Origin of the sequence: Streptomyces sp. NPDC099050 (genome assembly GCF_044759865.1) — a bacterium.
GTDB lineage: Bacteria > Actinomycetota > Actinomycetes > Streptomycetales > Streptomycetaceae > Streptomyces.
Window position 1 is genome coordinate 1 of the sequence record NZ_JBIWAE010000025.1, and the last position, 115,343, is coordinate 115,343.

Below are 115,343 nucleotides of genomic sequence, written 5' to 3' on the forward strand. Positions count from 1 at the left end.
CGGCTGTACCTCCGCCACGGCCTCCGCCGACACGGTCACGTCTGTCATCAGGTGTCACTTCCTGGTCGAAGATCCACCGTTGACCGTACAGACCCCCGACAACGTCCCCACCAGGCCGTCGTGGCTCAGTTCCCCGACCAGTTCACGAGCCCGCGACAACGAGGCCGCTGAGTGGACGTTAAGTCCGTTTCTGGTAGCGGCCTCGTCCGGGTTGGGTGAGGAAGCCTTGGCGGGTGAGTCGTCCGAGGCGGCTGCGGGTGATGTTGACGGATGCTTCGTCGGTGGGCATGTCGAGGAGTTCGTGCAGCTCCCGGGCTCGGAACGCCTGGTCGGGGTGCTGGTTGAAGGCGTCGACGATGGCCTGGTAGGCGGTGCTCGACTCGGGCGGATCGGGTTCGGTCCCGGTGGGTGCGAGTTCGGTGATGACCTTGCGGGTGGTGGCGAGGTCCGCGAGGCGAGCTTCGGTCTCGGTGAGGGCGGCGGTGAAGTGCGCGATCCGGTGCCGTAGTTCGTCCGCCCGGGCCGTGGCCTCGTTCTCCCGGAGGTGAAGGTCCACCAGGAGTTCGGTGATGTTCACGCGGCCAGCCCGATGGTGTCGCGCCAGGCCGGCGTGGGTGTCGTGAGGCGGCGGGCCATGTTGGCGGTGGAGGCCCAGTAGACGCGCGAGGCGGAGGTGTCGGGCCGGTGGTCGTACTCCCGGGTCAGACGCCGGTGGAGCATCAGCGTGCCGTTCGTCTGCTCGACCACCCACCGCTTGGGCTGCGGGACGAACCCTTTGCCCTGGTCAGCGGGGTTGCGGCGGACGACCTCGACGCCGATGTCGAGCAGTGCGCCGTGAACGATGACCGCTTCCTTGAAGCCTTGGTCGACCAGGGCTTTCTCCAGGCGCATTCCGCACCGCTCGGCGGCCTGGTCGAGCAGGGCGATGCCGGCCGCGTTGTCATGCGCGGAAGCGGCCATGACGACGACGCCGATGATCAGCCCGAGAACGTCGACGGCCAGTCCCCGCTTGCGCCCCGACACCTTCTTGTTCGCGTCCAGCCCCGTCGTGGTCCTGGGGACACCCGCCGCGGCGCGGACGGACTGGGTGTCGATGATCACGATGGACGGGTCCTCTAATCGGCGGGCTTTCTCCCTGACCTGGCAGCGAAGGAGTTCCTGAATCCGCTGGTCGAGCCCGTCCTCGCGCCACAACCTGAAGTAGTAGAACACCGCCGACCAGGCCGGCAAGTCATGCGGCAGCATCCGCCACTGACAACCCGTCCGGTTCTGATAGAAGATCGCGTTCACAACCTCCCTCAGGTCACACGACCCAGGATCCCCGGTCGCCGACCGCGCCACCCGGCCCTGCTTCCAGGCCGTGATCATCGGCTCGATCAACGCCCACTGACCATCCGACAAATCGCTGAGATACGGCTCTCTCATCACGCCCCGCATCTCAACATGGACATGCCCATCGAGCAGCCCGGACCGCGATCAGTACCACGATCGAGCGATCACGAACGAAGAGAAGTCGGACTTAACGACCACTTAGAAGTCGTCTCATTTGGTGAGTCTGCGGTAGCAGATGAGGGTGCAGGCGATGCTGGTGAACGCGAGGAAGTGATCGGCCTTGCGTTCGTAGCGGCGGTGGAGACGGCGGCAGCCGGCGAGCCAGGACATGGTCCGTTCGATTTTCCAGCGGTGCCGCCCGAGCCTGGCCGAGGAGTCGATGCCCCGTCGGGCGATGCGGTGGGCGATCCCGCGGGAGCGCAACCACCGACGCAGTTGCCGCGACTCGTAGGCCTTGTCCGCGTGCAATTTCGCGGGCCGCCGGCGGCGCGGTCCACGCCGGGACCGTAGGGGCGGGATTCCCCGGACCAGGGGCTCCAGGGCCTGACTGTCGTGGAGGTTCGCGCCGGAGATCCCGATGGAAAGGGGCAGACCGGTCGCCTCGGTGATCCAATGGATCTTCGACCCGTACTTGCCCCGATCCACAGGATTCGGGCCCGTTAAATCCCCCTTTTCACGGCCCGCATGTTCACCGAGTCGATCGCGCACCTCGACCAGTCCAACTCGCCGCGAGCGCCGAGCTCGTCCAGGACGAGCCGGTGGAGCTTGGCCCACACCCGGGCCTGGGTCCACTCGGTGAACCGGCGATGCGCGATCGCCCCGGACGGCCCGAACGAAACGGTCGGGAACTGCTGCCAGGTGCAACCCGACGTGGCCACGAACACGATCGCCGCCAGCACCTCGCGATCCCCGTGCCGGCGCCGACCACCACCCTGCGGCCGCGTCGGCGCCTCCGGCACCACCCGCTGGAACAAATCACAACTCATCCGGCACCAGCCGCTCAACGATCCCCACGACCACAGCCTATCGAACAGCCCAAATGAGATGGCTTCTTACAGACCCTTCGCGGGTCCGTGGGCTGTCACGCCATTGCGCCCTCGGCTGCAAGTGCCTTGCGGGCAAGGGGCCCCCGCACGGAAGCCCCCTGGCCAACGGCTGACATGATCGGGGCCGTGACCGACACGAACTGGGAAAACTGGTACCGGCAACTCCTGGCCGCCGTGGCGCTGCTGGCTGCTCCCGCACCCGACCAGTTGGCCTGGCTGGAGAAGTACGCCGTGCCGGTGGACGAGATCGCCTTGAACTTCGACGACACGGCCGTGATGGCACGGCAGCTCGGCGACGAGGGCTGGCTCGCCCCCGAGGCGCTGTCCGAGCTCGCGCGGATAGACGACTTGCTCGGCCGCCTGACCACGGACGAGGGATCCACGGGCTGGACCGCGCAGGGCCTCAAAACTCACGAAGTGTGGGCACAGGTACGTCAGGTAGCCGACCGGTTCCTCCGCGCGCAAGGCGAAACAGAACGGGCACTGCCGCTCGCCGAGATAATCCGCTGACTGAATCGCCACCGTCACCCGGCCTCCCGTCGAAGTGACCGGACATGGTGATGTCACGGGGGGGGAACCACAACTCTCAATACATCTGCGGGACTCTCATCCAACCTGCAGCATCACAGGTCAACGAGACAGCCCTGTCAACGGCCACACCGCAACGTGAACGAGAACGCACACCGGATTCCCGTTGCACGGCTCGGTCCTGGATCGGCGACGGGCGTCCCCGCGCCTTGGCATCTGGCCTACACGCCGCTTCGCGCGGAGCTGCGCTTCACTTTCATCCAAATTCGTCCTTGAGAGAGCTAACGTGAGAAGAAAGAATATCCGCGGCGCATGGATAGCTGCGGGGCTGGTCGCAGCCGCTGGGCTGCTGGCCGCCGCCCCGGCTGTGTCGGCCGGAGCCCCGGCGGGCACCCCGCCGGTGCGCACGATTTCGTACAACGCGTGCGGCGCCTACGCGGCGAAGTGCCAGAGCGAGATGACGCCGGCAGCCTGGGCCGACGGCCTCCAGGGGCACGTCACCGACTGGGACGCCGACGTGGTGATGCTCCAGGAGATGTGCAAGGGCCAGTACGACCGGCTGCGTCAGGTTCTGCCCGGGTATGCGGGAGTGTGGACCGGTACCCAGACCGCCGACGGCTGTGCCAATTGGGGTGATGACAAGAGCTTCGGCCAGGCGCTCCTGGTGAAGGCTCCCCAGAGCGAGGTCACCGGGATGTCCACGGAGCTCACTCCGGCCGGGTTCACCGGGGAGAAGCGCTCCGTGGTCTGCGCGAAGGCGCCTGTCGAGGGGCGTGCCGTCCTGGCGTGCGGTACGCACCTGCGGCGCGACGACACGGCGAAGAACGACACCCCGGCGCTGCTGGAGCGGATCGAGGGCTGGGCGAACGGGCTTCCGGTGATCCTGGCCGGCGACTTCAACGCCCGGCCCGACTACCCGCACATGGACCCGGTCTACGCGGGCCGACCCGGGACGCTGTCGTTCGCGGAGGCCGACGGCACCAATCAGCAGTACTTCACGGCCGCCTGCAAGGCGGCCGCGGCCACCGAGTGCCGCACCGGCGCACCGACCCTCGTCGACAACGAGACGGGCACGAAATACGTCTCGAAGTTCGACTTCTCCTTCTTCACCCGCCAGGATTTCCGCGACCTGCGCAGCGAGACGGTGGACACCGGGTACACCAAGGTGAAGGACCACCTTCTGGTTCGTTCGGCAGCCTCCTTCCAGGAGCGCACTCCCGTCTCGGGGGACCTCACCGGTGACGGGATCCGCGACCTGCTCGCGGTCCAGGACGACGGTTCGCTGCGCCTGTACCCCGGGCTTGGCAACGGCCGTTTCGCGGCCCACCAGGTGATCGGTGCGGGCGGGTTCGCCGGAGCCGACGTCAGCCACCGCGGCGACTGGACCGGCGACGGCCGTGAGGACGTCATCGCCCGGATCGGTGACGAACTGTGGGTGTACCCCAACATCGGCTACGGCCGCCTCGGCGAGCGGATTGCGATGGGTGAACGCCCCAGGGGCTGGGCCCACACCAACATTCTCGCCGCCGGCGACGTCGACGGCGACGGAGCGCCCGACCTCGTAGGACGCAGCGTCAACGGCCTGTACCTGCACCGCGGAACGGTCGGCACCAACCCTGCCCTGCCCCGCGACGCCGTGGTCATGGGCGGTACGGAGTGGAAGCCCGCCGACCTGCCCGAGATCCTCGCCCCAGGCGACGTCAACGGCGACGGCCGCGCGGACCTCTGGGCCCGCGCCTCCGATGGTCAAGTCCGCCAGTACCTCTCCAACGGCGCCCAGCCACTGCCCGCGCCCACCATCCTGGCCACCGCGCCCGCGGGCTCGTACTCTCTCGCGGGAACCGTTGGCGATGCCGACGGCGACGGCCGCGCCGACCTGCTGCTCACCACCGCGCCCCAGGGCGCCGGCACCGGGAACCTGACGTTTCTGGCCGGCAACAACGAGGGAACGGGATTCGGTCCCGCCCTGACCATCGGCGAAGGCGGGTGGCGCTGGATCCAGTCCATGCGCTGACCCCTCCCGAACACTCCAAAGGCGCCCTCGAAATATCGGGGCGCCCTTGGGGTGCGCCGAGGACAGCGAATTCCCCGCCTCGGTGGCAAGGACGCGCTCAGCCTGGGCATCGGTGGCGACACGACCCTCATCGCCAACGACACCGTCTACAACCGCCCCATGGACAGCTGGATCGCGACCAGCCCCACGGAACGCAAGGTCAGCAACGCCATCGTCATCGTGCCGAACTGGATGTTGAGCGACGCTGAAGGTGAGGGCGACGTGCTGGTTGTCTTTATGCTCATCTTCAGCGTCGCTCAACAGCAGGAGAGGGACCAGTGCCGGTACGGCGTACCCGCACTGGGGTGGACTGTCGACAGCGCCTGACACCTACTGCCGCACCTGTGGCCTGGGCTCACGAGCGGCTGGACTCGCCGCTCACCGTCTCCGGTCTCGTGGCGCGTGCGGAGGTCGGCCCGGCGACGCACCCCCGGGGAAAGGGCAGCGCCCCGCTGCGGAGTGTGGTCCGGAGCGGGGCGCTGCTGTGTGCGGGGCGTCTGGTCGGTGCCGTCAGCCGATGGTGAGGAAGTTGTTCCAACCGTCCTCGTCACGGCCGCTGGCTCCGCCGACGGCGGTGGCACCGCCCGCGTAGAGCCACTGGTACCCCTCGGTGCCGGAGCCGACAGCCCAGATGTCGGGGATGCCGTCTCCTGTCGCGTCGGGGGTTCCGAGGACCATCGGGAGGGGCGCTCGGAGCCAGCCGGTGGTGGCGTAGGTGTTGTCGACGCCGTCAGCGGCGTTCGCGGCGAACTGCAGTGAGGTCAGGTCCGCTCCCACCCCGTTGGGGCCGGGCTTGCCCTTGCGCAGCGCGAGCGTCCGGTTGGCGTTGCTGTTGTCCCGGAACAGCAGGTCGGGGACCTTGTCGCCGGAGACGTCGCGGACCCCGACGAGGTCGCGGGCCGCCCAGCCGGTGGCCATCTTGCGGTACGAGGCGAAGCTGGATCCGGTGTACCCGGAGAACGCCCAGAAGCCGTCCGCGTCCAGGGCGAACAGATCGCCCAGGCCGTCGCCGTCGGCGTCCTCGGTGACGACGATCTGCCGGAAGGTCGCCGGGTCGGGTGCGCTCATCGGCATCTGCATCTCCTGGCGGCGGCCCACGTCGAACTGGCCGGTCCCGATGCCGGGGTAGAGGTAGAGCTTGCCGTCGGGCATGCGGGCGATGAGGTCGGTGAGGCCGTCACCGGGGTGCCAGTCGGTGGCGTGCCCGATCAGCGCGGGCTTTCCGGTGGCGGGGTCCTTCCAGTAGCCGGCTGCGACGGGCTTGCCGTTCTCGACGGCGCCGGGGATCCAGGCGTCGGTGTCTCCCGCCTGGTCACCGGCGTAGGTGCGCAGGTTGCCGTCCTTGTCGACGGCGAGGATGTCGGGGCGGCCGTCGCCGGTGACGTCCCCGGGCTTGTCGATGCCGGGGCGGGCCCGCACGTAGAAGAGGTACTCGGTGGGCGGGGAGATGTTCCCCGAGGTGCTGACCGTGCGGACGTACAGTACGTTCGGCCCGGCCAGGTCGGCCTGGAACCTGATGGTGGCCAGGTCCCCGCTGGTCGGGGTCGCCTTGTAGTCCCAAGTGGGGTGGTTCAGTGCCCACTGGTACTCACGGATGGCCGTGGCGGCGGTGCCGTTGCCCCGGATCTCCACCGCCTGGTTGGCGGTTCCCGCCGGGTTCACGCTCCACTGCGCCGCGTCGGGACCCGGCGCCGGAAAGTCCGTGGACCTCACGGCCGGACTGGCCGGGGCGACGTGGTCCACGGTGAAGGTGCACCAGCCGGGCGAGCCGGAGTCCAGCGGGCCCGATCCGGCGGCTCCGAATCCGTCCGTGTCCACGGCGCGGGCCAGCCAGTAGTACTTCCGGCCCGACGTGAACTTCGACAACAGCACGGTGCGGTTGACGCTCTGGTCGCTGTTGACGGTGATCCACTCGTTGTGGACGTTCGCGCCCGAGGCCGCGTCCCAGACCTCGATCTGCAGCTGGCTGAGGTTCCCGTCGCGGTCCGTGCCCTTGACCTGGAAGTTGATGTCGGTCTTGCCGATGCTCGCACCGTTCCCGGTGGTGAGGCAGGCGCCACCGGGTGAAGTGTTCATGTTCGCGGCGACGGGGATGTCGGGCGGGGTGTTGTAGGTGATCTCGAGGTAGGGAGCGGACTCGCCGTTGGCGATGAGCTTCTTCCAGTAGTACGAGTCCGACTCGTTCGGCGCCTTGAAGCCGAGCGCCAGCCCAGTCCAGCCGCTCTTGGCGGCCTGTGTGACCAGGCCCTTGATGTCGGGGGCGACCCAGTTGTCGGGGCACGAGGAGTTGTAGCCGTACCCCGCGTCCTCGGAGGCCACCTTGTTGCCCCACCAGCCGGTGGTGTTGTTCCAGGTGCTCGACGAGGTCACCAGGTGCGTCGAGTAGATGTCCATGGGCTTCTTGGAACACGACCACGAGTACGTCTGCAGGGCACGCACCACCGCCGTGCGGATGCCGGCGCCGTGCAGCTGGCTGCCGAAGTCGAAGTTGAAGATGGAGCGGGAGGTGCCCCCGGAGTCCGACTCGTAGCCGACGCGGGCCTCGTTGGTGCCCGACGCGTTGTAGTTCTGGCCGTTGTAGAAGCTGGACCCGCCGGCCGTCTTGTAGAGCAGCGACCAGGCGTTCTTACGGCCCTTGAACGACGGGTCGACGAACACCGGGTACACGGTGCCGGCCGCGTCCAGGAGACCGCGGTCGGCCTTCAGCGTCAGCGTGCCGCCCTCGAGCGACGCCGTGGCGACCGACAGGTGTGCCTTCTCGGCGCCCGCCAGGCCCGGCAGGCCCAGGGTGGGGTGCTGCTTCGCCGCCGCCGGGGCCTTCCACGCGGGAACGCCGTCGGTGGTGGCCACCTTGCCGGAGGAGTCCCACATCAGCGGCGACGGGGAACCGGCGACTTCCTCCCCGGCCGCGTCCCGCGCCGACAGGGCGCCGGACTCGGCGTCGAGCTGGAACTTCAGGTCGGGCGAGGCCAGCCGGTAGTTGATCTCCGCGAGCAGCGGGTCGGCCGCTGCCTTCTTGTCCTTCACGACCAGCAGGTGCGAATAGCCGCCGTCCTGCGCCGTCATCAGCAGGTCGATGCCGGGGCGCACGTTCTCGTACAGCGCGCGCGGTCCGTCGATCACCGGGGCGGGCAGGGCGCCCGGCCAGCTGACGACCATCTCGTGGCCGTCCGTGGTGAGGCGTACCAGGTCGGTCCACTCGGGAGCCGCCGGTGCCTTGGCCGGCGTGCCCGTGGTGAACGCGACGGCGCTCGTCACGGCCTGTGCCGTGGAGCCCGCGGAGAAGGCGGCTCCGTTCACTGACGTCGCCTTAGTACCCGCCGGGCTCGGCGCACCGGCCGAGCCCGCCGAGAACACGACGGCGCCGTTCACGGCCTTGGCCGCGAAGCCGCCGTCGACCCGTGTCAGGGACGTGTCGATGGGCTTCCACTGGTCGCCCACCCTGGCCCGGACGGCCGAGCTCGATATCTGCTTGCGGAGCAGGCCGTCGGGCTGCGCGAACGTCGTCGTGTTCGCCGTGTGCTCCGCCGTGATCTCGACGTCCTTGCCCGACTCCGCGGCGGCCCGCCGAGCCTGAGCGGCCGTGACGGGCCCACTGGCCTTCGCCACGGCCGGCTTCTTCTTCTGCGGCTTCCCGTCGCCGGAAGCCCCGGCTCCTACGGGTACCGCGACGGCCAGCGCCAGCAGCGCGGCCACCCCGCCCATTGTCCTGCGGCGTCTGTACCACCGCGGTGCCATCGGTGGACGGACGACGTCCACGGATTCACTTTCGGACACGGCTATGCCTCTCCCCCTGTGGCCGCGTGTGCGCGGCCCACAACACTCAAGTACGTACGGATTTCGACCATGTGTGGATCCGGGCACCAGCGGCCGGTGTCGGCGCCCTGCCCCGGACGGTGGTCCGGGGCAGGGCGCCGTTCGTTCCGCAGGCTGGGCCCGTCAGCGCGCGAGGCGGGTTCAGGACCCCGGTTCACACAGGCATTCCGGATGGTTCACGTGCGCTGCGATACGCCGGCCGAACTCCCGGACGGACTCCATGTCCGTGGACCATTCGGAGATCCGGTTGCCGTCCTCGTCGACGGTGGTGTGCGGCTGGATCGAGAGCCAAGGCCGGTCGATGTCGAACGGAACGGGCAGATCATCAAAAATGATCATGGCGTTCTGAACGAACACCCGCTCTCCCTCTCGATACAGGGGCCAGCACATGGCGACGTGACTGGAGCCGGGGTCGGCGATCGACGTCACGAGACACGATGCCGCGTGGCCCTGTTCCTCCAGGACCTCGATCGCGGCCAGCCAGCTCCGCCAGTAGTCCTGCTTGCTCCAGAAGCACAGATCGGTGCGGAAGTGTTCGACGAAATCGGCGATGACGATCCGGCCCAGCGGCTCGTCCTCCTGGCCGACATTCTCTGCACCGCCCGCGCGGCAGCCGATGCAGAGGGTGAACTGTTCACTTCTTGACATAGTTGAAATCCCGATCGTACGTACCGATTCGCTGACCCTGGCGGTTGAACACCTTCCAGCCCTGATCGACGTTGTGCCCGTCGACATCCGGCGAGATCCACTGCTTCCCGTTCCAGAACGTTGGCTGCTTGTGAGTGTAGAAATCGGCCTGCTTCTGGGTGTATCCCAGATCCCGCGCCCGGTCCGCCACTGTCTGCTTGTAGAGCTCGGCGTTGTCCTCGCTCCGCTTCTGCACCTTGGTGGGGTTGTAGGGATCCTCCTTGAACGCCGGCTGGGACGTGTGCCCCTGCGGAATGGGGCAATTGTCGTTGTGGACGAGAACCGGAGTCCCGACCGCGAGCACGTAGTACGTGTGCAGCGCGGCGACCGTCAGGTTGTACGTCCGCTGCGCGGCCGCGTAGGGCCGGTTGGCCTTCACCTCGACGGCTGTGCCGTCGTCCGTGCGGACGGTGGATCCCGGAGTGAGGTCACCCGCCTCGCGCCACGCCCGCGCCGACTCGGACCAGAACGAGTGGCGGTCCGTCGTGACGAGGGTCGAATCGACGCCCTCGGCGTCCAGGGTGAGCTCGACGAACTCCTTGTCCGTGTCGGTGACGATCACGGCCGTGACCGGCTGGCCCTCGGTGAGGCCCGTCTCCGGGTCGGTGGCCAGGACCACGTCCCCGTTCTTCAGCTCCTCGATGGGTTTCGTGGTGCCGTCGGCGAGCTGGACGGGTGTGCCGGCGGGGAAGCTGTTGACCGCGTCGATCAGGCACTGGAGGGGTACTCCGCCATTGCCCTTCTTCATGGACGCCTTGATGCCCTTGAAGACGATCTTTGCGGCCTTGCCCACTCCGATGGTTCCGATGGTGAGCGCGGCGTCCACCGAGAGGCCGACGACCGCGTCCTGGCAGGCGCCGCCGTCCCCGTTGACCACGCACTCGTACGGGTCCCGCAGACCGACGACCTCGAGGTAGTCGATGTCCGGGGTCTCGCCCAGCCATCCGAGGTTCCTCGCGCCCGTGCAGAGACTGTTGTCCACGTCAGCGGAGCCCGGGAGCTTGCCGCAGGTGGGACGGAGCCAGACCTTGAGGTTTTCCTCGTAGGACATCTTCGGGCTGAAGTGCCACTTCTTGACCAGTTCCTCCTGGGTCGGAAGGGCCGAGCCGTTGATGCTGATGGTGTTGCCGGACTTCTTGACGACCACCTGGACCGTCTTGCCGCCGTTGCCCTTGTCGGTCGGCGTGGGGGGGGAGGTCGTCGGCGTATTGCCGTAGTTCGGGTCGTACGGCCCGTAGGTCCCGTTGGTTCCCGAGCAGAAGCCCGCGCCGTAGCAGCTCTCCAGCCCCGTCGGGTCGCTCTGGTTGACCGGGTCCCCGTTGGAGTACGCGTACCCGTTCATCTGCAGGGGGTCGGTGACGTCGAGGACCGGGTCCACGGAGAGGAACCTCCCCGTCGAGGCGTCGTACTCACGGGCTCCGATGTGGGTCAGGTTCGTGGTGTTGTCGTCGACACCGACGCCCAGGAAGGTCCGCTTGTCGGACCAGTTGCTCTGGACGCTGCCCCGGACGTTGCCGTACGGGTCGAACTTGCGGCGGGTCACGGCTTGGCCGGCCGCCTGGTCGACGGTCGTGGTCGAGGTGCCGTGGTGGTCGGACAGGTTGGCCGTCAGCTTGTGGCCCGTGGCCTGGCCGTAGGTTCGGCGGACCGTGGTCGGGCCGTCGTCACCGGAGTAGCTGCGCGTCGCGTCGATCGCCACGCCCGCCTTGTTCACCGTGACCTCGGCCTCGCCCAGGTACAGGGTCCGGCTGGAGCCCGTCTCCTGGACGACCCGGTTGCCGTCGGCGTCGTACAGGTACGTCGTGGTCGCGTCGAACGACCACTGCTGGGAGGCGGCACCCGGTTGGCACTGGTAGATGTCCAGGTCATTGCCGTCGACGGGGTTGTCGTTGGGGATGGTGACGCAGGCGTTGGCCGCCGGGTTGTATAGCGTCTTGTCCCCGCGGTACTGGAACTTCTGCTTCGCGCTGCCGTCGCACGTTGCCAGGACCGCGTCGGCCCCCTGGGCGGTCAGGCACTTGTCGAGCGCCCGGACGGTCTCGCCCGTCAGGCGCCACTGCTGTGCCTTGGTCTCGTTGCAGGCGTAGATCTGGACGGGCGTGCCGTCGGTGACCGCCCCACTCTGGATGTCCAGGCACTTGCCGGCCATGCCGGTCACCGCGAGGGAACCGATGCCCGGGCTCACCGCGCGCGTCAGCTTGTTGCGGCGGTCCCATTCGAGGGTCTGGGTGTCACCACCGATGGTCCGGCGGGTGGTGTTGCCCGACGCGTCGTAGCCGAACGTCGACTGCAGGCTGACCGTGGAGCCCGCGGTGCGGGTCACCGCATCGACCTTGGCCAGCGTGTGCGGCTGCGTGGTGACCGGCGGCTGGGATCCGTTCGTGGTCGTGACCCCGTAGGTGTACGTGTACTCGTCGTTCAGTGCCGGGTTGGCCAGGTCGTGCGAGGTCAGTTTGGTCCGGTTGCCCGCATTGTCGAACGCGTAGCTCTGGCGGTAGCCGTCGCCGTCCGGTCCGGCCGTCACGTCGGTCTCCACCGGGCCGGCGCAGGTCTTGCCGGTCCACGCCTGGGTCAGCTGGCCGAGGGCGTCGTACTGGAAGCACTGCTGGTCGACCCGGCCGCCGGGCTGGGTGTCGGTGATGGACTGGATGTTGCCGAGGACGTCGTGCTTGTACGAGAGGCTGTTGACCCGGTAAGGGTCCGCGGTTTCCCGGTCGGTGATCGTCTCCCGAAGGCGTCCGGTGTTCTGGTTGTAGAGGTTGGTGGTCCACACGCGCTGCGGGGCGTTGCCCGTGGCGGTGCGCAGGATCTGTCCGAACGGGCTGTAGACGGCGTCCGCCATGTACCAGCTGAGGCCGGACAGCGTGACGGGCGCACCGTCGCTGTTGTAGCGGGTGATGAGCCGCTCGGCCGCCAGACCGCCCGGGGTCGGCGGGAGGTTGACCGCCTGGACCTTGCCGGTCTTCGTGTAGCTGGTGGTGTAGCCGTAGATGCCCGAGACACCCTTGGTCGCCGGGGCGTCCGGAACGATGATCCGGCTTCCGGTCGGCCGGTACTCGGCGTCGTAGCCGGTCACTTCGGTGGTGATGGTCAGGCCGCCCGACTGGCGGGTGGCCGCGACGGGGTATCCCTTGGCACTGGGGAGTGTGTCGTAGGTCCAGGTCGCCACCGGAGGATTGGTGTCCGCGTCCTCGGCCTCAGCCGTCTTGCGGCCCAGTTTGTCGTAGCTGAAGAAGGTCTTCTGCCCGCCGTTGCTCTGGGCCCAGACCTGCTGGTCCATGACGTTGTACCCGAAGAGGGCGCGGCCCATGTCCGGGTCCTGCGAATCGGTCATGCGGCCGCGGGCGTCGTATGCGTACGTCCACTTGCTGCCGGCGGCGTCCGTCACCTTGGAGAGATTGCCCCGCGCGTCGAACGCGTAGGAGATGTCCCGCCAGGTCATCGGGCTGGTCGTGGTGACGGCGTGCTGCGTCAGGATCTTGCGGCCGAAGACGTCCAGCGTCTCCTTGACCGCCTTGCTGCCGAGCATCGGTGCGGGAACCGCCGCGTCCGACATGGCGCTGCGGGTGAGCGTGTAGTCGCCGCCGTACTCCGTGGTGCTGGCGTAGGGCGTCTGCGCCGGGTCGCTGTAGCGGTTGGTGGTGCGCACCGCCCTGCCGCGGCCGTCGTAGGAGGTGTGGGTGGTGCTGGGGACGTGGAAGTCGGTCTCCGGGACGAAGACCTCCTTGGTCGGCTCGCCTTCGGCGTAGTACGTGTTGTTGGTTCGCCGGACGCTGCCGACGGCGTTGTAGAAGGTGTCGACGACCAGGCGTCCGCCGCCCAGGGCCTCGGTCTGGTTCTGGCGCGGCCGCAGCAGGCCGTCGTAGATCGCGACGGCTTCCTCGTAGGTACCGTTGTCGCGCAGCTTGCGGCTGGTGACGACGGGCGGGACCTGCGGCTCGATCTGGTAGTCGAACGTCCGGGCAGCCTTGTCCGTGGCCGGGTTCTGCCCCGGGGTCCATGCGGCGGTGACACGGCCGAGCGCGTCGTACGTCTGCGTGACCTTGCGGTTGTTCGGATCCGTGATCACCAGGGCGGAGCCGCGTCCGGGGTCGAGCGTGGTCGTGACCGCGTGCCCCAGGGGGTTCGTCGACTTGGTGCTGAACGGCGTACCCGTCGCGGGGGTGAAGGCGGTGGTGCTGAAGTTGCCCGCCGCGTCGTACGACTTGACCACGCGTCCCAGGGCGTCGTACTCGCTGCGCGAGGTGGCGACCCAGCCGCTGCCGGCGGCGTCCGGGGTGTCGACCTGGGAGGGGTTGCCCTTGGTCGGGGCGGTGCCGAAGGCGTTCGGCGCGTCGTAGGACGTGCGGACGTCCGTGATCATCGTGCCGGAGGCCGACGAGGCGCAGTCACCGGTGGTGCTGCGGGCCCGCTGGGGGAGGCCGATCAGGTGCGCGGTGGTGTTGTGGACGTAGTCGGTCTTGTTGCAGCGCGCCTCTCCCGGGGTCCAGCCGGTGCCGTTGGAGGTGAACGCCTGGGTCTGCTCCGAGGTCGGCAGGCCGTACGTGGTCTCGTACCCGATCTCGGAGCGGATCAGCTGGGTCCGGCCGCCGCTGACCGCGGTGTAGGTCTCGGTGCGGGTGGTGCCGGAGCGGTGGGCCTCTAGGGGGGTGGTGCCGTCACGGGTCCTCGTGGCCGTCTTCTGGCTCCACGGCCAGGTCAGCTCGCGGACGTCCACCGACCCGCCGGACTTGCCGTAGGTGATGGTCTCCGCGACCCGGCCCTGGTAGTGGGGCAGGTCCTCGCCGAGCTCTTGCGTCCCGGTCGAGTCCTTGACCACGACCTTGGGGCGGCCGCCGTCACCGGACATGCCGCGGAAATAGCGGGTCCGGGTCTGCGACTGCTCGGTGGCCTCGCCCCTGTCCGTGGCGTCCGCGACGCCGCGCCGCGTGGTCACCTCCGCGTATCCGCGCCACTGGTTGTACGTGCGCATTTCGGGCTTGCTGAACTCGTCGGTCTCCTTGCCCCAGGCCGCGCCGCCCTCGTAGGTGTACGCGGTCACGACGTCGGGCTGGCGCGCGACGCGGTCGCGTTCGGTGATCCGGTCGACGACGTACTTGTTGAACCACTGCAGGGGCGGGTTCTCCAGCTCGTCGTCCGGGGACCAGTACGCCGGGAAGCAGCGACCGGTATTCTCCTCGGGCTTGGGGTGGGAACCGCCGACCGGGCACGGGTCGGAGTAGTCGACGTGGATGTCGCCGCCGGTCTCCGTGCGGATCGTCTCGACCCGCAGGCGGTCGAAGTCCGGGGTCGCGTCGGTGGCGCTGGTGGCCACCCGGTTCGGCATGTCGACGACGTTGGGCCGGAACGACACCGCGGGGAGGGTGATCGAAAGCTGGTCGCCGGCCTCGTTCTTGTCCGTGCCGTACCCGGTACGGGTGATCGACTCCAGCCACAGCGGCGGGTGGGTGTCGGTGCGCTGCTTGGGGAAGGACTGGTCCAGCGTCCAGTGGTCGACCTTGGACAGGTCGGTGGAGCCGAAGGTCCGCTGCGCCCAGGTGGTGACGGAGGTCAGGCGCTTGCGGGTCCAGAAGGTGGGCGAGCCGATGTAGCAGTCTCCGGTGCCCTCCTTGCAGTGCAGAGTGGCCGGGGTGTCCCACCAGGCTTGCTTGTCACCGTAGTTCTTCGACTCGAACTTGGCGTCGGCGCACGCGGCGGCGGTGGCTTCGATGCACCGTTCGGCGACCGTGAACTCGACCCGGCCGGACGGGACGGCGGACAGGGCGGAAGCCCGCAGACCGTAGCTGATCTGGAGCGGGTGGCCCCCGCGTACGTAGGAGACCTTCTCCTTGTACTTGCCGTTCTTGCCGTACCGGTTCGACTCCTTCGCCCAGTCGATGATCATGGCATTGCCGTTGGTGTCCTCGACGTAGTCGAGGTTCCAGCGCCAGCCCTGGGTGCAGAAGGATGCGGCGTAGGTCGCCGCGTGGCAGGGCTCACCCGGGTGGTTGCCGACGACCGGCACCGTGAACACCGAGTCGGTGGTGGTGCGGGTCTGCCCGGGCTTGAGGACGTGGGTGCCGACGTTGTGGCGGCCGAAGTGGTAGCGGGTGCCGTCCCGGGTGGTGACCACCCAGTACTCGCCGTCCTTGGCGCCGTTGCCGTTGGCCGGGTCGGTCTTGCGCTCGACGCGCGAGCCGTCGTCCGATGCCGGGATCCACGCGCCGGTGGTCGCGTCGCGGACGAGCTCGGTGGTGCTGCCGCCGAGGGACATCACGACGCTGTCACCGGACCAGCACAGGTCGCCCTTGGTCTTGTCGGTGGAGTTGTTGTTGTTCGGCGCGGCGGGCGTGGTCTTGCGGTCCGCGGAGCAGGAGCGGTACCGGCGCTCGATGAAGCCGGGCTCGTAGCCCCAGCCGTCGCCGATCCAGGAGGCCTGCCCGTTGGAGACCGAGGTCCTGCCGTCGACCGCCTGCGATGAGTAGCTGAACGAGATCTGCGGGGCCGGCCCGGCGGGCACGCTAGGCGCGTTCAGCGGATAGCTCCAGGAGAAACCGCCTCCGGCGCCTCCGGCGGTCCAGCTGCCCGAGGGTTCCAGGGAGGTCGCCTTGAAGGTGCCGCCCGCGCCCGCGCCCGCGTCGGAGGCCGCGATCACGACGGGACTGCCGGCACCGACGGCCATGGTCCGCAGACTCTGGCCCGGAGCCAGCGCGGGGTCGACCGTGGCCCGGACGGTGCCGGTGGCGGGGTCGTTGGTGCTCGGGATCTCCTGGGCCGTGGTGCACTCGGGCAGGTCGGGTGTGGTGAGGAAGCACTGGGGCAGCTGTCGCAGCTCGAGGCGCGTGGACCACTCCGTACCGTAGAGGTCCTCGAACTTCTCGTAGTCCAGCTGGACGTCGACCGGCGTGGCACCCGTGGCCGGGGGCGTCAGCGTGATGAGGGCTCCATCGACGCCGGCGGCCTCGGTTGCGGTACGCGCGGCCACCTCCACTGACCAGGTGCCACTGGGCGTCGGCGGGACCGGGGCCGACTCGGTGGGGGACGCCTTGCCGATGCTCACCGGGAGCGTTCCGGCCCGGATGAGCTGGTCACCGCTGAGGGCGACGTCGGCCGATCCGGGTGCCGGCGGTGCCGTCTTCACCGGCTCGTACCCGGCGGGTGGCTGGGCCGGGACCCCGGACCAGCCCCGCAGCTGTTCGGCCGCGGCCTCGTCGAGCTCTGCGGGCTGCTCCTGGACCAGGTCGACGAGCGGGACGCCCGTGCGGCCGCCGGGCGGGGCCGCGAAGGACTCCGTGGGCAGCAGGGTGATCGTCAGCAGGGCAGACAGAACCACACCTGTATGCCGAGCGAGATGTCTTTTACGGACGCGCCCTCTCCCGTTTCCGGGCAGGCGGAAGTTGTTCGCCGAGAACGGCGACATGAAACCCCCCATGATCCACTGCCCGGCATCACCCGATTCCGGGCCATGTGGGCAGCAGTTGAATGACAAAATTGCGTCGTGATCATCGAGCCAATTCGGCCGCAAAGTCTATGCGTTCAGGCCAAAAGTGAGCTGCATCACCGAATGGGAGGAGCGGAAGGGGCGCACTTCAAGCCGCCCGACACGTCCACGGCAAGGTCGTCATCGACCTTCACCCTCAGCCCTGACAGCACCCTGCCGGGCTACGGATCAACCGGTGAAACACACGAACACCGCCTGAGTCCCCGCCATTGGTCCCCACGCTGGCCTCAAAGGTCCGGCGGTGGTTGGCCCACTGGCCTCCGCAGACCGGATCGGCTGGCATCAGCGGCTCGATCCGGTCCCACTTCGCGTCGTTGATCACTAACCGGACGGACGCATCCGATCAACTGATCAACCCATCAAAGAGACTTACCTTCTAGCCATTCCATTTCTGGTTGGCGCCACCTGTGTAGGCCCACTGGTTTACGCCGGCGCCATCGTGGAGACTCCAACCTCCAACTTCGAGAAATTTTCCGCTGTTGACGTTTTGGTACATGAGGTGACCTGCCCCGTCAGACCACAGGTCCCACTTCTGATTTGCTCCACCGTGACAGGCCCACTGGTTCGCACCCGAACCGTTGCTGGTGGACCAACCTCCAGGTTCGAGGCATTTCCCACTGTGCAGGTTGACGATGGTTTTGCTGGAGGTGCTGTATCTCCATTTCTGGTTGGCGCCGCCGTGGCAGGTCCACTGATTCACCGTGGCGCCGTCGTTGAGGTTCCAGCCTCCCACTTCGAGGCACTTGCCGCTGTGGGTGTTGCGGAACTGGTCGACAATGTCAGCAGAAGCCGGAGCAGGCACGAGCGCGAATGCGACAGCAGTGGCGAGGGTACCGCCAAATATGGCAGAGCTTCGAATTTTGGACACGGAATAGGCCTCTTTCCGAGAAGGGAATTTACGTGGCGGTCGATTACCCGGTTTGGTTGGACCGTCTCGGTTGACCTCAAATCTCAGCCGGCACGCCAATCCCCGAAGGCGCGCTGCCGAGTCGCGATATCACGCTTCAAGGTCATTCACTGCAGAGGCTTACGAAGCCATGCGATGCACCAGAGCGGCCCGTCGGGAGCTTTCTTCGCCTTTCCTCGTGCAAGCCCCGACAAGTGTGAACACTGTACTTATGTGCGAACACTGTACGCAACTCCCATCTGCGCACCAGACCAGCCGCACTGATTGCGGCGCAAGGCCCTGCCGGCGGACCCGTCAGTGCCTGGATCAACAAGGGCGGGACAAACCGGGTCGGACGGGGTGGCAGGAGATCGGGCAGGTGGCCACAGGGCTGACCACGGACGTGAGGCGCGTCAGGGACGCCGGCTGGGGCGGTGACGGCCGCAGGGACTACGTCCTCTTCAACGAGGCAACGACGTCGACGTCTGGCTCAACCGTGGCGGGGACATGGCCGGAACCCCCGGCTGGACACACATCGGGCGAGTCACCACCGCAACCCACGACCGCAACCCCATTCGGTTCGCCGACAACGATGGGGACAACCGGACCGACTATCACCTCGTCAAGCCCGACGGAAAGGTGGACCTCTACCGCAACCGCGGCGGTGACGTGGTCGGCTCCGGCGGGTGGGAAGCCGTGGGGCAGATCGCGACCGGTGTCGCCGAAGACCACTCCAGGGTTCAGTTCGCCGACTTCACCGGTGACCAGCGGGCCGACTACATCCATGCGGTGACGGAAGGAGGTTCCGTCATCTAGGCCTGGAACGGCGGCGACGCCTCCGGGCCCGACGGCTGGATCCGGCTCGGCGACGTCGGCTCCGGCTGACCGGCGGACCGCGGCCGCCGCCTTCACGACCGGCCCCCTCTTCCCGACCGCGCTTCGCCCCTTCGGGGAAGGGCCCGGGCCCCCACGCATGGCCGTCCCGCCGGCGTCCGGCAGTCGGCGCGGCAGGGCTGGCCTACGAACGGCACGGAACCACCCGACCTGCTCGGGGCCGGGCCGGGTGGCTCCACCCTCCAGGAAATGCGGCAGCGGAGGATAGTGCGTACAGAGGACGCGCAGGTGCCACTTGTACGCTCTGGCAGCACACCGTACGCACCACCGAGGAACTCCATGGCGTCAGATCCGAAGGCCGACCCCATCCCGTCTGTCTGGGCACGTCCCCAGGCCGCCGCACGCGTCCGGCCCGCGCTCAGCCGGGCGGTGATCGTCCACGAGGCAGTCCTGATGCTCGACGCAGAAGGCATCGAAGCGGTCAGCATGCGCAAGCTCGGCGCCCGACTCGACGCCGGAGCTACCTCCCTCTACCGCCACGTGGCCCTCAAGAGCGAGCTGATGGAGCTGGCGGTCGACGAGGTTCTGGGAGAGGTGGAACGGCCAGCCGCAGACTCTCCTGACTGGCGGGCAGCCCTCACGGAATTCGCTGCCTCCTTCCGGACGGTCGCGCTGCGGCATCCATGGTTGTGCACCCTCCTGGGCCAGGAAGGCCTGGCCTACCTGGGACCCAACCTCAGCAAGATGAACGAAGGCCTTTTCGCCCTGTTCAGCACCGCCGGCTTTCCCGATCCCAACGGCGCGATCAATGCCGTCTACTCCTACTCCGTCGGAATGGTCTCCGCCGAGTCTGCCTGGCTGAACACCGTCTCCCGCTCCGGACGGACCGAAGCGGAGTTCCTGACCCGCCTCCACCCCGACACGTCGACCACCGTCTCACGCAACCCTGACGCCGTGGCCATCCGCGACCACAACTTCACAGGCGCACTCAACATCGTGCTCGACGGCCTGGCCTTTCAGCTCAACCCCTGAGCCACTGCCCCTACGACCCCGCCGAACCCCCGCCTGCGGCGCTGTCACCGGGAGCGGGGGCTGGAGAGCCGCCGGCACGACGCGGAGGCCGCCGGGGGGACGGCCGGGCCCGGACCCAGTACCTTCAGGAGGTCGCCCGGCTGGACATGCTGCCCAGGCTCTGGGAATTCGGGGTCCCGCTCACCGAGGAGGAGCACCAGGAGGCAAAGCGGGTGCGGTCGTGGATGACCCACGAGCAGACTGCGGCCAGTCACGAGGCACTGTCCCGGTACCCATCACCGCCGGGCTGGAGCCCGGACTCCCACACCCGGCACCTCTGGTCGCCGGACGGCCACCTCATGTACGGCGGCGGCCCGTGACGACGGCCGGTTCGTCGTCAACCACGGTTTCCTGACGCCCGAATGGGCCGACCGGCTGCGCCGGGACATGCCACAGCTGGCGCACCTGGTGACCCTGTACGAGAGAAACCAGAAGGCGGGCCGGGGCCACGAGGGAACCCCGGCCGGCAAACCCTTGGCTTTGTAGGGGATTTTCGGGAACGCTGTTGCTTAGTGGTAGGAACGTGATGTTCCCCGGGGGAGTGATGCCCCGATATCGGCGGTGGCCGAAGGTGCGGGATGCGCTCTACGATCGCGATCATGTCGATCACATCGCCCATACCCATCCTGCAGGGAAGCAAGAACACTGTTCTGCGTTCCGACGGCAGGGCACTGCTCCTGAGCCGCCCGCACGAGGAGCTGCGCATTCCTCTGATGGCGATCGAACGGGTACGCGCCGAGGGCCGGTCCGTAGCCGTCGAGCTGACTGCCGCGGGCGGGGCGACGCCGGCCGTCCGCCGGGTCGGCGGTGTCAGCGAGGCAGCCGCCAGAGCTTTCGCGGATGCCGTGAACCGTGCGCTGCCCGAGCGTGCCGAAGAGGACGTGGCGGTCGACGGCTCCGGGCTGGTCATCACGCGCGTCCTGACCGAATCCCCGGCGGAGAGGAGACAGCGCCTCTTCAAGCGGGGAGCGCTCACCGCTGCCTTGGTGATCGTCGCCCTGGCCCTGACCTTCGGGATCCGTGAAGGCGGGACTGACGGCTTCATGCTGGCAGTCACCACCCTGTTCGGCGGCACGATGGCCTCGGTGACCACCGCGGGCGGCGCTGCGGGGCTGTGGTCGGCGTGCAGGGGGTGGCACGTGACCCGGCACGGCATCACCGTCGAGGCGGAGAGGACCGCCGGTACACCCGGCAAGCTCCGCGCCTCGGGTACGTACGTCTACACGGACACTGTGGGCGTGAGCCGCACTGTGTCCGGCAGCGCCGGCGCCTGGACCATTCGCGTCGCCTACGACCCGCAGAATCCGGGGAACGTGGTCGTTCGCCGCTCAGGGCTTCGTACTGTCGGGTACGTCGTCCTCTCCCTGGGCTGCTTGTGCTTGGGCCTTGGCTTCACCTTCATCTTGATCATGGTGCTCGTCACTGCGTGAATTCGCCCGAGCGGGTGCGGTCGAACTGCCACAGGTGCCCTTTGTCCATGAGGGGCGATCATCCCGCATGGGCAAAGCCCGGAGCCCCGACGCATCCAGACGACGCATCGTGAGACACAGCGTCCTGCCGTTCCTGCTTCCCGCCAAAATTTACAGGCCAACACCCGCCTGGTTGTTCCTCAAATCCGCAATCAATCGTTCCCGCTTATGCCCTATGCAGCCAGATGCGCTTCTTCGCGGCCGGCGCCTTCATCTTCTGCGGGCTCGCCGTGGTGGCCGCCTCTTCGCGCGAGTCCTTCGGGCTGCGGGCCTGCTCGACGCTCGGCCTTCTCGACGCTCTCGCCGGCCTTCTTCGCCTCGATGAGGTCGGTGCCCTTCTCCTGGAAGGTGTCCCGGAACGAGTCGGGGTCCCATTCCGTGGCCAGGGCGTTGATCAGCGATCAAGGGGGTCAGAAGGTCTTGGTCGGCCGGTGACGCAGGTGGCAGGTGGAAGCGCTTGATGTGGACCCATCGGTCTCCGTGGCGGTCACGACCTCCTTCCCGTATCCGGCCCAGGACGAAATCGGTAAAGGAATCGGCCACGAGCCGGGCACCGATGCTCTGCTCATATGCCCGGGGCCTGACCCACGGCGAGATCTCCGCCCACCTCTCGGAGGTCTACGGCGCTGAGGACTCCAAGCAGACGATCTCGACGATCACGGACAAGGTGGTCGACGGCATGAACGAACGGCAGAACCGGCCCCCAGTCGCTCGCCGACCTCGGGCTGGAGTGGGCGGCGTAGAGCACCGAGTTCGCTCTGACCGCGAGATTCTTGCTTGCTGGCGCTCTGCTGCGCTTGGCTGACAAAACGGGAGCTCTGATTAGAGACTGATGATCTGTGTCTGACGCGGCAAGCGCGGGCACATGTGAAGGCGTTTTCCGGTAGGCGATTAGGCGCGGATGACCGGGACCTGCAACCGCTGCAGGAGTGGGGCGAGATCGCGGTGGACCTGAAGATCCTCACCGCCCGCCGCTACGACCTCGCCGCAGACCGCACCCGCGCCATCAACCGGATGCGAGCCCAGCTCCTGGAGTACTTCCCCGCCCTTGAACGGGCCTTCGACTACGCCGCCTCGAAAGCCGCACTCGTCGTCCTGACCGGCTACCAAACTCCAGCGGGCCTGCGCCGGGTCGGCACGAGCCGACTCGCGACCTGGCTGAAGAACCGCAAAGTCCGTGGCGCCCAGGCCATGGCCGACGCGGCCGTCGCCGCGGCCCAGGCCCAGCACACCGCCGTGACCGGGGAGAGCACTGCCGCGGCCGTGGTCACCGCCCTGGCCAGGGCGGTGCTGGCTCTGGACCAAGAGATCGCTGACATCGACGCGCAGATCGCAGTCCGTTTCCGTGAACACCGCCACGCGGAAGTCGTCCTCAGCATGCCTGGCATGGGCCCGTTGCTGGGGGCGGAGTTCATCGCCTGCACCGGCGGAGACATGGACGCCTTCGGCAGCGCGGGCCGGCTCGCCGGCGTCGCCGGTCTCGCACCGGTCCCACGGGACTCCGGTCGCATCAGCGGTGACATGCGCCGACCGCACCGCTACCACCGCCGACTCCTGCGCGTCTTCTACCTCTCCGCCCAGATCGCCGCCCGCTTCTGCCTCACGTCCAAGAGCTTCTACGATCGCAAGCGAGCCGAGGGCAAGAGCCACAAACAGGCGATCCTCGCCCTCGCCCGCCGCCGCCTCGACGTCCTGTGGGCCCTCATCCGCGACCAGAGACCTTCGACGTCCTACCACCTCAACGCGATCTCGCCGTGGGCTGATCCCTGTTGGCTGGAACGGCGCGTGCTTGCTGCCGCGATGCCTCTCAATTCCTGATGAGACGCTCGTAGGGGTGGCCCTCCGGGGTGAAGACGAGGACGAAGTTCTCACCCATCCGAACAGCTACCTCCCGCAAGCGGGCCAAGACTTCTGCCTGGGCCGGCAGGTCGAGGCCCAGGGCTGCCGCGACACGATCCCTCCTGGCCGCGAGATCCAGCATGTCCTCCAGGTACTCGGCCGCGAGCTCGCGACTCTCCTCGTCCGTGAACGCTTGGCAGTCGCGCCACCAAGGGGCGACCAGCACCAGCCGCAGGAGCTCGGGAAGGCCGATCGCAACCAGAGCCGCACCTCCTTCGGAGTCGGCATAGAGGATTGGACGTTCCTCGCCACCTTCACCACAGAAGAAGTACGTACCCCCGGCGCCGTCGCCGGCGAAACCTTCGAGCGCGGCCCCCGAAGCGAGGTGGACTTCTTCGACATGGTCACCTCGGTCCAGGTCGAAGTCACCCGGCCAAGCGAGAAAACGGGCAGCTTCGTCCTGCTCGCGGACGGCAGCGATCAACGATTCCATGGGCCGCACCTTACGACTCACTGGGTTGACAAGAATCATTGGGAATCAGTCACACCTTCGTGAGGGCATCCCCCCGCTGGGGCCACGCGACGGTTGGGCACGCCGTCTTGAATGGCGGCATGCCCACGTCGTCCTGTCGCGCTGGGATGTTCTCCGTGCCCAGCTGGAGTTCCTGTCCCCGGCGCCGCCTGGGGCTGCGGATTCGCCCGTCGGCCGCTGTGGCCTTAGAAGGACTGCTCGCGAATGACTTCGGTTCGTCCGTTGAGGACCATCTTGTGGGGGGCGAGGAGGTCCGCCTTCCCCGTCGCGTCGAAGAGGTCCCCGTCGAAGGTCACCTTCTCGCCGTCGATCTTGTAGGTGCCCGAATTCATCGCGATCTTGAACTGCGGGTGCTGCTTCGCATTGCACAGGTAGTTGTTCAGCCACGTGAAGCGGCCATCCCGGAGGAGTTCCAGCCTGGCCACGTACCGTGTGACGCCCGGGCGCGTCGGGTCCACCTGCTCCGCCCACACTCCGGTCCAATCGACCACGGGCACGGGCACGGGCAGCCGGCCATGGGAACTGTGGGCAGTGGCCGGCGCGGCCAGGACCGGTCCGGTTGCCTCGGCCGACGCGGGCGCCGTCGTGACAGCGGCCGCAGCCGCCGAGGCCAGGGCGAGAATGAGCATGCGCTTGATCATGAGCTGGCCAACGATCCAGTGCGCAGCCCATACACGGCGCAGCCTTCCCCGCCCTCCTTCCAGCGGTACGAGGCCCCCGACTCGGCCCAGGAACCGGCTGAGCGCCTACTTGACCGGACGGGCCAGCCAGCGCTCAGTCACACCGGTGACCCGGCGCCGGGACGAGGAGACGGCGAGGGCGGCCTGCGGGTCCTCGTCCAAGAGCTGCACCCCCACGGCGACCGCGTTGCGGGGCCGCGCGCACGGTATCGGCCTCCGAGCAGCTCTGACCCGCACCCACCACCAGCCTCACCGAACACAAACTCACCGACCACGTCGGAACCCTCAGCCACTGACCACCCACCCACACCTCGGCCGGTGGCCGGCCACCGGCCGAGGTACTGGTGCGGGTTCGGCTCAAGAGCCGGCCACGACGGCTCCGAGGACCATGCCGCCGATCAGGCCGACGGCACTGACGACTATGGCGATCGTAGCGAGCCGCTCGTGCCGAACCGTCTTCGCGATGATGGCGAGCACCACGCCGATCACACCGAACAGGATCGGCAGGAAGATCAGGGAGATCACGCCGAGCACGATCGCCACGATGCTCAGAACGTTGTTGCCCGAACCGCCGCGCGGGGCGCCGTGGGGCTGCTGGCCGGTGGGCTGGTTGCTGTACTGGGTCGTCATCTGCCGCTCCTTCGAAATCACCCTGCGACCTGGTCCCGGGGTAGACCGGTCTGACCTGCGAGTGCCCCGAACTACACGGTCAAAGCCTCTACTTGGCAAATTGATGGGCCCAGTCCGATGCGGTACGACGGCGGCGGAGCGGCGCGCCGGGAGGTGACAGGGCAGCAAGACCGGCCGGCGGACACGGACGGGCGACGGCAGAGACGGGGAGGCGAGGACAGGGGGCGGCGCAGACGCGGGGCGGTGGGCGAGAGCGCAGGGCGTCGGAATAGGCAGGGCCGGCGCGACGGTGGTCTGATGGCTTGCCCGCGATGGCGCCGGGGTCGATCTGCAGCGCGGTGTTCAGCCGGACGGACTGCTTGGACGCCTCTCGCAGTTCACTGAACCGTTCGTGGTACAGGTACTGGCGCCCGCCGGCCGCGTCCGTACCCATGGCCCGTATTGTGCCCGTTCGCCCAGGGGCAGATTCAGACGTCCGTCCAGGCCTGAGGGATGGCCGGCGCTGGTAGTGGGACACACTCCGGCCCATAGTCGATGCGGTGGCCTTCGGTGTCGACGAAGCGGAATCCGCTCCCGGCACGTCGGCGGGTCCAGCCCGGTCCGCCTGGACGGCTTCTACGGAGTCTCGCGACGGCCCCCGTACACCGGAAAGTGCAATTGTTCCGATATTGAACATAATGCATGTCTACTCGCCGGGGCGGTCCGCACTCCCCCGCTCCGACCGCCACGCGGTGTCGCGGCGTACGTCGGCGTGGCCGCCGGCACCCAGCAGTCCGGTGGCTTCGAAGGGGCGCGTGCGCTCCAGGCGCGGCAATTCGGTGCGGGCGATGTGCGTGACGACGGCCGGGAGAATGGCCCGCACGGGTTGGACGGCACGGAGCCAGGCGGGCATGTAAACGGACGTCGCGCGTCGCTCTGCGGCGGTGGCCAACCGGTCGGCGACCTGCGGTGCCGGGTACACCTTGCGCGCCGGCGCCGGCATGTGGGCACGCAGTTCGCGCAGGACGGCGTGTCGGTCGGCATCGCGGATCATGTCGGTGTCGGTCCAATTGATGTAGGCGATTCCGACTGCGACACCCCGGTGTGCGAGTTCCGCGCGCAGGGCGTGAGCGAAGGACTCGACCCCGGCCTTGGAGGCGCAGTAGGCGCTCATGAGGGGGGACGTCCCCATGGCGGCCAAGGAGGCGACCTGCAGGTAGTAGCCGTGGGTGTCGAGGAGATCTGGCAGGAAGCATCGTGCTGTCGCCGCGCTGCCGATCAGGTTGACCTCGATGACACGGCGCCAGACCTGCGGATCCGAATCGGCGAACGGCCCTCCTTCGGCGACGCCCGCATTGCCCACCACCACGGACGCCGGTCCGAGGCGGGTGCGGACCTGCCGGGCCGTCTCGGCCATGGCCACATCGTCGGTCACGTCGACGGCCCAGCAGGCCGATTCGTTGCGCAATGAGCTGGCCACTTTCTGGAGGCCTACTCCTTCCAGACCCAGGAGGGCCACTCGCGCACCCCGGTCGTCGAACGCCCGGGCCAGGGCCGCTCCCAGCCCGCGCGCCGCTCCGGTCACCACAACCGTGCGGCCCCGTAGGGGCTGGCTGTCTCTCCGCATGCCCACGTGGTGCCACCGCCCATCCGCAACCCTGTCGTCCGGTCCTCCTGTTTCCAGGATGCGCCCGCTGAGCGGTCACCCGCAGAACGAGGGCTTCACGGCCAGGCGCCGGCGCGCGTGATCGGCCGTCTCCTGGCCAGAAGCGGGCACAGAGCTACGAGGAGGCGAAGGGGCGACCCGTCCGATGAGCTGTGCGCGGCCACGGCGAGAGTGCTGCCGCTGGGCGGATGACATCCCCGCCACCCACTCGTTCATCGCGATCTCAGGCCACGAGGCCTCGGAACAGACCGCCGCCTACACACGGGCCGCGGCCTCGCAACGGGGGATCGTGGTGATGCTGGCGGCCACCGGAGCCCTGGTCTGCACGGCCGACGACGTCCTCACCGACGCGGGAATCATCGCCCGGGCTCGCGCCTGCCTCCGGAGGAGAGCAGCGGCAGGCACCTGACGCGCGAGCGGCGCCGCCATCACCGTCCCCAGCTGCCCGTACGACGGCGTGAGCGCTCCCGAGCCTGGGCCCGGCCCCTCCCCACAGGGGCCGGGCGCTCACGGCACCGCGTCCGTATCCCGGTAGGGCCGGGGCCATAGGTACGGCAGGTCGTCAGGTATGCCCGGGAAGCGCTCCCGGTAGAGGAGCAGGTCCTTGCGTACCAGCGCGGACTGATGGCTTCGGTGAAAGTCCGATGCGCCCAGCCACGGCGGCAGGTCCCCGTCATCGGCCAGCCGCTCCTGCGCCCGCGGCGCTTCCCCCTGGCTGCCTCAGCGACATCGTTTTGCTCGTCCGCGGAGTGCCCTCATGCTTGGGCACCAGACGCTCTCGCTACTGACTGGGTAAGCAGGCCGACGCCGCCCGAACCGCCCAACGGGCACCCATCGCCCTCGGCATCCCGACCACCCGCCGGTCCGAGCGAGAGCCTGAAGCTTGGTCGATCCGAAGGCTCGATCTCTGTTCGCGCCTGCGGATCGACGTGGCTGGCCGCAACCGCCCATGACCATCAAGACCGTCGCTCGGACGGAGGGGCTCGGACGCAGCCAGCTAGGGCCTGTATTGGGTCGTGATCGGTTTGCCGAATCTGGCCTCGCTGTGAGGGTGGATCCGGTAGTCCGGTACACATGACGCGTGCGCAACTGACGGACGATGAGTGGGGGTTCGTCGAGCCGTATCTGCCGGTCGGTGAGTACGGACCGTATCCAGAGCGGCTGCGGCAGCAGTTCGAGGGCGTGATCTGGAAGTTCCGCTCGGGAGCGCAGTGGCGGGAGATGCCGGGCCGGTTCGGCCTTCGAGAGGAAGGGCCGTTTGCCGCCGCGCTGTACCGGGCGACACCTGCTCGCCAGGGACGCGGCCTTTCGGTGGTGGGCCCCTGTGGACATCCACCGACGAAACACTCCCGGGAGATCAGGCGGTGGGATCAGCGGCGCTGTCGCGGACCTCGAACAGCTCCAGCGCGCCCGTCATCTCCAGCAATCGAAGAAGCTGGGCAGGCAGCGGCCCGGCCAGCACTACCCGCCGGGTATTGCGCAGCCGTATCAAGACGTTCAGGAACGAGGAGTCCGCGAACACCACCCGGGTGACATCGAGCACGAGCAACTTCACCCCGTCCGCGTCCTGGTCACATGCCGCCGTCAGCACGCCAGCCGTGTCCAGGTCGAACTCCCCTGCACAGACGATGACGACCGCACCATCTGCCTCGGGCCTCACCGTTACCTTCGGTAGCTCCATAGACCTTCTGCCCCTCACGCTCATCAGCCGAATGCCTGATGCCCGACGGTACGGCCGACCCCGCCGCATGAACACTGGGCCCCTGGACAAAGACACCACCATCTGGCTGAGCTCGACGCGCCGGACCGGGGCATGGCTGGTTGTGTCGGCGGGGTGACGCCCCGGCAGTGCGGGCGGTTCGACTCAGTGGAGAACTCATGCGCAAGGCAGTCCTCGTAATGGCGCTCGCCGCCGTCCTGTCCGTGACCGGAACCGCGGTGGCCGCGGACGGCGACCAGCACGACCAAGGCCGGGGCGGTCTGAAGGTGACCGGTCTGACCGACGACCAGCGTCTGGTGTCGTTCCGTGCCGGCGACCCCGACCGGGTGTCCTCGGCCGGGACCGTCACCGGTCTGGCGGGTGACACGGTGGTGGTCGGGATCGACTACCGCGTTCAGGACGGTCTGCTCTACGGCGTGGGCAACGCCGGCGGCGTGTACACCCTCGACACCGCGAACGCCGCCGCGACGAAGGTGTCCCAGCTGAGCATCGCCCTGACGGGCACCGCCTTCGGAGTGGACTTCAACCCGGCCGCCGACCGGCTGCGGATCATCAGCGACACAGGGCAGAACCTGCGCCACAACGTGAGCGTAGCCACGGGCGGAACCCTCGCCGACACCACGCTCACCACCCCGCCCGCCACCGCCCCCGCCCTCGGCGTGACCGGCGCCGCGTACACGAACAACGACCTGGACGCGGCGACAGCCACCAGCCTGTTCGACATCGACACCGCGGGCGACCGCGTGGTGCTGCAGTCCCCGGCCAACTCCGGCACGCTCGCCCCCACCGGCAGCCTCGGCGTCGACGCCGGACCCAGCGCGGGCTTCGACATCTACTTCTCGTCCCGAGACGGCGTCAACCAGGGCTACGCCGCGCTCTCGGTCGACGGCTCCTACCGCTTCTACAAGGTCAACCCGCTCACTGGGGCGGCCCGCGACGCCGGCGCCTTCCCCACGGACCAGCAGGTCGTCGACATCGCCCTGCCCCTGAACCAGAAGTAGCGGCTTCACCTGCGTCGCACCGCCATCCGCGCGGGTGCGGCCTGGGCTGTCCGGGTGGCCGGCGCAGTCACCGGCTGGCGATCGCGCTACGGCGGGCAGACATCCCAAGAACACCCCCGTACCTCTGTGAGGAGACATTCGTGGCTGACATGTGGAACTACAACCCCGAGGCGCACTACACCCCCGGCACCAGCCTGGTCGGCTTCAAGGTCGAAGCCACCGACGGGCACATCGGCAAGGTCGACGAAGCCACCGAGGAAGTCGGCTCCTCCTACATCGTGGTCGACACCGGCCCGTGGATCTTCGGCAAGGAAGTCCTCCTGCCCGCCGGCACCGTCGTGCGCGTCGATGTGAAGGAGAAGGAGATCCAGGTCAGCCTCACCAAGGACCAGATCAAGGACTCCCCCGAGTACGACAAGGACAAGCACCGCGGCGACGCCGTCTACCGTGACCAGCTCGGCCAGTACTACGGCCGCCACCGCGCCTGACCCCACTCCCCCTACACCTGCCGCCAGCGCACCAGAGCGCGCTGGCGGCGCTTGAACTGCTGTTTCCCAGGTGGCGGTGCCGACCGGGAGCACATCCGCCCCCGCACCACGCTGCCGGCTAGCGGGCCATACCGAACGGTCGACAAGGGGGTGCTCCACTCCCTGTCCGTGTGGCCGGGGATGGACCGGCCGGCGATTGCCCACGGCTCGGCGAGCACTGTGAAGGTCGGCTCGGCTCCAGCTCGGGGCGCGGAACCGTTTCACCACTCCAGGGTTGTTGCGGCTAGGCCGGACGCACCGCGCCGCGTCCGGCCGGGAGGCTTCCCCACCCGTGTCAAGTGCCCGAGCGGTGTACCACCAGCTCGCGCAGCAGCGCCAGCGCCCTCAGGTCCTCCGGATCACGCGGGGCGGACCCGGCATCGTCTCCTCGGAAGGCCGTGAGGTCGTGCGCGGTCAGGGATGCCAGGGGGCGCAGCAGCCGGGCCTGTGGATGGTGGAAGTCGTGGATGGTCAGGGTGGGGCCGGCGACACCTCCGTAGACGCCCACGGCGGCGAACCGGCCGTCGGCGGACGCGGTGACGGCCCGGATAGTCCGGGGTTTGTGGCCGGACTCTCTCAACGGGCGGGGCACGTCGGCCGGGACGAGGGTGTCCGGATCGAAGAAGCGGTACCGGCCTTCGCCGCCCGCGTGTCCGGCCACCACGCCCCAGGCGGGAATGGCGCAGAGACCGCCGAGGGGTGGCGCGTGGCCGACCGCCTCCAGGGTCAGGGCCTCGTGCGGTTCCTTGCGCCAGCGGCTGAGTCCGCCGCCCGCGCCGCAGGCCACCAGAGTGTCGGGGCCGGTGAACACCAGCTCCCCTACCGGCCCGTTCGGCACCGGGACGACGGTGCGAGCGATCAGGTGCTCCGCCCTCGCGTCGGTGACCACGACGTCCCGCTCGCCCCCGAAGGCGACCTCATGTCCGTCGGGGGCGACGGCGAGGCGGTGGGCGGCGTCGAGCCCCAACGGGCTCAGGTCCACGATTCCGGCGGCGAGCCGCGGGCCCGCGACGACCGCGGTGGGCTGCAGCGCGCTGCCGGCTACGAAGCCGGCCGCCGTGCCGGCGGGCCGCATCCCGGTCAGGGCGACGCCTTGGGCGACCGGGCGGACGTTGCCGGGCGAATAGTGCACCAGGGTCCGGCCACGGCCGGATTCCTTGAGGACGGCGATGACGTTCTCCTCGTCGATGCAGGCGACGGCGTGATGGTGGAGGGGGCCGCGGTACACGTCGTGCCAGGCGCCCTCGCGCAGCATGGTGATCCTGGTGGTGTGGTCCGGTTCCACGGTGGTGAGCGTGAGCACGGGAGCGCCGACACCGAAGGACAGCCATGCGGCGGCGCCGGTGACGACCTTGTGGACCGAGACCGATGCCTGCGCGGCCCTGTCGGAGGCCCGTACGACCAGGGCCTCGTCGGCGGCCGCGAGAAGGGCGAGCGGGCCCTCGCCGGCGGCGGCGAGACGTGCGGGCAGCGGGATCCCGTCGTGGCCGGCCGCGAAGCGGTCGCCGTACCGCTGCGCCAGACGTACCGCGTCCGGGAGCGGGACGGAGGTGATGAGTTCGCGGAGTACGCCGCGATGCCTGTCGCGCAGGTGCGCGGCGGCCCGACGGTCGATACCGGGGCCGTCGTCCCACATCACGCTCCGGAACGTGTCCATGGCGAACTCCCTGTGCCGTTACGGCTCTTCATGATGCCCACCGCCCTGCGGGACTACGCTGGGCCCTCGACGCGGGGGATACGGGGAAGCTGCGATGACGGATCCTGTGTCGGCACTCGTGATGGCGGGAGCGACCACGATCGTGGCGGCCATGGCCACCAGCGTGTGGGAGGGCGCCCGCGGGCGGGTGGTGGAGGTGTTCCGGCGGCGCGGTGACGACGGGGTTGCCGCGATCGAGACGCAGTTGGACGCCGACGCACGGCTGGTCGCCGAGGAGGAGGACACCGACGGCACGCGCCAAGACCTCCTGCGGCCCTGGGCGCGCCGGTTCGCAGCGCTGCTGCGGGAGCACCCCGAGGCCACCGAGGAGCTGCGCCGGGCCGTGGAAGAGGTGGCGGCCGCACTGCCCCGGACCGGGCAGCACTGGACCCAGAACGTCACGGCGCACGGCGGCGGCACGGCCTTCGGTGCGCAGGGTCCGGGCAGCAGTGTCCACATCCACCGCGGCGGCACATCGGAGGACGGTCCCCAGCAGTGAGCGGGCCCGTGCCGGACGGCTGCGGGCCCGGAGTACCACGGGTCCCTCGGCCGTCTGGACGGATACGCGGCCCACCCCGTGGTCGCTCAGCAAGAGCCGGCATTCCGCTTCGTCCAGGGCGACGAGACGTGGCCGGGGAGCTGCTCTTCCCAGACCGGCAGGGAGGTCGGCCCCACCGCCCGCGAGGTCTCGGACCGTTGTTTCCAGCGCGTCCGCCAGTCGGATCAGTTATCCACCGTCGGGTCTGGCCTCGCCCTCTTCCACGTATGCGATGTAGCTCTCGGCGGAGCCGGCGCGCAGCGCGACGTCCTCCCGCGAAAGACCGAGCTCCGTGCGTCTCGCCGCGACCCGTCGACCGAGGTCGCTGCGGCCGGAGAATTCAGCCATCACTCAGCTCCTTCATCTTCACGAGTGTCTGCTTGCCCCGACTCTGCCATTTCCTATCCCTTTTGGGGCGAATAGAGCAGTTCAGTTTCCTGTGGTGTTCACGGCTTCGACCAGCTCGCGTCAGTGGGCGAGGAGTCCCGTACGCGCGGGAAGGAGTGCGCACGTACACCCATGTCCGGGCCTAGGACCAGGTCGGCAACGGTGATCACCGTCATGGACACGGCGAACAGCAGGCAGGGCGAAGGTGGTTTCGACATGGCTTTCCTACCCGGGGCTCTCATGTGAGCAGGGCGCCGCGGGGTTACGACCCCTTTGCTGGGCTACGCCCCTCAGGGGGCTGATGCATTTTCGCGTGGATCTCGATCGTGAGGGCGTGAATCAGCTCGGTGACTTCAGTATTGTGTCGCAGCGCGAGTTCTTGGGCCTGATAGTCGTGGTCGGCCTTCTTGCGAGCGAACTCGGCCTGCCGGTTCTGTCCGATCATGACGAACGTGGACAGGAAGATGGCTTCCAGCGATACGACGAGTGTCAGAGTCTGCCAAGGGCTTTCCTCGACGTACAGCATCCACCACGCGAAGACGATGGCATTCAGGTATACGAACTGCATCCACCCCGCGAACCGGGTGATCAGGTCGGCGACGTGCAGCTGGAGTGCGTCTGCTCGCTGTTTCTCGTACGCGAGCAGTGCGGGGTGTCTGGGGAACTTCGGAATTTCGCTCACGAACAGGCCGCCCTTTCCGATCTGCGTCAGGCTAACGCCCCGGAGCGCGGCAGCTCGGGGCAGCCCACGCCGGACACCGGAGATTGTTGATCGCAGACCTGCGAGCTCCGTGAAACGCGACAGTTACCGACACCCGCCTGCCGAGCAGCCGCGGCTACAAACAGGGCGAGTACCGCCCCGGCGCGAGCGGCTGCGCGAGGGCCGCGGACAGCCGCCAGGGCCGGGCCGCCACCTCACTAGCCGTTCGTGGCACCAGCGCACCCCACGGGCCTCGGCCTATGCGGGAACTCGAACCGGCGAGGCGGGCCGACCTCGCAGGCCCCCTCGGGGTCGCCGGCCGCCAGGCCGCCGAGCGCCGTTACGTAAGCCTGCGCCCCGGCACCGCCGGGAGCACCGGAGAACAGCGTGTCCAGGCCTCCCGTACCACCCGCGCCGCCGACCGGACCGGCGGGGGCGCCGGACGGGTGGCCCGCTCACCATGGCCGGGTTCCCGCGCTGCCCTTGATCGGAATGGCTACCAGGTCCGGGCCGGTTTCCGGCCGAATCGGCGCGCCGTGGTCGAAATACGTTCGTCGGGGTAGGCGAGCTGCATGAAGAAGCCGAGGGTGGACGCCGATGACCTGCTCGCGGGGCTGAGCGTGGATGACAGCCGGCCGGAGGAGCCGGTGCTGCTCGACGCGGATGGGGCTCCGATCCGTACCTGGCGGGAGAACTACCCCTACGACCGCAAGATCCGTCGGGGGGAGTACGAGCGGTCCAAGCGGATCCTGCAGATCGAATTGCTCAAACTGCAGAGCTGGGTCCGGGCGACGGGTTCCAGGGTGGTGGTGATCTGCGAGGGCCGGGACGCCGCCGGGAAGGGTGGCACGATCCAACGGTTCACCGAGCGCCTCAATCCCCGCGGGGCGCGCGTGGTGGCCTTGGACAAGCCCACCGAGCGGGAGGCGGGACAGTGGTACTTCCAGCGCTACACCGCCCACCTGCCCGCCCCGGGGGAGATCGTCTTCTTCGACCGTTCCTGGTACAACCGCGCCGGAGTCGAGAAGGTCATGGGCTTCTGCTCCGACGACCAGTACGAGCTGTTCCTTCGGCAATGCCCGGCCTTCGAGGCCATGCTCGTGCAGGACGGCATCCTGCTGGTCAAGTTCTGGTTCTCCGTCTCCCGCGCCGAGCAGCGCACCCGCTTCGCGATCCGCCAGGTCGATCCGGTACGGCAGTGGAAGCTGTCCCCCACCGACCTTGCCTCCCTGGATCTGTGGGACGCCTACACCACCGCCAAGGTCGACATGTTCCGGGCCACCGACACCGACCACGCACCCTGGACCGTCGTCAAGAGCAACGACAAGCGACGGGCCCGCCTGGAAGCGATCCGCAGCCTTCTCGACCGCATCGACTACGACCGCAAGGACACCGCAGCGGTCGGCCAGCCCGACCCCCTGATCGTCGGCGCCGCCGACACCCTCCTGGAAGCCGGCGAGGAAGCAGCCGACCTCACCCCCACCCCGCTGGCCGGCACTCCCCACGGACCCGGCCGGCATCCGCACCACTCGAGGGACGTCCTGGGCTGATCGATAACGGACCAGACGAGCACCTCGCTGGTCACCGACAACGGCACGGCTCGCGGCCTCTCGCCTGCCAACTTCAGGCGTTCACTTTCTCCGGCGCAGACGTGCGACCCAAATGACGACCGCCACGGCAGCCACGCACACCAGGAGCATCGGAAGGTGCCACCCATCCGGTTTCCACTCGCCCCTGGCCTGGGGCGAGAGCGCGCGCAGGAGCGGGGCCAGGGTGTGGCAGTCCTCGAAGAGGGTCATCGCAGAGTCGACGTCACCGACCGTGTCGCTCAGCGGCCGGCCCTCGCCGCGCGCGGCCGTACGGTCCGTGGTGCCGCCGGCCGAGTCGATGGAGGTACTGCTGTAGCCGTTGGCGGCCACCAACCCCTCGCTGACCTCTTCCTCGGAGAGTTCGAGATGCCCGGCGATCTCTTTGACGCTCGGGGCACGCCCGAGAGTCTCGGTGAGCGTCTCTTGGCACTTGGCGAGTTCGACTCGGAGTTCCTGCAGGCGGCGGGGGACGTGGACGGCCCAGGTCGTATCGCGGAAGTACCGCTTGATCTCCCCGGTGATGTACGGGATGGCGAGGGTGGAAAACTCGACTTCCCGGTCGGGGTCGAACCGGTCGATGGCCTTGATCAGGCCGATGGTGCCGACCTGAATGACGTCGTCAATCTCGATGTCGGCGTTGATGCGGGCGGCGAAACGGCGGGCGGCGAAGCGCACGAGGGAGATGTTCATCTCGATGAGGGTGTTGCGCGCGTACTGGTACTCGCGCGTCCCCTCCTCCAGCGCCTTCAACCGCATCAGGAACAAACGTGACAGCTCCCGCGCATCCGCGGGAGCCATCGCGCGAGCATTGTCGACCTGCGGCAGGGGCCCCTCGTACGGTCTGGCAACGGCGGCCGGTTCCGTGCGGGTCACGGCATCCGACGCCTTACCCCGGGCGGGAATGGTGGCTGCGGCGACGTGGGACATGAAAGCGTTCCTCTTCTGAACGAGTGGCTTGCGCGGGCCATCTGCCCACGCGAACGAAACACAGTCACACCGGACACCGATGGGTTGAGCTGGGGCCGAAGATGTCGGCCGCCCGCGTGTGACCTGCCCGCGGAACATCACCCCTTGGACGATGAGCCGCCCGCATGACTGCAGCAGGCAGGAGCCATGGGCTGATGTGCCGCAAGATCACCGAGGTGCTCGGCAAGTCCTCCGGTGCTTCAGCGCTGCCCGTCAGGGGCAGCGCGTGCCGGCGGGTGCAGGAGCCGCCGGCCTGCTGATGGTCGATCTCCCACTGCCGGGCCGAGGAAGCCGTGGCCGGACTGGTCGCGCAGAGCGGGCGGCTGACGGCAGGCACGGCCCAGCAGAATGAACGCTCCCCTCCCTCACTCCCCCACCACCCGCGCGACCACATCCCAGACAGGGACCGGTCGGCGTCCCATGGGCGCACGGGAGGGGCAGACTGAGTGGTTCATGGATGCTGAAACGATCCTGCGTGTCCCGCGCCCAGGTGCGCAGCGGCGCGTTCCAGGGGGCTTCGTCTCAGTCCGCCTTCCATATGCGCTCCAGTGCCTGAGCGTTCCGGGCGCTGTCGTGGGCTCGGGCAGTGATCCGGGTGCGGAGTTCTTCCAAGGACTTCGAGTCGTGGAGCAGGTGTTCTTCTACGACCGCCCAGCCCGGTGTCCCGTCGCTCTGGGGCAGGTCGATGATGTGGTGGTCGGTGCGGCCGGTGATCAGGACGGCCAGCAGGGCCAGGTACTCGCGTTGCAGGCCGGGGCCGAAAGCGCCGTCGTCCGGGCCAGCCAGCAGGGCGGGGGGACCGCCTGCCAGGAGGGTGCAGGTCGCGTCGGTGGCACGGAGTACTGCCTCGAACCCGGGCCTTCCCAGGCGTGCCAGGACTTCTCGCAGGTAGTCGTCGAGTAAGTCCGGCCCCTCGCCTGGTGTGTTCACCGCTGCCTCCGCACCCCCGTATGGGAACGACATTACGCCCGGCCGGAAGCACTGTCCGGCACATGGGCACTCCGTCGGCACCGGGCTCCCGAAGCCCTGCGCGCACCCTGCACGGTTGCGGCAGGCGGCTCGACAAGGAATCTGGCGGCCCTGAGGACGGCTGCGGGCTATTCGCCCATCGGCCGCTCGGGAGCCGCCGTGCCGGGCGGTCGGCGGGAGCGGGAGCGGAAGCGGTCCTGACGCCGAGCCGCCTCTCACGGTGAAACGCTCCCTCCGAACGCGACAGCGGAGGGACCCCGGGGACAGGGTGGGCGCGTCAACGCGTCAGGACCACCGGGGGTGTTCCGGGCAGGCCCTGATGCGGGCCCGCCCCCCTCGGCGTTGCGGTGGGCTGGTCAGTCCTTCAAGACGTCCTTGATCTTTTCCTTGGCCTGGCGGGCGTCGCCCTTGGCCTGCTCGGCGCGGCCTTCCGCGGTCATGCTCTCGTTGCCCACCAGGCGGCCGGCCGTCTCCTTGGCCTTGCCCTTGGCCTGCTCGACCTTGGCCTGAGTCTTCTCGTCACCGGACATGTCCATCACTCCAAGCGGTAGAAGGCGTTACCTCCCGGCGTATGCCCCGCCACCGCGACACAAACATCACCCAGCGTGTTTATCTACCGGCGATCCGGTAACACCAAGTAGCTACAGGCAGTCAGAACCCGACGGAAGGCAGGAACATGACCCTCTTCACCGTGATCATCATCGCCGGGGCCCTCGCGGTCATCGCCATCCTCGCCCTGGCCCCCAGCGTCCCCGCACGGCGCAACCCCTTCCCCGGCCGACGCCGCCGGGGCCCGGCAGCCCATCGCCGGACCAGTACCCGGCGGCTCGACCACGTACCCCACCAGTAGGAGTTCCGGTACGGCCGCCCACCTCCGGCGGGCGGCCTCCACCGCGGCGCCGCCCAACGGCCTCCCCCAACGAGGGACCGAAGCGCAACGCGGTCAGCGCCGACTTGATCCCCGCAGTCCGGGAAATCCACCGAGCGCCAACAGGACCGGGCAGCGCCAACCAGCCACCTGGGAGACCTGATGAACACGAAGAGCATCACCCTCGCACCCGCCCACGCCACGGCATCCGTAGCCGGCGCACGCGAGAACACCCGCCACTTCCTACACGACCTCCTGCCGGTGATCGCGGCCGAAGCCGCCGACACCGTGGTCCTGGTCGTCTCCGAACTCGTCACCAACGCCCTGCGCCACGGCGGCGGCAGCTACACCCTGGACCTCACGGCGCACCCCGACAGCGTCGAGGTCGCCGTCCACGACGACGGCCCCCGGGGCCCGCGCATGCGCACCCCCGACCTCAACGGTGGCGCCGGAGGATTCGGCTGGCCCATGGTCAACCACCTCGCCCTCGCCACGGCCGTCACCCGCCGCCCGACCGGCGGCAAGACCGTCAGCGCCCTCCTCGCCCGGTAGCACCACGGCGCCGCCCTACGCGAATTCCTGCCGCCAGGGCTCGGTCACACCGGACAGCTCCTGGACGGCTCCAGGCCGGCGTGCGGGGCTACGGGACACGCCGGACCTTGGCAAAGGCCGCGCTCTCCATGGAACGCCGCTGTCTTACGGCTTCCAGCTCCGCCGCCGCGTCGCTGACGAACGCCAGCACGGTGGTCACCGCTTCGTCCTCGGCGACCGGCTCGTTCGCGTGCTCGCCTCCGTCCTCGGCGCGAGTGCCCCCGGTGCCCACCACCGCGGCGAGGGCGATGAGGGTGGGCTCACCCGCCTCCCACCGGTGGACCGCTCCCGGCCACGGTGAGCGCTCCCCTCGAATGCTCAGCGTCGCCCTCCCCAGCGCACCTGCACGATGGTGTCCGAGCCAGAGCCCAGGACCCGCTTCCGTGAGGCACCCGAGGCTACTCTCCTCTTCTTCCTATGAAAATTCCTGCACATATCGCTACAAAAGCGACGATCAGCAGGATGATTCCAGCAGGTCCGCTGGGGAACCACAGGGCGGCAAGTTCCATTCGGGGCGTTCCTCTCATCTTCGGGCGGGGCTGATCAGAGTGTGTCGCTGTCCCAGAGGAACGAGCCTTCGGGGGCGGCCGGGGACGGTTTGCAGAGTGCTCGCCCGCCCGCCCCGAAGAAGCCGTGGTCGGTGATGAGAAGTGCGCTGACCGCTCGTTCCTGCTTGGACCAGCCCGAGACGTGGAAGAGCCGGCCGCCCAGGGGGCCGCCCAGCAGTGCCACGTACGCGTGTCCGGGCGACGGACCGGCCCAGTGGCCGTCGTCGCCGCAGTACCCCCGCCCATCCCTCTTGGTCATCCCACGCGTCTGCCCGCTCCGGGGTCCGTGTCACGCGGTGCGGGGGTGAACCCGCTCACCTGCGGCGTCCGTGGGCGGCGGCGGGTCCAGTGGCGGTACGTCCCACTCCAGACCATGGGGCCACTGGATTTTGGAATGAGCCGGGAGGACGCCGTCGCCACCATGGCGGGGCAGGGCTTCACCGCCAAGCAGCACAACACGGGGGTTGGCACGCGACGGGCCGTACGCAGGGGCGGATCGAGTTCTCCAAGCCACAGGCGGCGTGGAGAACTCGACGAGCGGTGAAGTGCTACTTCGTCGAAGACGAACCAGCTCGGGGTGCGGATGACCACGACGAACCCGATCCAGAGAGTTCAGACCCGAGCGAGGCGGTGCCGGTTCAGCTCGAACCCAGGTGGATTCCCGGTCGCGCCGTCGGTGGGCGGCGCGACCGGGACGCGGCTCAGCTGATCGGGCCGAAGATCTCGGTGCGGTCGAAGTCGGCGTCCATGCCGTCCAGCACCGCTCCCAGTTGCTTCTCCTCGTACTTGAAGTGCGTCTCCATGACCGCCTCGATCCCGTCCAGGTGGCGGTGCGCCACCTCCGGGTCGGTCGAGTCGGACAACGCCTTCTGCAATCCACCGATGAGGTGCTCGATCATGTTGTGGTCCTGAGTCAGCTTCGCGACCACCGGCGCCAGGTCGGGTCGCGCCCGTACCAGTTCCGGGAACAGCGAACCGTCCTCGGCGCGATGGTGGCCGGACAGGGCAGCGCAGAACCCGTGGCAGAACAACAGCAGGTCGGTGGCGGCGTCAGCGGGGTCGCCGCCGTCCAGTCCCGCCCGCGCCAGCGCCAGCGCATTGCGCAGCTTGCCGTGCACCCGCTGCAGTTCCCTGCCCCAGGCGGTGACGCGGTCAGTCGGCAAGAACGCCCTCCCGTCGCAGCCACGCCGCGCACGCGGTCGTCCAGGACGCGGTGTGCGGCTCGCGCGCAATGAACTTATGCGGCTCGCCGGCGTATTCCACGCCGTCGGCCAGGCCGATGCCGTGGCTGCCGCCCGGGTAGACGTGCAACTCCACCGGTACCGCGGCCGCCGCCAGCGCCCGGGTCCACTCCAAGGCGTTGGGCAGGCCCGGCGGGTCCTGAGCGGTGGCCCATACGAAGGTCGGACACACCGACGCGTCCACATGCTTGGCCGGGGACAGTTCGTCCTTGATGGGCAGCAGGTCGCCGAGGAGGTTCTCGACCACCGACGACGGCAGCAGGTCGAGGTCGGCCAGCGCATAGGCCAGGATCGCGAAGTCCGGTCGGGGCGGGTCGGCAACGCCCTCCTCGATGGATAGGACCCGGCCGGTCATGAGCAGGCCGGCGAGTTGGCCGCCCGCGCTTGATCCGATGACGCCGACCCGGCCGACGGCGAGGCCGTGGTCGCCGTCGCGGATGTGGTCCAACCCGGCCCGGGCGTCTTCGAGCGGGGCCGGGAACCGGTCCGGCAGCAGTCGGTAGGACAGGACGAAGGCGTGGATGCCGAGGCCGGACAGCCAGCGCGCGTAGCCTTCGCCCTCGTGCGGTGGAAGTTCCCGGAAGCCGCCGCCGGGCAGGACGAGGACGGCGGGTCGGGGGCCGAAGAACCGGTCCTCGGCAGGGTAAAGCGTGATCTTCTGTGAAATTGGGGTGGGAATGGCCGGAGCCACCTTTCGAGACGACGCCTCCATGCCTGACGATCCATCCGCCACCGGCACGCGACGCTGCCTGAAACTATAACCACCAAGGCCAGATGGGCGGTTGCGTGGCGCTGCCGCAATGGCGTCAGGGTGAGCACGCACTGGGATGCCGGTTTCTCGTATCCCGCTCTGCCCCGCGCTCCATCGAGCCGTCCGCGATGGCCGATCAGATCGCTGTCCGAGCGATGTGGCACGGCGGGCCCACCGGCACGGGCCCTGGTCCGAGCCGCCAGGGCTGCCCCGGCCCCCGGTCGGCTGGGGTGGGCACCTGCAGGACAGGCACAGCACGCCGGCAGCGGCCCGGGGCTCGGCTCGGTCTCCCTCGGTGCGTGGCGCGACCTGAACGTTCTAGCCGAACACGACGCTCCGGGCACTGAACTCACCGTGCGGATCCCGCCAGCCCCTGACCATTGACCAGCTGGGGCGCAGCAGCAGCGATCCGGTCCGCGGATGTCTGGAAGCCTCGCCGTCCACGGAGTACGGGTGGAGTTCCCGCCGTCACTGCGCATGCCCGGCGGCCTTCCTTTCAGGAGGTGCTCTCGCCGAGGCGGGCCAAGCGCTCGGCGACAGCCCTCGGGCGGTCGGTCTCCCCGATCTGCTGGAGGCGGGCGGCGAGCGACCGCCAGGAGGCAGCAGGGCTTCCAGTCGGCGAGCTCGTGAACGGCCGGTGGTGCTTCGCGCTCGGCTCCCGGACGCACTCCTTCGCGTGCTGCTTACTGGTGTCCGTGCCCGCGCGCGATGCTCCCCCGCGCACCGGGGACATTTACCACACCCCGGGCGTACACCGCAGGTTCACCGGGTCGCTGACCTGCGAAAACGTGACTCGTAAGTAGGGTCAAAGTTGGATAACGGTGGTCACGCGAACCGTCCCGCTATTAGGGGTAGATCCTCTTGATCGCCTTTTCTTGCGCCTTAGGTTCCCCCTGGGTGACATCCGGACACGGGTCCCACCCGCGCCATCACTTTTACTCTGGGGGAACCTTGACTACCCGTAACACGGGCGCGCCGTTCCGGCGCGCCCGTTCACCACGCACCGGACCAGGCGGTCTGCGCAACACCGCCGGCGGTCTGGCACTGGTCATGGCGGTGTCCACGCTCTTCGGAGCCGAGGCCGCCGTCGCGTCCGGTCCCGCGACGGCCGCCGTCCAGGCGCCGAAGCCGCAACCCGCGACCTCGGCCGCCGACATACCCTCCGCCCGGGTCGCCGCGCGTCTCTCCGGGATACGCGTGGAGGCTCTCTCGGAACGGACCGAGTCCTCCACCACCTGGGTCAACAAGGACGGTTCGCTCACCACCGACCTCTCCGCCGGCCCCGTACGGTTCAAGGACGCGGCCACCGGCGAGTGGCGGGACGTCGATGTGAACCTCGCGCCGGCGCCGGACGGTTCGGTCGCTTCCAAGGCGCACCCGCAAGGCCTGCGCCTGTCCGGGAAGACGGGCACGAAGGTGTCCTTCCTGAAGGGGGCCCAGCCGGCCGAAACCACCGACCTGGTGACGCTGGGCACCGGCGACGAGGCGATCACACTGCAGTGGCGCGGCGGTCTGCCGGCGCCGAAGCTGGACGGCACCCGCGCCACGTACGAGAGCGCCGTGCCCGGCGCAGACGTGATCGTCGAGGCGACGCGTACCGGCTTCGAGCAGTTCGTCGAAGTCAAGGCCAAGCCCGAGGCGGGCTTCGGCTACACGCTGCCGCTGAAGACCAAGGGCCTGAAGGTCGAGCAGCAGGCCGACGGCAGCATCCTGTTCACCGACAGGAAGTCGCAGAAGACCGCGACGATGCCAGCCCCGGTCATGTGGGACTCGACCGTGGATGCCGCCTCCGGTGAACACACCCGGCGGGCGAAGGTCGGCCTGAAGGTCGTCAAGACCAAGGGCGGTGTCGACCTCGTCATCGCCCCCGACGCCGCCTTCCTCGCCGATCCGGCGACGAAGTACCCGGTGACCGTCGACCCTTCGACGTCCTCGCTGGGCAACCTCTTCGACACCTACGTCCAGCAGGGCGAGACGGTCGACTGGTCCAATGACACCGAGCTGGACCTCGGCAACCCGGGTACGAAGAACGGCGACGGCACCTGGCGCACCGCCCGCTCATTCATCACCTGGAACACCGCGCCGGTGGCCGACGCGCTGATCTCGGACGCCAAGCTGTCGCTGTGGAACTTCCACTCCGGCAACACCGACTGCGTCAACCAACCCTGGGAGGTATGGACGGCCAACGGCCCGACCACCGCCTCCCGCTGGACGAACCAGCCGGCGATGGTCACCAAGATGGCCACCTCCACCGAGACCAAGGGCAACCCCGGCTGCGCCTCCCAGCCCGACGGCTGGATCAACGCGGACGTCACCAGCCTGGTCCAGCACTGGTCCAACAACAAGTGGACGTCCTCCAGCCTGGGTCTGCGGGCCACGGACGAGAACAACATCAAGCAGTGGAAGCGGGTCAACTCCGCCAACTCCGCATCCAACGTCCCCAAGCTGACCGTCACCTACAACTACCGGCCGCGCACCGGAACCAAGCAGGAGGCCGGTCCGCCGTTCTTCTCCTACGGCGGTGCGTACACGGTCAACACCGTGACCCCCACCCTGCGCGACACCTTCGTCGACGCGGACGGTGACAAGGTCAACGGCACGTTCCAGATCTTCGACGCGGCCACGGACACTCAGGTCGGCAACGTCATCACCTCCGCTTTCGTGCCCTCCGGCCAGGTCGCCTCGGTGACGGTTCCGGCAGGAGTGCTGGCGAACGGCAAGACGTACAAGTTCCGGACATCGCCGTACGACGGCGCCCACTACAACCTCGGCTGGTCGGCGTGGAGGACGTTCACCGTCGACACCACCGCCCCCTCCGCCCCCATCGGCCTCGGTTCCACGGACTACCCGTCGAACGCCTGGGTCAAGGGCGCCGGGCAGGCCGGCACGTTCACCGTCACCCCGCCCGCAGCCGACCACCACTGGATCGAGTGGTCGCTCGACGGCGTGACCTGGAACCGGGTCGCGACCGACGGCGCCACCGCCTCCAAGGCGATCTCGGTGACGCCTCCGAAGGACGGCACCCACACGATCCGGGTTCGCTCGGCGGACAAGGCCGACAACAAGTCTGAGGCTCTCGAGTACACCTTCCACGCCGGCCCGGGCGGCTTCCTGCAGCCCGCCGACGGCGTGCGCACGGCCCGCCGCGTCCCGCTGCAGGCCGAGGCCGAGGCCGGAAAGTACGACTCCGCGTCGTTCTCGTGGCGCCGCTCCGCGGCCGACCCCTGGGTGCCCGTCCCGACCGCCGACGTCACCTCCGGCGGGACCGCGCTCGGCGCCTGGCCCGTCGCGATGACCGGCGGCCGGACCCCGCAGCTCACCTGGAACGCCACGGACACCGTCGACCCCGACGGCACGGTCCAGATCAAGTCCGACTTCACCGGCCCCGGCGGCGTCACCGGCTCCACCCAGCCGCTGACGATCGTCGTCGACCGCAACGCGGACGGCGCGGCCACCGAGACCATCGGCCCCGGTTCGGTCAACCTGCTGACCGGTGACTACACCCTCGGCACCACCGACACCTCGTACTTCGGCCTGTCCGTGTCCCGCACCGCCTCCTCGCGCACCCCCGACTCCGGTGCCCGGCAGCAGGGCCAGGTGGCCATCTTCGGCAAGGAGTGGGTGTCCGGAACGGCCGCCGAAGCGCCCGCCTCCGACCACGCCCACATCCGCAAGGTGTCCGACACCGCCCTCGACGTAGTCCAGGGCGACGGCACCGGTATCGGATTCACCGCCAACGCCGACCGCACCGGCTGGGTCGCCGAGCCCGGCGCCGAGGCCCTCACCCTGACCGGGTCCTTCACCGGCACGTTCACCCTGACGGACAACGCGGGCGGCCGCATCACCTTCGCCAAGCCCGGCCCCGCGGCGACCACCTGGCAGGCCCAGACCGCGGGCAAGGACGGACTCGAGGACTCCACGTCCACGATCGTCTCCGAGACGGTCACCGCCGGCACCGAGCAGCTCGCCAGACCGAAGCTGCTGATCGCTCCGACCGAGGCCGTCCCGGTCGCCACCTGCCGCACCACACCCTCCACCAAGGGCTGCCGCGCCCTGGAGTTCGTGTACGCGACCGCCACCACGGCGGCCGGCACCGCGGGCGACGCGGACTTCGGTGACTTCGCCGGCCAGGTGAAGGAGATCCGCCTCTGGTCCACCCAGCCCGGGGCAGCGGCCGCCACCGCGACCGCCGTGGCCGCCTATCGCTACGACAACAACGGCAGCCTGCGCCAGTTCTGGGACCCGCGCCTGGGCCGTCAGACCGAGACTCAGTACGCCTACTGGGGCGGCCGGGTGACCTGGCTCGAGCCCGCCGGGCAGCTGCCGTACACCTTCACCTACGGCAACGCCGGAGCCGGAACCGCTCCGAGCGACGGCATGCTGCTGAAGGTCACCCGCCCGGCCCTCCAGCAGGGCAGCGGCACCGTGACCGACGGCAACTCCGTAACCTCCGTCGTCTACGGCGTGCCGCTCACCGGTGCTTCCGCGCCGAACGCCATGGGCAGCGCCGACGTGCGCCGCTGGGGCCAGCAGAACATCCCCACCGACGCCACCGCGATCCTCCCGCCGGACGCCGTCCCGACGGCCCACGCGGGCGGATCCCTCTCCGCCGCCTCCTATCGGCGGGCCACCGTCCATTACCTCGACAACTCGGGCCGGCAGGTCAACACCGCCACCCCGGGCGGCCACATCACCACGACCGAGTACGACCGCTTCGGCAACAACGTCCGGCAGCTGACCGCCGCCAACCGCGCCCTGGCCCTGGGCACGACCCCGGCCGAGCAGTCCGAGCTCGCCGCCCTCGGCCTCGCCGCGCTGTCCAGCGGTGAGCGGGCGCGCCTGCTGTCGCAGGAGTCGCTCTACGACGCCCGCGGCGTCCGCGAGACCGAGACCTTCGGTCCGATGCGCCGCGTCGACCTGACGCAGCCCCTCAAGGAGGGCACGACCACGCTGGTCGCCGCCGGCACGTCCGTCCCGGCCCGCCCCTGGACCGTCAAGGAGTACGACGGGGGCCGCCCGACCGACGGCACCGCCGCCGTCAAGGACCAGGTGACCCTCGTCATCACCGGCGCCCGCGTCCGCGACTACTACGCGGTCATGGGCGAGAAGCGCCACTTCGAGACCCAGTACGACTGGGCGAAGGGTCTGCCCGCCCTGGAGATCAAGGACAGCGGCGGCCTGAACCTCACCACCAGCATTTCCCACGACGCGCAGGGCCGGGTCACCGACGTCGTGCCCCCCGGCGGCACCGGCCAGGACGCGGCCTCCCGCGTCATCGCCTACTGGCAGGCCACCGGCACCGGCTGGTGCAAGGGCCGGCCCGAGTGGGCCGGCATGGAATGCTGGAACGGCCCGGCCGGCGCCATCACCGGCGGTGCGGGCCAGCCCGCCCAGGTGACCGACAGCACCATCGAGTACGGCTACTACGGCCAGGTCACCAAGCGCACCGACACGGCCAACGGCGCCACGCGCACCACCGTCCAGCAGCACGACGCGGTCGGCCGCACCACCGTCACCACCGTGACCGGGCCCGGCGCCGCCGTCCCGCAGGTCACCACCACCTACGACCCCGCCACCGGCCAGGTCGTCAAGACCTCGTCGGCGACGGGCGGCGCCATCACCACCCAGTTCGACAAGCTCGGCCGCACAGTCTCGTACGGTGACGCCGACGGCGGCACCACCACCACCGAGTACGACGCCCTCAACCGCCCGGTCAAGGTGAGCGACTCCGTACCGTCGACGGTGACCTACACCTACGACGACACGGCCGAGCCGCGCGGCCTGGCCACGCGGATCACTGACTCGGTCGCGGGCGCCTTCACGGCTCAGTACGACGCCAACGGCGCCGTCAGCGCGGAGACGCTGCCCGGCGGCTACAGCCTCGCCCAGAAGCGCAACAGCGCCGGCTCCGTCACCAGCCGCGTCTACAAACGCGACAGCGACGGCACCGTGGTCTACGCCGACTCCGTCACGGAAACGGCCCACGCCCAGGTCAACTGGCACTCCGGCTGGTCCGAGCAGAACTACCGCTACGACGGCACCGGCCGTCTGGTCCAGGCCGACGACACCGTCGACGGCCTCTGCACCAACCGCACCTACACCTTCGACGCGCGGTCCAACCGGACCTCGCTCACCACGGTCCCCGGGACCCCGGGCGCGCCCTGCTCCGCCACCGGCGGAACGGTGAAGACGTACACCTACGACAGTGCGGACCGCCAGGTCGACACGGGCTATGCCTACGACGCCTTCGGCCGGACCACGGCCGTCCCCGGCAGCACCGTCGCCTACCACGCCAACGACCTCGTGCAGCAGCAGACCACCGGATCCGACCGTCAGACCTGGCAGCTCGACTCCGAACTACGGCCGCGCGGGTGGATTACCGAGTCGAACGCCTCGGGCACCTGGACCACCAAGGACACCAAGGTCAACCACTACAGCTGCTCCTGCGACAGCCCCCGCTGGGTCGTCGAGAACACCGCCACCGGCGCGCTCACCCGCAACGTGACGTCCCCCAGCGGCGACCTGGCGGCGATCACCGGCAAGACCGGCGGCACCGTCCTGCAGCTCACCAACCGGCACGGCGACGTCTCGCTCGTCCTGCCACTGGACGCCGGCATCGCACCGACCGCGTACGACGCGGACGAGTACGGCAACGCCCGAGGCAGCACGCCACGTTACGGGTGGCTCGGCGCCAAGCAGCGCTCGGCGGAGACCCCGGCCGGGCTCACGCTCATGGGCGTCCGCCTCTACAAGCCGGACACGGGCCGCTTCCTGTCCGTGGACCCGGTCCTCGGCGGCAACGACAACCCGTACGTCTATCCGGCCGACCCGGTCAACATGTACGACCTCAACGGCATGTGGCGGGTCTCCTGGGGATGGGTCAGCGGAACGATCTACTTCAACAAGCGGGAGACCCTGCGGATGAAGTCGGCGTCCGAGATGCCGGCGATCGTGGCCGGCGCCCTGGCCCTCTTCTCCAACGCGCACATCCTGCTGAAGTGGATCTGGCTCAACGCCGCAGTCATCGCCTGGCACGCCAAGCAGGCGGTCGACTACCGTCGTTGCATCAAACTCAAGTGGCCCATCGGGTATCCCGGTCTGATCCCCGGGCAATACTCGAGCTACAGAGACGGATGCAGGTAAGACATGCGTGAACGTGAGATCGGCGGAGCGGTGCTGCTCCTGATCACCGCGGGAGTGCTGGCGGCATCCCTGCCGTACACCCACGGGACGTCGGCCATCGCGCTGACCATGGGCGGCATCAGCCTCACCCTCGTGGGCGCCGTGATGGCGTTCCTGCGAGCACGCAAGCGGTAGCAACCCGAGGAGCGATCGAGTCGGCGGGTGTCCGCCCGGCGGTTTGGCTGATGGCTGATGGCTGATCAGCAGGCAGTCTGCCCGACGAGTACCAGTACGGTGCTGGTCTGGCGGTGACTGGCCAGCCCGCCGGGCGGAACGGTCGCGGACCAGCCCGATCATCGCGAGATGGGTCTCGGCGGCATAGGCCTCGCGGTCGCCCGCTGAACCGCTGCAGTGGCCGCCGATGGTCGGGTTCTGGGGAGCTTCCGGGTTCGCTGGAGGTCGCGCTTGGTTGGGCCGTATTCCGACCCCGCTCGCTTGATCAGCTTGATGCGCGTGCCCCGAACCTCGACTTGTCTGAACTCCAGGTTGCTCCTCGACGTCGGCGAGCTGAACAGTGGGATCACCAGGCCCGAACAGAGCAATGTTGAGCTGACGCGGGCGCTTGAGGAACGTCAAGCCCGACTTGAAGCCGCTCGCGCAGCCAACCGCGACCTGACCCGCGATGCCACGTCCTTTCGATCACCGTCTGAGTGCTCCGAGCGGCGTCCCCAGGCGGTGGCCGTACTCGGTCAGAGCGAGTTTGCCGGTGCCCCCATGCGGCGCAAGACGGCCAGTAGGACTGGATCGCTCACGGGCGAGCCGGGATCCTCCAGTTGCCCGATCGGCACTGGCAGGATCTCGACCCCCCTTCATGGGGGAAGAAGTGCCCTTTCAGGTCAATCCAGGGGACGTGCTGCCGGCAGCCATTCGACTTCGTCGTCGCCGCGTCGGAGATCTCCCCTGAACGTCAGCGCGCAAAGTGCACGCCACGGGCCTGGATCATCGCGACATCGACGGGGCTCAGTTCCTCCCAGCCAGGCCGGTCAGCGGCCTCACACTTCGCAGCCCTCAGCCCGGCTACAAGACGAGCGCGGGCGGCAGCGGCGGCGGCACCTCGCCATCGACGAGCGCCCGTGGATGATCACGCACGACCCCATCGCCGGCGTCGGCGACGTCTGCGCCGCCCACGGACCCTGGCCGGCTCGAACCCGTAGCACTGCCGCGGCGTCCGGCCTGAACCTGCCGTTCAGCCTCGGCGCGAGATGAGCCGGGCGAGTGCCTCTGTGGGCCGGCAGAGCCATACCAGAAGTGGGCTCGTGACCACGAACCAGTGGACGCTGATTCGGCCCTGTTCCTTGTCCAGGACCGCTGGGGACTCATCTCGGTAGACGTAGCGGAGGTATCGGCGGCGGACCGGTGCTCCGACTATCAGCAGCATGGGTGAGGCGACAAGGATGGCCGCCGGGATCAGGACTCTCGCGGCGGTGAGCTTCGCCTTCTCCTCGTATCGCATGCGCTCAGCCTGTCGCCTCACCTCAACTCATTGAAGGGGTGGGTTTGGATCAGACGGTCTTCGAGTCCATCCCGCCCAGGAACCGGCCGAGCTCGGGGTAGTGCGCGTGCCACTCCCAGTGGGTTTCGGGTACCGCCGTGGGGGGGGCGGGACCAGGCCTTCCTCCACGCTGCGCTTGATGTGGTCGGCGGCATTCCTGCCGTACGCGCGCATCAGCACGCGGCCGGGAACTCGGCTGCTCGCCACCGGCGGCACCGAACCCGGGGTGGAAACCGTCCTGGTATTCGCGCCCCGACCTCGCTTGCGGCCGGTACGGACGCGAGCGTGGTCCACGTGCCGTAGGTCCGGCGCCACGATGGCGGCCCCGTCACGCCTCGGGAGGTGTGACGGGGCCGTGCTCAGCCCTGGGGTGCCGGGTCCTGACCCCGGGTTGCTTCTCGGAAGGCTTGGAGGACTGGGTGGGGGCAATGCGGCTACTGAGCTGCGGCCTCCGCAGCTCAGTAGCCGGCGTCTTACCAGACCTGTTTTCCGCTTGAGTCCCACACCTTGGCGGGGGTCCCGCCGGGTTCGCTGATCGTCAACCGTTCCGGGGAATGAGTGATGACGGTCTCCATGATTCCCGGCGCGGCCGGCAGCTCCACCGTTACGTGGTCCCCCTCATCGAGTTCGATTACCATTCCGGACGGCTCGATCACTACGAAGAGCGGGTGCTGCGAGTCGGCCTCGACTCTAAATCTGAAAACGTCGTGCTTGCGATTCAAGAGGGGCTCCATCTCAGGCAGACCGTCAGGCGGCGAGCGCCGCCTGACGGTCGGATGATCCGCTACCAGTTGCGGAGGTAGTACTTCATCAAATCGGCTCGTGGTCGAGCATTCGGGTTTTTGCTTACTCCCCGCTTTATTGACACCTTGTGAATCTTGGAGAAGTACCTCTTGACGAGTCTGACGTCCCGCTTCTTGAATTTCGATTTCACCAACGCCAGCTGCGCGGGGTTCCTCATGTAGATGTTCTTGAGCCTCGCCGGACCGCGCCTCGGGAAGACGTCGGTCCCCCAGAGAGGTCCGTCAAGGTGATTCATCTTCGAGTAGCCGCGCTTGTTGGCCATTTTGACGACTTTGTTCTGAAGTCTCAAAACCCGGTAGGAGGTCTTGGCCGAACGGCTCGCCCTAACGGCCTTCACAGCCCTGATGGCTGCCTTCGCCGCGAGGCCCGCACCCACGAGGGTGGCGGCCCCGATGGCGGTCATCTCTGCCGCCTTGGACCAGTTGCCGGTGGCCGCGTAGGAGACCGAGGAGACGGCTGCTGCGGCGGCTCCGATGGGGCCGGGGATGTAGGAGGCGACTTCGGCGACCCTGGCGACGACGTTGAGGACCTTCTTGAAGGAGAAGCCCCAGTTGCCGTCGAGGTCGGTGCAGTTGACCGGGTCGCCGGTGCAGTAGTCGTAGGGGCTGGCGTTGCCGCCGGGGACGGGGTCGATCTGGAGGAAGCGCCCGAGCGCCGGGCTGTAGAGGCGGGCACCCATGAGGATGTCGCCGTCGAGGGCTTCGGCGGAGCGTTGCTTCCCGCCGAGCCAGCCGTAGCGGACCTGGTTCTGCCCTGCCTGCGGAATGCCGAACTCGTCGAAGTCGAGGACGACGGGGGCGGTGAGGGCGGTGTCGGTGGTGAGCACCACCGAGCCGAACAGGTTGGTGATCTGGAGCCGGACGTCACCGGTCTTGCCGGTGGTGGCGACCAGATCGGCGTCGGGCCCGGAGACGTTGCGCGTCAGGGTGCCCTGGATGGTGTCCTCGATGGTCCAGCGGACCTCGTCGGAGTCGTCACCGTAGTGGTTGAGCTTGGAGGTGGCGTTGGCCCAGGAGCCGTCGGCCTGCTTCTTCGACGTGGTGAAGGCCGTCAGGCGGTGGGCCGCGTCAACGGCCCACTGCTGCTTGGTGTCCCCCTTCTCCTGGACGGCCACCTTGTCGTTCGCCCAGTAGGTGTTGGTCGAGCCGGTGGCAGTGGTGACGGTGCGACCGAAGGCGTCGTAGGTGAAGCCCGCGTCCGTGAGCCGGTCCGCACTGTCGTAGGTGTGGGCCTCGTCGACGGCGCCGGCGGTGCTGCACGCGCCGCCGCCCGCGGCCGGTGAGGTGGCCTTCTTGGTGCGGTTGGAGTGCCCGTCGAATTCGTACTGCCTGGTGACGCAGCCGGTGGCGACGGTGTCCTGCTCGGCCTTCGTGAGGTGGCCGACGCGGTCGTAGGTGTAGGACTTGGTGTAGGTGGAGCTGGTGTCCTTCGCGACGGCGCCCTGAGTGGTGACGTCGATGCTCTGGGACCAGACGGTCTTGTTGTCGGAGGCGCGGGTGTAGGTGCGGCTGGTCGCCGCGCCCGTGGCGTTGGTGGTGTCCTTCCTGACGATGCCGCCGGGGTAGGTCTGCTCGGTCAGCTGGCCGTCGGGGCCGTACGTGGCGGTGAACTCACCGGCGACGCTGTCGTTGATCGAGGTGACCATGCCCCGGGGTTCCTTGGCCCGGTCGTAGGTGTAGGTGGTGGATCCGGTGGGGTCGGCGACCTTGACGGGCTTTCCGAACTTGTCGAACTCGGTCGTGGTCGTGCCGCCGTCGGCGTCCGTGTAGGAGATGAGCCGCCCGAGGGCGTCCAGCGTCCGGGACAGGGACTTGCCGCCGGCGGTGGTCTTCACCGAGTCGCCCGTGGCCAGGTCGTACTCGGTGGTGACCTTCGGCAGCGCCAGGCCCTCGTCCGAGGTGATCTCCGTGGAGACGATCCGGTCCGCGCCGTCGTGGACGGTGACGTTCTTGCGTGTCTTGCCGGCGTTGGTCTCGGTGGTCTCCTCGGCCTCGCCGAACCGCGAGTAGCGGGTGATCCGCTTCTCCGGCAGCGTGGTCGGCATCCGCGCGGCGTCGGCGCCGGTGACGGGCCCGCCCGCGAAGGTCACGCACGGGTTGCCCGCCCATTCGGGGCGGTTGCCGCACGCCGCATCGTCCGGGTTGGGGCCGGCGATGTAGAAGACGGTCTTGACCGTGGTGGCGTCGGTGCTGCCGCCACCGGGCTTGCGGGACTCCCAGGCCCTGCCGGCGGCGTCGTACTTGATGGTCGCCGTCAGCGGGGCGGTGCCGGAGGCGTCGGTGGTGACCGAGGTCGGGGTCTTCAGCACCCAGCCGGAGGTGCCGCCGATGGGGGCGTCGTAGCCGTTCTTGGTGACGCGCTTGTCGACGTCGTCGGCGTAGCCCTCCAGGCGGGCGCCGTCGGTGGTGGTGGTGAGCAGGTGGTACGCCTGGCCGTCGGGCTTGTTCTCGTCGTAGGTGTTGGTGTTGTGGTCGCGGACCAGGACGTCGGTGCCCACCGCGAGGGACGGGTTGACGGTGGTCTTGGTCAGCGTGATGGTGTCGATGCCGGCGTGGTAGCGCTCGCCGCCGGTGGCGGGGTTGGTGCCGGTGACGGTGAGCCGCAGTTCGTGGTCGCCGCGGGCGAGGTGGACCGCCTGGCCCGTGGTGAAGGGTGCGATGGCACCGTCGGCGGCGTAGGTGTCGAGCGGCGAACCGAGGTTGGTGCCGTTGATCGACCACTGGATGATTCCGTGGTCGGTGGTCTTGGTCAGCTGGCCGCTGAGGACGTAGTCGCCCTCCTCGGGGACGGTGACCCGCATCGAGTCGAACGCCCCGACCTCGGTGCCGCGCACACCGAGCTGGGCGCCGCCGGACCAGAGGAAACCGCCTCCGTTGTTGTCGGTCTGGATGGTCGCGCGGTCACTGCCGAGCTGGGGGAGCTTCTCGGCTTCCCAGGTCACTGCGGTCGGCGCGCTCTGGCCGGTGATCGGTTCGGCGAGCTTGGCCTTGTAGACCGGTCCGAGGGTTTCGAGGACGTCGAGGCCGTCGGGGGTGTAGGTGGTACGGGAGTCCAGCATCCGGGCCCGGTCCACCGAGGCGGTGGGCAGGCCGAGCTCGGCCACGAACTCCGCGGAGCGCGGGTGCCTGCCCAGCACGATGGAGCGGTTGGTGGCCTCCAGGCTCCGGATGACACTGCCGAAGCGGTCGTACTCGCTCGTGTCGATGTCCCCGTCTTCCGTCACGGACGGGGAGGCGGTGTTGACCTCGTTCCCGGAGGCGTTGAGGTAGTGGACGGAGGCTGCCTTGTAGCCGCCGCTGCCAGGGGTACTGGCCGTCGCGGCGTGCGTGCCGGGCTCGTCTTCGGGCCCGAAGACCGCGGTGGCGTCGGTCGGGGCGTCGGTCTGCGCCCACTTGGCGACCTCGGCACCGGACATCTCGTACGGGCCGCCGGCCCCGCGGGTCAGCGGGACCTCGTAGACGACCTTGGTCGCGATCTCGCCGTTGACCTGGTCCTTGCTGCCGGGGGCGAGGCTCTGGCGGCGGACCTTCAGCAGCCGGCCCTCCTCGGGGTCGGTGGCGCTGGCCTTGCCGTAGTCGAGGAACCAGGGAAGTTCACCGGTCGGGGAGATCTTGGTGACGCGGCCCGAGCCGTCGTAGGTGTAGCGGATCTTGAGGGGGGTGGCCAGGCGCGGGTCCCAGACCTCTGCCAGGCGGCCCTTGTCGTCGTAGGCGTAGCGGGTGACCTCGACGGCCTCCTGCTGGGAGGTCGCCGGGTTCCAGGACCACACCTTGGCGGAGCGGATCCGGTCGAGGTGGTCGCCCGGGGTGCCCGGGGTGGCGGTGGTGGCGCTGGCGTAGTCGTACTCCATGACCTCGCAGCCGCGCGGCAGCGGGTTCACGGTGCAGCCGTTGGTGTCGTCCACGCCCCGTTCGACGGGCGGGATGACCCGCTTGACGAGGGAGCGGCCGTCGGTGGTGTCGTACTGGTAGCGCGTGGTGGAGGCGGCCTCGGCCCCCGTCTCACTGATCACCTGGTAGATGCTGGAGCCGGCCTGGCGGGCGAAGGTGGTGCTGCTGCCGTCGAGGTCGCTCAGGACGTACGTGGTGCCGGTGGTCTGGACGTCCCAGATCTGGTTCGGACCCGCCCAGCAGGTCCACACGACCACCCGGGTGCCCGCCGCACCGCCATAGGAGTCCAGGCACTTGCCGGTCTCCTGGTTGGACACCATGCCGTCGGCCCGGATGTCCCACCGCTGGTTGGCGCCGCCGTGGCAGTCCCACAGCACCATCGCCACGTTGTCGCCGGTCTGGCCGCCGGGGCTGTCGAGGCAGCGGCCCAGGATCGACAGACGCTGTGCCTGATCGCGGGTCCACATCTGGTTGGTCCCGTTGGTGCACGCGGCGGAGACGACGGGCGCTCCGTTGTAGGAGCTGCCGTCGGGGATCTCCAGGCAGCGGCCGGAGGAGTTGACCAGCGCGCCGGAGGTGCCGGCGACGGCCTTGAGGGTGAGGGCCGCCGCGCCCGGTTCGGGGAAGAAGCTCGCGTCGGCGCCCTTGGCGAAGGTCAGGGTCGAGTCGTCGTTGTGTTTGATCTCGACCAGGTCGGACTGCGGGAACGACAGCGCACGGTACTCGGATCCGGTACCCGCGTCCGCGCCGCCGGACCACTGCGGACCGAACGGCGCGACGATCTCCTTCAGCGACAGGTCGTCGAAGAACACCTCCTTGCCCGAGCCGCCGGTGAAGCCGTTGTAGAGCCGGAACCAGGCCTCGGTGGCGTCCGCGGGAACCGTGAAGTTCAGCATCAGATGCTGCCAGGCGTCGGTGAAGCCCGCCTTCGCGGAAGCGACCTCGCCGTATCCGCCCGGGGTCCTGTGGACACCGACCAGGCGCAGGCCGCGCCCGGCGTGATCCGGGTTGAGCCCGGTCGCGCCGGGTACGTAGATCCAGCCGGTCAGGCGGTAGGTACGGCCAGGCTTCATGCCCTGGCCCAGGGTGTACTCGGGGCCGAGTGCGGCGTAGGAGTCCCACCCGGAAGCGGCGGGCTTGACCAGCAGCGAGTCGGTGGAGCTGTCGTGCCCCCTGGTGGTGGAACGCGCCAGGTCCGCCTGGCCGGCGGCGAAGCCGTTCAGGTCGATGCCGACCTGCCGCTGGTTCGCCGTCAGACGCTCGCCCTGCGGCTGCCAGCCCCGGTCCGCGCCCCGCGAGGACGCGGTGCGCGCGACCGACATGCCGAACTCTTCCGCGTCCGTGACATCCGTCGAGAAGTCACCGGTGAGCAGGTTCACCGAACCCGGGCCGACCGGAGAGCCGGCCGCGCCGTCGGCGTTGGGGTCCACCGTCATGGTGTTCCACGCCGTGGCGTAGCCGCCGCTGCTGTCGTTCTCGGTGAACAGCAGAGCCCGAACCTGGACCACGCCGCCGACGCCGAGGGTGTCGAGCACCGACCAGTTCGCGTGTGTGCCGAGGTCGGTCAGTCGCGGCTTGTCCTCCAGGACCGGCGTGTTGTCGGCCTTCGTCATGTTCGCCCGCGGCACCGCGTACTCGGTGGCGCCGGGGCCGCGCCGGTACTGGTAGAGGACCCGGGTGAACTGGGTCTGCGCGTCCACCGACAGCTTGACGCGCTTGGCGGCCTGAGTGCCGTCGACGGGCGAGCCCATGCCCGCCTTGCCGACCTGGAACGCGTGGGTGACCGGGTCGGAGAGGTTGCCCGCCCGGTCCTTGGCCTGCACCTTGAGCGTGCGGCGGCCTTCGTTCGCCGGGGTGATCGACGTGGTGACGGCCGCGGTCGCCGCGAGCGTGAGCGGTGCGGCGCCGTCCAGGGTGTAGACGAAGGCCACCAGGTCGGTGGTACCGGCCGGCGGGCTGAACGTGAAGGAACCCGGCGCGTTCGCCGCGCCGTGCCACAGGCCGTCCGCCGGATAGTCGGGCGAGGTGACGAACGGGGCGCCCGGCTTCACGGTGTCCGCCACCACGTTGGTGCCGACCCAGTTCGAGCGGGCCTTGCCGTCATCGGTCATCGCCCAGATCGAGTACTGGACGTCCTCGTCCAGCCGGGCGATGCCGTAGTCGGAGGCCTTCACCGAGGCCACCGCTCCGTTGGGGGTGTCCTTGGCGATGCTGCCCACGAACGTGCCACCGCGCCACAGGTCGAAGAAGACCTTCAGCTGGTCGCCGTCGACGTCGTTGGAGTGGACCTGGAACGTCGGATTGCCGGAGGAGGTGTGGCGGGGGTTGCCCTGCTGGGCCGGCAGCACGTCCACGCCGGCCGGGGTGACCGGAATCGTGTTGTAGGTGACGGAAAGGTACGGCGGGGCGACGCCCTCAGCCGAGCTGAACTTCTTCCACGACAGGCTGCTGCCCTCGTCGGTGGCCCTCAGCCCGATGCCGTAGTCGGCGGAACCGGCGCCGGCGAAATACGAGATGAGGCCGGTGACGTCCACCTTGGCCCAGGCGTTGCCCTGGCCGTTCAGGCACTGGTACGAGTCGCCGCCGTCGGCGTCGTACGTCTCGGTCGACGTCGCGTACTTGTTGCCCCAGGCCGGCTGGTCGTTCCAGCGTGACCACCCGTTCGCACCGCCCGCGTTCCACACCTCCCACGGCTTGGCGCCGCAGGACGCGGAGTGGAAGTTGTACAGGTTGAGCGAGGCGCCCAGGATCTGCTTGCCGTTGATGGGGCTGCCCGGGATCGTCATGAACGACCGCGCCTTGACCACGCCGTCGTAGCTGCCGAGCTTCAGCTCGGTCGACGAGGAGTTGTCACTGTTCTGATTGGTCTGCACGTAGGTGTCGTAGGTCGTGCCCACGTCCACCACCGGGTCGATCGTCACGGGGAACCGGGTCTTCGCGTCCGTCAAGAACGCCGCGTCCGGAGTGAACACCAGCTCGGTGTCCGCCCCCTCGCCACGCACCTCCATCTTCACCGGGGCCCGGTTCAGGTGCTCCTGGGATGCCGCATCGAGCTTCGCGTCCCACATCACCGGGGCCGGGATCTTCAGCTCGGCCTTCCCGGACGCCTTGTCGACCAGCTGCAGTGAACCGTCCGCCTGCGGGACCGCCTTCATCCCGGTGGCGTCCAGCGGCAGTGTCAGCGTGCCGGCCTGGGACACCGCGGCGCGGTCCTTGACGACCAGGAACTGCTCGAAGCCGGTACGGGTGGCCTCCAGCACCAGGTCGACACCCGGACGGGCGTTGACGTACGTCGCCTTGCTGCCCTCCAGCTCCGGCTTCGGCAGCTTGCCCAGCCAGCCGAACTTCAGCTCCCGGTCCCCGGCGCGGACCTTGACCAGCTCGCGCTCGGCCGGGGCGGGGGGCTCGGTGGCCCTCAGCACGCTGCGGGAAGCACGGCCGGCGTTCGCGGACGCGGACGCGCTCGCGGACGGCGCCGGGGCCGAGGCGGAAGGACCGGGCTTGGCCGAGGCCGAGCCGCTCGCCTTTCCGGTCGGGTGCGGGGCAGTCGACGGGGTGGCCGATGCCGACGCGGTCGGCGCGGCGGCGGGCGAAGGTGCGGCGGTGCCCGGCAGCTTGTCGCCCACCGTGACCGAGGCGTCCCCGCCCTCGAAGACCAGACCCTCCGGGTGGGCCTTGGGTGCCACCTTGCCGTCGGCGGTCACGGTCAGCGTGGTGTCGACAGGTACCCACGCCTCCCCCACCCGCATCCGGACCGGACCCGTGGCCTGATCCTGAGTCAGCGTGCCCTCGGGATTGGCCCACAGCGTGACCGTCTCCGTACGAGCACCGGTCACCTCCACCCGATGCCCCTGCAGACGCGCCGACAAAAGCGCCGACGCCTCATCAGGAGCCTGGTTGGACGCGGCAGCTGGTGCTGCCTGCGGCGCGGCTGCCGCCGCCGGAACCGCGGCCGCGTCAAGCACGACTCCGGTCTCCAGCAGCAGACCGAATGCCGCGAGAACGGCTATCCGGCGCATGCGGCGCGTCGAAAAGGCCCCACCCGCGAACGCGGGCGAGGCCTGGGACTTGCGTAGCAAGAAGATCCCCCAGATATCGCGAAGAAAGCTCGACCAAAACGGTCAGCAGCCAATCTTTGATTCGCTCGGCCCCAACAGCCCTCGGGCTGAGCGACGTTGAATCTAGGCCCGAGCGACGCGCAGGGGTGTGCGCAACGTGCAGGATTTCTGTGCTCTCCGTGCCGTGGGGTTCGTCTGGGGGCGAGGACGTGTTCACGCCGATCGCGTCCCGCCCGACAGATGGAGAACCACCGCCGCCGTCCTCATCGGTCCGGCTGCCACGCCTCCGCGCACAGTGAGGTTTCGGCCGTCTCGGCATACAGGGCCGCGCCCAGCCAGGCGCGGGCGAAGTCGGTCGGGTCGGCGGGGAGCAGGCGGCCGAAGGGGTCGCGGGCGCGCCGGGTGGCGGTGCGTTGCAGTTCGGCCAGGAGGTCGGCGGCGGTGGGGAGGGCGGAGCGGCGCAGTTGCCCGGCGTCGGCCGACAGCGATCCGGGGACGGCCAGGAAGGGGCGTCCGGCGGCGACGGCCTGTTCGAGGCGGCGGCGCAGGAGGTGGAGGGGGGCCGGGTCCGCCCCCCGGCCGGTGGGGACCTGCGCGGTGGGCGGCGGCGGGGCGGAGGGGAGGTCGGCGCGCTGCAGCCGGTCCAGGCCGAGGTCGACGCGCCGGGCAGGATCGGCCGGATGGGCGGCCGCCAGGAGCTGGAGGGTGGGCCGGGAGTCCGGGACGAGGCGGCCTACGACGCGCAGGCGCGTGCCGGGCAGGGCTGCCAGCATCCGGAGGTTGTCGCGGTACGCCAGCGCGGGATGGTCGTGGGCCGCGGTGAGGCGGAGCGTCAGGTCGTCGCACACGGCGAGGAGGTAGTCGCCGCCGGTCTCGCGGGCGGGGCCCAGGATCGTCACGTCGAGGAAGAGCAGGTCGGCGCCGGGAGCCTCGGAGTGCAGGGCGCGCGCGGCCTGCGCGGCGGCCGGCGGGTCCCACAGGGCGGCGACGGGGTCGTCCGTCCAGGCCGCGCCGGCCGCCTGGACCGCCTTGCTCCCGGCGCCCGCGCCGAGACGGCCGGTGGGCGAGACCGTGGCCCCCGACAGGGCGAGCCCGGCGTGGGACAGCTGGCGGTGGGTGAGCGCGGTATCGCCCAGGCGTACGGTGCGCCCGGCTGCCGCCGTGGCACGGCCGGGGCCGCCCGGGGCGATGTCCGAGACGGTGTAGAGGCGGCCGCCGGCGGCGGCGGTCCAGGTGATGGCACCCGCGTAGCCGCCGGCCGTGATCAGGGGTTCGGTGAAAAGGCCGTACAGGCGCAGGGATCCGTCCGGTACGTAGGTCTGCCGGGCGGTGCCGCGCAGGGCGGCCAGTTCGGAGCCGGTGGCCTCGGGCAGCCGGTGGGCGGTGCCGAGCAGTTCACGCACGGCTGCCGTGAGGTCGGCGAGGCGGTGGGCGGGGTCGGCGGAGCGGGCGGAGCGCAGCGCGGTGACGACGGAGACGGCGGCCGCCGCCGGGCGGGGCAGGCCGCCGAGCTTGGCGCTGTGGGCCGCCCGCAGCAGTTCGGACTGCAGGACTGCTCCGGCGCCTTCGATGCCCGTGTCCAGTACGGCGGCGCCCGCGGCCCATAGCTGGGCGGCCGCGGCACGCTGCTCAGGGGTGGCCTCGCTCTCCTCGGCCCGCGGCGGCTCCGGGGATCCGGCGTCCTCGCCGGGGGACGATGCCCCGGCGTCCGCGTCGGGGAGCGGGCCGGCCACGGGGTCGGCCACCGGCGCGGCGGACGCGATCGCCGCCCGGTGCAGGCAGCCCGGGGCGAGCAGGCAGCCGCAGCGGATCGCGTCCGCCGTGGCCACCACCCCGGCGGGGGCGTGGAGTTCCAGGCCGGTCTCGTCGTCTACGGCGATCCGTACGGTGTCGCCGTCGCGGGTGACGGGCCGGTCGGCGATCTTGGTGATGGCGGCGTCGAGCCGCTTGCGCAGCCTGGGCGAGAGCGCGCCGACGATCTCGGCGGTCACGGCGGGTGCGACAGCGGGCAGGAGCTGGCCGTGCTGGCTGTGCTGGCCGTGCTGGCCGTGCTGGCTCATGCGATCTTCTCCCCTACCCAGCGGGCGAGTTCGAGCGGGCTGAGGGCGGCCACCGGCATCCCGGCGGTGACGAGCTGCCCGGCGACGCCGGTCGAGTATCGGGGGCGGCCGGCGTCGTCCAGGCTCGCGCAGCCGAGTACGTGACACCCGGCCCCGACGAGGGTGCGCACTTCGGAGAGCAGCCCGCCGACCGGATGGCCCTCCTCGAAGTCGCTGATCACGACGACCAGGGTGCGGGACGGCACGGTCACCAGGGTGCGGGCGTGGCGCAGCCCGGCGGCGATGTGGGTGCCGCCGCCGACCCGTACCTCCAGCAACAGGGACAACGGGTCGTGCACGTGGTCGGTGAGGTCGATGACCTCGGTGGAGAAGGCGAGGAAGTGGGTGGAGACGGTGGGCACCCCGGCCAGGACGGCGGCGGTGAGCGCCGACCAGATGGTGGAGGCCTCCATGGAGCCGGAGACGTCGGTGACCAGGATCAACCGCCAGTCGGCGGCGCGGCGGGCACGGGAGCGGAACACCGGGTGCTCGGGGATGACCTGGACGCTGCCGCCGGGGGTCCGGCGCGCGGTGGCGAGGTTGGCGCGCAGGGTCCGGGCCAGGTCGAGCTGTCCGCCGGGGCGTCTGGTCGGTCGGGGCACCGTCATGCCGGTCAGGGCGGGGCGCAGCCGGGTGGCCAGCTGCCGGGTGAGTTCGTCGACGAGCCGGCGGACCAGGGGGCGCAGCGCCCCGAGCCGGGCCTCGGGGAGGCCGCCCGCGTGCTGGAGGACCGTACGCAGCAGGTCGACGGAGGGGCGGACGGCGGCGGGGTCGAGTTCGCCCAGGACGTCGCGGCGGCCGGCCGCGGCGGCCGCGGCGAGGACCTCCTCCCGGATGCCGGGGCCGAAGAGGGCGGACAGTTCCTCGGACCATTCGCGGACGCCGGGGTAGGACGCCTGGCGGCCGCCGCGGCTGCCCGAGCCGAGATCGCCGCGGGAGCCCTCGCCGCGGCCGTTGCCGTACAGCTCGTCCAGCGCGGTGGCCAGCGGCGCCGCCGATGGGGGCAGTTGGTCGGTGCGGCGGCCGAGCACCAGTCGCCAGCGGTCGGCGGGGGCCAGGACGCGCTCCCGCGCGGGTGCCGCCTTCCCGGCCGCGCCCCCGGATGCGGCGGGCGTCGCCAGGGCCGCTGCCGGTGGCAGGCCGGCCCGTTGTGCGGTCGCGCGGTCGGCGGTGCCGCCGGGCGCGGTGGCGTCCGGGGCCGGCGGGTGGCCGGGGGCGTGCGGTGGCGGGCCGGTCGGATCAGGGGTCGTGGGCGCCGCCAGGGGGGCCCGTGATGGTGCGGCGGGACGGTGATCGCCGTGGTGCGGCGGCGGCGTCGCGGACGGTCCGCGGACGTCGGGACCCTCCGGAAGGGCGGGGGGCAGGAGGCCCAGCCGGGCCAGGGTCTCGCGGGCGGCGAGGTCGGCGCGGGTCCACAGCGCCAGCGCGGCCGGGTCGATGCCGTCCGTGTCGGTGACCAGGCCCGCGGCGTCGCCGAGCCGGTCCTCCACTGCCGTGAGCAGCCGGTCGCGGGCGGCGGGGCTGAGCGTGTCGAAGCCGCCGCGCAGCGCGGGCAGGCGGTCCAGGAAGGCGGCGTCCGCGAGGTCGGTGACCCGGTCCAGCACCGGGTCGAGTACGGGGGCCATGGTCTCCAGGAGCGGGGCGGCCGCGGTGAGCAGGCCGATGAGGCGGGCGGTCAGCGCGGTCCGGGTGGCGGCGTCGGTGGCCGCGTCCACCCAGGACGCGGTACGGGTGCCGAAGGCGTGGGCGTCCTCGTGGCCGAGCAGGACGCGGACGGCTCCGGCCGCGGCGGACATCAGCGGCGAGCCGTCGGCGGCCAGCCGGGTGAGGGCGTCGGTGAGCCGGATCCCGCCGAAGACGTCCGCGCGGTGGGCGAGTTCGAGCAGTGCCCGGGCGTCGTCGGGGTCGTCGGAGCCGGTGAGGCCGTCGACCTGGCGGACGGCGGCCGAGGTGAGCAGTTCGCCGACCGCCGCCGACCGCGCGGCGCGGCCCGGGTCCGGGCCGAGTCCGGCGACGTGGCCGGCCCGGATGCGGTCCAGCAGGCCGAGGGCGGCCAGCAGTTGGGGCAGTGTGCCGGTGGCCGGGAGGCCCTCGCCCAGTTCCGTGAGCCGTACGTCGGCCAGCCCGGGCAATCCGCAGGCAGCGGCCTCCGCGAGGCCGTCGATGCTCTGGGCGGCGGTGGGCCCTCCGTCGCCCTGTTCGGCGCGGCGCCGTTCGCGCAGCAGGCCTTCGGCGGCTTGGGCCGGGGTGACGCCGCGGATTGCGGCGGCGGTGAGCATGGCGGCGGTGGCCGGGGTCCAGCGCACCTCCCACCGGGTGGTCACGGCCTCGCCCGCGCCGGCGCCCGTGACGGGCGTCGACGTGGCGTAGGGGATGCCGCAGACCGTCAGCCGGCGCAGCAGGAGTTCGCGGCGGCGGTCGAGGTCCGAGCGCAGGGGGTCGAGCCGCAGGTCGCGGACGGCGGGGCCGGTGTCGGCGGGACCGGGCAGGCCCAGGGCCGCGACCTCGTCCTCCACAGCCGGTGCCAGACCGCTGCGCGGGGCGGCGGGCGCGGGCCGGCCGGAGCGGGTGCCGACCAGGACCCGTTCCAGGGATCGGGCGACCGCTCGCCCGCGGCCGAGCGGTTCGCCCTGGGTCAGTACGGTCTGCACGGCCTCGATGAGTTCGCCGCGGCCGGGCGCGGGCAGGCCGCGCAGCCGGGTGAGGTCGCCCGCCAGCCGGACGATCTCGCGGGCGTCCGCCGGCCCCGAGGGGTGGTCCTGCGCGCGCAGTTCGCCGCAGATCCGTACGGCCGTGGTGAGCAGTGCCTCGTATATGGCGGCCGGACGGCCCGCCGCTTCCAGGACGAGGTGCTGCCATTCGGGGTCGCGGATGCCCGCCGGGTAGCCGGACCGCTCGTCCAGCAGCGGATAGGTGTACGGGATGAGCGAGACGGTCCAGGCCGCAGCGCTGGGGAGCGTGTCCTCGGGCGGCACCGGGCCGGGCCCGGGGCCCAGCAGCGCCGGGGTGTGGAAGGCGCCCACGACCACGGCGGCCCGGCGGCCGGCGGCCGTGGCCTCGTCGATCCGGGCGCGCATCCAGCGCTCGCGGGCCAGGTCCGATTCGGCCACCGACCCCGCGCGTTCGGCGTCGTGCCGCAGTGCCCAGCCCGTGAGCAGGGCGGCACGGCGCAGTGCCTCGGGCGGGGAGCCGGGGGCGGCGGTTTCCACCAGGCGGTCCCACAGGTCCTCGCCGGGACGGCCGGTGAGGCGGGCGGTGAGCGCCTCGCGCAGCCCGGGTCCTTCGTGGCCCGCCCCGGCCGGGCGCCGGGGCTCGTGCCGGGCGGGATCGGAGAGCGGAAGGTCGCAGGCGATCACGGGGATGTCGTGGCGGGCGGCCCAGCGCAGGGCGACGAGTTCGGGAGAGAAGTCGGCGAACGGGTAGAAGGCGGGCCCGCGCCCCTCCCCCGCGCCGCCCCCACCGGAGGCGGCGGGGACGGCGGCCAGGGCGACGGGGGCCCGGGTGTCGGCGTGGGCGAGCCAGGGCAGCCACTCCTGCAGATCCGCGGGGAGCTCGACGAGCAGCACCTCGGGCTTCGCCGCGTCCAGTAGTTCCGGCATGACGGCGGCGAGCGACGGCGCGTGGTGGCGCACGCCGATGAGGTACGGAGTGGCGGGGTCGGTCAGGGCCGCCACCGCCTCGTCCGGAGTCATGGCGGGGGCGGTGGAGGCGGCCGGGGCGGTGGCGGCTTCCACCGTGGAGGCGGCCGGGGCGGTGGCGGCTTCCACCGTGGAGGCGGCCGGGGCGGTGGCGGCTTCCACCGTGGAGGCGGCCGGGGACGGAATGGTCATGGTCTCAGCTCTCCAGGGCCGGACGCAGGTCCCACAGGGTGCGCCAGGTCGCCGAACCCTGCTCGGCGCGGCGGCGCACCGCGCCGTCCCAGTAGCCCAGCAGCCGCGCGGCGTCGGCCGGGTCGTCCTTGCGGACCACGCCGAGCAGGTGGCCGGGGAGCAGGGAGAGCACGTCCCGGTCGCCGGGGAAGTACGCGGCGGCCAGGGCCAGCGAACCGGCCACGGACACCGCCTCCGCGGTGCTCATCACCGTGGAGGGGCGCTCGACCTCCCAGCCTTCGGCCGACCGCCCGTCGCGCAGGTCGCGGAAGGCCGTCACGAGTGCTTCGAGTACGGCGTCGTCCACCTGGAAGGGGGCACCGGCCCGGGTGACGGCCGCGTGGGCCTGGCGGCGTACCAGGGCGGTCTCGGCGTCCAGGTCGCCGATGGGGCCGACGGTCTCGAAGTTGAAGCGGCGCTTGAGGGCCGCGGACATCTCGGAGACGCCCCTGTCGCGGAGGTTGGCGGTCGCGATGAGGGTGAAGCCGGGGGCGGCGTGGGCGAGCGCGTCGGCGCTGCCGGCCAGTTCCGGGACGGCGATGCGCCGTTCCGACAGGAGTGAGACCAGGGCGTCCTGGACCTCGGGCAGGCAGCGGGTGATCTCCTCGACGCGGGCCACCGCGCCACGGGTCATGGCGGTGAGGACCGGGGAGGGCACCAAGGCCTGCCGGGTGGGGCCCTGGGCCAAGAGCAGCGCATAGTTCCAGCCGTACTTGAGCTGGTCCTCGGTGGTGCCGGCGGTGCCCTGCACCACCAGGCCGCTGGTGCCGCACACGGCGGCGGACAGCAGCTCGGAAAGCATCGACTTCGCGGTGCCGGGCTCGCCGACGAGCAGCAGCCCCCGCTCTCCGGCGAGGGTGACGACGCAGCGTTCCACCAGGGCGCGGTCGCCGACGAACTTCTGCTCGACCACCAGCTTGCGCGGGACGCCGTCGGGCACCGCGGCGCCCTCGGGCAGCCTCAGGGCCTCGCCCGCGCTGCCCATCACGAAGGTGACGACGGCGCGCGGGCTCAGCAGCCAGGCGGGCGGGCGGGGGCCGTCGTCGTAGGCGGCGAGGAAGGCCAGTTCGGTGGCGTGGCGGTCCTCGGGCGGGCTGACCTGCCGGGCGGACGCGAGGGCGGGTGCGGGTGCGGGGGCGGTGGTGTCGGTGGTGTCGGTGGTCATCGGCGGCGGCCCTTCCGGGTGGCACGGGTGGTGAGTTCTTCGAAGGCGGGGGCGTCGCCGTCCTTGACACGGCCCCATGCGCGGGCGAACAGGGCGGGCACCGGCAGTCGCGGCACGGCCCGGGTGTGGTCGCGGAGCGGGTAGAGGGGTTCCTTCCAGGTCTCCACCGGCAGGGCGGGGGCCTTGAAGTCGTGCCAGCCGCAGGGCAGGAACAGGGTGCGGCCCGCGCGGGACCGCTTGGCCTCCAGGACCAGTCCGGTGGCGGCCAGTTCGGTCCTGGCCTTCTTCGACCGGCCCGGCGTCCAGCCGGTCCACCGGGCGCGGTCGCGGTCGGTCGGGTCGGGCAGCGCGAGCAGTTGCAGGTAGAGCACGGCCGCGTCGTCGCCCAGCCCGTGGGCCGCGGCCACCTCGGCGACCAGCTCCGGTACCGAGCGGGCGGGGTCCTGGGCGTAGCCGGTGAAGCCGCCGGGAGCCGCCCCGGCCAGGACGGCCTGTTCCAGGTCGTCGCCGAGCAGGTCCCGCACGGCGGTCAGGGAGTGGCCACGGCCCGGGCCGACCAGCCCTTCGAGCAGCCCGAGCACGGGATCGTCCGCGCCGGTGATCCCGGCCGTACGCACCAACGTCATCTCGGTGTCGCCGTACCAGGGGCGCAGCACGAGGGCGTCCCCGAGGCGGGTGAGGCCGTCGGCTCCCGCCCCTCCCGTCGCGGGCAGGCCGTACGCGGTGCGCAGCGGGGCCGCGGTCGCGGTGCCCTTCTCCGTCCACTCCACGTCCAGGTCGAGGATGAGGCCGGGGTCGGCCAGGCGGCTGCGCAGCGCGGCGAGTCCGGCCGGCAGGTGGGCACGCAGCGGATGGCCGTACGGCAGCCCGTAGGCGAGCCCGCTGAGCGCGGCCACCGCGCTCGTGAGGTGGCCCCGGCCCGGGACCGCGGCCGGGTCCTCCGCCACGAGGTGGCCGTCCTTGTCGAGCCGCATCGTGGTGGTGCGGCTGAGCCACGCGGTGGTGCCGGGGTTGAGGACGGCTTCCGCCGACGCGATGGAGACGCCGGCCAGGACGTCTCCCAGCTCCTCCGGCAGCCGGACCAGCGACCCCAGGCGCTCCGCCCAGGTCTTGGCTGCCGCCGCGGTGTCGGGGCCGGTCTCCCACAGGTCGGCGGGGTCGGCGGGCAGCAGCGCGTCCAGCAATGCCAGCCGGTTGGTGCGGCCGAGGGCGCTCAGCCTGGCGTCGGCCCGTTCGGCCTGCCGGGCCTTGAGGCCCACCAGGGCCAGCCCCGCCGCGTCGAGTTCACCGGTCCCCGCCGCGACGAGGAGGGCGGCCTGTACCGGCCCGATGCCGGTGGCGGCGTCGAGTGCGACGGGCGCCTCGGGCCGCCACGGCGCGGCGCCGCGCTCGCGGACGAGGCGGATCAGCGGCAGCAGGCGCTCCGGCGGGAAGGCGGGGGTGTACCGCTGGTCCTCGTGGTGGGTGAAGCCGCCTATCTGGCCGAACGCCCCTTCCGGGTCGTGGTCGAGGGCGAGCCAGTGGACCCGGTCGTTGCGCTGGGTGTGCTCCCGGCCGAGGATCACCACCGTGCGGTCGCCGCGGCGCAGCACCTGGCCGATCCGCTGCTTCCTGCCGACCTGGTCCTCGCTGTCCTCCTCGCACAGCAGGACCTGTCGCAGGGCGCCCGCGGGGTTGGCGAGCGGGCCGGTGGCGACCGCTTCCAGGAGGAGGAGCAACGCCTCCCGGTGTTCGTCGGTCGTGGTGGGGGCGGCGGCGCGGTAGGCGAGGGGGCCCAGGGTGTCCAGGAACGGCAGCCAGCCCAGGTCGATGCCGGGGACGGTGTGGGTCTCGCTCGTCCAGCCGCCGCCGAGTGCCGGCAACGCGGTGGGATCGGGCAGCGGCTTGCCGTCGGCGGGCTTGCCGGACAGGACCTGGTTGACGGAGAGGATCTGCTGGAGGCCGCTCCACTTCGCTTCGCGCCCCCAGTAGCCGTGTCTGCCCGGCGCGGTGATCCCGTCCACGGCGGCGGTCAGGGTCGCGTCGTCCCCGTGGACGGGCCGGTGGTCGGCGTACATCCCGTCGCAGTGCCGCTTCCCGCCGTGCCCGTCGACCCGCGGGGGTGCGACGTACGCGGCGATGTCGGCGCGATGGCGGGCCGCCGTCCGCACGAGCACGCTCACGCCGGTGAGCAGCCGGGCGTCGGTCAGCTCGGGGAGCGCCGTGGCGACGGCTGCCTCGATGAGCTCGTCCGCGGAGGGGCCGTCGTACGACTTGTCGGCGGCGACCGCGGCCTGCCGTCCGGCCAGCGCCGTGGCGACGGCGTCGAGGAGGGTCGCGATCCGCGCGTCGGTGACCGCGCGCAGGGCGGCCGAGCCCCGCTCGTCGCGCGGGCGCAGGGCGTGCCAGAACGCGGGCGGCGGGACGTACCGGGTGCCGGCGGCGTACTCGCCGCCCTGCTCTCCCAGGGGGACCGATCCCAGCGCGTCGGTGGTGACGGCGCCCGCCGGATGGAGCTCGACGGTACCGCCCACGAGGGCGGCGAGAGGCGCGGCTCCGCCCGGCAGCCGCAGGGCGCCCAGCGGTACGGGGCGGTCCCGGCGGCCCGGCGCGACGGCCAGGGTGACGGTCCGCCCGTCGGGGGTCCCGGAGGTGACGCGGCGGTCGGGGTCCTGTCCCTCGGTGCGCACCCAGCGGCCCAGTACGGTGCCGTCGGTGCCGAACGGCGTGGTCTCCAGGCCCGGGAACAGCGGCAGGACCTCGCATTCCTCGGTCACGAGGCGGGCGCCGTCGCGGATTCCCGACTGCAGGAAGGCGGGCAGCGAAGCACGGCCGTGGGTGCCGCCCGCCGGGTCGTACTCGACCCAGCAGTGGTCGCGGCCCTGCTTGCCCTGCCGCCAGTGTCCGGTGCCGTCGCCCAGCACGGGCCGGGTGGACGGCAGGGTGGTGTCGCCCGCGTGCAGGGTGCGGCCGCCGGTGGCGCGGCCGCCGCCGGGCAGTGGCAGCGACGGGGAGCCGACGTCCTGCCCGTTCCACCACTGCGGCAGCTGCTCGCCGCCGAGGGTGAAGGGTTCGCCGGGGCGGTTCGACCAGTACGCGCGCTGCTTGCCGTCCTCCGCCCATATGACCAGCAGTTCGCCGTCGGTGTACCGGAAGCGGGGGCGCCGCCAGCGGTCCAGGTCGGCGGGCAGGCGCAGCTCGTGTTCGAGCAGCACCCCTTCGGGACCGACCACGACGGCCGTGTGGCGGTTGGCGAGGACCAGGGCGGGCCAGGCCTCGGCGACCACCATCCAGTGGTGCTGGTCGGTCCGGTCGGTGTCGAGCCGCCGGTAGGTCTCCTCCAGGGCGGGCCAGCCCAGTTCGTCCAGAACGCCCGCGCGCAGGGTCGCGCCGAGGACCGGCGCCAGGTCGTGGGCGGCGATCCGGGCGATGGCCTCCGGGTTGACCTGGCCGGCGACCGCGCGGAAGGACGACAGACGCCGGAGCGCCGCTCGCGAGCCGGGCAGTCCCGCCGCCCCGGTGAGTTCCGCTGCGCGATCGCGCAGCCAGTCGTGGAGCACGGCGCCGAGCACCGGGTGGGCGGCGATCGCGGCGAGTACGGAGTCCTTCGAGCGATGGCCGTTCATGCCGTTCAGCGCGTCGTAGAGCAGTCCGCGCAAGCGGGGGCGGCCGGCGACGGCCGTCAGGTCGCGGCGGCCCGGGGTGTCGTCGCCGGTCCAGCGCTCCAGCGGGAGGTGGACGTTGGCGCCCGCCGCCGGTTCGGTGACGGGGACGTCCCAGGCGACGCAGGCGTCGAGCAGGTCCAGGTCGGCGCCCGCGTGCCAGCGTCCCTGGAAGAGATCGACCGGGCGGCCGTCGGCGCGCAGCCGGGGGGCCATGCGCTCGACGAGGGCGAGGGTGCGCGCGCAGCGCTCCGAACTGGACGAGCCGTGCTTGCGGTGCAGGGCCCAGCGGCTGAGCCAGTCCGCGGGGTCGACGCCGTCCGTGTTCTCCGCGTCGGTGAGCAGGGCGTCCGCGCCCGTCTCCGCGAGCAGCGACAGCCAGGCCTCGTCGGCCTTCCGGTCGCCGCCGAGGCCGGTCGGCATGATCTCCAACAGCCGGGTACGGATCTCCGGTCGTGCGGCGGCGAGCGCCACCAGGGTCGGGCGGTAGGCGGTCCAGAACGACGCGGGGGCCCGGACGATGCTCGGTGAGGTGATCAGGTCGCCGACGAAGGCACTCTCGGCGGTCTCCCGGTCCAGGCCCGCGGCCTTGACGAGCGCGCGGGCGTCCTGCGGCAGGGCGGCGTACGGCGCCATGCCCGCACCGCAGCGTTCGACGGCGAGTTGCCGGAACTGCGCCCAGGCCTCGGTCGGGTCGAGACGGCGCGAAAGGTCCTGCGCGTGGTCCTTGAGCGCCTTGACGGTCAGGGCCCCGGCGAAGGCGAACTCCAGGAAGACGGCCCGCTGCCGCTCCTCGTCGACCGGCAGGCCGTGGACGCGCTCGGCGGCGCGCGCCTTGCCGAAGAGCGTCGCGGCGTAGGTGCTGTTGTCGTGCTGGAGGAAGACGCGCGCGGCCTGCTCGTAGAACGTCGGCAGGAAGTGCGGTACGGCGCGGCCGAGCCGGGTGGCGAGTGCCTCGAAGCCGTCCTTGGCGGCGCCGGCCCGGGTTTTGGCCTGGCGGGCCAGCCGTTCCATGTCCTTGACCAGGGCCAGCGCGTGGTGGCCGTTGGCCGGATCGTTGACCAAGGCCCAGGCGGGGAAGCCCAGTGTCTCGCGGCGCACTTGCCCCACTTCGGGGGCGTCGGGCTCGCGGGCGAGTCCGAGGAAGTCCAGTGCCAGGTCCTCGGCCTCGCCCAGGGTGCCCGCCACCAGGCGCACCACGCGCCGGTCGTCCAGAGCCGGGTGGGTGTAGGCGCGGGCGGTGAGGGTGTCGGCGTCGTCGCGGGCGACGGTGCCGGCGCGCAGGATCGCCCCGGCGTCCAGCAGGGCCGCGGCCCGGGTAATGTCGTCGGTGTTCATGCCGCCTGCTCCTCGTCATCGATGTCGCGTCCCGCGTACAGGGCCGCCGCCATGCGCATGCCTTCCGACCAGGCGACCGGGCCGACCTGTCCGGCGGTCAGTGCCCGGCCCGCGGCGTCGGTCCAGGTGAGCGAGCCGGTCTCGGTCCGCTCGTAGCCGTCGTAGTCGCCGATCCAGATGCGCGCCTCGACCGTCGCGCCGTCCTCGACGACCGGGCACACCGCCTGGCCGCCGCGGGCCCGGTAGCCGAGTTGGGTGGTGCGCCCGTGCAGGAACCGCAGTTCCTTGAAGGCGCCGCCGGCGTAGTCGTCGACCGAGGCGGTCTCCGGGTCCAGTTCCGCCGGGCGGTGCCAGACCTCGCGGAAGAGCTGCTGCACCCGCTGGTCCACGGTGAGTTCGACCGCGAACTCACGGAGTTCTTCCAGGTCCGCCAGCAGCACCGGGTGCGGGATGCGGACCAGCTCGGGGCTGATGCGCACCGTGTCGCCGTCGAGATCGACCAGGCCGAGGCCCCGTACGGGGTCGGCGTCGCGCAGGAATCCCGCGACTTCGCCGTCCTCGCCCGTGACGACGAGGTCGTACAGCGCGGAGCGCCAGGCCGTGTCCTGCCACACCTGGACGATGACCGCGACGGGGACGGGCAGCGAGCGCACCATCCAGCGCTCCACGTCGGCGACGCATTGGCGTTGGTGCCGATCCAGCCACTCCACCAGCTGGCGCAGGCCGACCACGGCCGGGTCGTCCGCGAGTTTCCCCGGGACCGTCTTCAGCCGGCGACCCGCCGCGTTGCGGCAGACCACTTTCCCGTCGTCGAGGGCGACTTCGTAGTCGCCGGCCGGAACCCACCCCATGTGCTGTCTCCTCGGTCAGACGGCCTGGTCCGGGGCATGGCACGGCATGGCACACCCCCGGTCGCAGCGCCGCCGCGATCACGTTGGTGTGACTCTAGGGGCAGCCTCGGACAATGCTTCCGGCAGCTCCACAGGGAGGGCGGGGCCCGTTATGGATCAGGTGGCTGAAGCTTCGAGGCAGAACCACATCCACGTGCCGAAGCCATCCGTGCTGAAGCCCCAGGACAGGCTGAGCGCGGCGATGATCGCGAGGCCCCGGCCTGATTCCCGCTCCGCGCAGCCGGAGACCATGCCTTCGGAACGGGGCAGGTCGGCGCTGTCGTCATGGACCGCGCACACCAGACGGCCTGCGGTTTCATCGTGCTGGATGACCAAGCGCAGCTCGTCGCTGGTCGTGTGCTCGACGGCGTTGGCGACCGCTTCGGACAGCAGGAGGCTTCCGTGGTCGGCCAGTTCCCGGGCCGGGGCGCAGGAGTCGAGGGCGCGCCGGGCGTGCGAAGCGGCCTGAAGGGGTCTCGCCGCCGGACATCGCCTGAAGTGCACATGCCTACCGCAGTACGGGGTACACGCGGCTGACGACCCCAAGGAGGCACCATGTCCGCGTTGCTCACCCGTATCAAGCAGTTCGCGCGCAGCCCGCAAGGGCGGCGTCTCACCGCCTCGGCCCGGCGTTCCGCTGCCGACCCCCGCAAGCGCGCACAGGCCGGCCGACTGCTGAATCGCCTGCGCGGGCGCCGCTGACCGGGCCCGCGGCGGGCTGGCCCGCCAGTACCACGAGGCCGTTTCCTTCGGACCACCTCGCCGACCAGATGAAGATGGCGGCGAGGTGGAGTCCAGCGAGGTGGATGGTGGCGGTCTTGTCGTAGCGCCGCTTCCCACCCTGGCAGCGGCGCGTACGGGCAAGGGGGCCCTGCCGGACCGGACCCGGACCCGGCCGGTATGCGACCCTGGAAGGGCCTACCGGGCCTGTCCGACTCCGCGCGGCCCGGCCGCCGACAAGGGATACCACCATGTCCCAGCGCGCGTTCCTCGCCTCCCATGCCGTCCCGGCGGTGCTCACCAGCGCCGCCCTCGCCCTGCTGCTGACGACGCCCGGCGCGCCCGCGGCGGCGGCTGAGCGCGCGGCAGGGCCGAGCCCGCAGTCAGCCGTGCTGTCGATTCCGGCCATCGGCGTGTCCGGGCTGCCCGTCGTCCCGTACCGCGGAAGCCCCGACGACGCGCCGGGCACTCGAATCCAGGACCGCGGCGTGGCCGCCAGCCCGCACGGTCCCACCGGTGGCGTCGGCCCCGGCGATGTCGGCAACTACATCGTCACCGGGCACCGCATCGTGGCGGGCGGGCCGCTTCGGGCGCTGCCGTCACTGCCGACGGGCGCGTCCGTCGTCGTGACCTCCGGCGGTGTGAGGTACGAGTACACGATCACCACGACCCGGACGACCTCCTTCCGCTCCCCGTCCTCCATGGCCGCGCAGCGCGCCGCCGTCCCCGGCTTCCCCGGCGTCGCCCCTACCCGCGCGATGATCACCGTGACCACCTGCCTCACGCCCGAGGACGATGCGGCGGGCAATCACTGGCGGGACGCGCAGAACAACCCCGAACACCGCATCGACAAGATCGGCGTTCTCACAGCGACCACGTCCTGACCGTCCCGCTCCCGCGCCGTCCGTCCCCGGGAGGGCGAAGGTCACAGCTCCAGCCCTTATGGACCTCTTGCTCCGTATGTCACTCTGGCGGGCACACCGGCTCTCGGCCCTGCCCGCCGACCCCGCCGACCCCGCCGACCAGTACGGAAGCGCCCATGCCCCTGCATGTCCCGTCCCGAGCCGCAGCCGCCGCGGCGGCTGGAGCCGTGGTCGTCCTGATGGCGGCTTGCAGCACCACTCAGGCTGCCGCCGGCGCGGCGGCTCCCGCACCGCCGACGAGGGCAGCGGCACCCGCTTCGGCCCCGGCCGCCACCACCGCACGGCCGTCCGGGCCGTCGGTTGCCCTCCTGCAGACCGAAGCCTCCGTCCTGTCCATACCCTCGGTGGGCATCACCGGGCTGCGCGTGATGCCGTACGAGGGCACCACCGACGATGCGCCCGGCACCCGTATCCAGGACAAGGGTGTGGCGGCCAGCCCGTACGGGAAGCATGGCGGGGTCGGGCCCGGCCAGGAGGGCAATTTCCTGGTCACCGCGCACCGCCTGTCGGCGGGCGGCCCGCTGCGTGACCTGCCCGCCGTGGCGAAGGGCGACTCGGTGCTCGTGACCGTGGGCGGTGTGGAGTACACGTACGAGATCACCGCGAGCCGCAAGACGTCCTTCCGGTCGGAACGCTCGCTCAGCGAGCAGCGCGCCGCGGTCCCCGGAAAGCCCGGGGTGACCCCGACCCAGGCCATGATCACGATCTCGACCTGCGCTACCCCGGAAGACCATGCCGAGGGCAACTTCTGGAGCGATGCCCAGGGCAATCCCGAGCACCGCATCGACAAGATAGGCGTTCTTCGCAAGACGACCGCAGCGCCGCCTGCCGGATAGCGCCATCCAGCCCTCGCGGGGTTGCGGCCGGGCCCCTGCGCGTACCCGGGAGACGGTTTTCGCCGGCCGCGCGATCATTGCCGCAGTCCACTGACATCGAGCGTCACTCCCGGTGTGGGCCGGGTCGATGGGGTTCTGTCGTGTCGGCGAGGGATTCGGCCCGTACGTCCGGCCGGCTGCGAACGACGCCGATCCGCGGTTCTGTATCGACGTCGTTCACAAGAGCGGAGCGAGCATGGGGCAGGGTTACGGCACGCGGATGCAGCCGCCGTTGATCCCCTGGTGCAGCATGGCCCTACGGGTGTTCGGACCGTACTCCCCGTCAGCGGCGGTTCCCGCCTTGATCTGAGTACGGATCAGTGCGTTGCGGGTGTTCCCGCCGAAGTCTCCGTCTTCAACGAGGCTCTCGCCGTAGCAGAGGTTCATGGAATGCTGGAGCTTCTGTACGGCCGGGCTGTTGGTGCCGCGGACCATGTTGCAGTTCACGGTGTTGCCCGCCTTGTACATCGGCACCCACGCGCCGGCGTACGAGGCGACCCAGTCACAGGTCGGTGTGGCGGCTTCCGCCGTGCTCAGGGGCGCAATCCCGAGCGCGACTCCGGTGAGAAGCGATGCTGCCAGCGCGGCGAATTTCCTGCGCATGAAAACTCCTTGGCCAGTGGGGGGACGCGACAGGTGGGGTCGGTGCTGCTTCCTGTGCAGTGGAGAGCGTGATGGATTTTGCATGGACACGTCAATACATGAGGGTGATGCGCTTCGCCCGGTAGGGGCCCCTGTGCCGTCCGCCACGACGAGTCACGCACCGGCCTGCTCCAGGAGACCGGCACCGCGCGAGCCGCACCTGGCCGCGTGACCCGGACACCGGCCAACGCCGACCACCCCTGCCTCAGGTGGGCATCAGGCCGCTCTGGTACGAGATCGCCACCGCTTGGGCTCGGTCGCGGGCGTCGAGCTTGGCCAGGATCCGCTTCACGTGGGTCTTGACGGTGGATTCCGCGAGGGAAAGCAGCTCGGCGATTTCCGTGTTGGACAGGCCGTGGGCGACCTGCCGCAACACCTCGCGTTCGCGGGCGGTGAGTCGCTCCAGGCGCGCGTCGGCCGGCGCCCGTGGGCCCCCCGAGCGCGTGGGTGCGGGCTGGGCCGCGAGCCGGGTCAGGATGTCGCGGGTGACGGCCGGGTCCAGCACGGCCTGACCGTCCGCGACGGTCCGTACGGCCTCGATGAGGCGTTCGGGGGAGGCGCGTTTGAGGAGGAAGCCGCTCGCCCCGGCCCGGATCGCACTCCATACGTATTCGTCGTGGTGGAACGTCGTCAGGACCAGCACCCGGGTCGGCAGACCGGCGGCCACGATCCGCCGGGTCGCCTCGACCCCGTCGATGCCGGGCATCCGTACGTCCATCAGGACGACGTCGGGGACGAGTTCGTGGCACAGGCGGACCGCCTGGATGCCGTCCGCCGCCCGCCCGGCCACCTCCAAGCCGTCCTCGGTCCCGAGGATCAGCTCGAGGCCGGCCTGGAGCAGGGCGTCGTCGTCGGCCACCACGATCTTGATCCGTCGCTCGTCGCCGGCCGCTCCTTCGGCGTGCCGGGTCATCGGACCGGGAGCGAGACGCGCAGGCGGAACCCGCCCCGCTCGCCCTGCCCGTGTTCGAGCCTGCCGCCCAGGATCGAGACGCGTTCGGCGATGCCGAGCAGACCTCGTCCGGGCTCGTAGCCGTTGACCGCGCCCCGGCCGTCGTCGCTGACCTCGATGTCGAGTCGGTCCCCCACCCGGCGGACGGTCACGTCGGCGGATCCGGCGCGGGCGTGCTTGACCGTGTTGGTGAGCGCCTCCTGCACGATCCTGTACGCCGACATGTCGAGGCTGCTGGGGAGTTCGTCCCGGCCCGGATCCACCTGCGCCGCCACACTGATCCCGGCTTGGGCCATCCGGTCCGTCAGACGGCTCAGGTCGCCGAGCCTCGGCCGGGATCCGGCCGGTTCGGTACGGCGCAACAGGCCCAGGACCCGGTCGAGTTCCTCCAGCGCGTCGCGGCCGGAGTCTTCCAGTTGGCCGAGCACCTCGCGGGCACGCTCCGGGTCGCGGTCGAGCAGCCTGCGGGTGGCGCCCGCCTGAATCAGCATCACATTGAGCGTGTGGCCGACGAGGTCGTGCAGCTCACGCGCCATCCGGGCGCGCTCCCCCGCGATCACCTCCTCGCGAAACCGGAGTTGGGTCGCATCGCGTTCCTCCAGGCGCCGCGCGGCGCCGAAGCCGATGGCCCAGACGAGGAGCCACAGGAACAGCACCCCGGCCGGCACCACGGACCAGAAGTCGCGTTCCTGCTGTCCGGTGAAGTAGGCGATCATGCCGAGGAACGCGGCGAACGGACCGGTCCAGGCCCGGGTGCGGCTCGCGTGCAGGCCGAGGGAGTACAGACCGATCAGGTTCGCGTACGGGGAGAGCGGGTTCTCCAGGCCCCACAGCGCTTCGACGGACAGGGCCGCGGTACCCACCAGGTACGAGGCCAGCGGCGCGGTCCTGCGGCAGGCCAGCGGTCCGGCGACCGCCGCGGCGAACAGGACGGCGCGCGTCGTGCCCGCGTCCTCCCCTGCGGCCGGCCCCCGTTGCTCGACGAGCATGACGGCGAAGAAGGCCACGGCGAGTACGGCATCCGCGGCCACGGGGCGGGCGAGCAGCGGCGGGCCCGCCGGCATCCGCCACGTACGGGGCGGCCACCACGTGCTCAGGTGGTTCGCGGGTCGGCGCATCGCTGCCAGGTCCTTCCAGCCGGGGGCTCCGGAGGCTGACTGTCCCCTGTTGGGCGCACGTTAGCCGGGGACCGCGGGGTGCGCATCGTCCCTGTGGGGTACGCGGCCCGGGCAGCCACCCCTGCGGGGGTCCGCCGGGTGCCTCCGGCAGGGGACGCGGCCGAGGCGGCTCCATTCCTAGCGTGGCGAGCACGAACCGCACCGCCCCTGGAGGACCCGTGAACCGCTCACCGGCAAGGTCGCACTGGCATCGCCCACTCATGCTGAACTCCGCTCTGATGTTTGCCGTTTCGCTGCTCTGCACCGTCGCCGCGCTGGTCGACGACCGCCAACTCCTGGGTGATTCGCTCTGGTTCAAACCGATGAAGTTCGGCCTGGCCTTCGGCATCTATGGAGTCACGCTCGCCTGGCTCCTGAGCAGGCTCGACAAGGGGCGTCGGCTGGGCTGGTGGACCGGCGCCGTCATCGCGGTGGCCGGGGTGATCGACGTCTGCGCCGTCGTCTACGCCGCCGCCCACGGCACCTACAGCCACTTCAACGAGAACACCGACGCCGTCGCCCGGAACGTCGGCGCGGCCTTCTCGATCGGTGTCATGCCGCTCCTCCTGGCCACCCTGGTCATCGCGACGCTGGTGCTGCTCCAATCCGGCACCGACCGGGCGCTCACCGTCGCCCTGGGCGCGGGGCTCACGCTCGCTGCCGCCGGCATGGCCGTGGCGGTCTGGCTCAGCACCCTCTCCAGCGAGCCCCGCACCGTCCCGGACGCGGCCGGGAACCCGGTCGTGCTGAGCGGCGGTCACGGGATCGGCGATCCCGACGGGCGGGGGATGCCGCTCACCGGCTGGAGCCTGACCGGCGGAGACCTCCGTGTACCGCACCTCGTCAGCATGCACGCCATCCACGTCCTCCTGCTGCTCATCGCCGTGATGCACCTGTACGGGACCCACTCCCGCCGGCGGCTCGACGACGGGGTCAGGACCCTGATCGTCGGCGCGTTCGCGGGCTGGTACGCGGGGTTGTTCGCCGTCCTCACCTGGCAGGCACGACGCGGCCAGTCCGTGGCGCACCCGGACCGGCAGACGCTGATCGCACTCGCCGCGGTGACGCTACTGACCCTCGCCGTCACCGCCCTGGGCCTCACCCTCACCGCCCGGCGCGCACGGCGGACGCGGCATGCCTGATCCTCCGGCCGGATACGGAAACCTGGCCGGCGGGAGGAGCAGCCCAGCCGGCTTTTGTGAGCATTCGTCAGCCTTCGTGTCCCAGCCGCACGTCCCGCTCGGTGCGCCCGCCGCCCGCGACCTGCAGGACCGCCGCCACCGGCGGATAGCCGGCCGCGATGACCGTGTACTCGCCCGACGGCAGGTCGATGAACCGGAAGGTCCCGTCCGGACCGGTGGTCAGGGTGTCCACCACGATGCCGGCCGCGTCGAGCAGGGTGACCCTGGCATCCTCGACCGGCCTTCCCGCGCCGGCGCGAACCGTGCCGCGCAGGACCGCGCCGCCCGCGAGCTCCACGTCCTGGCGGGTCTCGCGGGAGGCCCGCACGCTCACCGGCACTGCTGCCGGCCGGAACGCCGGCGCGCTCGCGGCCAGGGTGTACTCCCCCGCCACCAGTTCCGAGATGGCGTACGTGCCCTCCTGGCCGGTCCGGGTGGAGGAGATCACTTCGCCCCGGACGTCGGTGAGGGTGATGGCCGCGTCGCGGACCGGGGTGCCGTCGGCCGTGACGACCGTGCCGGCCAGCCGTCCGGCGCCGCCGAGCACCACGTCCAGCTCGACGGGCCGCTCGCCCACGGTCACGCTGACGGCCTGCGGCTGATGGCCGCCGGCCGCCGCGATCAGGACGTACGAACCGGGGCCGCGCACGCTCAGCGCATAGCGTCCGTCGGGTCCGCTGGCGCCCCGGCCGGCTTGATGGCCGCTCACGTCGATCAGGGTCAGGGCTGCGCCGGGGACCGTGCTGCCGTCGGGGTGCCGGACGGTTCCACAGACCGGCAGCCCGCCCGGTTGGGCGGCGTCGGTCGAGGTCCGCGCGGCGGGGACCTCGCCGGGGAGCGGCTGCGGGAGAGCCTCGGAGAGCAGCGAATCGGCTGCGGGGGCGTTGTGGGACACCAGCGGTTTCTCCTTGAGGAAGCAGGCGATGAGCAGGCCGAGGACGAGCACCGGCACGAGGTAGAGGAAGATCCGCGGCATGGCCTCGGCGTAGGCCGCGACGTACGCGTCCCTGACGCTCGGAGGCAGGGAGTGCACCAGCTGCGGGGTGATGGCGGAGGAGGCCGGGAGCCCGGCGCCGACGGGCAGCCGGTCGGCCAGGGCATCGGTCAGCCGGCCGGCGAAGACCGTGCCGAAGACGGCGGCTCCGATGCTGCCGCCCATCTGCCGGAAGTAGTTGTTGGCGCTGGTGGCGGTGCCGAGGTCGGTGGGCCGCACGGAGTTCTGCACGGCGAGGACCAGCACGGGCAGCACCAGCCCGATTCCGATGCCGAGGAGGGCCATCCACATGCTGTACGCGAGCCGGGTGGTGTCCGTCTCGAGCCGGGACAGCAGCCACATGCCGAGGGTGGACAGCGCCCCGCCGAGGACGGGGTACACCTTGTAGCGTCCGGTCCTGCTGATCAGCTGGCCGGAGACGATGGAGGCGACGACGACCCCGCCCATCATCGGCAGCATCAGCAGCCCGGACTCGGTGGCGGTGGCGCCCTCGACCATCTGAAGGTAGGTCGGCAGATAACTCGCGGCGCCGAACAGCGCGATCCCGACGACGGCCCCGACCAGACCGGTGACCGTGAAGACCGGGTCGCGGAACAGCCGCAGCGGGATGATCGGTTCGGCCGCGTGGTGCTCGGCGACCACGAAGAGCAGGGACGTTCCGGCAGCGCCGACGGCGAGTCCCAGGATCATCCGCGAGTCCCACGCGTACTCGGTGCCGCCCCAACTGGTCAGCAGCACCAGGCAGGTCGAGGCCGCGGCGAGGAGTACGGCGCCGATCACGTCGAGCCGGGGCCGGACCGTGGGCTTGGGAAGCTTCAGCACGACGGCGATGACGGCCATGGTGATCAGCCCGAACGGGACGTTGATGTAGAAGCACCACCGCCACGACGCGTGGTCGGTGAAGAACCCGCCGAGCAGCGGTCCGGCGACGGACGCGAGGCCGAAGGCCGCGCCGATCAGCCCCATGAAGCGGCCGCGCTGCCGGGGCGGCACGATGTCCGCGATGATCGCCTGCACACCGATCATGAGCCCGCCGGCGCCGATGCCCTGGACCGCACGGAAGGCGATGAGTTCGTTCATGGTGCGCGACCAGCCCGCGAGCGCGGAGCCGATGATGAAGACCACGATGGCGAATTGGAAGACGCTCTTGCGGCCGAAGAGGTCGCCGAGCTTGCCGTAGAGCGGCAGCCCGATGGTGGAGGTGAGTAGATAGGCCGTGATGGCCCACGACATCCGGTCCAGGCCCTGGAGTTCTCCGACGATCTTCGGCAGTGCCGTGGCGACGATCATCTGCTCCAGCGCGGCGAGCAGCAGCGCCAGCATCAGCCCGAAGAACACCAGCCGGACCCGGCGCGGGCTGAACTCCTCGGCCTGCGGCCCCACGTCGGCGGAGGGCGGCGGCCCGCTCGCGATGTCCCGGCCTCCCGGCTCGGGACGGTTCCTCTTCTCGAAGCGGACCGGAGCCGCCCGCGCGGCGGCCTGCTCGTCCGTCACCAGAGTGATACCGCCCACGTCCTGCTCCCCTCGTTGCCTCAGGCAATCTCGCCTGCGCCGCCCTTTTCTCGCATTCGGCAACAACAGGAGCAAACGCGCGGATTGACGTCCCGGAGCTGCCCGGCGGGCATACGAGCCGGTGGGAGGGGGTGGCGTGAACCATCGGCCGGTACGGAGAACCACCCGAACCGGTGAGGGTCCGGACCGGCCCGTGACCGGGCCCTCGCGTCCCGGACCCGGCCGACCTGCCAAACGCACCCGGCATGCGCACCAGGCCCGCTCCTCGCGCGGATCTCCCGACGCCGCCGCGCTCGTCAGCCGGAATGGGGACTTGCGCGTGTGAACCGGCATGTGGGTGCTGCGGCTACGGCACCTGGAAAGTACGATCAAGCAATGTCTGACATGACCGAAACCACGCCCGGCTGGCTGACCACGGATGAACTCGAAGTGGCCAGGGCCCAGATGCCGATCCTGTACGTGACGGCGGTTCCTGTGCGGGTAGACGAGAGCGGCGAAGTCACGGGGATCGGGCTGCTGCTGCGCATGGGTCCGGACGGAACGGTCAGCCGGACCCTCGTGTCCGGCCGCGTTCTCCACCACGAGCGGGTCCGTGACGCGCTGTTGCGCCATCTGGAGAAGGACCTCGGGCCCGTGGCCCTGCCCCGTGTCCCCGCATCCCTCCAGCCCTTCACCGTCGCCGAGTACTTCCCCACCGCCGGCATCACCGCCTATCACGACCCCCGCCAGCACGCGGTGTCGCTGGCCTACGTAGTCCCGGTGGCGGGCGACTGCCGGCCCCGGCAGGACGCGCTGAACCTCGTCTGGTTCAGTCCCCAGGAGGCCGCCGACCTGGCCGTGCACGACGAGATGCCCGGCGGCCACGGCGTGCTGCTGAAGCAGGCGCTGGCGCACACGGGACACACCTACTGAGAGCCCCGCACCGCGGTCGTGACGGCGTCTCGGCGGGAGAGGCCACGCCTCGACGGCCGGGCGACCCGGCGAGATCCGCGCACCACACTGCGCGGGGCCCGGCAGTCCCTCCGGGCCCTGACGATCTCGACGCGGTGAAGATCGCGGTGGCCCTCCTCGAACTCCGCCGGCTGCCCGGCCCTCCCGCCGGTTGACGTGGATCGGCGGGAGCGGCCCTCACTCCTGGGAGTGTGCGTGGTGTTCCCGCAGGAAGGCGTCGAGGGTGCGGGGCGGGCGGCCGAGGAGGTCGGCGACCGTGGTGGTCGGATGCTCGGGCCGGGTGAGGGCGAGTTACTGGATCTCGGTCACGTGCTCGGCGAGCCAGGCGGGCATGTGGGCGTTGCGGATGCGGCTGTCGCGCAGTTCGTCCGGAGCCAGCTTGACGTAGCGGACCACACTGCCCGTCAGAGCGGCCAGCCGTGCGGCGAGTTCGGGGTACGCGACGGCTTCGGGCCCGGTCAGCGTGCAGGTGCAGCCGGCGATGCCGGGCCTGGTGCCTCCTACGAGCTGGTGACCGGCGACCTGACGGCGGCGCGGAACGGGTGTGCCCGGTGCCCCGTGGGGAAGCTTCTGGTGGAGATCAGCGTCAAGAAGGAAGGCCATGGGAACCCGGACGTTCACCATTCCCCCGGTGCGGACCGGCTTTCGCTGGCGCATCAACCCACACCACTCCGCCGGAATGGACACTGACGCGAATGCGTTGGCATTCGGGCTGTTCAGCGACGACCCGCGGGTGCCGGCCCCGGTGCATGCCGACAACTACACCACGTGGGCGGCACTGTTCTTCCCCGACGTGAACCCCGACCTGCTGGCCCGTTGGTGCCGCTTCAACGCGGTGTACACGGTCATTGAGAACAAGCAGGAGGCCCTGTACGAGACGAGCGGCGCCGGTAGCGCCGAACGGCTATGGGGACCGCGACACTTCCCGCGCTGCTGGAGCGAAACCTTTCCGCGGAGGAATGGGAATCGGCCGAACGGGGGCAACTCGACCGCCTGACCGCACATCACTGCTACCTCGTCAACGACCTGTACTCGCTCACGCTGGGCCCTCACACCAGGAGCCGACGAGTACTGCGACCGCCTGGAGGACATCAGCGCGGGGAACCTGCGCTACCACCAGACTTCGCCACGATTCCACGGGGACGGATTCGAGGGCGTGTTCACCGGCGGGCAACTGCGGCTGGCCGGAGGGCGATCCGGACGGCCGTAGCCGCTCTCGGCGGCGGCAGACCAGCACTCGGGCAGGATGGCCGGGTGCAGACATCGGAGTTGATCGCGCGGGCGGCCGGACTGGCCGATCAGGGCGCCCGGCGGATCCTTGGCATCGCCGGGCCTCCCGGTGCGGGAAAGTCGACCCTGGCGGCGCTGATCGCGGACGCGCTCGGGCCGGAGCGTGCGGTGGTGGTGCCCATGGACGGGTTCCACCTCGCGCGGGGCGAACTGGACAGGCTCGGGCGGGCGCAGCGCAAGGGCGCCCCGGACACGTTCGACAGTGCCGGCTACCTCTGCCTGCTCCGCAGGCTGCGGGAACCCGGCGAACGCACCGTCTACGCACCGGCCTTCGACCGCTCGCTCGAGGAACCGATCGCGGGCAGCATCCCCGTCGACCCGGGCGTGCCCCTGGTGATCACCGAGGGGAACTACCTGCTCCACGACGCGCCGGAATGGGCGCTCGTAAGCTCGCTCCTGGACCAGGCCTGGTACTTGGCCCCCGAGGAGAGCCTGCGCGTGCGGCGCCTCATCGAGCGGCACGTCCGCCACGGCAAGGACCCCGAGTCGGCCCGCGCGTGGGTCGCCCGCTCGGACGATCCCAACGCCCTCCTCGTCGCGCGCGGCCGCCACCGCGCCGACCTCGTGGTCGGCGCCCGCTGACGACCGGGGCGCGCCGCTCTGGCAGGGGCCCGTCTCGGACCCGCGGAGTACGGGTCCGGTCAGCGGCCGGACGTTCGGCCTCCACAGCTGGCAGCGGGGCCGCAAGCAGGTCTGGGGAGGGACAGACGCATTGGCCTGCTCAAGCACCCATAGTGACGGCGCTGAGCGTAGATCGCGCCGACGGCCCAGTCCTGCAAGGGGCAGGGCGAGAAAGCGAGTTGGCGGTTCCGCCCCTGATACTGGTCCTTATGGATCAGGTCGAGGTCGTGGTAGCCCATTCCGAGCGCGCGACCCTGCGTGTCGGGGAGGTGTTCTTGAAGGTGGACGCTGATCAGACGCGCATCGATGTTGAGGTCGAGTCGATGGCGATGGCACCGGTCCCGACCCCGCGGGTCCTGTGGCGCAAGCCGCCCGTGCTTGCCATCACCGCCGTCCCCGGGACGGCGCTCGGCTGCCTGGGCGAGCCCTCGGCCGCGTCGTCGGCGGCGTGGGCCGCGACGGGTACCGCCATCCGGAAGTTGCACGCCGCCCCGTTGCCGCCCCGGCCGGGGCGGGCCGGCCGGGGTACGGACGCGCTGGCAGCGGAGCTTGACGGCGAGTGCGAGTGGCTTGTGGCGAACGGCGTCCTGCCCGCCGACCTGGTCACCCGCAACCGCCAGGTCGCTCAGTCCGCATTCCGGCCTTGGACTCCGGTATTCACGCACGGCGATTTACAGATCACTCACGTGTTCGTGGACGGCGACGAGATCACGGGCATCATCGACTGGTCCGAGGCCGGCCAGGGCGATGCCCTCTACGATCTCGCCACCTTGACACTCGGACACAAGGAACGCCTCGCCGACGTCGTCGCCGGCTACGGCACCGACGTCGACCTGGACGTGATCCGCGCGTGGTGGTCGCTGCGGAGCCTGCTGGCGGTTCGCTGGCTGGTCGAGCACGGCTTCGACCCGTTCGCGCCGGGCTGCGAGGTCGACGTTCTGCGATCCCAGATGTGAGCTGAAGGTCGGCAGTGCCGGAGATGCCGGCCTGCTCGCAGAACACGGAGATCTGCGGCTCCACCCGCTCCCAGGGCAGGAGCATCGACGTCCAGTCACCGAAGTCCTCCGCACCGACCACCGCGACGTCCCCGCAGCGCAGCTCCTCGACCAGGTGGGTGAACACCATGGCCTCGAAATGCCGGCGCACCAGCATCCCCGGACGGTCCTTCGCATACACCGTCTTACGCCACTGCGCCGAGGCGAACGACAGGTCCAACGCTGCCGGCTCCGGGGCTTCGCCACCAGCCAGCGCCGTGGGAGCCACGATCGTGTCCCGGATCAGCTCGCGGGTCAGGTGCTGGTGTGCGAGCGCGTGCCGGAGGGCGTCCAGCACGCTGCGGTCGCGTGAGGTCGGAACGAAGGTGAGCGTTCGAGCGAGCTTGGACATCGTCAGGCGGTCCGGGCGGAAGAACCGCTACACCAGCGGAGTCCAGTTCCCGCCCCGGTACGCGGCCAGCGCCTCGATCTCCGCCAGCTGGGCTTCGAAACCGCCACCGGTCTCCACCACCTCGCGGATGCGCCTGACCGCCAGCGCGTCGCCCAGGCTCACCTGGCCGACCCGGCCGGCGCGCTCATCTACGACGCCCGCTTGCCGTGCCGGGCCATCCGCTTGGACAGCATCACCACGAACTCATCCCGCACCCGCGCCCTGGCCTTCGCCACCGTGCACGCCAGCAGTGCGGTCCGGCGCGGCTCGGCCACATCCAGCATCTCCCCGACCGACAGCACCCTCGCCTGCTCCGCGAACGCGCTGACCTTGGCCGCAGCCACGCCGTCCAACCAGCGGGCGGCGTCGCCGAAGCCATCGACCAGATCGACCAGATCGCCGTGCTGCCGGAACCTCGACCATGTCGCCCGCCGGCCCGGCTCCTTGACCTGGTCGAACGGGCTGCGGCGCTCACCGTCCGGCACCACCAGTAACCCCGCCAGCCGGTCCCGGGCCGGGCCAACCCGCTCGGCAACGCCCGCGCCGACCGGCCCGGATCGCGCCGTCTTCTGGAGAAGATGCGCCAGGACACGCCGGCCTCAGGGAATCGACCCGGAAGGGCAATCGGCTGAAGGTCCGCATCCTGGTGGGCACCGCACCCCTTTACCACTCCACGGTGATCCCATCGTCCTACCGGGACGAGCTGTTCACGCGACTTGGCCCGGGCGACCTCGCTGTCTGCGGCGTGAAGGTCCGCATCATCGTGAGCGATCCACAGGACCGCGGCACGATCGGCAGCGGCGGCTACTCGCAGATCAAGGCGCTCTCCGAGGTGAGCGACGCCCCGCGCGGCCGGGTAACGGCCCTGACCGGTGACGGCGCCCGGGCACGGGCGGCCCTGTGCGAGAACCTCCAGTCGGCGATCTTCCGGACTTCTGACGCGCCTACCTGGGCCGACGGCAAGCCCTACGCCCAGCACCACAAGCTCGTCTCGGTGGACGGCGCGGCCCGCCGCAGGCCGACGACGGGACGAGGCACCCCACACCATATGCCCGGCGTGTCCCGAAACGAATAGATGTTGATCTGATGTAAACAATGATCGGATCGCCCCCGGCGCCTCCCCAAAAGAGGAGATCAGACAATGAGGCCACTGCGCCGCCCCCGCCAGGCCGCTGCCTTGCTCGCCGCACCCGCATGCGCACTCACCTTCGCCGGCATGGCCGCCACCCCCGCCCACGCCGCCACCATCGACGTCACCTGCTCTCCCGCCGCCCTCATCCAGGCCATCACCACCGCCAACAGCACCCCCACCACCTCCGACACCCTCAACCTCGCCCGCGACTGCACCTACACCTACTCGGAGCAGGTCGCCGGCCCCGGCCAGGCCGCGCTCCCCCAGATCACCAGTCCCATCACCATCAACGGGCGCAACGCCACCCTCACCCGCGACAACAAGGCCGACAACGAATTCCGCTTCTTCAACCTCCCCCCGACCACCGGCGCGAACCTGACGCTCCGAGACCTTGCCCTCACCAACGCCAAAGCCGGAGGCGGCGCCCAGGGCGGGGCCATCCAGCTGGGATTCGGCACCGTTGCTTCTCTTACCAACACCCGCCTCACCGGCAACACCTCCAGCAACGGAGGCGGCGCCATCAGCAACAACAACGGAAGCCTCCGCGTCGCGAGTTCGTACTTCAATGGCAACAACACCGAAGCCGGCCACGGCGGCGCCCTCCTGAGCACCGGCACCACGCGCGTGGACCTCAGTGTCTTCACCAACAACTCCACCGGCCCCGTCTCCGGTGGCAACGGCGGGGCGATCTCGCACAGCAGCATCTCTTCGCCCTTCGCCCTGACCGCGAGCATCCTCACCGGCAACGAAGCGCAAGGCCTGGGCGGCGCCATCCATAGCAGCGGTTTCTCCGCGACCATCGCCGACAGCCAGATCCGCCGCAACGACGCCAGAACCGGCGGGGGCATCGCCAACTTCGGCGCGCTCACCATCAACGTCCAAACCAGCATCCGCGGCAACACCGCGAGCTTCTCCGGTGGCGGCATCTACAACTTCGGAACCCTCAACACCCGCAACACCGTCATCGACGGGAACACGGTCACCCAAGGAACCGGCGCCGGAATCCACAACCAGGGCGACGCGACGCTCAACGACTCCCGCGTCACACGCAATACCGCGGCCTACGCCCCCGCCGGCCTCCACAACAACGGCGGAAGCGTCACCCTGAACCACACCACCATCGCGAACAACAACCCCGGCAACTGCGGTCCCTCGAACCCCGCTGTCACCGGCTGCACCCAGTAGGTCATCCCACGGCGGGTCCCCCCGCTCGTACCAGCCCCGACTCGTAGGCCGTGATGACCAGTTGCGCCCTGTCCCGGGCCCCCAGCTTGCCCATGATGCGGCTGACGTGGGTCTTGGCGGTCAGCGGGCTGAGTCCGAGGGCCTCGCCGATCTCGGTGTTGTTGAGTCCGCACGCGACAAGGGTGAGAACCTCGCGCTCGCGTTCGGTGAGGCATTCGGGGCCGGCCCCGGGCGGCGCTGCGGTGGGGCTGCGCAGGAAGCGGGCGATGAGCCGGGAGGTCGGTCCGGGCGAGAGGAGGGCCTCCCCGCCGGCCACCGTGCGGATCGCCTCCAGGAGTTCGGCCGGACGCGTGTCCTTGACCAGGAAGCCGGAGGCCCCGGCGCGCAGGGCCTCGACGATGTTCTCGTCCGTGTCGTAGGTGGTGAGCACGAGCACCTTCACCCCGGCGAGATCCTCGTCCGCGGCGATCAGCCGGGTGGCCTCGATGCCGTCGAGGTCGGGCATGCGGATGTCCATCACCACCAGGTCGGCGCGTTCCTTGCGGGCCAGTTCCACGGCCTCCCGGCCGGTGGCCGCCTGCCCGACGACCGTCATGTCCGGAGACGACTCGAGGAGCATCGCGAACGCGGCCCGTACGAGCGCCTGGTCGTCGGCGAGCAGAACGCGGATGGTCACGGGTTGCCTCCCAGCGGCAGTACGGCACTGACCTCGAAACCCTTGCCGGGAAGTGGCCCCGCGTCCAGCGTTCCGCCCACACTGCGCGCCCGCTCGCGCATGCCTATGAGCCCGAACCCGGGCGCGGCGCCGCCCGTGCCGGTTCCGTCGTCGGTGACGGTGACCCACAGGGAGCCCTCCTCGGCACGCACGCCGACCCGGATGCCGAGGTCCTGCCTGCCTCCGTGGCGTACGGCGTTGGTGAGGGCCTCCTGCACGATCCGGTAGGCGGCCGCGCCGACGGCGGCGGGCGGCACCTCGTCGGTGACCGTCAGGTCCACCTCGGCCCCGGAGACCCGGGCGGCCTCCACGAGACCTACCAGTCCGTGCAGGTCCGGCAGGGGGTCGCGGGCGTCGCGGGTGCCGTGCTCGCGCAGCACCTCCAGGGTGGTGCGCAGTTCACCGCGGGCGGCTCGGCAGGTCTCGGCTATGTCGTCGAGGGACTTGGCGATTGCCTTGCGGTCCAGGCGCTCGGGGTCCGCGTTGAGGACGTGCGCGGCGACGGAGGTCTGCACGCCGATCAGCGTGATGCTGTGCGCGAGCAGGTCGTGCAGGTCTCGGGCGATGCGCAGCCGTTCCTCGGCGACCCGGCGGCGGACCTCCTGCTCGCGTGTGCGTTCGGCGCGCTCGGCGCGCTCGACGACGGCGGCCACGTACTGCCGGTAGAAGCGCAGGGCGATGCCGATGAAGACCACGGCCAACACCCAGCCGGAGATCCGCAGCGCCTCGGCGGCCTGCTTCCTGTTGACGACCATCATGACGCTCAACGCCACGGTCATGGCCGTGCTGGTGGCGAGCAGGGTGTACAGGGGCCGGCAGATGACGGCGACGCTGTACAACACGACGACCGAGACCGGGAAGGGGGCGGCGTGGTTGTTGTCGAGGGCGTGGTACGGCAGGAGCAGGGCGGCCTCCGCGGCCAGCGCCGCCAGCGGGTGGCGCCGCCGCCACACGATCGGCAGCTGCGCCGCGATCAGCAGGAGCCAGCCCAGCGCGTCCGGTCGCCGGGCCGGGTCGGTGACGAGGGCGAGGAGCACGGCCAGGGCGGTGACGGCGAGGGCGAGCAGGACGTCCTGGCGGGTGGCGTGCTGGGCGGTGCGCGGGTCGCGGTTGATCAGCGTCATGATCCGCTCGCCGAGATGGGGTTTGCGTTCTGCTTCGGGCACGTGCTCATCCTCCGTCACATGGGCGCCCGTCCCGCAAGGGAGGGGCGCCCATGGAGATCACGCGGGGTCGGGAAGGTGTCAGACGCGCTCCGGCTCCCGGAGCCGGGCTTCGGGCGACGGCGCCTTGGACATGGGGCCCGGCCACCACACCTTCCGGCCGAGGGCGACGCTGGCGCTGGTGACGAGGTAGGTGCGGACGAGGAAGGTGTCGAGGAGCACACCGACCGCGATGACGAAGCCGAGCTGGACCAGTGAGACGAGGCCCATGTTCATCAGCACCGCGAAGGTGGCTGCGAGGACGAGGCCCGCGGAGGCGATGACACCGCCGGTGGTGCGCAGGGCGGTGAGCGCGGCCGCGGCCGGTTCGGCGCCGCCCAGGGATTCCTCCCGCATGCGGTGCATCAGGAAGATGCCGTAGTCGACGCCGAGGGCCACGAGGAACACGAAGGACAGCAGGCCGAGGGCGGGGTCGGTGCCCTGGAAGCCGAACAGCGGCTCGAACACCAGCCCGCCGATGCCGAGGGAGGCGCCCCAGACCGCGACCACGGCGGCGACCAGCATCAGCGGTCCGACCAGGGAGCGCAGCAGGACGATCAGGATGAGCAGGACGGAGAGGAGGACGATGGGTACGACGACCTTCTGGTCACGGGAGTTGGTCTTCTCCAGGTCGATCTGCTGGGCGCTGGGTCCGCCCACGAGCGAGCCGTCCAGCGTGTCGCGCAGGCTCTTGATCGTGCGGGTCTCCGCATCCGTCTGCGGCAGTGCGGAGGCGATCACGGACACCTCGGTCCAGCCCTCTCCCGTCCGGCCGATACGGGCGGAGGCCACGCCCTCGGTGGAGTTGGCCGCCGCGAGCGTGGCTTCGCGGCGGTCGGCCGGAGTCATGATGGTGATGGGCTGGCTGGAGCTGTCCGGGTAGGCGTCGGCCAGCGTCAGCATGGCGGAGACGGACTCCGGCCGGTCGACGAAGGCGTCCTCCTGCTTGAGGTCGCCGGGCAGGTTCAGGGCGCCGAGGGCGAGCGCCCCGAGCGCGAGGGCGCCGGCGATGAGGACGGTCACCGGGCGGCGTCCGGCGGAGCTGCCCATCGCCGAGAACAGCGAGCGGCGCTCCTTGGGAGTGCTGCCGAAGGCCGGGATGAGCGGCCAGAACACGCGGCGGCCGAGCAGGACCAGGACGGCGGGCAGCAGGCTGAGCATGGCGATCAGCGCGCACAGCACGCCGACGGTGCCGAGGGGGCCCATGGCGCGGTTGGAGTTGAGGTCCGCGGCGAGCAGGCACAGCAGGCCGACGGCGACGGTGCCGGAGGAGGCGATCACGGCGGGCCCGCAGCCGCGCAGGGCGGCCGCCATGGCCTCGTACGGACGCTCGATGCGCCGCAGTTCCTCGCGGTAGCGGGAGACGATGAGCAGGGCGTAGTCGGTGCCGGCACCGAAGGCCAGGATGGTCATGATGCTGGTGCCCGCGCCCGAGATGGAGGTGCCGAAGGCCTGGTTGAGGCCGTAAGCGACGCCCATGGCCAGGTAGTCGGAGATGCCGGCGACGATCAGCGGGATCAGCCACAGCACGGGGCTGCGGTAGATGAGGATCAGCAGGATGGCGACGACGGCAACCGTGGTGTAGAGCAGTGGGCCGGCGAGGGAGTCGTACACCTTTTTGGAGTCGCGGGTGACCGCGCCGGGGCCACCGACCTCGACGGTGAGGCCATCGGCGGAGTGGGCGGTCTCCCTGATGTCGTCGACGAACTTGATGCGCAGTTCGTCGTCGTCACCGGGTTCGTTGCTGCTGACCGGGTACATGAGCGTCGTGCCGTCCTGGGAGGCCACGCCCTGCGGGGTGTCGGTCAGCTCGTGCTCGTCGGCGATCTGCCCGATCTGCCGCTCGGCGGTCGCGCGGTCGGCGGGGGTGAGGGCCCCGTCACGCTGGTAGACGAGGACGAGCTGGGTGCTCTCGCCGCCGGGCAGCCGCTCCTGGAGTTTGGCCACCTGGGTGGAGTCGGCGTTCGCGGGCAGGTAGTCGGTGACGCGGTCCCGTGTGACGTCGGCGAGTTTCCCGGCGAACGGCGCGGCGACCGCGAGCACGGCGACCCACAGCGCGAGCACCAGCCAGGGCAGTGCTCGTCGCTGTCTCTGTGTAAGTCCGGCCCCCATGTTCGGGCCTCCCTCCGGTCCGGATGTCTTGTTGTCCTTCCAAGACTCCCGGCGGGCGAAGGCCGGATCGTCGGGCCTGAGATCGAGTTCGCGGGTACTGCCGTGGGCGGCCCCGGCGAGCGGATTACTCCCACGGGAGTAAGGCGGCATCGGATGTGAGCAGGTCCGGCCGGCTGCGTTCACTCCCGGCGGCCCTGGCTCGGCTTCTGTGAAACCTGCTGTTCCAGGTGGACGCGGCGAGGGGTAGGGAGCGGGTCATGACCGCCCCGGTCCCGGCAGGGCGGCCCCGGCCAACACCGGACCTCGGGATTCGTGGTTCAGTGGCGCAGTGCGTAGTGGATCAAGCGGGAGCCGGCTTTGTCCGCGGCTAGTCCGAGCGCGGCTCCGATCGCCTCGTCCGAGAGCTCGTCGTCCTTCGCGTTGCAGGCGGCGTTTCTGCCCGCTCGTTTCGTGGTGCGCTCCAGGGCGGCCACGGCTCTGAGCGCGGCGAGCGGAGCATCCGTTGCCAGGTGGAGCAGTTGATCCTGGACGCGGTCCAGGAGTGCTGCCAGCTCGGCGGGCAGCGGTACCGTCCGGGACTCGACGTCCACGATGTGCAGGGCCCAGTCGTCCTCGGGGCCGTCGATGACCGGCTCGTACAGGCTCATGGTCTCGACGGTGGTCCAGTCGATCGGGTACGTCCGGCCACCCCGCCAGCCACAGGCACACGCCGCGCGGGCGGCCTTCGCGTGCGGCCGGTTCAGGATCCCGCTGTACGCCCACCACTCACGTGTCTCATGAAAATTCGCGCCGCTCCCGGGATCCAGATACACCGGCCCCGGCTCGCTCCCATCAGCCAGCACCGCCCCCGCCCAGCCCTCGTGCGAAGACCCGAACTCCTCCGGCACCCACCCCATGGCCCCTCCTGCTCCCTGGCCGGCGAAGTCGCCCTCGCGCAGCCTCGCAACGCTCCCGGACACGACGGGCGCGGACGCCATCACGCCCTCGCCCAGCATGCCCAACCGCAAGGGCACCCGCGCAGAAAACACCGAAGATGATCTACCGAATCCATCCACAACGAGGACGGATGCGGCGGATCGGTCGCAACTCGCCGCGGGCGCCTAGTAGTTCCGGTCGCCCGGGCTCTCGTCCAGCCAGGCGCCGATCCTGGGCAGCACGCCGCGTCGGCCGCTCCCGGACGGGTAGCTCGGTGACACGTCGTGCGGCGCGGCCGGCCGGGCCGTGGAGGCGCCGCCGACCTGCCCGTGGCTCCGGCCCGGCGGTCGCCTCGCGGCCGGGTGTCGGTCGACGCCGCCCCTTTCCGAGCCGCGGGCGGCTCAGAACTTCGGGTCCGGGGACTGGGCCGCGCACAGCTCCGCGGCCTCTTCCTGCGTCTCGACGGAGGGAGGGGAACCGTCGAGCGGTTTGCGCGCGGTCTCCTTCATGCAGGCCACGGCGATGATGCCGACCAGCGCCGCCCCCATCGAGTAGTACGCCGGCATCAGGTTCGAGCCGCTCCAGCTGATCAGGGCGGTGACCACCAGCGGGGTCGTCCCGCCGAAGAGCGAGGTCGACAGGTTGTAGCCCACCGACAGGGAGCCGTACCGGACCTGCGTCGGGAACAGGGCGGGCAGGGCGGCGGACATCGTCGCGAGCAGGCAGACGAGCGACAGCCCCAGCGCGAGCATGCCGAGCACGACCGCGGGGACGCCGGCCTGACGGATCAGGAGGAACGCGGGCAGGGAGAGCAGGAAGAACCCCGCCATGCCCGTCATGAGCACCGGCTTGCGGCCGAAACGGTCGGAGAGCTTGCCGACCCGGCTGATCACCAGCATCAGGAAGACCATCATGCCGAGCAGGACGAGCAGGCCGTGCGTCTCGCTGTAGCCCAGCTCGTCGGACAGGTAGGTCGGCAGGTACGACAGCACCAGATAGACGTTGATGTTGTACGCGCCGACCAGGCAGACGCACAGGACGAGCGTCGGCCAGTAGTCGCGGAAGATCCTCGCGAGGTCGCCCTTGGTGGTGGTCTCCACGGCGTCCGCGGCCTCCGTGGCGAGCGCCTTGCCGCCCTCCAGCTTCCGGAAGGCAGGGGTCTCGTCCAGGCGCATCCGCAGGTAGAGGCCGACCAGGCCCAGCGGACCGGCGACCAGGAAGGGGACGCGCCAGCCCCAGGCCTCCATCTGGCCGTCGTCGAGCACGGCGTACAGCGTGGTGACGAGTCCGGCCGCGCCGACGTACCCGGCCAGGGTGCCGAACTCCAGGAAGCTGCCGAAGAACCCGCGGCGCTTGTCGGGCGCGTACTCGGCGATGAAGGTGGAGGCGCCGCCGTACTCACCGCCGGTCGAGAAGCCCTGGACCATGCGGAAGAGGATCAGCAGGGCGGGAGCCCACAGGCCGATCGCCTCGTGCGAGGGGATGAGCCCGATCGCGAACGTGCCCGCCGCCATCATGATCATGGTGAGTGCCAGGACCCGTTTGCGGCCGAGGCGGTCGCCCATCGGGCCGAAGAACATCCCGCCCAGCGGACGTACCAGGAAGGCCACGGCGAAGGTGGCGAACGAGGACAGCAGCTGGGTGGTGTCGTTCCCGGACGGGAAGAAGACGTGTCCGAGGGTGACGGCCAGGTAGGAGTAGATGCCGAAGTCGAACCACTCCATGGCGTTGCCGAGCGAGGCCGCCTTGACGGCGCGCATGACCGTCGCCTCGTCCGTGACGGTGATGTCCGTCCTGCGGAGTCTGGGGTTCCTGCGTTGCCTGATGGCTCGGAAGAGGGTGGGATGGCGCTTCACCGCTTCGGGATCGGCCACCTGCTGGGGATTGGGGGCCACCATGGGCCGGTCCTTTCCTCGAGGGGTGTTCCAGCAGTCCCGTCTGCGCGATCTTCGTGCTCGCAAACGGTCCGGGCGGCCGAGTGCGATGTGGATCACAGGGTTCCGGACCCCCGCGAGCGAGAAGCGCGGGCGAAGCGGTGGCCCGGCCGGCGGACGGGCACAAAAGGGGAGAGCGGGGGTGTCGGCTCGAGTCGGGCGGTAGCGTGGCAACAGCCGACACGAGGAGGGGACATGACCCGACGCAAGAGCGCGGCCGAGGTGTTCGACGCGCTGGGTGAGCGGTACGACGACCTGTTCGGGTCCGTGCCGGAGCAGGTGGAGGCCCTGGACTGGCTCGTGGCGCGACTGCCCGCCGGAGCTCAGGTGCTGGACGTGGGCAGCGGCACCGGCAGGCCCACGGCGGAGGTGCTCGTCCGTGCCGGGCATGCCGTGACAGGGATCGACGTTTCGGCGGCCATGGTGGAGACGGCCCGTGCCCGGGTTCCGGGGGCGCGTTTCGAGCAGGCCGACGTACGCACGTACGCCCCCCGGGCGGTCGGCTTCGACGCCGTGTGCTCCTTCTTCCCGCTCCTGGTCATGGACCAGTCGGACATCGCGGCCGCCCTCGACCGGATGGCGTCCTGGATCGCGCCGGGCGGGTACCTCGTGCTGGCCACGGTCCCGGGAGACATCCGGGAGCTGGACATCGAGTGGATGGGCCATCCGGTGACCGTCAGCAGCCTGTCCGCGGACCAGCACCTGCGGCAGCTGACGGCGGCCGGCCTCGAAGTGCTCCACCACCACACGTCGTCCTTCGTACCCGCGGATCCCCTCGCGGGGCCCGAGGAACACTTCTTCTGCTACGCGACACGACCCGCCTGACCTTCCGACGGCCCGGCCACGCCGGGGACCCGTCCGAAGGACGCGTTGGTGGCGCTCGACGCCTTCCCGGAATTGCCCGCTCAGCGCCGGGAGTTGCTCCGTGAGCGGGCCAGCAGGGCCTGGCCGGTCCCCGCGCGACCTGGAGCGTCACTACCTGCCGATGGCCAACGGCGGCGCCCAGGACAACCTGGCGATCGGCGACAACCTGTACGTCAACCAGAGCGCCGGCCACAACGACCCCGGCAACCTGTGGCGTTACAGGCGGAGCAAGGGCGTACTGGTGTCCAGCCGAAGACCTCTTACTACGAACGTGGCGCGCAGCGGCCGTGGTCGGTCTCCGAGCCCTACGGTCCGGCGGTGAACGCCGATGCCATCGACGACGACGAGCCGGCACCCTGCCTGGGCCTCGTGTGCGAGCGCGTTCTCCACGCGCACAGCAAGGCTCGGTTGGACGCTCCGTAGTCCGACCCGGCGAGCCGCCCGAATGGGTGGATTAGCCCCGGAACCATGCGTGGACCGGCGCCGCACACCGCACCGTTCAGGGACGTGGAGACCGCGCAGGGGGATGCGGTCGGGGCCGGAAGCGGGGGCGCCGGATGGGCGTGGGACGACCTGAGGGACAGCGGCGGGCTTCGTTGCGGGACCGGGCCGGCTACCGGTTCGACCGGACGCTGGCCCGCAGCACCGGCACCCTGATGGGCTGGCTGGTGATCACCTGCCTGGCCGTCGTCGTCCCCGTGAGCACCCTGCTCGTGTGGACGGACCCCGGGTCCCCGCGCTCGCTGTCGGGCCGGTTGACCGCTGCTTGGCGGACCAGCGCCGAGACCCTGCGCTTGGGCGCCGTGACCGGAACACCGCTGAGCATGACGCTCGCGGCCCTGCTCGGGCTGGTGGCCCTGCTGTGCGTGTCGACCCTGGTCGGGGTGATCACCACGGGGCTGGCCGACCGGATGGCCGAGCTGAGCTGGGGGCGGTCGACCGTTCTGGAAGAGGGCCACATCGTGGTGCTCGGATGGTCGGACCAGGCGGGCACGGTGGTGAGCGAGCTGGCCGCCGCTCAGGCCCCGGGCCGGCCGAGGGCCATCGTGCTGCTCGCCGACCGGGACAAGGCCGAGATGGAGCGGGCGCTCGCCGCTCGTACGGGCCCGGGCCGCGGACGACCGCGTGTGATCTGCCGTAGCGGTCCCGCGAGCGATCCCGGTGTGCTCACCCTGGTCAGCCCGCGGACGGCGAGCACGGTCCTGGTGCTGGCCTCGGAGGAACCGGCCGCCGACGCGGAGGTTCTGCGGATCCTGCTGGCGCTGCGAGCGGTCCTCGGTACGGCGGCGGAGGGGCCGCCGGTGCTGGCCGCGGTGCGCGAAGACAGGTACCACGCACCGGCGCGGCTCGCCGTCGGCCCGCGCGGAACGGTCCTGCGGACCGACACCGTCACGGCCCGGCTGATCGCCCAGTGCGTGGGCCGCCCCGGCCTCTCCCTCGTCCTGCGGGACCTGCTCGACTTCGCCGGATCCGAGTTCCACGTCGTCGATGCGACCCCCTTCCACGGCGGCCCCTTCGGCGCCGCGCTGCTGGGCTACGCGGACTCCTGCGTCATCGGGCTGCTCACGGCGGACGCCCGTACGGTGCTGAACCCGCCGGCGGACACCCCTGTCGAACCGGGCAGCCGCTTGATCGTCCTCTCCCGCGACGAGGACTCGGCGCGACCTGAGGACTGCGAGCACCTCGTCGATCCATCGGCGGTCAGTACGGCCGTGCCCCCGCCCGAGAAGGCCTCGCGGCTGCTCCTGCTCGGGTGGAACCGCCGGGCGCCCCTCGTGGTCGGACAGCTCCGCCGGATGGCCCGGCCCGGTTCCGTGCTCGACGTGGTCACGGACCTCACCGTGCCCGGACCGCGGGCATCGGAGCCGCCCGCGGCAACGGATCCGGGGCCGGGGCGCGAGCCGGGACCGGGGCGCGAGCCGGGGCGCGATGCGGCGGCTTCGCCTCCACTCACCGTACGCTTCCGGTCCGCGCCCTTGTCCCACCCCGAGACCCTGCTGGGTCTCGACCTCTCCGGCTACGACGGACTGGTCGTCCTCGGCCCCGAACCGGGCGAGGGGCCCGACCGTCCCGACGACTGGACGCTCGTCACGCTGCTGGGACTGCGTCTTCTGGAAGAGAGCACCGCCCGGAAGCTCCGCGTGGTCACCGAACTCACAGACGACCGCAACCGGCCCCTGGCGCCGGTCGATCCCGGCTCCGACGTCATCGTCAGCGGCAACCTGACCGGACTGCTCATGGCGCAGATCACCCAGAACCGGCACCTCGCACCCGTGTTCGGCGAGCTGTTCTCCGCCGACGGCAGCACGGTGCGACTGTGCCCTGCGGGGACCTACGTACGCCCGGGCAGCGAGGCGAGCTTCGCCACCGTCGTCGCCGCGGCCCGCGCACGGGGGGAATGCGCCATCGGGTACCGGCTGCACGAGCGGCGTGCCCTGTCGCCGGATCACGGCCTCCGGCTGAACCCGCACAAGGCCGCACGCCACCGCTGGAGCTCCGAGGACGAGGTGATCGTGGTGTCGGCCGACCCCGCCGGGCGCACCGGTCCCACGGCCGACCGGACTCGACCCGTGTCGGCCGGGTAGGAGCCGTGTCGGCCGAGTAGGAGCCGGGCGCCCTCCTCCTGATCGTCTTCGGCAGCTTCGGGAGGGCCGGCTCGACCTCAGGTCCTTCCTGATCCCGCTGGGGATCGTGGCCTTCGTGGCGTACTCCTACCTCGACACCATCCCCACCGCCGGCAACGACCTGGTACTGATCACGGTCCTGGTCGCCGTGGGCGCCGCGCTCGGCATCGCGGGGGGGCGTCTACACCCGGGTCCGTACCGTCGGGGAGCACGTCCTGATCAAGGCCGGTGCGGTGGCGGCGGCCCTGTGGGTCGTGGGCATGGGAGCGCGGATGGGCTTCCAGCTGTGGGTCGAACACGGCGGCGCCGCCGATGTCGCCCGGTTCAGCGCCGCGCACCAGATCACCAGCGACAAGGCCTGGGTGGCGGCGTTCGTCCTGATGGCCCTCACCGAGGTGGTCACACGGCTGGCGACGATCTTCATCCGGAGCCTCCGCCACACGGCGGCCCGCCCCGCGCCCGTGCTCGACCGTGCGGTGTGACCGTGCAGTCTGATGGACCTGCGGATGCCGGTCATGGACGGGACCGAGACGACCCGCCGGTTGTGCGAGCAGTACCCGCAGGTGGCGGTGGTCGTGCTCACCACCTTCGCCGATGAGGACTCGATCCTGGGCGCACTGGGCGCGGGGGCCCGCGGCTACCTGACGAAGAACGCGGGACGCAAGGACATCACCCGCGCCATCCGGGCCGCCGCCGCGGGTCAGTCCGTACTCGACCGCGAGGTACAGGACCGGCTGCTCGCCACCGTCAGGAACACGGGCACGGCCACGGCCACGGCCACGGCCACGACCTCGACCACGACCGCCAATGGCCCCGTGCCCGGATCAGACCTGCCCGAGGACCTCACGCGCCGCGAACGCGAAGTCCTCGCGCTGATCGGCCAGGGCCTGCCCAACCGGGAAATCGCCGAGAAGCTCTTCATCAGCGAGGCCACCCTGAAGACCCACATCAACAACCTGTTCGCCAAGGCCGGCATCCCGGACCGGGCGGCCGCCGTCCGGCGGGCCATCGAAGCGGGCCTGGCCTGACACGATCCGCCCGGGCTGCGGCAAGGGTGCGGCGCCGGTGGGTCAGCCGGTTTCCAGGGCCTTCTTGAGGTTGCGCAGGGTCGTGGCGATGTTCCGGCGCTGGAAGTCGGCGAAGACGCTTCCGCGCGTCGCGACCCGGTCGAAGGCGTTCGCCACGAAGTCCGGCCACGACCGGCGGTCGTCGGTCCACGTCTCGGTGACCAGGGTTCCCTCCGGTACGGCCTCGAAGCGGTACTCCCAGGTGGCGATGGGACCCGGCAGCCGCGGCCGCGTGACACCGATGGCATGCACCCGGAACCGGAACAGCGTGTCCCGCTCGAGCGCCGTCACGGTGCACCGGGTGGTCCAGCGGAAGGCTCCGCGCTTGTTGCGGCCGTCGAAGACCATCCCGACGCCGGGTTCGCGGGCACCGCCGTGCACGGTGGCACCGAGGTTCTCCGGGCTCCACTCCCCCATCCGTGCGGGATCGGACACGCGCCGGTAGACCTCTGCGGGACGGGCACGGACGACGATGCTGTCGGACACCGTCAGCGTACGAGGCATGGTTCCCCCTTCACAGGACCGGATGCTACCGCTCCGGCTCACCCGAGACTACCCCGCGGTAACTTCATGTCGGTCCGTCCCGCGGAAGGTCAGTTCGCGAGGTCTCCAGCAGGGCCCAGGTACGCAGCCGGTCGGCGTCTCCGGCGAGGTCGGTTCCCGGGAACACCACTTCCGTCGCCCCGGCGTCCCGGTAGCGCCGGACCTCGGCGGCAACCGTCTTCTCGTCACCGATGACGGCCACATCGGATGCCCGTCGGCCGCAGGACAGTTCCACGATCCTGGCGTAGGAGGGGATCTGTTACGTAGGAGGCGAGCTGTTCGGTGGCCTTCTCGCGCACGGACTCCACGTCGTCGGTGACCACGCCGTGGACGAGTGCCACGGTGCGGGGTGCGGGCCGCCCGGCGGCCTCGGCCGCCGCGGTGGCGGCCGGGACGATGTGCTCGGCCAGGGCGCGCGGCCCGGCGAGGTAGGGCATTACGCCGTCGGCCGGCTCTCCGGTGACGCGCCGGAGGGGTGTGCGGCCCAGCGTGCGGGCCACGGTGCGCTGGAGGGTGCGTTCGCTGACGCCGAGGGCGCGCGGCCTGGGCGACGGACAGGGGCTCGGAGATCCGGGAGCGCACCCATGGTTCGAAGGCGGCGACCAGCGGGTCCTGACGGGCGAGGGACCTGGGGATCGTGTACGCGGCCCGCGAGGCCCGGTCGTCCACCACGAGGTAGCGCTGGACGAGGTCGGCCAGGTTCTGGCTGCGGTCCCCGACGATCGTCAGCGCCAGGTCGATGTGGCTGAACCCGGCGCCCGCCAAGGAGGCGAGCGGGGTGCCCCGTTTCCGCGCCTGGGCAAGGCCCCTGGGGCGGTGCGGTGGCCGTGGGAGGCCACGGTGTCCACGAGCGCGTCGGGCCCGCGTTCCTTGAGGGCGGGCAGCACCAGCAGTTCGGCGTCCTCCGCTTCCGTCAGCGGCTCGGCGGGAACCCGGTGTCCGAGGCCGCTGCGCACGCTCCGCCGTACGCCGGCCGTGTGGACGTCGAAGGCGGTCGGCCGGGCCCCGGCCACCTGCCCGCGCAGGGCGTTGGCACGGCGCGGCCGAACCGGCGGCAGGGCTCGTTCCCGGGAATTCACGTGCGGAGCGAGCCCTGTTGCGCCTCCCGCCACGTGCTGCTCCTGCACTGGACGGACGCACCATCTCACCTTCAGGGAGAGCCGTATGCGTCAGCCGCCGCACGCCGCCGTGTCGTCCGTCGCCGTCCTCGCCGTCTGCGCGCTCGCCGCACTCGGCGCGGCACCGGCAACCGGAGCAGCCGGACGACCGAACCCGGCCCCGGCCCCGAGCCCGGTGGAGGCCGCCGCTCCCGAACCCAGCACGCTCCCGTTCCCCGAGTCCCGGCGGTCCACCGTGATCGCCCCCGGGGTCACCCAGACGTCGATCGTCCTCGGCCGGACGGACGCCGACGACGTCTGGACCGTCCACGTGAACCAGCCCACGACCGCCGACGGCCCCTACAGCCGGGCCACCGCCGCCCTCGGCCCCGAGGAGCGCGCCGAACGGGTGGCCGCGGCCCTGCGGGCCAAGGGCCTCGAACCCCGGGTGGAACGGGTCCTCGTACCCGCCTTCGCGGACCGCCCGGCCGGCACCCTGGGCTGGACCGTGCGGATCGGCCGGTACGCCGACCAGGGCGCGGCGGCATCCGCGCTCGCCCAGGTCCGGGCGGCCGGATTCGCCGGGGACACCCGGTACACGGCGCAGGACGGCACGGACGCGGACGCCCTCCAGCGGGTGTTCGTACTGCGGGTGGACTTCAAGCGGTTCACCGGGCGGCTGGCCAGTGACTTCGGGCCGAGCATCGACGTCCACGAGAAGCTGCCCGACCTGGCGGCCGCCGCCGGGGCGCTCGCGGGGATCAACGCCCAGTGGTTCGCGGCCGGCGCGCCGCTCGGCCTGTACGTCAAGAACGGCCGGCTGCTGAGCTCGGCGACCCAGGGCCGCGGGGGCTTCAGGATCACGAACGGCGGGCGGCAACTGGACGTCGACACGTACACCGCGCGGATCACGGTCGACGCGGGCGGCTCCACGAGGGAGATCGACGGCGTCAACCGGATCCCCGGCGAGATCTGGAACTGCGGCGGCGTCGGCGGAGACCGGCCCACCCAGCACCCGCGGCACGACTTCAAGTGCACCGACGAGAGCGAGCTCGTCCGCTTCACCCCCGAGTGGAACACCCCGCCCACCGGAGCGGGCGCCGAGGTGGTCCTGGACCGCGACGACCGGGTGACGGCGGTGCACCGCACGCGCGGGGCCAAGCCTCCCGCGGGCGGCTCCACCCTCCAGGCGATCGGGGAGAGCGCCGCTTGGCTGGTCGCGCATGCGCGCACCGGAGCCCGGCTGGGAATCACCCAGCGCGTCCTGGACGGCGCCGGACTCGAGGTCCCCCTCACCCCGGACACCACGATCCTCCAGGTGGGCCCGACGCTGGTCCGGGACGGGCGGATCGCCGTGAACGCCCTCGCCGACGGCATCATCCGTGAGGGGGACGACCAGACCTTCACCTACAACTGGGTGGTCCGCGGCAACCCGCGCTCCATGCTCGGCGTCGACGCCCAGGGCCGGCTGCTGCTGGTCGTCGTGGACGGGCGCCGGGCCGGATGGAGCGAAGGCCTGGGCGTGGCCGCGGCAGCGAAACTGATGAAGTCCCTGGGTGCCCGGGAGGCACTGAACCTCGACGGCGGAGGATCGAGCGTGATGGTCACCGCGGGGTCGGGCATCCTCAACCGCCCCTCGGACCCCACGGGTCCGCGGTCGCTCGGCAACGTCCTGCTCCTGCACGGCGCGTCGCCCGGCCGCTGACGCCGGGCCGACGCGGGCCGGAGGCCGTTCCCCCGTACGTGAGGGAGCGGCCCTTCCGCGTGCCGGGGTCCGCACCATCGAGCGCCCCTTCGTGGGGCCGAGCGGTTCGGCGGCAGTCCGCGGCCGACAGGTGCGTCACCGGGCCCCTCCCGCCCGCCCGGCCGGGGCCGGAGACGGTGGGGCGGCCTCGGAGGCGTCGTAGGAGGAGGCGAAGGTGAAGGCGCGCGGGGACGGCCCGTGGGTCCGTAGGTCCGAGAGCCGCTCCAGGGCTTCCTCCACGGTCGGGATGTGTCCGGCGGGGATCCACCAGAGGACCAGGTGCGCCGCCACGTGCCGCTGGAACCATTCGCGGCGCCGGCGCATCGCTTCCAGGTGCCCGCTGCGGTAGGCGAAGTCCCACAGGGCTTCCTGGGACTCCCACACCGTCAGGTTGACGATGACGTTCTCCCCGGCGGGGCGCAGGGCGGTGGCGTCGGCGTCCCCCTCCCCCACCAGCCTCCACACGAAGCCGGGCGCACCGTCGGCGGCGGCGTTGACCGAATCGAGCATCTCGACGAACGGCGCCAGGCGCGGGTCGTCGAGGGGGTGGAGGAGGGTGGAGACGTTCAGCTGGGCAAGACGGTGAGGCTGCGGGAGAGGGGGGACGGCCGGATGTGTGGATGCGGTCATGGCCTCATCCCAACACGTCCGGGTTTTCTATGTCAATGTTCATTGTTTTTAGAAGTTTCCAGCACCACACAGCATTGACCGGGGCGGGCGTCCATACGGGCACGGACGGGACCGTCCGCGCCGAGCATCCCCTCCAGCAGGGCGAGGTTCATGCCGCAGACCAGCGGCGGGAAACGTTCGGCGACGGCATGGAAGGGGCAGTTGCGCATGCGGACGATCCGGGCGGCCGAGTCGGTGGCACCGGCGGGTCCGGTCGCTCCGGTCGCTCCGGTCGCTCCGGTCGCTCCGGTCGCTCCGGGGCCACCCTCCGGCCCCTCAGCGGCTTCCAGGTGAGGTTCGTAGCCGCGGGCGGTCAGCATCTCCACCGCCTCTTCGAGGCCGCCGCAGGGCGCCGCCGAGCCGCGCAGTTCCGCGCCCCGGCGACGCGCGGCGGCGCGGAGTCCGGCGTCGAGACCGGCCTCCTCGGCGGCCTCGGCGAGCAGGTCGGCGGCGGTGCGGTAGTCGCGGGCGGGCAGCGACACCCCCCACTCGGTCCGCGTCCGCGTGTACACCTTGGCCGGACGGCCGGCGCCCGGGCCCGAGCGACCCGTGAGGCGGCGGCTGCCGCTCTCCAGGAGGCCGACCTCGGTCAGCTTGTCCAGATGGTGCGCGGCGAGCGTCCTCGTCACCCCGGCCGCCTCAGCGGCCTCGTTGCGGCCCACCTCCCGGTCCTGCGCCGCCACGTACTCGTACAGGCGGCGCCGGACGGGGTCCTGCAACGCCGCGATCACATCGATGTCCTCCACCCCGCCAGTCTAGAAACAACGCGGGTTGGAGATAGAGAGGGAGGGCCGCCGACCGCCCCACGGAGGCTTCTACGAGCCGGCGATCGAGGTGGGGCCCGTGACGACGCGAGGCTGCAGCGGGTCCCGACGGCGACTCCTGAGCTCCGACGGCGGGCGGCCTGTGCGTGCGCGTCAGGGCGTCCGCCGTTCGGCCAGGGCCTTCGCCGCGCACTCCAGCGCGGGGCCCAGCTCGCTTCCCCAGCCGTCGGTGGTGCGGCCCTCGTGTACGGAGGTTCCCGCCGAGGCAGGCACCACGAAGAAGCCGTCCTCCTGCAGGGTGCGCAGGTTGCGCCGGACGGTCGGGCGCCGCAGTGCGGTGGCCGGGACCGAAGGGCCGATGATCACGGGTGCCTCCGTGTTCATGACCGTGGTCAGGGCCAGGTCGTCGGCGATGCCCGCCGCACACTTCCCGATGAAGTTGACGGTGGCCGGCAGTACCAGGACCAGGTCGGCCCATTCGGCCAGCTCCTGGTGCGGTACCCGGCCCTGTTCCGTGTCCCACTCCGGCCCGCTGACCGGTGCCTGGGTCGCGGCGGCCAGCGCACGCCGGGACACCAGGAGATCGGCGGACGCCGTCAGGCAGGCCCGTACCGACCAGCCGCAGGTAACCCGCATCCACATCGCCCAGGTCGGCATCTTCACCACGTCGAAGGCGCCCGTGCCCACCATGAGGATCCGCCCCCGGGGCAGGGCGAGGAGATCGCGGAGCGGGTTGGTGTCAGAGCTCATGACGGGTCTCCTCCTACGGGGCGGGGGCGGGGCGGGGCGCGGGGCCCGGCGCGGATGTGTGTGCGCGGGCTCAGGACAGGAGCAGTACGCGGTCCCAGTGCGGGCCGTCCCCGGATGCTCCCGATCCCACGGGGTCGCCGGGCAGCATCGAGAGGAGCGCCGCGGCGACCCCCGACGCCCCTTCGAGGAGGCCGCCGTTGTCCACGGCGCGCAGGGGCTGCGTACGGTCCCAGCCCCGGTCGGACCGTACGGGCGACAGGTGGCGGAAACCGAAAGGTGTTTCCGGGTCCGCCAGGGCGGCCAGCTCCTCGGCGAGCGGTGCGGTCCGCTCCAGGAGTTCCCGGTCCCCGGTCAGCCGGCCCAGCCGCCACGAGCCCTGCAGAAAACCGGCCCGGCCGTGGCAGAGGGTGGGGCCCTTCAGGTGGTGTCCGGTCGCGGGGCGGCGCAGCAGCGCGCGGGCGCCTTCGAGGACGAGCCGGTGCCAGTCCGCCTCTCCGGTGAGCCGCGCGGCCCGGGCGAGCGCGTTCGCGATGCCGACCGCTCCGTAGCACCAGGCCCCGCCCGAGGCCGCGGCGGCGTGATCGGAGGGGGGTGTGCCGCCGCCGGCGCCCCGTACGATCTCGTCGTCGAAGGCCAGCCGCGGCTCCCAGTAGGGCCCGTCCGCGTCGCGGTCGGTCCGGTCGGCGAGCCAGCGTCCCATCCGGTGGACGGCGGCGAGCTGGCCGTCCACCGTGACCCCTGCTTCGGCGCACAGGACGAGCAGCGTCAGTGGTCCCGCGATGCCGTGGGCCAGACCGAGGTTGAAGTCGCCGCGGGGGAAAAGCTCCTGGTCCGCGCGGGTGGCCTGCAGCGAGCCGGGCACCCACCAGCCGGGGACCCGGTGGCCGTCGACCGTCACCGGGCGGGACAGGGCGGTGAGACGGGTGAGGGCGGCCCGCAGCGCCGGTTCGGCCGCGGCCCGCTCCTGGGGGTCGCCGTCGACCACCGCGCCGAGCAGCAGCCGGCCGGTGCCGGCCGCGCCGGAGATGACGTCGTACGCCGTCCAGTCCACCCCCGCGCCGGGGGGCGGCGCGGAGGCGATCTTGGCCATGAGTTCCGCCGCGACGTGTTCGGTCAGCTGGTGGCGCAGCCGCGGATAGTGCCCGCCGAGCCGTGCACAGGCCTGCGCGGCCGCCAGTACCGCGGCGGGACCGTAGTGGAGCCCCGCGCTGGCGGTCCCGTTCAGGGCCCGCGCGGCCACCGACAGGTGGGCGTGGGCGGCCGGCAGGCGGCCCGGATCGCGTCCGGCGAGTTCCGCGAGGAACAGCGCGGCTCCGGCGCTCCCTTCGAGGGACACCGCGTCCCCGCGCTCGCCGGGGTGCCGGACCATCGTCCCGGGGTCGGCGAGTGCGTCCGCCACCCGTGTGACGGCGGACTCGAGCAGGCTGGTGGCCGTGGTCACCGGTGGTGCCTCCTTCGGTCGGCGTTGCCGGTCATACAGGCTCGGGCAGCGGCGTAGGCCCGCCGTTCTGCGTCCCGGTCGGGGCCGAGGAGGCGGTTGCAGGTCATGTGGAGGAGGCTCGCCAGCACACGGGGCAGTGGCGACCAGCTCTCGTCGGCGTCGGCGATCTCGTCGAGGACCGCCCGGTACTCGCGCAGCCGGGCGGCCTGGTCGGTCAGGGCGGCGAGCACCTCTCGGCCGGCCGGGCTCCCTTCGAGGACGGGCCACCCGCCGACCGGGTCGATCAGGCGCAGCCACTGCGCCCGGTCGGCCCGGAAACCCGGTGGGAGGTCGTGGCCGGCCGCACCCGCGGCGAGCCAGGCGGCCCCCGACTCCCCCGGCCCGTACCGGTCCTGTGCGGTCGGGCCGGTGCCGGTACCCGTTCCGGCAGCGGTGCCGGAACCGCTGCCGGAGCCGGCTCTGGTGCCGGGGCCGGTACCGGGGCCGGTGCCGGGGCCGGTGCCGGGGCTGGGGGCGGGCACCGGGCCGAAGGCCTGGGCCATCGAGGCCACCGACATCGCGGCGAGGGTCTCCGGGTCCCAGCGGAGCCCTCCGGCCTCCTGGGCCCGGGCCGCCCGCGCCACGGTGAGGGCCAGGCGGCTGTCGGCGGCGAAGAACCGTTCCGCTGCCGGCTGGGCCCGCGGTCCTCCGTACCGCTCCCACTCGGGCTCGTACGCGTCGAGCACGCACCGCCCGATCAGGCCCTCGGCGGTCCATTCGAGGACCGCCGCGCGCAGGGCGGGCAGCAGCCGCTCCCACAGGGGCCCGGCCGGCCCGTGGAAGCGCAGCCGGAGATGGTCCTCCTCGCCCCGGTAGCGGATGAAGAACCACCGGTCCACGAGCTCCCCGTGCTCGGCGGACAGATCGGCGAGGAAGGGGGTGAGCCGCTCGCGGAGGAACGCGGGGACGTGCCGTTCGGGGAGGTAGAGCTTGGCGTACAGCCACTCGCCGCCGATCTCCGCTGACCGCCGTCCCGTGGTGCGCACCGGACCCGCGGGGCGGGCCGCGAGCGGCGCCGCGGACGCTTCGGCGCCGGTGAAGGCCAGGGCCAGTTCGGCCTGCCGGGGCAGGCCGTCCGGGCCCCGGAGCCAGCCACCGGGATGTTCCCCGCCGCCGGGGACCTCCGTGGCGAGGGGGTCGGTGTCCTTGGTGAGCGCGTCCCGGAGCACCTCCAGGTGCCAGGGGTCGGTCAGGTCGAGGGGCAGCCGGTGATCGAGCCGGCTCAGTACGATCCGCTGCGGCGCGCCCCAGTGCTCCCGCCACTCGGTCACCGCGGCGGTCCACTCGGCCGGTCCGCGGGCGGCGTGTTCCCGCAGCTCGTCGAGGCGCCAGGTCGCGGGGGAAAGGATCGTGCGGCCGTAGCGGACGCGCGGCAGGTAGGGAGCGCTCTTGACCGGGCCCCAGTCCCAGGGGGTGCACATGCGGGTCCCGTCCCGGCCCAGTTCCAGCAGGAACCGGGCGGCGTTGGGCGCCTGGCCGCGCAGGTCGAGGGCGTGCGAGGTGTGCGGGAGCAGCCTCAGGCCGGTGGGCAGGTGGACCGGGTAGAGGTGGTCGGCGTTCCCCGCGACACCGATCTCGTCGAGCCGTACGGCGGTCGCGGCCGGGTTCGGCGGCAGCCCCACGGCCACCTGGTGTCCGGCCGTGCGCGGGCTGTTGGCGATGTTCAGGGCCCGTGCGGTACGCGGTTGGAACGCGACGGTGAGGTGCGCGGCCCCGGGTACGTCCCGGTGTACGGCGGCGGCCAGTTCCTCGGTGATGCCCCCGGTGAGCCCCGCGAACCGGCCGAATGTCGCCCCGGCTTCGGCGGGGGCCGGCCCCGGTCCGGCGACGAGCAGGAAGTCGCCGCGGTCGAGGGCCTCCTCGGAGTCCGCGACGAGGGTGCAGAACACCTCGCAGGACCTGGGCAGCCCGGCGCGGTCCGGCTCGCCGCGGGTGAGCCGCTCCACGAGGTCGTCGTCCAGGACCACCTCGCGGGCCCCGTCCCGGACCGCCGCGGCGGCCAGCCGACCGAGCAGCAGATCCCGGGTCCGCTCCGCCGGAGCGTGCGGTTCCTCGGTCCGCGAGGAGGCCGGCCACTCGTAACCCGCGGGAGCGCCCAGTCCGACCGTGTCGTCGAGCAGCTCGAGGACCGGGACGACCCGGTCGGCGCCGTAGCGCTCGATGAACTCCCGGTGGTACGAGCGAAGGGACGGCATCCCGGGGCCGGGCGGCGACAACCTCCACAGGACGTCCATCGAGCGGGCCGCCTCGTCGGCCACGGACTGCGGCAGCCGCACATCGGCGCCGAGCGCCAGATCCACGTGGACGAGCCGGTCGTCCTCCCGCACCGCTCCAAGCCCGCGCAGTGCGGCTTCGAGGTCGGCGAGCGCCGCGCGGCGCTCGCCGGGAACGGCCGCGTCGAACCGGTCCCGGGCCGCGGCCGCTTCCCGTAGCCCGGTCAGCACCGGGAACGGTGCGCCGACGGAGTCCCGGGCGTCGGCGAGCACCCCGATGAGGTGGGTCAGCGGATCGCTGCCGTCGAGTACCGGCCGCATGTTCGTGACGAGGAATTCCTGTCGCACCAGTGTGGCCAGGAGTCCGGCGACGGCTCCGGGCGGGGCGGGGCTTCGCTTCGAGCGGCTGGGTCAGCCGGTGACCGTGGCCGTCGCGCGGGTGGTCGCGCGGGTGGCCGCGGTGCCGGTCAGGTGGCCGGTCCGGTAGGCCGTCACCTTCACGGTGATGTGGCCGTTCCCGTCAGGGCCGGGGCCTTCGTCGCCTTGGGTGCGACTCCCTTGACGAGCGCGGCGGCGCTGGTGGCCTTCACCGTCGGGTGTCCGGCCTTGCGGGCCGTCACGACCACGGTGAGCTGCTTGCCCTGGAGCGCGGAGGGGGCTTCTTCCTCGTGCGCGCGGGAAGCCTCAGCAGGTGAGGGTGACCTCGTGGACCACGGGACTGGCCGCGCGGGGGTACGCGGCCACGCCGAAGGTGCCGCGGACGGTCGAACCGCACGTCGCGGCGGCGGCGGCGGGGGCCCGTACCTCGATGGTGGCGGCGGTGAACAGGACCGGCTTGACCTGGGTCTGCGGTGCGGCGGCTCCGACGACCTCCACGGACAGGGTGGTGAGCAGCTCCTTGGCCACGGGCTGCGGGCTGCCCGGGGAGGGCGGGCCGGCCAGTGCGACCTTCCCGTAGAACGTGACGGACGTACCGGTGACCTCCGCGCACACCCGGGTGGCCAGACCCGCCTGCAGGCCGGAGGCGCCGCAGGAAGTGACCGTCTCGGTCGTGTCCGCCGACGGGGCGGCGGCGGCCGGGGTGATCGTGCAGACGACCAGACCCATCGCACTGGCTGCGAGCAGGGCTAAGCGGTTCATCGTGGTTCGCTCTCCTTGTGTGGAGCACCGTCCGGGGATCCGGCCAGGGCTTATGTCATGTGATATTTCACATGACATTGAAACGGAAGATGTTCACGATCTGAACTGCGCCGGGCGGCATCACGAAACGTCGAGGCCAGTGACCGTTCGGAGCACGCCGCTACTGTGTGCCTGTCGTCGTCCGGGGTGATCCCCCGGTCTGCATGAGGGGTGGGAAAGTGAAAAAGACCCTGTTCGAAGAGGTGTTCCACAGGAGAGCGCATCCGGCGCTGCGCCTGCTGGGCAACCTGGTGGCCTGTGCGTTCCAGATCGTCTTTGTGGTCGCCGTGATCACGCAATTCCACAGCGCCTGGCGGTGGCTCGTCGTCCCGCTGGGGCTCTGGGGGATGCTGGGAGACGGCCGGGGCGCGGCCCTGGCGGTGCGGGACCTTCGCCGGCGCGAGCCCGCACCGGCGCCGGAGTGAGCCGTTCCCGGCGGCAGACCCGCCGCCGGGATCCGCTCGTCCCGGCGTGCCGCCGCGGACGGCGTGGCCAGCGTCACCCTCGAGCTTCCCGGAGCCGAACTCTCGGCAGGGGCATGTCGGCGGCTTCCCGGACCGTGCGTGTGGTGCGGTCACGCGGGTCCTACGCGGCCGTACCGTCCGGCTCCGTCGTCATGCGGGCCACGTGGAGCGCCAGGTAGGAGACCTCGTCCTCGCTCAGGTGCTGCCCCAGACGCAGCTCGACGATCGTCGCGAGCTGCTGCGCGGTGCGGGTCGCCTCCGGGTAGTGCCGGCGGATGCCCTCGCCGATCGTGGACTCGTGCCCCTTCAGCTGCCGGTGCTGCTGGATCCGTACGAAGAGGTAGCGCACGTGGGTGATGAACCGTGCCGCGCTCATGGACTCCTGGGAGACGGACAGCCCGTACCGCTCCCTCACGACGGCCAGCATCTGCTGGATGACCCCGGTCATCGTGTACGTGAAGGACAGGTCGCCCGTGGCGAAACCGGCGTTGACCAGGTGCAGCGCGAGCGCGATCGCCTCCGAGTCGTCCAGCCGCGGGTCGACGCGCTCGTTGATGGCATCGAGCAGGTGCTGCGCCTGGGCGTACTCGGCGGCGTACAGGGCCTGGACCTCCGCGCGCAGCGGGTACTCGATGACGATGCCCCGGGCGGCCCGGTCAAGAGCGCCGACGACGTGGTCGGCCACGGCGATGGCGAGGGTGGGCCGGGTGGACTCGCGCCCCTCGATGCCGGATTCGTCGAGGGCGATCACGACGGCCCGCAGCACCTCCTCGTCGATGAGGGCGAGCACCTCGCTCAGGTGGTCGGGATCACGGCCGTCCGCCGGGACGAAGACGCGCACAATCAGCGCGGGATCGACGGGCTTGCCCTGACGGGAGCTGAACCCGATGCCGCGCCCGGTGAGGATGACCTCCTGGCCCTTGTCGTCGTGCGCGAGGACCACGTTGTTATTGAGGACACGCAGCGCCTTCAACGCCTGCTCTCCTTCTCGTTCGCGGTCCGGTACTGCCCAATGATCCCGCATTGTCCGCCACCCCTGCGCCACCCGCCCTCTCCCCCCGGACCGGTACGGCGCGGGCACGTGCCCCACGGGGAGGCACGTGCCCGCGGCGGACCGGTGGCCGGACCTCAGCGCCTTACGGTCACCACGGGCGCGCCGGCGGTGACCGTCTGCCCGGTGTGCGGCTCGACCGAGGTGAGGTCGGCGGTGTTCGTGACGGTCATGAGGGTGACCGTCGGGTGCTGCGCCGCGCGTACGGCGTCGAGGTCGACCTCGACGAGGAGGTCGCCGACGGAGACCTGCCGGCCGGCCTCGGTGCGGACGTCGAAGCCCTCCCCCTTCATCTGCACCGTGTCGATGCCGATGTGGATGAGCACCTCGATGCCGTCCGCGGTACGGATGCCGAAGGCGTGGCCGGTGGCGGCGACGATGATCAGCTCTCCGTCGACCGGGGCGACGATGCGGCCGTCCGCCGGCTCGATGCCCACGCCCTCGCCGAGCGCGCGGGAGGCGAAGACGGGGTCGCCGACTTCGTCGAGGCCGACGACGCGGCCCGCGACCGGCGCGGCGAGGTCGGTTCCCTTGCCGGGGGCGGGGGTGGGAGCGGGGGCGGGAGCCGGAGCGCCCGTCGTGGAATCGGGGGCGGCGGTGGTGGCGGTCGGAGCGCCGGCGGTGGCGGTGGGAGCGCCGGCGGTGGCCGCCGCCGCGCCGACGGTGACGAGCTCGCGGTCATCGGCCGCTGCGGGCTCCGCGTGGAGGGCCGCCTCGGCGGCGTCGCGCTCGGCGTTGGCCTGGGCGCGGTCCTCCGGGGTGCGGAAGTCGGAGAAGTACACGAGCGCCATCGAGACGAAGAAGGCGGCCGTGATCGCGATGGCGTAGGTGGTCATCGGGGAGAAGACCGGGATGGTCAGCAGGGAGGTGAAGGCGAAGGCCTTGGTGTCCACGCCGCCCATGACGCCCACGATCACGCCGCCGACGAGGCAGCCCACGAGCATGCGCGGGTAGATCCGCTTGAAGCGCAGGTGGATGCCGTACAGGGAGGGCTCGGAGATGCCGCCGAGCAGACCCGCGGCCAGGGCGCCGGTGGCGGTCTGGCGCATCTCCTTCTCGCGGTGGCGCAGGGAGAGCAGCAGCACACCGGCGGTCGCGCCGAAGCAGGCGAAGTTCCAGGCGCCCATGGGGCCCTGGATGAAGTCGTAGCCCAGGGTGTTGATGTTCACGAGCATGAGCGCGTTCAGCGGCCAGTGCAGGCCCAGCGGCACCAGGAACGGGTACAGCAGCGGGATGAGGATCGCGAAGACGATCGGGGCGTTGCCGTTCAGCCAGGACAGGCCCTCACCGAGACCGTTGCCGGCCCAGACGCCCATCGGGCCGATGAGGAAGGCGGTGACCGGGATCATGATGAGCATGCTGAAGAACGGTACGAAGACCAAGTGCACGGTCTCCGGGAAGATCCGCTGCAGTCCCTTGTAGACCAGGGCGAGCACGGCGACCATCAGCAGCGGCACGAAGACCTGGCCGCCGTAGTCGTTCAGCTGCATCGGCAGCCCGAAGACGTGCGCCACGCACTCCTGGGTGCCGAGGGTCCCGTTGGTGGTGCAGGTGATGCCGGGGATGCCGGACTTCGGGTTGAGCATGCCCGTGAAGTTCGGGGTCATCACCGCGGCCATCACCGCGGCGCCGACCCAGGGATCGATCTTCAGCTTCTTGGCCGAGTTGTACGCGACCATGATCGGCAGGAAGTACAGCACCGAGCGCCACATGGCGTCGACGAACACCCAGGTGGCGGACTTGTCCGCCGCACGGAAGTCGACGAAGCCCAGGGCGTCGAGGACGGAGGCGATCGCGATGATGAGCGAGGAGCCCAGCAGGACGCCCATGAGCGGGCGGAACGAGTCGGAGAGGTACTCGAAGAAGTTGTCGACCCAGGCGTAGCGTCCGCGGCTCTTGGACCGCATCGCCGCCTTGACGTCGGCGTCGGACTTCGGGCCGGGCGCGGCGCCGCCCGCCATCGACGGCAGGTTCATGATCTCGGAGTAGACGCGTGCGACGGCTCCGCCGATCACGATCTGGAGGCGGTCACCGGACTGGGGCACGGTGGCCATGACGCCGGCGAGGGCGTCGAGCCCTGCCGTGTCGGCCTTCGCCCCGTCGTGGAGCTGGAAGCGCAGCCTCGTCGCGCAGTGCGTGAGGCTCTCGATGTTCTCGGCTCCGCCGACGCCTCGGAGGATCTGCTCCGCCAGCGTGCCGGGTCCGGCTACGGGTGTGTTCATGATGCGTCCTTGCATCCTGGGGCTCTTGCCATCCTGCTTCGGTTCGCGATCTCTCACGCCCGGATCCGGGCAACAAAAAAGGCCCGGGTCGCGCACGCGGCGCCACCCAGGCCTTGCCTCCCCTCAAGCGGTGCGCCGCCTTGGCGTCGCGTGGCGACGAAGGTGACGTCCTCGGGGAGTAACAATCCTGTGATCGAGATCGATCAGACAAAACATTAACACCGGGAAGCGGCCGCGGAGGACGGCGCGGGGCATGACGTGCGTTACTTCGTCTCCGGGCGGCGGGCGAGCACGTGGGCGTCGAGGAATCCCCGCTCGGAGGCCGGGTCGTGGACCAGCCGGGCGAACGGAACGAGGCCCGCCGCTGCCAGCGATTCGGCGAAGCGGTCCACCGGCCAGCTGTAGGCGGGCGTCACCTTGTGGTCGAAGCGGACCGGCTCCGGTCCGTCGGTCCCGAAGAACGAGACGAGGAGCAGGCCCCCGGGCACCAGGACACGCGCCTGCTCGGCGAGCAGCGCGGGCAGTTCCCCGGGCGGGGTGTGGATCATCGAGTAGTGGGCCAGGACGCCGCCGAGCGCGGCGTCCTCGACGGGCAGGGCCTCCATGCGCGCCTCGTCGAACCGCAGCGTCGGGTGGGCCCGCCGGGCGTGGTCGACCATGGCCGCGGAGAGGTCGAGCCCGAAGGCGTCCAGCCCCAGGTCGTGCAGCATGGCCGTCAGGTGCCCGGGGCCGCACCCGACGTCCGCCGCTCGCGGGTTCCCCGTCCCGCGCACCAGCTCGGCGAAGGTGTTGATCATGGCTCGCGAGAAGGGCTGCGTCTCCAGCCGGTCGGCGAACAGCGACGCGTACAGCTCGACGACCCCGTCGTAGGCCGCCCCGGTCTCGGCTTGGTGATCCATCATGGGCAGGAAGCTAACATCCGGATCCGCGTGGCTGATCGGCGCTCCTACACCGGGGAATCCGCGGGCTCGCACGAGCCCGGGAGTTCGCGACCCGGGGTGGCGGCCGGGGAGGCCGGGGAGGCCGCGCGGTGTTCGGTGGGGGTGATTCCGTAGGCTTCGCGAAAGGCCCGGCTGAACGCGGTGGCGCTGGAGAATCCCCAGCGAGCCGCGATCGCCTGTACGGGCCGACCTCGCGTCCCCCCTCGGGTGAGGTCGGCGTGGGCGCGTTCCAGCCGGCTTTCGCGGATCCGTGCCGCGACGCTCCGCGGCTGGTCGGCGAAGAGGGCGTAGAGGCCTCGCAGGGACATGCTGTGCCGGTCGGCGATCATCTGAGGGGTCAGGCGCGGGTCGCCGAGGTTGTTGTCGATGAAGCGGTGGATCCGCTGCAGGGTTTCCTGTGCGCGCGCCTCGGCGGGCGCCTCGCCGAGGTCGCCGAGCTGGCGCGCGAGGCAGGCGGTGGCCAGGTCGAGGGCGATGGCCCCCATCCCGCGCAGTTCCTCCGGGCGGCAGCGCGGGCCGTGCGTGAGCAGCGTCCTCAGGAAGTCCGCGAGGATCGCCCCCGACCCTCTGTCCGCGGCCAGGCTCCGCGCGAGGAGGCGGTCCACCCGGTCCGCGCGCAGCGCTACGGCGGGGCGGGGCATCTGGAGCACGATCGCCTCTCCCTGCCCGCCCGCGCTGACCCCTTCGCTCGGCCGCGAGGTGTCCGTGAGCACGAGTCCGCCGGCGACCACCGACTCACTGCCCCGCTGGGAGATCCTGAACGCGCCTTGACTGATCAGGGCCAGCTGCAGGTGCTCGGGATCGCCCCGCCGGACGTGGGCCGGGGTGCGGCGCGAGAGGACGGGTGAGCACGCGACCGAGGACAACCGCACCACGCCGAGATCCAGGTCCGTGATCTTGGCGCGGAAGTCGGCCGTGTGCCGGGTACTGAGCGTGACGGGCATCACATCGCTGGACACCGTCTCGCAGAACCAGTCGAACCTGTCCTCGCGCGCCACGTCGACTCCCGGCGTAACCGACGAGCCCATGCGATCACCCACACCCTTTGACCTGGCCGTGAACCGGTTCCTCACCGGTTGACCCACAGCCGTGCTTCCCCCCGTCACGCGATCAAGTATCAGCCCACCGGGCTCCGGCGAGGACACCTGTCCACCCGAGCACCCCCGTCCTCGCAGCCCCGCCCTCGCACCCCCGTCCTCGCCCCCCTTCCGCCTAGTTGCCTCGCCAGGTATCTTGCATCGCATGGAACCAGGTGATTCGACCAAGCAGGCCCGGGCCGCCGCCCAGCTGCGCAAGGGCGTCCTGGAGTACTGCGTGCTCGCACTGATGCGGGACCGCCCCCGGTACGGCGTGGAGCTCCTTCACGCCCTGGAGGACTCCGGCACCCTGGCCACCAGCCAGGGCACGGTCTACCCGCTGCTCTCCCGGCTGCGCCGCGACGACCTGGTCACCACGACCTGGCAGGAGTCCGCCTCCGGACCGCCCCGCCGCTACTACGCGCTCACTGACAGCGGCCGGGCCGCGCTCGACGAGTTCGCCCGGGTCTGGCCCGGCTTCCGCAACGCCGTCGACGGCTTCCTCGCCACCCCGCACCACTCCACCGGAGACCCCGCATGAAGACCTCGGCCGACCCCGTACGCGACTACCTCTCCGCCGTCGAACGCGAGGGCTCCGCACTGCCCGCCGACCGTCGCCGGGAACTCCTCGCCGACCTTGCCGAACACATCGAGGTGACGCGCGCCGAGCGTCCCGGCGTCACGGTCGGCGAGGTCCTGGCGGAGCTGGGGGACCCCCGTACGATCGCCGCGACGGCACTGGCCGAGGCGGGGAGCGGGGGCGTCGGTGCCCCGGCACCCGACGGTGCCGGCGCGGCCGTCCGCCGCGGGAAGGTCCACCCCATGGTCCCGCTCCTGATGCTCACCCTCCCCTTCCTGTTCGCCTCGGCCTTCCCCTCCGTGCCCGGCTCGGGTTTCTGCAGCACCTTGTTCCGTGTCATCGGCGCGGTGCTGCTCTGCACCTCGGTGCACTGGACCCCGGCCCGGAAGGCGACCGGTGTCCTGCTCACCGCCGTCCTGCCGACCCTCGCCATCGCCGTCTGGAAGTGGGCCGTCGCCGTCCCGGTGGGCGATGCCCCGGCCCACCTGGCCAACGCGGCGACGCTCGTCCTGCTGGCCGGCACGACGGC

At 70.9% G+C, this 115,343-nt stretch carries 91 protein-coding genes and 8 pseudogenes (1 of these 99 running past the window's edge); 38 read left to right on the forward strand and 61 right to left on the reverse strand.

Going from position 1 to position 115,343, the window contains the following annotated elements:
- Window positions 1–178: 178 nt before the first annotated feature.
- The 3 genes and pseudogenes from ACIQV3_RS32495 to ACIQV3_RS32505 form a co-directional block, all read right to left on the reverse strand.
- On the reverse strand, window positions 179–577 hold the full coding sequence (locus tag ACIQV3_RS32495) for a hypothetical protein (protein WP_403718563.1): 399 nt from the start codon (window positions 575–577) through the stop codon (window positions 179–181).
- On the reverse strand, window positions 574–1,428 hold the full coding sequence (locus ACIQV3_RS32500) for an IS5 family transposase (RefSeq protein ID WP_403718566.1): 855 nt from the start codon (window positions 1,426–1,428) through the stop codon (window positions 574–576). Before ACIQV3_RS32500 ends, ACIQV3_RS32495 begins: the two co-directional genes overlap by 4 nt.
- Window positions 1,429–1,542: 114 nt before the next feature.
- A pseudogene (locus ACIQV3_RS32505) lies at window positions 1,543–2,340 on the reverse strand (IS5 family transposase).
- A gap of 164 nt (window positions 2,341–2,504) precedes the next feature.
- Between ACIQV3_RS32505 and ACIQV3_RS32510 the strand changes: the two are divergent.
- The 3 genes from ACIQV3_RS32510 to ACIQV3_RS32520 all read left to right on the forward strand — a co-directional run bounded on the left by ACIQV3_RS32510 (window position 2,505) and on the right by ACIQV3_RS32520 (window position 5,286).
- The gene (locus tag ACIQV3_RS32510) at window positions 2,505–2,888 is read left to right on the forward strand and encodes a hypothetical protein (protein WP_403718569.1); all 384 of its coding nucleotides are present in this window, start codon (window positions 2,505–2,507) and stop codon (window positions 2,886–2,888) included.
- Window positions 2,889–3,192: 304 nt separating this feature from the next.
- Window positions 3,193–4,920, forward strand: a complete 1,728-nt coding sequence (locus ACIQV3_RS32515) for an FG-GAP-like repeat-containing protein (RefSeq protein WP_403718571.1) — start codon at window positions 3,193–3,195, stop codon at window positions 4,918–4,920.
- Window positions 4,921–4,971: 51 nt separating this feature from the next.
- Window positions 4,972–5,286 carry a hypothetical protein gene (locus ACIQV3_RS32520; protein ID WP_403718572.1) on the forward strand — a complete coding sequence of 105 codons (315 nt, stop codon included), beginning with the start codon at window positions 4,972–4,974 and terminating at the stop codon, window positions 5,284–5,286.
- A 183-nt stretch (window positions 5,287–5,469) separates the two neighbouring features.
- On the opposite strand, the gene ACIQV3_RS32525 is transcribed toward ACIQV3_RS32520, so the two are convergent.
- The 5 genes and pseudogenes from ACIQV3_RS32525 to ACIQV3_RS32545 form a co-directional block, all read right to left on the reverse strand.
- Window positions 5,470–8,655, reverse strand: coding sequence for a DNRLRE domain-containing protein (locus tag ACIQV3_RS32525; protein WP_403718575.1), 3,186 nt, complete (start codon window positions 8,653–8,655; stop codon window positions 5,470–5,472).
- A 261-nt stretch (window positions 8,656–8,916) separates the two neighbouring features.
- On the reverse strand, window positions 8,917–9,423 hold the full coding sequence (locus ACIQV3_RS32530) for a hypothetical protein (RefSeq protein WP_403718577.1): 507 nt from the start codon (window positions 9,421–9,423) through the stop codon (window positions 8,917–8,919).
- Window positions 9,410–16,774 carry a ricin-type beta-trefoil lectin domain protein gene (locus ACIQV3_RS32535; RefSeq protein WP_403718579.1) on the reverse strand — a complete coding sequence of 2,455 codons (7,365 nt, stop codon included), beginning with the start codon at window positions 16,772–16,774 and terminating at the stop codon, window positions 9,410–9,412. Before ACIQV3_RS32535 ends, ACIQV3_RS32530 begins: the two co-directional genes overlap by 14 nt.
- Before the next feature lie 391 nt (window positions 16,775–17,165).
- Window positions 17,166–17,264 (reverse strand): annotated as a pseudogene (locus ACIQV3_RS32540) (IS5/IS1182 family transposase); the annotation flags it as partial.
- Between the two features lie 54 nt (window positions 17,265–17,318).
- Window positions 17,319–17,810, reverse strand: a complete 492-nt coding sequence (locus ACIQV3_RS32545; RefSeq protein WP_403718581.1) for an RICIN domain-containing protein — start codon at window positions 17,808–17,810, stop codon at window positions 17,319–17,321.
- Window positions 17,811–18,335: 525 nt separating this feature from the next.
- Here ACIQV3_RS32545 and ACIQV3_RS32550 point away from each other — a divergent pair.
- From ACIQV3_RS32550 to ACIQV3_RS32575, 6 genes and pseudogenes are all read left to right on the forward strand, one after another.
- On the forward strand, window positions 18,336–18,644 hold the full coding sequence (locus ACIQV3_RS32550; RefSeq protein ID WP_403718584.1) for an FG-GAP-like repeat-containing protein: 309 nt from the start codon (window positions 18,336–18,338) through the stop codon (window positions 18,642–18,644).
- Window positions 18,645–19,001: 357 nt separating this feature from the next.
- On the forward strand, window positions 19,002–19,694 hold the full coding sequence (locus ACIQV3_RS32555) for a TetR/AcrR family transcriptional regulator (protein ID WP_403718586.1): 693 nt from the start codon (window positions 19,002–19,004) through the stop codon (window positions 19,692–19,694).
- A gap of 146 nt (window positions 19,695–19,840) precedes the next feature.
- Entirely contained in the window at window positions 19,841–20,053 is a 213-nt protein-coding gene (locus ACIQV3_RS32560) for a hypothetical protein (protein ID WP_403718589.1), read from the forward strand.
- Window positions 20,054–20,332: 279 nt separating this feature from the next.
- A complete protein-coding gene (locus ACIQV3_RS32565) occupies window positions 20,333–21,163 on the forward strand; it encodes a hypothetical protein (RefSeq protein ID WP_403718593.1) in 831 nt (276 codons plus the stop codon).
- Window positions 21,164–21,758: 595 nt separating this feature from the next.
- Window positions 21,759–22,007 carry a transposase gene (locus tag ACIQV3_RS32570; protein ID WP_403718596.1) on the forward strand — a complete coding sequence of 83 codons (249 nt, stop codon included), beginning with the start codon at window positions 21,759–21,761 and terminating at the stop codon, window positions 22,005–22,007.
- Between the two features lie 104 nt (window positions 22,008–22,111).
- Window positions 22,112–22,965 (forward strand): annotated as a pseudogene (locus ACIQV3_RS32575) (IS110 family transposase); the annotation flags it as partial.
- A gap of 44 nt (window positions 22,966–23,009) precedes the next feature.
- Here the strand turns inward: ACIQV3_RS32575 and ACIQV3_RS32580 are convergent.
- The 5 genes and pseudogenes from ACIQV3_RS32580 to ACIQV3_RS32600 all read right to left on the reverse strand — a co-directional run.
- Entirely contained in the window at window positions 23,010–23,534 is a 525-nt protein-coding gene (locus ACIQV3_RS32580) for a hypothetical protein (protein ID WP_403718599.1), read from the reverse strand.
- A gap of 224 nt (window positions 23,535–23,758) precedes the next feature.
- The gene (locus ACIQV3_RS32585) at window positions 23,759–24,202 is read right to left on the reverse strand and encodes a hypothetical protein (protein WP_403718605.1); all 444 of its coding nucleotides are present in this window, start codon (window positions 24,200–24,202) and stop codon (window positions 23,759–23,761) included.
- 408 nt (window positions 24,203–24,610) lie between these two features.
- Entirely contained in the window at window positions 24,611–24,883 is a 273-nt protein-coding gene (locus ACIQV3_RS32590; protein WP_403718608.1) for a hypothetical protein, read from the reverse strand.
- Between the two features lie 685 nt (window positions 24,884–25,568).
- The gene (locus ACIQV3_RS32595) at window positions 25,569–26,489 is read right to left on the reverse strand and encodes an SDR family oxidoreductase (protein ID WP_403718612.1); all 921 of its coding nucleotides are present in this window, start codon (window positions 26,487–26,489) and stop codon (window positions 25,569–25,571) included.
- Window positions 26,490–27,035: 546 nt separating this feature from the next.
- Window positions 27,036–27,239: pseudogene (locus ACIQV3_RS32600) on the reverse strand (cytoplasmic protein); the annotation flags it as partial.
- 363 nt (window positions 27,240–27,602) lie between these two features.
- On the opposite strand from ACIQV3_RS32600, the pseudogene ACIQV3_RS32605 reads away from it, so the two are divergent.
- Window positions 27,603–27,830, forward strand: a pseudogene (locus tag ACIQV3_RS32605) (transposase); the annotation flags it as partial.
- Window positions 27,831–27,885: 55 nt separating this feature from the next.
- On the opposite strand, the gene ACIQV3_RS32610 reads toward ACIQV3_RS32605, so the two are convergent.
- On the reverse strand, window positions 27,886–28,209 hold the full coding sequence (locus ACIQV3_RS32610; RefSeq protein WP_403718615.1) for an STAS domain-containing protein: 324 nt from the start codon (window positions 28,207–28,209) through the stop codon (window positions 27,886–27,888).
- 197 nt (window positions 28,210–28,406) lie between these two features.
- Here ACIQV3_RS32610 and ACIQV3_RS32615 point away from each other — a divergent pair, with 197 nt between their 5' ends.
- Both ACIQV3_RS32615 and ACIQV3_RS32620 read left to right on the forward strand, forming a co-directional pair.
- Complete coding sequence (locus tag ACIQV3_RS32615; RefSeq protein ID WP_403718618.1) at window positions 28,407–29,249, forward strand: DUF4394 domain-containing protein; 843 nt, start codon at window positions 28,407–28,409, stop codon at window positions 29,247–29,249.
- 149 nt (window positions 29,250–29,398) lie between these two features.
- Window positions 29,399–29,737: a PRC-barrel domain-containing protein gene (locus ACIQV3_RS32620; RefSeq protein ID WP_403718829.1), complete on the forward strand. Its 339-nt coding sequence runs from the start codon at window positions 29,399–29,401 to the stop codon at window positions 29,735–29,737.
- A 334-nt stretch (window positions 29,738–30,071) separates the two neighbouring features.
- On the opposite strand, the gene ACIQV3_RS32625 is transcribed toward ACIQV3_RS32620, so the two are convergent.
- On the reverse strand, window positions 30,072–31,433 hold the full coding sequence (locus ACIQV3_RS32625; RefSeq protein ID WP_403718620.1) for a hypothetical protein: 1,362 nt from the start codon (window positions 31,431–31,433) through the stop codon (window positions 30,072–30,074).
- Window positions 31,434–31,527: 94 nt separating this feature from the next.
- Here ACIQV3_RS32625 and ACIQV3_RS32630 point away from each other — a divergent pair, with 94 nt between their 5' ends.
- On the forward strand, window positions 31,528–31,971 hold the full coding sequence (locus ACIQV3_RS32630) for a hypothetical protein (RefSeq protein ID WP_403718623.1): 444 nt from the start codon (window positions 31,528–31,530) through the stop codon (window positions 31,969–31,971).
- 228 nt (window positions 31,972–32,199) lie between these two features.
- Here the strand turns inward: ACIQV3_RS32630 and ACIQV3_RS32635 are convergent, their stop codons facing one another.
- From ACIQV3_RS32635 to ACIQV3_RS32645, 3 genes are all read right to left on the reverse strand, one after another.
- Window positions 32,200–32,358 carry a helix-turn-helix domain-containing protein gene (locus tag ACIQV3_RS32635; protein ID WP_403718625.1) on the reverse strand — a complete coding sequence of 53 codons (159 nt, stop codon included), beginning with the start codon at window positions 32,356–32,358 and terminating at the stop codon, window positions 32,200–32,202.
- Between the two features lie 98 nt (window positions 32,359–32,456).
- Window positions 32,457–32,615: a hypothetical protein gene (locus tag ACIQV3_RS32640; RefSeq protein ID WP_403718628.1), complete on the reverse strand. Its 159-nt coding sequence runs from the start codon at window positions 32,613–32,615 to the stop codon at window positions 32,457–32,459.
- Window positions 32,616–32,659: 44 nt separating this feature from the next.
- Window positions 32,660–33,079 carry a DUF1003 domain-containing protein gene (locus ACIQV3_RS32645; RefSeq protein WP_403718631.1) on the reverse strand — a complete coding sequence of 140 codons (420 nt, stop codon included), beginning with the start codon at window positions 33,077–33,079 and terminating at the stop codon, window positions 32,660–32,662.
- 137 nt (window positions 33,080–33,216) lie between these two features.
- Here ACIQV3_RS32645 and ACIQV3_RS32650 point away from each other — a divergent pair.
- Together ACIQV3_RS32650 and ppk2 are read left to right on the forward strand one after the other, a co-directional pair.
- Window positions 33,217–33,525 (forward strand): annotated as a pseudogene (locus tag ACIQV3_RS32650) (hypothetical protein); the annotation flags it as partial.
- A gap of 144 nt (window positions 33,526–33,669) precedes the next feature.
- Window positions 33,670–34,647, forward strand: a complete 978-nt coding sequence (gene ppk2 / locus ACIQV3_RS32655; RefSeq protein WP_403718634.1) for a polyphosphate kinase 2 — start codon at window positions 33,670–33,672, stop codon at window positions 34,645–34,647.
- Window positions 34,648–34,728: 81 nt separating this feature from the next.
- Here ppk2 and ACIQV3_RS32660 read toward each other — a convergent pair whose 3' ends face one another.
- The gene (locus ACIQV3_RS32660) at window positions 34,729–35,613 is read right to left on the reverse strand and encodes a sigma-70 family RNA polymerase sigma factor (RefSeq protein ID WP_403718637.1); all 885 of its coding nucleotides are present in this window, start codon (window positions 35,611–35,613) and stop codon (window positions 34,729–34,731) included.
- A 164-nt stretch (window positions 35,614–35,777) separates the two neighbouring features.
- On the opposite strand from ACIQV3_RS32660, the gene ACIQV3_RS32665 reads away from it, so the two are divergent.
- Complete coding sequence (locus ACIQV3_RS32665) at window positions 35,778–35,912, forward strand: hypothetical protein (RefSeq protein WP_403718639.1); 135 nt, start codon at window positions 35,778–35,780, stop codon at window positions 35,910–35,912.
- A 262-nt stretch (window positions 35,913–36,174) separates the two neighbouring features.
- Here the strand turns inward: ACIQV3_RS32665 and ACIQV3_RS32670 are convergent, their stop codons facing one another.
- Together ACIQV3_RS32670 and ACIQV3_RS32675 are read right to left on the reverse strand one after the other, a co-directional pair.
- Entirely contained in the window at window positions 36,175–36,582 is a 408-nt protein-coding gene (locus tag ACIQV3_RS32670) for a hypothetical protein (protein WP_403718641.1), read from the reverse strand.
- 395 nt (window positions 36,583–36,977) lie between these two features.
- On the reverse strand, window positions 36,978–37,151 hold the full coding sequence (locus tag ACIQV3_RS32675) for a CsbD family protein (RefSeq protein ID WP_403718644.1): 174 nt from the start codon (window positions 37,149–37,151) through the stop codon (window positions 36,978–36,980).
- Window positions 37,152–37,297: 146 nt separating this feature from the next.
- On the opposite strand from ACIQV3_RS32675, the gene ACIQV3_RS32680 reads away from it, so the two are divergent.
- Both ACIQV3_RS32680 and ACIQV3_RS32685 read left to right on the forward strand, forming a co-directional pair.
- On the forward strand, window positions 37,298–37,471 hold the full coding sequence (locus tag ACIQV3_RS32680; RefSeq protein ID WP_403718647.1) for a hypothetical protein: 174 nt from the start codon (window positions 37,298–37,300) through the stop codon (window positions 37,469–37,471).
- Between the two features lie 180 nt (window positions 37,472–37,651).
- Window positions 37,652–38,041 (forward strand): ATP-binding protein, encoded by a 390-nt coding sequence (locus ACIQV3_RS32685; protein WP_403718650.1) that lies wholly within the window; start codon window positions 37,652–37,654, stop codon window positions 38,039–38,041.
- Between the two features lie 88 nt (window positions 38,042–38,129).
- Here ACIQV3_RS32685 and ACIQV3_RS32690 read toward each other — a convergent pair whose 3' ends face one another.
- The 4 genes from ACIQV3_RS32690 to ACIQV3_RS32705 form a co-directional block, all read right to left on the reverse strand.
- Complete coding sequence (locus tag ACIQV3_RS32690) at window positions 38,130–38,315, reverse strand: hypothetical protein (RefSeq protein WP_403718653.1); 186 nt, start codon at window positions 38,313–38,315, stop codon at window positions 38,130–38,132.
- Window positions 38,316–38,623: 308 nt separating this feature from the next.
- On the reverse strand, window positions 38,624–38,887 hold the full coding sequence (locus ACIQV3_RS32695; RefSeq protein WP_403718656.1) for a hypothetical protein: 264 nt from the start codon (window positions 38,885–38,887) through the stop codon (window positions 38,624–38,626).
- 442 nt (window positions 38,888–39,329) lie between these two features.
- Window positions 39,330–39,791: a hemerythrin domain-containing protein gene (locus ACIQV3_RS32700; protein WP_403718658.1), complete on the reverse strand. Its 462-nt coding sequence runs from the start codon at window positions 39,789–39,791 to the stop codon at window positions 39,330–39,332.
- Window positions 39,781–40,581: an alpha/beta hydrolase gene (locus tag ACIQV3_RS32705; protein WP_403718660.1), complete on the reverse strand. Its 801-nt coding sequence runs from the start codon at window positions 40,579–40,581 to the stop codon at window positions 39,781–39,783. Before ACIQV3_RS32705 ends, ACIQV3_RS32700 begins: the two co-directional genes overlap by 11 nt.
- A 1,089-nt stretch (window positions 40,582–41,670) precedes the next feature.
- Here ACIQV3_RS32705 and ACIQV3_RS32710 point away from each other — a divergent pair.
- On the forward strand, window positions 41,671–47,763 hold the full coding sequence (locus ACIQV3_RS32710; protein ID WP_403718830.1) for a DNRLRE domain-containing protein: 6,093 nt from the start codon (window positions 41,671–41,673) through the stop codon (window positions 47,761–47,763).
- 3 nt (window positions 47,764–47,766) lie between these two features.
- Window positions 47,767–47,937 (forward strand): hypothetical protein, encoded by a 171-nt coding sequence (locus ACIQV3_RS32715; RefSeq protein WP_403718663.1) that lies wholly within the window; start codon window positions 47,767–47,769, stop codon window positions 47,935–47,937.
- A 1,051-nt stretch (window positions 47,938–48,988) separates the two neighbouring features.
- Here the strand turns inward: ACIQV3_RS32715 and ACIQV3_RS32720 are convergent.
- The 9 genes from ACIQV3_RS32720 to ACIQV3_RS32760 all read right to left on the reverse strand — a co-directional run bounded on the left by ACIQV3_RS32720 (window position 48,989) and on the right by ACIQV3_RS32760 (window position 71,552).
- The gene (locus ACIQV3_RS32720; protein WP_403718666.1) at window positions 48,989–49,255 is read right to left on the reverse strand and encodes a hypothetical protein; all 267 of its coding nucleotides are present in this window, start codon (window positions 49,253–49,255) and stop codon (window positions 48,989–48,991) included.
- A gap of 512 nt (window positions 49,256–49,767) precedes the next feature.
- On the reverse strand, window positions 49,768–50,016 hold the full coding sequence (locus ACIQV3_RS32725; RefSeq protein WP_403718669.1) for a hypothetical protein: 249 nt from the start codon (window positions 50,014–50,016) through the stop codon (window positions 49,768–49,770).
- Between the two features lie 62 nt (window positions 50,017–50,078).
- Window positions 50,079–58,007: a ricin-type beta-trefoil lectin domain protein gene (locus tag ACIQV3_RS32730; protein ID WP_403718671.1), complete on the reverse strand. Its 7,929-nt coding sequence runs from the start codon at window positions 58,005–58,007 to the stop codon at window positions 50,079–50,081.
- A 302-nt stretch (window positions 58,008–58,309) separates the two neighbouring features.
- Complete coding sequence (locus ACIQV3_RS32735) at window positions 58,310–60,106, reverse strand: hypothetical protein (protein WP_403718676.1); 1,797 nt, start codon at window positions 60,104–60,106, stop codon at window positions 58,310–58,312.
- A complete protein-coding gene (locus ACIQV3_RS32740; RefSeq protein ID WP_403718678.1) occupies window positions 60,103–63,975 on the reverse strand; it encodes a DUF5682 family protein in 3,873 nt (1,290 codons plus the stop codon). Before ACIQV3_RS32740 ends, ACIQV3_RS32735 begins: the two co-directional genes overlap by 4 nt.
- Before the next feature lie 4 nt (window positions 63,976–63,979).
- Window positions 63,980–65,179, reverse strand: coding sequence for an AAA family ATPase (locus ACIQV3_RS32745; protein WP_403718680.1), 1,200 nt, complete (start codon window positions 65,177–65,179; stop codon window positions 63,980–63,982).
- A complete protein-coding gene (locus tag ACIQV3_RS32750; protein WP_403718682.1) occupies window positions 65,176–70,158 on the reverse strand; it encodes a hypothetical protein in 4,983 nt (1,660 codons plus the stop codon). Before ACIQV3_RS32750 ends, ACIQV3_RS32745 begins: the two co-directional genes overlap by 4 nt.
- The gene (locus tag ACIQV3_RS32755) at window positions 70,155–71,009 is read right to left on the reverse strand and encodes a DUF4132 domain-containing protein (RefSeq protein WP_403718685.1); all 855 of its coding nucleotides are present in this window, start codon (window positions 71,007–71,009) and stop codon (window positions 70,155–70,157) included. Before ACIQV3_RS32755 ends, ACIQV3_RS32750 begins: the two co-directional genes overlap by 4 nt.
- 156 nt (window positions 71,010–71,165) lie before the next feature.
- Window positions 71,166–71,552 carry an ATP-binding protein gene (locus ACIQV3_RS32760; RefSeq protein ID WP_403718688.1) on the reverse strand — a complete coding sequence of 129 codons (387 nt, stop codon included), beginning with the start codon at window positions 71,550–71,552 and terminating at the stop codon, window positions 71,166–71,168.
- A gap of 51 nt (window positions 71,553–71,603) precedes the next feature.
- Here ACIQV3_RS32760 and ACIQV3_RS32765 point away from each other — a divergent pair, with 51 nt between their 5' ends.
- The 3 genes from ACIQV3_RS32765 (at window position 71,604) to ACIQV3_RS32775 (ending at window position 73,527) form a co-directional block, all read left to right on the forward strand.
- Entirely contained in the window at window positions 71,604–71,750 is a 147-nt protein-coding gene (locus ACIQV3_RS32765) for a hypothetical protein (RefSeq protein ID WP_403718691.1), read from the forward strand.
- Window positions 71,751–72,019: 269 nt separating this feature from the next.
- The gene (locus tag ACIQV3_RS32770) at window positions 72,020–72,652 is read left to right on the forward strand and encodes a sortase domain-bontaining protein (RefSeq protein WP_403718696.1); all 633 of its coding nucleotides are present in this window, start codon (window positions 72,020–72,022) and stop codon (window positions 72,650–72,652) included.
- A gap of 155 nt (window positions 72,653–72,807) precedes the next feature.
- The gene (locus ACIQV3_RS32775) at window positions 72,808–73,527 is read left to right on the forward strand and encodes a class E sortase (RefSeq protein WP_403718698.1); all 720 of its coding nucleotides are present in this window, start codon (window positions 72,808–72,810) and stop codon (window positions 73,525–73,527) included.
- A gap of 246 nt (window positions 73,528–73,773) precedes the next feature.
- On the opposite strand, the gene ACIQV3_RS32780 is transcribed toward ACIQV3_RS32775, so the two are convergent.
- From ACIQV3_RS32780 to ACIQV3_RS32790, 3 genes are all read right to left on the reverse strand, one after another.
- Window positions 73,774–74,169: a peptidoglycan-binding protein gene (locus ACIQV3_RS32780; protein WP_403718700.1), complete on the reverse strand. Its 396-nt coding sequence runs from the start codon at window positions 74,167–74,169 to the stop codon at window positions 73,774–73,776.
- 244 nt (window positions 74,170–74,413) lie between these two features.
- Complete coding sequence (locus tag ACIQV3_RS32785; RefSeq protein ID WP_403718701.1) at window positions 74,414–75,121, reverse strand: response regulator; 708 nt, start codon at window positions 75,119–75,121, stop codon at window positions 74,414–74,416.
- A complete protein-coding gene (locus tag ACIQV3_RS32790; protein ID WP_403718703.1) occupies window positions 75,118–76,278 on the reverse strand; it encodes a sensor histidine kinase in 1,161 nt (386 codons plus the stop codon). Before ACIQV3_RS32790 ends, ACIQV3_RS32785 begins: the two co-directional genes overlap by 4 nt.
- A gap of 260 nt (window positions 76,279–76,538) precedes the next feature.
- Between ACIQV3_RS32790 and ACIQV3_RS32795 the strand changes: the two genes are divergently transcribed.
- Window positions 76,539–77,459: a hypothetical protein gene (locus tag ACIQV3_RS32795; protein WP_403718705.1), complete on the forward strand. Its 921-nt coding sequence runs from the start codon at window positions 76,539–76,541 to the stop codon at window positions 77,457–77,459.
- Between the two features lie 67 nt (window positions 77,460–77,526).
- Here ACIQV3_RS32795 and ACIQV3_RS32800 read toward each other — a convergent pair whose 3' ends face one another.
- Window positions 77,527–80,004, reverse strand: a complete 2,478-nt coding sequence (locus ACIQV3_RS32800) for an MFS transporter (RefSeq protein WP_403718707.1) — start codon at window positions 80,002–80,004, stop codon at window positions 77,527–77,529.
- A 384-nt stretch (window positions 80,005–80,388) separates the two neighbouring features.
- On the opposite strand from ACIQV3_RS32800, the gene ACIQV3_RS32805 reads away from it, so the two are divergent.
- Entirely contained in the window at window positions 80,389–80,916 is a 528-nt protein-coding gene (locus ACIQV3_RS32805) for an NUDIX hydrolase family protein (protein WP_388496734.1), read from the forward strand.
- A gap of 330 nt (window positions 80,917–81,246) precedes the next feature.
- Here ACIQV3_RS32805 and ACIQV3_RS32810 read toward each other — a convergent pair whose 3' ends face one another.
- Entirely contained in the window at window positions 81,247–81,558 is a 312-nt protein-coding gene (locus ACIQV3_RS32810; RefSeq protein WP_403718709.1) for a hypothetical protein, read from the reverse strand.
- On the opposite strand from ACIQV3_RS32810, the gene ACIQV3_RS32815 reads away from it, so the two are divergent.
- The 3 genes from ACIQV3_RS32815 (at window position 81,557) to ACIQV3_RS32825 (ending at window position 83,822) form a co-directional block, all read left to right on the forward strand.
- Window positions 81,557–81,952, forward strand: a complete 396-nt coding sequence (locus tag ACIQV3_RS32815) for a hypothetical protein (RefSeq protein WP_403718711.1) — start codon at window positions 81,557–81,559, stop codon at window positions 81,950–81,952. The two genes, ACIQV3_RS32810 and ACIQV3_RS32815, sit on opposite strands and share 2 nt — an antisense overlap.
- 257 nt (window positions 81,953–82,209) lie before the next feature.
- Window positions 82,210–82,827 (forward strand): nucleoside/nucleotide kinase family protein, encoded by a 618-nt coding sequence (locus ACIQV3_RS32820; protein WP_403718713.1) that lies wholly within the window; start codon window positions 82,210–82,212, stop codon window positions 82,825–82,827.
- A gap of 248 nt (window positions 82,828–83,075) precedes the next feature.
- The gene (locus tag ACIQV3_RS32825; protein WP_403718715.1) at window positions 83,076–83,822 is read left to right on the forward strand and encodes a phosphotransferase family protein; all 747 of its coding nucleotides are present in this window, start codon (window positions 83,076–83,078) and stop codon (window positions 83,820–83,822) included.
- Between the two features lie 457 nt (window positions 83,823–84,279).
- Here the strand turns inward: ACIQV3_RS32825 and ACIQV3_RS32830 are convergent, their stop codons facing one another.
- Both ACIQV3_RS32830 and ACIQV3_RS32835 read right to left on the reverse strand, forming a co-directional pair.
- Window positions 84,280–84,414, reverse strand: coding sequence for a hypothetical protein (locus ACIQV3_RS32830; protein ID WP_403718718.1), 135 nt, complete (start codon window positions 84,412–84,414; stop codon window positions 84,280–84,282).
- Between the two features lie 26 nt (window positions 84,415–84,440).
- On the reverse strand, window positions 84,441–84,776 hold the full coding sequence (locus tag ACIQV3_RS32835; RefSeq protein ID WP_403718722.1) for a hypothetical protein: 336 nt from the start codon (window positions 84,774–84,776) through the stop codon (window positions 84,441–84,443).
- A gap of 161 nt (window positions 84,777–84,937) precedes the next feature.
- Here ACIQV3_RS32835 and ACIQV3_RS32840 point away from each other — a divergent pair, with 161 nt between their 5' ends.
- Together ACIQV3_RS32840 and ACIQV3_RS32845 are read left to right on the forward strand one after the other, a co-directional pair.
- Entirely contained in the window at window positions 84,938–85,366 is a 429-nt protein-coding gene (locus ACIQV3_RS32840) for a hypothetical protein (RefSeq protein WP_403718725.1), read from the forward strand.
- A gap of 66 nt (window positions 85,367–85,432) precedes the next feature.
- Entirely contained in the window at window positions 85,433–86,608 is a 1,176-nt protein-coding gene (locus tag ACIQV3_RS32845) for a hypothetical protein (protein WP_403718728.1), read from the forward strand.
- Window position 86,609: 1 nt separating this feature from the next.
- On the opposite strand, the gene ACIQV3_RS32850 is transcribed toward ACIQV3_RS32845, so the two are convergent.
- The 5 genes from ACIQV3_RS32850 to ACIQV3_RS32870 all read right to left on the reverse strand — a co-directional run bounded on the left by ACIQV3_RS32850 (window position 86,610) and on the right by ACIQV3_RS32870 (window position 93,450).
- The gene (locus tag ACIQV3_RS32850; RefSeq protein ID WP_403718733.1) at window positions 86,610–87,284 is read right to left on the reverse strand and encodes a response regulator; all 675 of its coding nucleotides are present in this window, start codon (window positions 87,282–87,284) and stop codon (window positions 86,610–86,612) included.
- A complete protein-coding gene (locus tag ACIQV3_RS32855) occupies window positions 87,281–88,447 on the reverse strand; it encodes a sensor histidine kinase (protein WP_403718833.1) in 1,167 nt (388 codons plus the stop codon). The genes ACIQV3_RS32850 and ACIQV3_RS32855 overlap by 4 nt, the downstream gene beginning before the upstream one ends.
- Window positions 88,448–88,567: 120 nt before the next feature.
- Window positions 88,568–90,637 carry an MMPL family transporter gene (locus ACIQV3_RS32860; RefSeq protein WP_403718735.1) on the reverse strand — a complete coding sequence of 690 codons (2,070 nt, stop codon included), beginning with the start codon at window positions 90,635–90,637 and terminating at the stop codon, window positions 88,568–88,570.
- Between the two features lie 317 nt (window positions 90,638–90,954).
- On the reverse strand, window positions 90,955–91,650 hold the full coding sequence (locus ACIQV3_RS32865) for a hypothetical protein (protein WP_403718738.1): 696 nt from the start codon (window positions 91,648–91,650) through the stop codon (window positions 90,955–90,957).
- A gap of 303 nt (window positions 91,651–91,953) precedes the next feature.
- Window positions 91,954–93,450 (reverse strand): MFS transporter, encoded by a 1,497-nt coding sequence (locus ACIQV3_RS32870; RefSeq protein ID WP_403718742.1) that lies wholly within the window; start codon window positions 93,448–93,450, stop codon window positions 91,954–91,956.
- 231 nt (window positions 93,451–93,681) lie between these two features.
- Between ACIQV3_RS32870 and ACIQV3_RS32875 the strand changes: the two genes are divergently transcribed.
- From ACIQV3_RS32875 to ACIQV3_RS32890, 4 genes are all read left to right on the forward strand, one after another.
- Entirely contained in the window at window positions 93,682–94,311 is a 630-nt protein-coding gene (locus ACIQV3_RS32875; RefSeq protein WP_403718744.1) for a class I SAM-dependent methyltransferase, read from the forward strand.
- Between the two features lie 596 nt (window positions 94,312–94,907).
- On the forward strand, window positions 94,908–96,935 hold the full coding sequence (locus ACIQV3_RS32880; protein ID WP_403718747.1) for an NAD-binding lipoprotein: 2,028 nt from the start codon (window positions 94,908–94,910) through the stop codon (window positions 96,933–96,935).
- Between the two features lie 272 nt (window positions 96,936–97,207).
- Window positions 97,208–97,456 carry a hypothetical protein gene (locus ACIQV3_RS32885; RefSeq protein ID WP_403718750.1) on the forward strand — a complete coding sequence of 83 codons (249 nt, stop codon included), beginning with the start codon at window positions 97,208–97,210 and terminating at the stop codon, window positions 97,454–97,456.
- Between the two features lie 12 nt (window positions 97,457–97,468).
- Complete coding sequence (locus ACIQV3_RS32890; protein ID WP_403718753.1) at window positions 97,469–98,002, forward strand: LuxR C-terminal-related transcriptional regulator; 534 nt, start codon at window positions 97,469–97,471, stop codon at window positions 98,000–98,002.
- A gap of 42 nt (window positions 98,003–98,044) precedes the next feature.
- Here the strand turns inward: ACIQV3_RS32890 and ACIQV3_RS32895 are convergent, their stop codons facing one another.
- The 3 genes and pseudogenes from ACIQV3_RS32895 to ACIQV3_RS32905 all read right to left on the reverse strand — a co-directional run bounded on the left by ACIQV3_RS32895 (window position 98,045) and on the right by ACIQV3_RS32905 (window position 99,663).
- Window positions 98,045–98,545, reverse strand: coding sequence for an SRPBCC family protein (locus ACIQV3_RS32895; protein ID WP_403718757.1), 501 nt, complete (start codon window positions 98,543–98,545; stop codon window positions 98,045–98,047).
- Window positions 98,546–98,609: 64 nt separating this feature from the next.
- Window positions 98,610–99,051: pseudogene (locus tag ACIQV3_RS32900) on the reverse strand (LLM class F420-dependent oxidoreductase); the annotation flags it as partial.
- Between the two features lie 258 nt (window positions 99,052–99,309).
- Window positions 99,310–99,663, reverse strand: a complete 354-nt coding sequence (locus tag ACIQV3_RS32905; RefSeq protein ID WP_403718760.1) for a hypothetical protein — start codon at window positions 99,661–99,663, stop codon at window positions 99,310–99,312.
- 85 nt (window positions 99,664–99,748) lie between these two features.
- On the opposite strand from ACIQV3_RS32905, the gene ACIQV3_RS32910 reads away from it, so the two are divergent.
- Window positions 99,749–101,386, forward strand: coding sequence for a phosphodiester glycosidase family protein (locus tag ACIQV3_RS32910; RefSeq protein ID WP_403718763.1), 1,638 nt, complete (start codon window positions 99,749–99,751; stop codon window positions 101,384–101,386).
- 135 nt (window positions 101,387–101,521) lie between these two features.
- Here ACIQV3_RS32910 and ACIQV3_RS32915 read toward each other — a convergent pair whose 3' ends face one another.
- From ACIQV3_RS32915 to ACIQV3_RS32950, 8 genes and pseudogenes are all read right to left on the reverse strand, one after another.
- Complete coding sequence (locus ACIQV3_RS32915) at window positions 101,522–102,055, reverse strand: DUF3291 domain-containing protein (protein ID WP_403718767.1); 534 nt, start codon at window positions 102,053–102,055, stop codon at window positions 101,522–101,524.
- A gap of 32 nt (window positions 102,056–102,087) precedes the next feature.
- On the reverse strand, window positions 102,088–102,840 hold the full coding sequence (locus tag ACIQV3_RS32920; protein ID WP_403718770.1) for a helix-turn-helix transcriptional regulator: 753 nt from the start codon (window positions 102,838–102,840) through the stop codon (window positions 102,088–102,090).
- Between the two features lie 171 nt (window positions 102,841–103,011).
- Window positions 103,012–103,608 carry a flavoprotein gene (locus ACIQV3_RS32925; RefSeq protein ID WP_403718774.1) on the reverse strand — a complete coding sequence of 199 codons (597 nt, stop codon included), beginning with the start codon at window positions 103,606–103,608 and terminating at the stop codon, window positions 103,012–103,014.
- 70 nt (window positions 103,609–103,678) lie between these two features.
- Entirely contained in the window at window positions 103,679–105,049 is a 1,371-nt protein-coding gene (locus ACIQV3_RS32930) for a lanthionine synthetase C family protein (protein ID WP_403718778.1), read from the reverse strand.
- Window positions 105,046–105,606, reverse strand: coding sequence for a thiopeptide-type bacteriocin biosynthesis protein (locus tag ACIQV3_RS32935; RefSeq protein WP_403718836.1), 561 nt, complete (start codon window positions 105,604–105,606; stop codon window positions 105,046–105,048). Before ACIQV3_RS32935 ends, ACIQV3_RS32930 begins: the two co-directional genes overlap by 4 nt.
- Window positions 105,586–107,679, reverse strand: a pseudogene (locus tag ACIQV3_RS32940) (lantibiotic dehydratase); the annotation flags it as partial. The gene ACIQV3_RS32935 and the pseudogene ACIQV3_RS32940, both read right to left, overlap by 21 nt.
- A 119-nt stretch (window positions 107,680–107,798) precedes the next feature.
- Complete coding sequence (locus tag ACIQV3_RS32945) at window positions 107,799–107,927, reverse strand: hypothetical protein (RefSeq protein WP_403718780.1); 129 nt, start codon at window positions 107,925–107,927, stop codon at window positions 107,799–107,801.
- A gap of 58 nt (window positions 107,928–107,985) precedes the next feature.
- Complete coding sequence (locus ACIQV3_RS32950) at window positions 107,986–108,441, reverse strand: hypothetical protein (protein ID WP_403718783.1); 456 nt, start codon at window positions 108,439–108,441, stop codon at window positions 107,986–107,988.
- Window positions 108,442–108,659: 218 nt separating this feature from the next.
- Between ACIQV3_RS32950 and ACIQV3_RS32955 the strand changes: the two genes are divergently transcribed.
- Window positions 108,660–108,905, forward strand: a complete 246-nt coding sequence (locus ACIQV3_RS32955) for a hypothetical protein (RefSeq protein WP_403718785.1) — start codon at window positions 108,660–108,662, stop codon at window positions 108,903–108,905.
- A gap of 160 nt (window positions 108,906–109,065) precedes the next feature.
- Here ACIQV3_RS32955 and ACIQV3_RS32960 read toward each other — a convergent pair whose 3' ends face one another.
- From ACIQV3_RS32960 to ACIQV3_RS32975, 4 genes are all read right to left on the reverse strand, one after another.
- Window positions 109,066–109,917, reverse strand: coding sequence for a PRD domain-containing protein (locus tag ACIQV3_RS32960; protein ID WP_403718787.1), 852 nt, complete (start codon window positions 109,915–109,917; stop codon window positions 109,066–109,068).
- A 155-nt stretch (window positions 109,918–110,072) separates the two neighbouring features.
- On the reverse strand, window positions 110,073–112,217 hold the full coding sequence (locus ACIQV3_RS32965) for a glucose PTS transporter subunit IIA (RefSeq protein ID WP_403718790.1): 2,145 nt from the start codon (window positions 112,215–112,217) through the stop codon (window positions 110,073–110,075).
- Window positions 112,218–112,480: 263 nt separating this feature from the next.
- On the reverse strand, window positions 112,481–113,119 hold the full coding sequence (locus tag ACIQV3_RS32970; protein WP_403718795.1) for a class I SAM-dependent methyltransferase: 639 nt from the start codon (window positions 113,117–113,119) through the stop codon (window positions 112,481–112,483).
- Between the two features lie 44 nt (window positions 113,120–113,163).
- The gene (locus ACIQV3_RS32975) at window positions 113,164–114,186 is read right to left on the reverse strand and encodes a helix-turn-helix domain-containing protein (protein ID WP_403718798.1); all 1,023 of its coding nucleotides are present in this window, start codon (window positions 114,184–114,186) and stop codon (window positions 113,164–113,166) included.
- Window positions 114,187–114,400: 214 nt separating this feature from the next.
- Between ACIQV3_RS32975 and ACIQV3_RS32980 the strand changes: the two genes are divergently transcribed.
- Entirely contained in the window at window positions 114,401–114,775 is a 375-nt protein-coding gene (locus ACIQV3_RS32980; RefSeq protein WP_403718801.1) for a PadR family transcriptional regulator, read from the forward strand.
- A protein-coding gene (locus ACIQV3_RS32985; protein ID WP_403718805.1) for an HAAS signaling domain-containing protein crosses the window boundary here: on the forward strand, window positions 114,772–115,343 show its 5' portion. The gene runs 28 nt beyond the window's last position; the window shows 572 of its 600 coding nt (coding positions 1–572); its start codon is at window positions 114,772–114,774; the stop codon falls past the right edge of the window. Before ACIQV3_RS32980 ends, ACIQV3_RS32985 begins: the two co-directional genes overlap by 4 nt.

Bases quoted from the DNA above. Each gene is read 5' to 3' on its own strand.
- ACIQV3_RS32530 (WP_403718577.1), bottom strand. From the start codon at position 9,423: ATGTCAAGAAGTGAACAGTTCACCCTCTGCATCGGCTGCCGCGCGGGC.
- ACIQV3_RS32550 (WP_403718584.1), top strand. From the start codon at position 18,336: ATGGCCGGAACCCCCGGCTGGACACACATCGGGCGAGTCACCACCGCA.
- ACIQV3_RS32555 (WP_403718586.1), top strand. From the start codon at position 19,002: ATGGCGTCAGATCCGAAGGCCGACCCCATCCCGTCTGTCTGGGCACGT.
- ACIQV3_RS32560 (WP_403718589.1), top strand. From the start codon at position 19,841: ATGCTGCCCAGGCTCTGGGAATTCGGGGTCCCGCTCACCGAGGAGGAG.
- ACIQV3_RS32565 (WP_403718593.1), top strand. From the start codon at position 20,333: ATGTCGATCACATCGCCCATACCCATCCTGCAGGGAAGCAAGAACACT.
- ACIQV3_RS32570 (WP_403718596.1), top strand. From the start codon at position 21,759: ATGCTCTGCTCATATGCCCGGGGCCTGACCCACGGCGAGATCTCCGCC.
- ACIQV3_RS32580 (WP_403718599.1), bottom strand. From the start codon at position 23,534: ATGGAATCGTTGATCGCTGCCGTCCGCGAGCAGGACGAAGCTGCCCGT.
- ACIQV3_RS32585 (WP_403718605.1), bottom strand. From the start codon at position 24,202: ATGCTCATTCTCGCCCTGGCCTCGGCGGCTGCGGCCGCTGTCACGACG.
- ACIQV3_RS32590 (WP_403718608.1), bottom strand. From the start codon at position 24,883: ATGACGACCCAGTACAGCAACCAGCCCACCGGCCAGCAGCCCCACGGC.
- ACIQV3_RS32595 (WP_403718612.1), bottom strand. From the start codon at position 26,489: ATGCGGAGAGACAGCCAGCCCCTACGGGGCCGCACGGTTGTGGTGACC.
- ACIQV3_RS32610 (WP_403718615.1), bottom strand. From the start codon at position 28,209: ATGGAGCTACCGAAGGTAACGGTGAGGCCCGAGGCAGATGGTGCGGTC.
- ACIQV3_RS32615 (WP_403718618.1), top strand. From the start codon at position 28,407: ATGCGCAAGGCAGTCCTCGTAATGGCGCTCGCCGCCGTCCTGTCCGTG.
- ACIQV3_RS32620 (WP_403718829.1), top strand. From the start codon at position 29,399: ATGTGGAACTACAACCCCGAGGCGCACTACACCCCCGGCACCAGCCTG.
- ACIQV3_RS32625 (WP_403718620.1), bottom strand. From the start codon at position 31,433: ATGGACACGTTCCGGAGCGTGATGTGGGACGACGGCCCCGGTATCGAC.
- ACIQV3_RS32630 (WP_403718623.1), top strand. From the start codon at position 31,528: ATGACGGATCCTGTGTCGGCACTCGTGATGGCGGGAGCGACCACGATC.
- ACIQV3_RS32635 (WP_403718625.1), bottom strand. From the start codon at position 32,358: ATGGCTGAATTCTCCGGCCGCAGCGACCTCGGTCGACGGGTCGCGGCG.
- ACIQV3_RS32640 (WP_403718628.1), bottom strand. From the start codon at position 32,615: ATGTCGAAACCACCTTCGCCCTGCCTGCTGTTCGCCGTGTCCATGACG.
- ppk2 (WP_403718634.1), top strand. From the start codon at position 33,670: ATGAAGAAGCCGAGGGTGGACGCCGATGACCTGCTCGCGGGGCTGAGC.
- ACIQV3_RS32660 (WP_403718637.1), bottom strand. From the start codon at position 35,613: ATGTCCCACGTCGCCGCAGCCACCATTCCCGCCCGGGGTAAGGCGTCG.
- ACIQV3_RS32665 (WP_403718639.1), top strand. From the start codon at position 35,778: ATGACTGCAGCAGGCAGGAGCCATGGGCTGATGTGCCGCAAGATCACC.
- ACIQV3_RS32675 (WP_403718644.1), bottom strand. From the start codon at position 37,151: ATGTCCGGTGACGAGAAGACTCAGGCCAAGGTCGAGCAGGCCAAGGGC.
- ACIQV3_RS32680 (WP_403718647.1), top strand. From the start codon at position 37,298: ATGACCCTCTTCACCGTGATCATCATCGCCGGGGCCCTCGCGGTCATC.
- ACIQV3_RS32685 (WP_403718650.1), top strand. From the start codon at position 37,652: ATGAACACGAAGAGCATCACCCTCGCACCCGCCCACGCCACGGCATCC.
- ACIQV3_RS32695 (WP_403718656.1), bottom strand. From the start codon at position 38,887: ATGACCAAGAGGGATGGGCGGGGGTACTGCGGCGACGACGGCCACTGG.
- ACIQV3_RS32705 (WP_403718660.1), bottom strand. From the start codon at position 40,581: ATGGAGGCGTCGTCTCGAAAGGTGGCTCCGGCCATTCCCACCCCAATT.
- ACIQV3_RS32710 (WP_403718830.1), top strand. From the start codon at position 41,671: ATGGCGGTGTCCACGCTCTTCGGAGCCGAGGCCGCCGTCGCGTCCGGT.
- ACIQV3_RS32715 (WP_403718663.1), top strand. From the start codon at position 47,767: ATGCGTGAACGTGAGATCGGCGGAGCGGTGCTGCTCCTGATCACCGCG.
- ACIQV3_RS32720 (WP_403718666.1), bottom strand. From the start codon at position 49,255: ATGCGATACGAGGAGAAGGCGAAGCTCACCGCCGCGAGAGTCCTGATC.
- ACIQV3_RS32730 (WP_403718671.1), bottom strand. From the start codon at position 58,007: ATGCGCCGGATAGCCGTTCTCGCGGCATTCGGTCTGCTGCTGGAGACC.
- ACIQV3_RS32735 (WP_403718676.1), bottom strand. From the start codon at position 60,106: ATGAGCCAGCACGGCCAGCACGGCCAGCACAGCCAGCACGGCCAGCTC.
- ACIQV3_RS32740 (WP_403718678.1), bottom strand. From the start codon at position 63,975: ATGACCATTCCGTCCCCGGCCGCCTCCACGGTGGAAGCCGCCACCGCC.
- ACIQV3_RS32745 (WP_403718680.1), bottom strand. From the start codon at position 65,179: ATGACCACCGACACCACCGACACCACCGCCCCCGCACCCGCACCCGCC.
- ACIQV3_RS32750 (WP_403718682.1), bottom strand. From the start codon at position 70,158: ATGAACACCGACGACATTACCCGGGCCGCGGCCCTGCTGGACGCCGGG.
- ACIQV3_RS32755 (WP_403718685.1), bottom strand. From the start codon at position 71,009: ATGGGGTGGGTTCCGGCCGGCGACTACGAAGTCGCCCTCGACGACGGG.
- ACIQV3_RS32765 (WP_403718691.1), top strand. From the start codon at position 71,604: ATGTCCGCGTTGCTCACCCGTATCAAGCAGTTCGCGCGCAGCCCGCAA.
- ACIQV3_RS32770 (WP_403718696.1), top strand. From the start codon at position 72,020: ATGTCCCAGCGCGCGTTCCTCGCCTCCCATGCCGTCCCGGCGGTGCTC.
- ACIQV3_RS32775 (WP_403718698.1), top strand. From the start codon at position 72,808: ATGCCCCTGCATGTCCCGTCCCGAGCCGCAGCCGCCGCGGCGGCTGGA.
- ACIQV3_RS32780 (WP_403718700.1), bottom strand. From the start codon at position 74,169: ATGCGCAGGAAATTCGCCGCGCTGGCAGCATCGCTTCTCACCGGAGTC.
- ACIQV3_RS32785 (WP_403718701.1), bottom strand. From the start codon at position 75,121: ATGACCCGGCACGCCGAAGGAGCGGCCGGCGACGAGCGACGGATCAAG.
- ACIQV3_RS32790 (WP_403718703.1), bottom strand. From the start codon at position 76,278: ATGCGCCGACCCGCGAACCACCTGAGCACGTGGTGGCCGCCCCGTACG.
- ACIQV3_RS32795 (WP_403718705.1), top strand. From the start codon at position 76,539: ATGCTGAACTCCGCTCTGATGTTTGCCGTTTCGCTGCTCTGCACCGTC.
- ACIQV3_RS32805 (WP_388496734.1), top strand. From the start codon at position 80,389: ATGACCGAAACCACGCCCGGCTGGCTGACCACGGATGAACTCGAAGTG.
- ACIQV3_RS32815 (WP_403718711.1), top strand. From the start codon at position 81,557: ATGGGAACCCGGACGTTCACCATTCCCCCGGTGCGGACCGGCTTTCGC.
- ACIQV3_RS32810 (WP_403718709.1), bottom strand. From the start codon at position 81,558: ATGGCCTTCCTTCTTGACGCTGATCTCCACCAGAAGCTTCCCCACGGG.
- ACIQV3_RS32825 (WP_403718715.1), top strand. From the start codon at position 83,076: ATGGATCAGGTCGAGGTCGTGGTAGCCCATTCCGAGCGCGCGACCCTG.
- ACIQV3_RS32845 (WP_403718728.1), top strand. From the start codon at position 85,433: ATGAGGCCACTGCGCCGCCCCCGCCAGGCCGCTGCCTTGCTCGCCGCA.
- ACIQV3_RS32855 (WP_403718833.1), bottom strand. From the start codon at position 88,447: ATGACGCTGATCAACCGCGACCCGCGCACCGCCCAGCACGCCACCCGC.
- ACIQV3_RS32860 (WP_403718735.1), bottom strand. From the start codon at position 90,637: ATGGGGGCCGGACTTACACAGAGACAGCGACGAGCACTGCCCTGGCTG.
- ACIQV3_RS32870 (WP_403718742.1), bottom strand. From the start codon at position 93,450: ATGGTGGCCCCCAATCCCCAGCAGGTGGCCGATCCCGAAGCGGTGAAG.
- ACIQV3_RS32875 (WP_403718744.1), top strand. From the start codon at position 93,682: ATGACCCGACGCAAGAGCGCGGCCGAGGTGTTCGACGCGCTGGGTGAG.
- ACIQV3_RS32880 (WP_403718747.1), top strand. From the start codon at position 94,908: ATGGGCGTGGGACGACCTGAGGGACAGCGGCGGGCTTCGTTGCGGGAC.
- ACIQV3_RS32890 (WP_403718753.1), top strand. From the start codon at position 97,469: ATGGACCTGCGGATGCCGGTCATGGACGGGACCGAGACGACCCGCCGG.
- ACIQV3_RS32895 (WP_403718757.1), bottom strand. From the start codon at position 98,545: ATGCCTCGTACGCTGACGGTGTCCGACAGCATCGTCGTCCGTGCCCGT.
- ACIQV3_RS32910 (WP_403718763.1), top strand. From the start codon at position 99,749: ATGCGTCAGCCGCCGCACGCCGCCGTGTCGTCCGTCGCCGTCCTCGCC.
- ACIQV3_RS32915 (WP_403718767.1), bottom strand. From the start codon at position 102,055: ATGACCGCATCCACACATCCGGCCGTCCCCCCTCTCCCGCAGCCTCAC.
- ACIQV3_RS32925 (WP_403718774.1), bottom strand. From the start codon at position 103,608: ATGAGCTCTGACACCAACCCGCTCCGCGATCTCCTCGCCCTGCCCCGG.
- ACIQV3_RS32935 (WP_403718836.1), bottom strand. From the start codon at position 105,606: ATGTCGGTGGCCTCGATGGCCCAGGCCTTCGGCCCGGTGCCCGCCCCC.
- ACIQV3_RS32950 (WP_403718783.1), bottom strand. From the start codon at position 108,441: ATGAACCGCTTAGCCCTGCTCGCAGCCAGTGCGATGGGTCTGGTCGTC.
- ACIQV3_RS32965 (WP_403718790.1), bottom strand. From the start codon at position 112,217: ATGAACACACCCGTAGCCGGACCCGGCACGCTGGCGGAGCAGATCCTC.
- ACIQV3_RS32970 (WP_403718795.1), bottom strand. From the start codon at position 113,119: ATGATGGATCACCAAGCCGAGACCGGGGCGGCCTACGACGGGGTCGTC.
- ACIQV3_RS32975 (WP_403718798.1), bottom strand. From the start codon at position 114,186: ATGGGCTCGTCGGTTACGCCGGGAGTCGACGTGGCGCGCGAGGACAGG.
- ACIQV3_RS32980 (WP_403718801.1), top strand. From the start codon at position 114,401: ATGGAACCAGGTGATTCGACCAAGCAGGCCCGGGCCGCCGCCCAGCTG.